The organism is Streptomyces sp. A1136 (assembly GCF_004795055.1).
Classification (GTDB): domain Bacteria; phylum Actinomycetota; class Actinomycetes; order Streptomycetales; family Streptomycetaceae; genus Streptomyces.
Genome location: NZ_SSBJ01000007.1, coordinates 1 through 112,557, shown reverse-complemented (window position 1 = coordinate 112,557; position 112,557 = coordinate 1). Strand labels below are relative to the sequence as shown.

Sequence of the window (112,557 nt, the reverse complement as noted above, 5' to 3'; positions counted from 1 at the left end):
CTCGACGGGCTGGACTTCGCGACGTGGCTGGGCCGCTACGGGCAGTCCCCGCGCGCCATCGAGGCGCTCTGGGACCTGGTCGGCATCGCCACCCTCAACGCCACCGCCGACCAGTCCTCCCTGGGCCTGGCCGCCATGGTCTTCAAGACCGGCCTGCTCTCCGAGAACGGCGCCGCCGACATCGGCTGGGCCAAGGTCCCGCTCGGCGACCTCCACGACACGCTCGCCCGCAAGGAACTCGACGCCGCCGGCGTGCGCACCGAACTGCGCGCCCGCGTCACCGCCGTCACCCGGGCCGAGGACGGGAACTGGCGCGTGGACACCGAGACCGGAACCCACGCCGCCGCCACGCTTGTCCTCGCCGTCCCGCAGCGCGAGGCGCACGGACTGCTCCCGCCCGGGGCACTGGCCGACCCCGACAAGCTCCTCGACATCGGCACCGCCCCCATCCTCAACGTCCACGTCGTCTACGACCGCAAGGTGCTGAGGCGCCCCTTCTTCGCCGCGCTCGGCTCCCCGGTGCAGTGGGTCTTCGACCGCACCGACGCCTCCGGACTCACCGACGGCGGCCAGTACCTGGCCCTGTCCCAGTCCGTCGCCCAGGACGACATCGACGAACCCGTCTCCGTGCTGCGGACCAAGTACCTGCCAGAACTGGAACGGCTGCTGCCCGCCGCGCGCGGGGCGAAGGTGAGGGACTTCTTCGTCACGCGCGAACGCACCGCCACCTTCGCCCCCACCCCCGGTGTCGGCCGGCTCCGCCCCGGATTCCGGACCGACACGCCGGGGCTGTTTCTCGCCGGTGCGTGGACCGCCACCGGTTGGCCCGCGACCATGGAGAGCGCCGTCCGCAGCGGACTGGGCGCGGCGCACGCCGCACTCACCGCGCTCGGCCGCCACCGCGAACACCCCCTGCAAGAGGCGGCATGACCACCACCAGCACCAGCGGTACACCCGCAGCACGCACAGCAGCACGTACAGGAACCAGAGGAGAGCCAGTGAACCCGGGGAATCCGGCTGTCGAGAACACCGGCGGCAGTGTGGGCACGGCCGGTGGAGAGGCAGCGGACACGCTCGACCTCCTGGAACGCGGCCGCACGCTGTCCACCCCCGTGCTCCGCGCCGCCGTGGACCGGCTCGCGCCGCCCATGGACACCGTCGCCGCCTACCACTTCGGCTGGATCGACGCGCAGGGCAACCCCGCGGACGGCGACCAGGGCAAGGCCGTGCGCCCCGCCCTCGCGCTGCTCTCCGCCGAGGCCGCCGGCGTCGCCGCCGAGGTCGGCATCCCCGGCGCCGTCGCCGTCGAACTCGTCCACAACTTCTCCCTGCTGCACGACGACCTGATGGACGGCGACGAGCAGCGCCGTCACCGCGACACGGTGTGGAAGGTGCACGGCCCGGCGCAGGCCATCCTCGTCGGCGACGCGCTCTTCGCCCTCGCCAACGAGGTCCTGCTGGAGCTGGGCACCGTCGAGGCGGGCCGCGCGGCACGCCGGCTGACCACCGCCAGCCGCAAGCTCATCGACGGCCAGGCGCAGGACATCTCCTACGAGCACCGTGAGCGCGTCAGCGTCGAGGAGTGCCTGGAGATGGAGGGCAACAAGACCGGCGCCCTGCTCGCCTGCGCGGTCTCCATCGGCGCCGTGCTCGGCGGCGCGGACGACCGTACCGCCGACAAGCTGGAGGAGTACGGCTACCACCTCGGCCTCGCCTTCCAGGCCGTCGACGACCTGCTCGGCATCTGGGGCGACCCCGAGGCCACCGGCAAGCAGACCTGGAGCGACCTGCGCCAGCGCAAGAAGTCCCTGCCGGTCGTCGCCGCCCTCGCGGCGGGCGGACCCGCCTGCGAGGAACTGGCCCGGCTGTTGGCCGCCGACGCCAAGAGCAACGACTTCGAGAACTTCTCGGAAGAGGAGTTCGCCGCTCGCGCCGCCCTCATCGAGGAGGCGGGCGGACGTCAGTGGACCGCCGACGAGGCCCGCCGCCAGCACGCCGTGGCGATCCGCGCCCTCGACGACGTCGACATGCCGCAGCGGGTGCGCGACCAGCTCGTCGCCCTCGCCGACTTCGTCGTCGTGCGCAAGAGGTGATTATCGCCCGGGCGCGGATATGAATCATGAGTCGCCGGCCGGCGCCGCCCACCTGTTCGGCACTGCCTAGGCGTGCACCGGCCGACGGCAGACCCCAGCACAGCAGAGACCACTGCACGAAGGGGAAGCCATGACAGCGACGACCGACGGTGGCGGGGCCCCGGGCGCGGGGCCCGCGCGCGAGCCGGCCGCCACACCGGGCGCCGTGCCCGGGGTCCGGGACGCCACCGAGCGTGCCACCCGCCACCTGCTCGACCGGCAGGACCCGGCCGGCTGGTGGAAGGGCGACCTGGAGACCAACGTCACCATGGACGCCGAGGACCTCCTGCTGCGGCAGTTCCTCGGCATCCGGGACGAGGCCACCACCCGGGCCGCCGCCCGGTTCATCCGGGGCGAGCAACGCGAGGACGGCACCTGGGCCACCTTCCACGGCGGACCGCCCGAACTGTCCGCCACCGTCGAGGCGTACGTGGCGCTGCGGCTCGCCGGGGACCCGCCCGACGCCCCCCACATGGCGCGCGCCTCGGCATGGGTCCGGGCCCACGGGGGAATCGCCGCCGCCCGGGTCTTCACCCGGATCTGGCTGGCCCTGTTCGGCTGGTGGAAGTGGGACCGGCTGCCCGAACTCCCTCCCGAACTGGTCTTCCTGCCACCGTGGGTGCCCCTGAACATCTACGACTTCGGCTGCTGGGCCCGCCAGACCATCGTCCCGCTCACCGTCGTCTCCGCCCTGCGCCCGGTCCGTCCGGCGCCGTTCGCGCTGGACGAGCTGCACGCCGACGCGCGAAACCCCGACCCGGTGAAACCGGCGGCGCCGTTACTCAGTTGGGACGGCGCCTTCCAGCGCATGGACAGGGCCCTGCACGTCTACCGGCGCTTCGCCCCGCGCCGGCTGCGCGGGGCCGCCATGAACACCGCCGCCCGCTGGATCATCGAACGCCAGGAGAACGACGGATGTTGGGGCGGCATCCAGCCGCCCGCCGTCTACTCCGTCATCGCCCTGCACCTGCTCGGCTACGACCTCGGACACCCGGTGATGCGGGCCGGCCTGGAATCACTCGACCGCTTCGCCGTCTGGCGCGAGGACGGCTCCCGCATGATCGAGGCCTGCCAGTCGCCGGTCTGGGACACCTGCCTGGCCGCCATCGCCCTCGCCGACGCGGGCGTCCCGGCCGATCACCCGGCCCTGCTCAAGGCCGCCGACTGGATGTTGGGGGAGGAGATCACGCGCAGCGGCGACTGGGCCGTACGAAGGCCCGGACTCGCCCCGGGGGGCTGGGCGTTCGAGTTCCACAACGACACCTACCCCGACATCGACGACACCGCGGAGGTGGTCCTGGCCCTGCGCCGGATCGCCCACCCCGAACCGGCCAAGGTCGAGGCGGCCATCGCCCGCGGGGTCGCCTGGAACCTCGGCATGCAGTCGAAGAACGGCGCCTGGGGCGCCTTCGACGCCGACAACACCAGCCCCTTCCCCAACCGGCTGCCCTTCTGCGACTTCGGCGAGGTCATCGACCCGCCCTCCGCCGACGTCACCGCCCACGTCGTCGAGATGCTGGCCGTCGAGGGCAAGGCGGGCGACCCCCGTACAAGGCGCGGCATCGACTGGCTGCTCGCCGAACAGGAGCCCGGCGGAGCCTGGTTCGGCCGCTGGGGCACCAACTACGTCTACGGCACGGGCTCGGTGGTCCCGGCCCTCACCGCGGCGGGCCTGTCCACCGACCACCCCGCGATCCGGCGGGCCGTGGCCTGGCTGGAGTCCGTACAGAACGAGGACGGGGGATGGGGGGAGGACCAGCGGTCCTACAAGGACCCCGACTGGGCCGGGAAAGGCGCCTCCACCGCCTCCCAGACCGCGTGGGCCCTCATGGCCCTGCTGTCGGCCGGCGAACGCGAGGGCAAGGCCGTGGAACGGGGCGTCGCCCACCTCGTACGCACCCAGCGCGAGGACGGCTCCTGGGACGAGCCGTACTTCACCGGAACCGGCTTCCCCTGGGACTTCTCCATCAACTACCACCTGTACCGGCAGGTGTTCCCGTTGACTGCCCTGGGCCGCTACCTGTACGGGGAACCCTTCGGCCCCGACGGTCGGTACACGGCGAGGCCCGCGGGCGAGGCCACGGCGAGGCCCGCGGGCCAGACCACGTCCGAGCCCGCACCCGCGACCGCGGCGGGTCCGGTGCCCCGGCCCATGGCGGACCCGGTGCGCGAGGCGACGGCGATCCTGGCCGAGGAGGCCTGATGGGCGACCGGGCCGACCCCTCCTCCGTGCCGCTGCTGGTCGCCTGCGCCCTGCGCATCGAACGGCTGGCCCTGCGCAGCGGCGGCGACCGCGGTTCGCCGCGCGAGTACACCGTCCTGCGCACCGGCATGGGCCCGCGCGCCGCCGAGCGGGCCGTCATCCGGGCCCTCGCCCCGCCCGGCATGAGCGGGGCCGCCGTCCTCGCCACCGGCTTCTGCGCCGGCCTCGCCCCCGGTATGAACCCGGGCGACCTGGTCGTCGCCGAGGAGGCCCGGGACCCCCGCGGCACCGTCGCCTGCGACGGCGCCCCCCTGCTCGCCGAGGCACTGGCCCGGGCGGTCCCCGGCCGGACCGTGCACACCGGCGCACTGACCGGATCGGACCACGTCGTACGGGGCCAGGAGCGCGCCCATCTGCGCGCCACCGGCGCTATCGCCGTCGACATGGAATCCGCGGCCACCCTGTGGACCGCCACCCGGGGCGCGAGCCGTCCGGTTGCGGCCGTCCGGGTGATCGTGGACGCTCCGGAGCATGAGCTCGTCCGAATCGGCACGGTTCGCGGAGGAATATCGGCCTTCCGCGTATTGCGTGCCTTATTGCCCGCGTTTTACGACTGGCACCGTTCTTTGCTGCTCCCCAGGAGGTGAGCCAGATGGCCATGCCGTTGCGACAGTCCATCAGGGTCGGGACGTATCTTCTCGAACAGAAGCTGCGCAAGCGTGAGAAGTTCCCGCTGATCGTCGAGCTGGAGCCGCTCTACGCCTGCAATCTGGCCTGCGAGGGCTGCGGCAAGATCCAGCACCCGGCGGGGGTGCTCAAGCAGCGGATGCCGGTCGCCCAGGCCGTCGGCGCCGTGCTGGAATCCGGGGCGCCCATGGTGTCCATCGCCGGTGGCGAGCCCCTGATGCACCCCCAGATCCACGAGATCGTGCGTCAGTTGGTCGCCCGCAGGAAGTACGTCTTCCTCTGCACCAACGCGGTGCTGCTCCGCAAGAAGCTGGAGAAGTTCACCCCCTCCCCGTACTTCGCCTTCGCGGTGCACATCGACGGGCTGCGCGAGCGGCACGACGAGTCCGTGGCCAAGGAAGGCGTCTTCGACGAGGCGGTGGCCGCCATCAAGGAGGCCAAGAGGCGCGGCTTCCGGGTCACGACGAACTCCACCTTCTTCAACACCGACACCCCGCAGACGATCATCGAGGTGCTGAACTACCTCAACGACGACCTCAAGGTCGACGAAATGATGATCTCGCCCGCCTACGCCTACGAAAAGGCCCCCGACCAGGAACACTTCCTGGGCGTCGAGCAGACCAGGGAACTCTTCAAGAAGGCATTCGCCGGCGGCAACCGGCGGCGCTGGCGGCTCAACCACTCCCCGCTCTTCCTGGACTTCCTGGAAGGCAAGGCCGATTTCCCCTGCACCGCCTGGGCCATTCCGAATTACTCCCTCTTCGGCTGGCAGCGCCCCTGCTACCTGATGAGCGACGGATACGTCCCCACGTACCGGGAACTGGTCGACGACACCGACTGGAGCAAGTACGGGCGTGGAAAGGACCCGCGCTGCGCGAACTGCATGGCGCACTGCGGGTACGAGCCGACCGCCGTCCTCGCCACGATGGGCTCCCTCAAGGAGTCCCTGCGCGCGGCCAGGGAGACGATCGGCGGCAATCGCGGCACGTCGGCATGACGCCCGCGACGGGAGGGGGCAAGGGCTTCGACCTCGGGGCCCTGCTGGCCGAACGCGGCGCCGAGCGGTACGAACTGCACGCCCGGCACCTCAACCACCAGCTGCCCCGGATGCTGCACACCATCGGTTTCGACAAGGTCTACGAGCGGGCGGAAGGCGCCCACTTCTGGGACGCCGAGGGCAACGACTACCTCGACATGCTCGCCGGCTTCGGCGTGATGGGCCTCGGCCGGCACCACCCGGTCGTCCGCCGGGCCCTGCACGACGTACTGGACGCCCAGCTCGCCGACCTGACCCGCTTCGACTGCCAGCCGCTGCCCGGGTTGCTGGCCGAGAAGCTGCTCTCCCACAGCCCCCACCTCGACCGGGTCTTCTTCGGCAACAGCGGCACGGAAGCGGTGGAGACGGCACTCAAGTTCGCCCGGTACGCCACCGGACGTCCCCGCGTCCTCTACTGCGACCACGCCTTCCACGGCCTGACCGCCGGCTCCCTGTCGGTCAACGGCGAGGGCGGCTTCCGCGACGGCTTCGCGCCGTTGCTGCCCGACACCGCGATCGCCCTCGGCGACCTGACCGCGCTGGAGCGGGAGCTGGCAAAGGGCGACGTGGCGGCCTTCGTGGTGGAGCCCATCCAGGGCAAGGGCGTCCTCGCGCCGCCGCCCGGCTTCCTGCTCGCGGCGCAGGACCTGCTGCGCCGCCACAAGGCGCTGCTGATCGCCGACGAGGTGCAGACCGGCCTCGGACGTACCGGTGATTTCTACGCGTACCAGAACGAACCGGGGTTGGAACCCGACCTGGTGTGCGTGGCCAAGGCGCTGTCCGGCGGGTACGTACCGGTCGGGGCGACCCTCGGCAAGGACTGGATCTTCAAGAAGGTCTATTCCTCCATGGACCGGGTGTTGGTGCACTCCGCGAGCTTCGGCTCCAACGCGCAGGCGATGGCGGCCGGGCTGGCGGTGCTCACCGTCATGGAGGACGAGGGCATCGTGGCCCGCGCCCGGGTGACGGGCGACCTGCTGCGCGGGCGGCTCGCGGCCCTGGTGGACGAGTACGAGCTGCTGCACGAGGTGCGCGGCCGCGGGCTGATGATCGGCATCGAGTTCGGCCGGCCGTCCTCCCTGGGGCTGCGCAGCCGTTGGACGATGCTCCAGGCGGCCCGCAAGGGGCTCTTCGCGCAAATGGTCGTGGTGCCGCTGTTGCAGAAGCACCGGATCCTCACGCAGGTCTCCGGAGACCACCTGGAGGTCATCAAGCTGATCCCGCCGCTGATCATCGACGAGGGGGACGTGGACCGGTTCGTCGGCGCCTTCCGCGAGGTCATGGACGAGGCACACGGCGGGGGCGCCTTGATGTGGGACTTCGGCAGGACGCTGGTGAAGCAGGCCGTCGGCAACCGCTGACGGCCCGCCCCGGGGGCGTCGCCCGGCCCCGTCGTCGTGTCGTTCAGTCGAGCAGTCGGTCCCTGAGCCGGCCGAGGGTCGCGGGCGTGAGCCCGAGCCCCTCGGCCAGGTAGGGCTCGACGCCGCCCCATGTGCCGTCGATCGTCTCGAAGGCCGTGGAGAGGAACTCGGCGCGGGCGTCGAAGAGCGGCGCCAGCAGCTCCGTCACCTCGGGGGAGCGGGCGCCCGGGGATGCGTCGCGGCGCAGCAACCGGTAGCGGTTGTGCGGCGCGTTCGATTCCAGGTAGTCCGCCTCGATCGCCTCGCGCTCGACCCCCAGGGCGAGCAGCGTGACGGCGATCGACAGTCCCGCCCTGTCCTTGCCGGCCGCGCAGTGCATCAGGGCCGGGACGCTGTCCTGGGCGAGCGCGTGCACGACCCGGCTGTGTTCGGCCGTCCGGTCCGTGATGATCGCCCGGTAGGAGTTCCGCATGCGGGCGGCGGCCCTTCCCTCGCCGAGGAGGCCCCGGAGCTGCCCCAGGTCGCCGTCGCGGACCATCGTCCAGAACTCCCGGCCGTCCGCCGGGTCCGTCAGCGGAATGTTCACGTTGCGGACGCCGGGCAGTTCGACGTCCGGCCCTTCCAGCGCGTGGTCGGCCCCGTTGCGGAAGTCGAAAACGGTGTGGAGGCCGAGCGAGGTGAGGAATTCCACGTCGGTTTCGGTGGCATGTGCCAGATGTCCGCTTCGGTAGAGAACTCCCGATCTGACCCTTCGTCCGTCGGTGGTGGGCAGTCCGCCGACATCGCGGAAATTGCGCACTCCGGACAGTTCGGGCTCCGTGGGCGGGTTGACGGCAATCTGCTGGGTCATGGGCCAAGTCCTCCGTATCGTCGTGGGCCTCGCGGACGGGGCGGCGGGCACCGACCGCCGGGTCGCGTCGCGCTGTCCGAATTGAGCCGGTTGGAAATAACTTGCCATATACGGGGGCGAGATCACGCCGGACCCCGTGAGCCAGATCATACGGTGACCGAGCGTGCCTGATCGCGAAACCCGAATTCCCTTGTCGCGAGGGTGGTTGGGGGGACGGAATGGACGGAGGGTGACCGGAATTCTGTGGCCCATTCAAATCTGCTATTGCGTCAGGGAATTCATGGCTTGTTGTGCACGGCCCCGCTGGATTACCTTCGCGATCGATCCGGGTGGACCGCCGAATCCTGCCGCCGCCCGGGAACCGCACCCGACTATTCACGCGCGCGGCAGGAGCGGGGGAACCAGGTAAGCCGCTGTTCCGGAGCTTCCCGCCGGAACGGCTCGGGGTGAAGTCGTGCGTCGCTGGCGCGTACGGCCGGACATCTCCAGTCCGAACCCGACAGCTCACCTCGCAGGCGACGGAGAGGAATTCGTCATGCCCGCTCACGGCAAGCACCGCCGCCCGAAGTCCCGTGCCATGTCCCGCGGACTGGCCGCCGCCGGTACCGGCGGCGCGGCCCTGGCCCTGCCGCTGATGGGCGCCGCCGGCGCCCACGCCGCCCCGGCCGCCGGCCAGCCGGTCCGGTCCGCGCAGCTCCCCGCGTCCCAGCCGGCCGCGATCGCCGCGGCCCCGGCCGCGGCCCCGGGCGTCTACACCGTCGTCCCCGGCGACTACCTGTCGAAGATCGCCGCCGACCGCCACCTGTCCGGCGGCTGGGAGCGGCTGTACGCCGACAACCGCGAGGCCGTCGGTGCGGACCCCTCCCTCATCCACCCGGGCCTCAAGCTGACCCTCGGCGACCACGACGGGCACCGGGACGGCGCCCCCGCGAAGACGGCCCCGCGCGGCACCGGCTCGGCTTCGGCTCCGACCTCCTCCCACCGCTCCTCCGCCAAGGCTGAGGCGCCCTCCGAGTCCGGCTCCGGCAGCGGTTCCGCCGACACCCCGGCGGCCGCCCCGTCCGCGCAGGGCTCCGGCTCCGCCACCGGTGCCGTCACGGCGTCCGGTTTCGTCGCCCCGGTCGACGGCGGGACCTCCACCCCCTACAAGCTCGCGGGCAGCATGTGGTCCTCCGGTTACCACACGGGCGTGGACTTCATCGCGAGCACCGGCACCACCGTCAAGGCGGTCGGCGCCGGCACCGTGGTCACCGCCGGCTGGGGCGGGGCGTACGGCAACGAGGTCGTGATCCGGCACGCCGACGGCAAGTACTCCCAGTACGGCCACCTCTCGCAGTTGTCCGTCTCGGTCGGCCAGAGCGTCACCGCCGGCCAGCGCATCGGGCTCTCCGGCGCCACCGGCAACGTGACCGGTCCGCACCTCCACTTCGAGATCCGCACCGGTCCCTCGTACGGTTCGGACATCGACCCGCTGGCCTACCTGCGCTCCAAGGGCGTCAACGTCTGACGTCACCGCGGCGTGGGCGTGCGCACCCGTGAGGCCGGGACCCCGAGGGGTTCCGGCCTCACGCGTTTCTTATTCCTCATGTGCATCGTGGCGTAGATCACGGTCCGTCAAACCCCGCTTACGTTGGCGTAGGTCGCCCGCGGGGGTGAAGTATGTGGTGCTGTGGCAGCGACGAAGACGACACTCAAGACCATCGGCTCGTACGCGGCGATCGGGGACAGCTTCACCGAGGGCGTAGGGGACCCGGGACCCGGGGATTCGTATCTCGGCTGGGCGGACCGGTTGGCCGTACTCCTGGCCGATCAGCGGGAAGAACACGATTTCCGGTACGCGAACCTGGCCGTTCGGGGGAAGGTCCTCGACCAGATCGTGGCCGAGCAGGTCCCGAGGGCCAAGGCCCTGGCACCCGACCTGGTCACCTTCTGCGCGGGGGGCAACGACATCATCCGTCCGGGAACCGACCCGGACGACGTGGCGGAACGTTTCGAGGCGGCCGTCGCCGACCTCGCGGGTTCCGTCGGCCAGGTCATGATCACGACCGGGTTCGACACCCGGGGCGTGCCGGTCCTCAAGCACCTGAGGGGCAAGGTGGCGACGTACAGCGCACACGTGCGCGCCATCGCCGACCGGTACGACTGCCCGGTGCTCGACCTCTGGTCCCTCAAGTCCGTCCAGGACAGGCGGGCGTGGGACACCGACCGGCTGCACCTCTCGCCCGAGGGACACACCCGGGTCGCGCTGCGGGCCGCCCAGGTGCTCGGCCTGGACGTACCCGCCGACCCCGACCAGCCGTGGCCGCCGGAGCGGCCGCGCGGCTCGGTGGACGTCACCCGGGACAACGTCCAGTGGGCGCGCGAACACCTGGTGCCCTGGATCGGGCGGCGGCTGCGCGGCGAGTCCTCCGGGGACCACGTCGAGGCGAAGCGGCCGGACCTGCTGCCGCTGTAGGGAGCGGGCGACGGGGGGCGCGGCGGGGCGAAGGGGACCGGGCGGCGCGACACGCCGGGGGCCGCAAGCGGAATCCTCGGGGGCCGGTGTGCGTTGGGATGGTCGTAGACACGTACGACCGTCCTGCCCCCATCCTCACAGGAGGCGCCTTGTCCGGCTCCCGTCCCCTGCGTCCCCGGCTGCGCGCCCTGCGGCCCGAAGCCTTCGGCGCGGACCCGTCCGGCGCGCGGCTGGAGCGCATCCTGCGCTCGCCCAACTTCGCCGACGGGGTCTTCCAGAACCCGGTGGGGGCCCGGACCAGGCCTTCCGGCTCCATGGCCGAGTTCGCCAAGATCTACTTCCACAAGGAGCAGCGCCTGCGGCGCAGCCCCGGCGCGCCGATCCCCGTGTACCCGACGACCTTGGCCGAGCTGGCCAAGCCGCCGGCGAGCGGGTTGCGGCTGACCTGGATGGGGCATTCCAGCGTCCTCGCCGAGATCGACGGCCGCCGGGTGCTGTTCGACCCGGTGTGGGGGGAGCGGTGCTCCCCCTTCCCCTTCGCCGGACCGAAGCGACTGCACCCGGTGCCGGTACCGCTGGCCTCGCTGGGCGAGGTCGACGTCGTGGTGATCTCGCACGACCACTACGACCACCTCGACCTGCCGACCATCAAGGCGCTGGCCGGCACGGACACGGTCTTCGCCGTGCCGCTCGGCGTCGGCGCGCACCTGGAGCGCTGGGGAGTCCCGGCGGACCGGCTGCGCGAGCTCGATTGGAACGAGAGCACCAAGGTCGCCGGGCTGTCCCTCACCGCCACGCCCGCGCGGCACTTCTGCGGGCGGGGCCTGCGCAACCAGCAGTTCACCCTGTGGGCGTCCTGGGTGGTCGCGGGCGACGCGCACCGGATCTACCACAGCGGCGACACGGGCTACTTCCCGGGCTTCGAGGAGATCGGCGCCGAGCACGGCCCGTTCGACGCCACGATGATCCAGATCGGGGCGTACTCCGAGTACTGGCCCGACATCCACATGACCCCGCAGGAGGGCATGCGCGCCCACCTCGACCTCCAGGGCGGAACACCGAGCGGCACCATGCTGCCGATCCACTGGGGCACCTTCAACCTGGCCCCGCACCCGTGGGACGAGCCCGGCGAGGGCACCTTCGCGGCGGCCCAGACGGCCGGTGCGGCGATCGCCCTGCCGGTACCCGGCCAGCCCTTCGAGCCGGGCGCCGCGGACGCGCCGGCCGAGCCGTGGTGGCGTCCCTTCGTCGCGAACGGCTCGCCCGTACCGGCCGGACACCCGCGGCCGGTGGCGGCCGAGCGGGCGCCGGTGGTCACCCGGGAGGAACCGGAGGCCGTGGGCTCGTAGCGGCGCGGCGCGGGGCGGGGCGGCGGATTCGGGCTGTCGTACGAGCGCTCCTTCCCAGGCGGTAAGCACCCCGGTGAACTTGCCCAACTCGCCGTCCCGGGCGGGAGCGTGCGGTCTAGCGTGGGTATCCGGTGATCAACACCGGGCCCCGGCGACCCCGGGGGCCCGTGCCCCACGTACCGAGGACCCCGATGTCCGGATACCGCGCCGCCCGCCACGCTCCGTCGAGACACGCCGTGACCGGTCCCGGTCGGCAGTTACGCCCCCAACTGGTCCGGGCCGCCGTCCTGCCCACGCTCGCCGCCGGGCTCAGCGGCGCGGCCGCCGTGATCTTCACGTTGCAGCTCGGCGGCGGCGCGGGCGCCCGGGACCCCCGGCTCTGGCCCGTCCTCACCGGCTGCGGACTGCTCGTGGTCGGCGCGCTCGCCGCCGCCCTGCTCGGGGGACGGCGCGCCGCCATGGCGGTGCGCGAACGCTGCGAGTCCCTGCGCCGCTCCAGCCTGCGCGGCCGTCAAGAACTGCGGGCGGCCCTCGACCGGCTGGAGCGGGGCGAGATCCCGCCCGGCCCGGTCCGAAGCGGTCCGGGCGGGCCGCCGCCGGGCGCGGACCCCGCGCGGCTGGACGAGTTCTGGCTGCTCGGGCAGGAACTGCGCGGTGCGCGCGAACAGGCGTACGGGACCCTGGTCCGGCTGGCCGGGCAGGTCGTCCCGTCCGACAGCGACCGCAAGGTCGAGGTCTTCGTCAACCTCGCGCGTCGGCTCCAATCCCTCGTGCACCGCGAGATCTCGTTGCTGGACGACCTGGAGGACACGGTCGAGGACCCCGACCTGCTCAAAGAGCTCTTCCACGTCGACCACCTCGCCACCCGCATCCGGCGCCACGCCGAGAACCTCGCCGTGCTCGGGGGCGCCGCCTCCCGGCGGCAGTGGACCCGGCCCATCGACCTGAGCGAGGTGCTGCGCTCCTCCGTCGCGGAGGTCGAGCAGTACACGCGCGTCAAGGTGGTCCCCCCGGCGGGCGGCACCGTCCGTGGGCACGCCGTCGCCGACGTCGTCCACCTGCTGGCCGAACTCATCGAGAACGCCACCGTCTTCTCCGCCCCCGACACCGACGTGGTGGTGCGCGCGGAACGCGTCACCGCCGGGATCGCGGTCGAGGTGGAGGACCGGGGGCTGGGCATGCCGGCCGAGGAGCAGCACCGCATGAACGCCCTGCTGGGCGATCCGGAGCGGATCGACGTACGTCACCTGCTGGCGGACGGCCGGATCGGCCTCTTCGTGGTGTCGGCGCTGGCGCGCAGGCACGGGGTGGCCGTCGAGCTCAAGTCCAACATCTACGGCGGTGTGCTCGCGGTGCTCGTCCTGCCGCAGGAACTGCTGGGCGAGCAGGCGCCGAACCCCGCCGACGCCCACGGGGGCGCGCGGGCCACCTCGTGGGGGACGGCGGCGGGGGCGTGGACGCCCCCGCTGGAACCGGTACGGACGACCGCTCCCGCGCCGCGTCCGCCCGAGCCGGTGGACCCGGGGCCGACGGTGCCGGCGTGGGCCGAGCCGGTCCCCGGGGCGCCGCGTACGGAACCGCTCCCGGTGCCGGAGCGGGAGGCGGTGCCGGTTCCGTACGCCGTCCCGGAACCCGGCCCCGGCTTCGCCGACGCCGCCGATGTCCACACCGGCCCGGTCCCGGTCGCCTTCACCGTGCCCGCCGCGCGGAGGGACCCGGACCGGGACGCCGACCGGCCGGTGTTGCCCCGGCGACGCGCCCAAGAGCACGTCGTACCCGAACTGCGTGAGGCCCCGGCCCCGCGCCGCACCCCGGAAGCCGAGCCCCCGGTACACGATCCGGACCTGATGGCGTCCTTCCAACGCGGCTTCGAGCGCGCCGAGTCGGAGCCCCGGCCGTGACGGCGCCCGGCGCCGGGACCCGCGTCCCCTGCCTTCCCCATCCCCCTCCCCACCCCCCACCCCGGCAAGGAGCACACCCCCATGAGCGGCGAAGTGGCGACCAGGACGAGCCGACTCTCCGATCTCGACTGGCTGCTGAGCGGTCTTGTCCAACGGGTGCCGTACACGCGCAGCGCGGTGCTGCTCACGGCGGACGGGCTCGTCGGCTGTGCGCACGGCCTGGACGCCGACAGCGCCGACCACATGGCGGCGCTGGCCTCGGGGCTGTACTCGCTGGGCCGCAGCGCCGGTTCCCGGTTCGCGGAGGGCGCCGAGGTCCGGCAGGTGGTGGTGGAACTCGACACGGCGCTGGTCTTCGTATCGGCGGCCGGGGCCGGCACCTGCCTGGCGGTACTCGCGGACCGGGACGCCGACGCGGGTGTGCTGGGCTACGAGATGGCGATGCTGGTGAAGAGCGTACGTCCCTACCTGGCGGCCGCACCTCGGCGGACCGTCGCCGACACGGAGCGATGAGGGCCGCGGCACGGGGGGCGTACGGAGCCGGCACGGGGTGGGACACGGCCCCCTGGCTCGACGATACGGCGGGCCGCGTCATGCGGCCGTACACGGCGAGCGGCGGCCGGACCCGGCCCGCCGTCGCCCTCGACCTGCTCTCGCTGGTAACCGCGACCGGCGTACGCCCGCGTGCGCCGCTGGGCGCCGAACACGCCCTCGCGCTGCGCTTGTGCGCCGGCGCGTCGGCGGTGACGGTCGCCGAGGTGGCCGGGCAGTTGGGGCTCCCGGCCGGGGTGGTGAAGGTGCTGCTGTCCGATCTGGTGGAGCACGGGGCCGTCGAGGCGCGGGGGCCCCGCTTCCCGGGCGGTGACACCTTCGCCGCCGACGACATCGACCTGCTGCGGGCGGTGCTCGATGGCCTACGCCGAAGGCTGTGACGACCGGGGCCTGCCCGCGACCTTGAAGATCCTGGTCGCGGGCGGGTTCGGGGCGGGCAAGACGACTTTCGTGGGCGCGGTGAGCGAGATCGAACCGCTGTGCACCGAGGCGCCGCTGAGCGACCTCGGCGAGGGGGCCGATCCGCTGGAAGACCCGCTGGAAGGGGTGGAGGCGAAGACGACGACCACGGTCGCCCTGGACTTCGGCCGGATCACCCTCGACCGGGGCCACGTCCTGTACCTCTTCGGCACGCCCGGACAGCAGCGCTTCTGGTTCCTCTGGGAGGAGCTGTGCGCGGGCGCGCTCGGAGCGGTGGTCCTGGCCGACACGCGCCGCCTCGCGGACTGTTTCCCGGCCGTGGACTTCTTCGAACGGCGCGGGATCGCCTTCGTCGTCGCCGTCAACGAGTTCGACGGCTGCCACCGGTACACGCCCGGCGAGGTCCGGGAGGCGGTGGGGCTCGGACCCGAGGTACCCGTCGTGCGGTGTGACGCGCGGCTTGCCGGGTCCGGCACGGGGGCACTGGCCGCCCTCGTCCACCACCTGCTGTCCGATGCCGGGTCCGCGCGAGCGGCGGACGCGGCCACTTAGGAGGATCGGGGGAACCGTCATGACCTACTACGAATCGACCGGCCACCTGCTGCTCACCCCGGTGGACCGGGAAGCGCCCGCCCGAGCGGTCCGGCTGCGCGAGCTGGGGCTGGGGGAGCGGCCCGACGCGGAACTGGACGCCTTCGCGCGGCGGATCACCGAGACCCTGGACGCGCCGTACGCGGGGGTCAACTTCGTCGCCGAGGAACGGCAGTTCTTCGCGGGCCTCCACCACCGCCCCGACGCCCCGCCGAGCGGTTACCCGGCCCGCGTACTGACCCGCGACCTCGGATACTGCCCTCATGTGGTCGTCCGGCGCCGGGCGTTGGTGCTGGAGGACGTACGGGACTTCGCGCGCTTCGCGGGCAACGCCGTCGTGGACGGCAGCGGGGTGCGCTCGTACGCGGGGGCGCCGTTCACGGACCGGCGGGGTGTCGTCCTCGGGACGGTGTGCGCTGTGGACGTGGTGCCGAGGCGCTGGGGGACGGAGGGGCTGGGGACGGTGAAGGCCCTCGCGGCGGAACTGGGGGAACTCCTGCGGGGCCGCGAGGACGCGGGTCGTTGAGCCGGAGCCTCAGACGCCCGGCCGCAGGAACGCGGAGATCCGCTCCCTGAGCGAACGGGGGTCGAGGCCGTGGGCGGCGATGTGCTCCGCGATGGTTCCGTAGCGCCGCAGTTCGGCGCGGCCGACGCCCAGGCCCAGCACCCGGTGCGGGAGGTCGCCGAGGGCGTCGTTAGCGGCGGCGGTGGAGGTACCGGCGAGGTACGGCTCGACCAGCACCACGTCGGCCGTCGCGCGTCGACCGACGGCGGCGCGCAGGGCCGCGTCGTCGAAGGGCCGCACGGTCGTCGCGTACAGCACGGTCACGTCCATGCCCTTGGTCGCGGCGAGGACGTTGTCCAGCAGGGGGCCGACCGCCAGCACCACGCCGGAGCGCCCTTCCCGCACGGTGTGCAGGCCCGGCCCGGTGGAGGGGCGCGGCTCGGCGTTGGTCTGCGCGCTGAGGCGGACGTACACCTTGTCGTCCCCGGCGGCGTACGCGTCGCGCAGCAGCGCCTGCGCCTCGTCGGGGTGGCCGGGCACGTGCACGGTCCACCCGTCGAGGGTGTCGAGGAGGGCCACGTCGCCGGGCGCCATGTGGGTGAAACCGCCGGCAGGCCAGTCGTAGCTCGCGCTCGCGCTGACGAGGACGCCGCCCGTACCCTGGTGCCCGAAGTCCAACTTGACCTGCTCGAACGGCCGCTCCACCAGAAAACTGGCGAAGGTGTGCATGACCGGTCGCAGTCCGGTCAGGGCGAGTCCGCCCCCCACCCCGAGGAGCAGCTGCTCCCGGATTCCCACGTTGATCACCCGATCGGGGTGGCGCCGCTGGGCGGGCCGGAACCCGTCCATGGTGATCTCCGCGAGCACGAGTGCCAACCGGGGGTCCTCGTCGAGCATCTCCGACGTGACGGTGATGAACCGCTCCCGCATGGTGTCCATGTCTCCCCTGCCCCTTGCTGTGTGTGGTCTCAGAACTTCTTCTCGACGCGGGCGACGACCGCGTGCGGCCTGCCGGGGTGCGGCGCCGTGAAGGCGGCGTGCAGGGCGGCGTGGTCCCGCCCGTCGACGGTGGTCGCGGACCAGCCGGCGGCCTCGAAGCGGGAGGCGATCCCGCCGGGCCAACCGTGCGTCGCCGAGTCGTTGTCGATCACGACGGTGTGCAGCCGCTCCAGGCCGGCGGAGCCCGCGTAGGCGAGTGCCTCGTGGTTGCTGCCCTCGTCGAGCTCCGCGTCCCCGATCAGCACCCACACGGCCGGCTCGTCCAGCCCTTGGGCGCGCAGACCCAGCGCGGTCCCGACGGCCAACGGCAGACCGTGCCCCAGGGAGCCGCTGCCGATCTCGACCCCGGGGATCAAGGTGCGGTCGGGGTGGTGGCCGAGCGGGGAGTCGAAGCCGCCGAACCCGCCGAGCCATTCGACGGGGAAGAACCCCTTGGCCGCGAGGACGGCGTAGTACGCCATGGGGCCGTGCCCCTTGGACAGGAGGAACCGGTCGCGCCCCACGTCATCGGCGGTTTCGGGGGCCACCCGCAGCACCCGGTCGTACAGCACCCACAGCACGTCGAGCGTGGAGGTGGCGGCGGGCCCGTGCTTCTCGGCCCCTGTCATGAGCGCGATAAGACGTTCCAGGTCCTGGTGGCGGAACTCCGCGTCCGCGGTTGTCTGTGTCATGCACCTACCGTGCGACCTCAAGCCCGCTTGAGGTCAAGCGCCGCCGCCTCGATCCGTCAGACCGCGTGGCCCCGCGGAATGTGCGCGCGACCACCCCGGTAAGTGCGGTATTGTTTCCCTGCCAGTTCAGCCAGGGGAAATCCCCAGGTCAGCAGGCATCGGGACGTGGCGCAGCTTGGTAGCGCACTTGACTGGGGGTCAAGGGGTCGCAGGTTCAAATCCTGTCGTCCCGACTGTGCTTTACGCACGTCGGAGGCCGTTCTCTCAACCATGAGAGGGCGGCCTTTCTGTCTGTCCCGGCCCGGAGGTGCGGGCGACCACCGCGCTTGTCCTGTGTCCGCCCGGCCTGAGTCCGGGGCGCCCGGTCCCGCGTACGGCCGGGGCGCCGGCGCCCCGGTCTTCGCCGCCCGGCGTTTCACGGTCCGGGAGTGGCGGTCGTCGTGTCGTCGGTCAGGCGGGCCCGCCAGTCGCCGACGTAGTCGTCGGGTACGGACGCCAGGCGGGCGATCTCCCCATCGCCACGCCCGTCGGACCAGGCCAGGATCCGTGTCACGGTGCGGTTCCGTGCGGCGCGGAAGTCCTTGAGCGTGTTTTCGAGGCGTTCGACTTCCTCGGCTTCACGGACGAGCTGCCGGTCGACGGCGGAGCGTTCCTCGGCGCGCAACCGACGCAAGTAGGCGTCCAGGCCCGTCAGTACCAGACCCTCCTCGTGCGCGGCGTTCTGGAATCCTTCGGCCAAGGCCGCCAGTACGCAGTCCGGAACATCGGCGAGAGTGGCTCCCAGGGGCTTGGCCGCCTCCCAGGTGCCCCTGCCCGCCTCCGTCGTCTCCAGCCAGGCGCGGGCGTCCGTCGGAGTGCGGTCGCCGCACGCGTGCGCGCGGTAGGCGTACAGGGCGGCACGGTGGCCGTAGAAGGTGAAACCGTCCTCGATCCGCCGATCGGCGGCGCGGCACACCCGTCCCGGTACCCCGCCGTAGCCGCTGTCGGGACGGTAGTCGGCGTAGGCGTCGAGTTCCGCGTCCGTGGCCAGGCCCCAGGAGGGGTCGCACAGGTCGGGGTTCACGGCGAGGAACGCGCCGACCTCAACGCGCCACTCGGGGGCCGGTGTCGTGCGGGGCCCGGGCCGGAGGAACTCGCCGGAGGAATCCAAGGCGTGGGTCGCGGCGTGCTCGATGTCGTCCCAGGCGGTGGCCGCCTCGGCGGACCACTCCAGTTCGCCCGCCGGCCCGATGCGGTGGACCGAGTCCACCAGCCGCTGCACGGCGGGCAGTACGCACAGCGCGAGGGCGTGCAGCTCCTCGGCGGTGAAGAAACGCCAGGAGCAGCCGCGCCGTTCGTCGTGGGTCAGGTGGCCGAGCAGCTGCACCATGACGCCGGGGGCCGGGATGGCCCCGTCGCCGAGCGCCCTGCGCGGTGGGCCGGGGAGCCGGCTTCCGAGGTCTTCGGGCGCGGCACGCCAGTCCGTGTCGCCGAACCAGACGGCGCCGCCGCGCGCGTCCACCGCCAGCCACTGGTGGTAGCCCGCTCCCGGGCCGTACCGCCGCTCCGGCTGTTCGGCGTGCTCGTCGTGCCATACGTACTCGGCCGGAGGCGGGTCCAGCTCAACGGCCATGAAGCCGTCCTCGGGGCGGTAGCCGGTGAGGACGTGGGCCGATATCGGCGCGCTGTCGGCTGCGGTCATGAGGGGTTTCCTCTCGGTGGAACGTCAACCGCCGTCAAACGTAGTGCGCCCGCCACCCAATAGTTTAACTTTCAGCCATCGCGTCCGATAGTCGGACGCGCCGAGAACGCGGGCGTCGCGGCGCGGTCTACGCGCGTGCGGCCGACGCCAGGTTGGCCGTTTCACATCCCCTCCACGGCTCGTCCACCTCCGGCTGTGTCCCCGCCGCCGGGGGGCGATCCGGTGCCGCGGCGCGACAGGGTCGGTTGGGGCGTGGCGGCCGCGCGCAGGCCTGTGCCCACGAAGCCGAGCGCCCTGTCGAAGTCGCCGCCGGGCGCCGAGCCGCTCCGGCCGGCCGTCCCGGTGCGCACGGCGTCGAGTTCCGCCCCGGGCATCGGCCCGGCTCCGGTGGGCGAAAGACGCGCACGGTGCGAAGCCCGCCGGTCCGGACTTTCCCGACCCGGGTGTCTTGACACCCTCCGGTATTGGCATGAGGATCACGGAATGAACCTGTCAGACAGCCAGACAGGTGGCCCGCTTCCGCGGCGCGTCAGCGCCATGGAAGCGGTCTTCAGCCACCTGCGCAGCGCCATCGAGCGCGGCGAGTACGCCGTGGGCGACAAGCTTCCGTCCGAAGCGGAGCTGTGCCGGACCCTGGAGGTCAGCCGGCCCGTGTTGCGGGAGGCGCTCAGGGCCCTTCAGGCGATGGGCCTGACCGTCTCCAAGAGCGGCAAGGGCACGTTCGTCACGGCGAACACGGTAGAGGACCCCACCTTCGGCGACTACGCGGCCAGCGACCTGCTGGAGGTGCGCCGGCACGTCGAGATCCCGGTCGCCGGGTACGCCGCGCTGCGCCGGACTCCGGAGGACCTGGACCACCTGGGCCATCTGCTCGACCGGATGGAGCGGGAGACCGACACCACCGCCTGGGTGGCGATGGACACCGTCTTCCACCTGGCGGTGGCCGAGGCTTCCGGCAACCCGGTCTTCCGCCGGGTCATCGAAGAGATCCGTGACGCACTGGCGCGTCAGTCGACCTTCCTCAACGAACTGGGCGGCCGGCGCGAGCAGTCCAACTGCGAGCACCGGGCGATCCTGGAGGCGCTGGTCGACGGTTGCGAGCACGACGCGGTGGAGGCCATGTCCCACCACCTCCTGCGGGTCGAGACGACCCTCACCGACATCGTGCGCCCCCAGCGCACGGCCACCTCCACGGAAGGCAGATCCGAGGCGTGAGCGAGCAGTTCCTCAAAGACGAGAAGCGCCCCACGACCCGTCACGTCGACGCCGGTGACACCGGCTACAGCAAGTCCTTGAAACCCCGGCACGTCAACATGATCGCCATCGGAGGCGCGATCGGCACCGGGCTCTTCCTCGGCGCGGGCGGACGTCTCGCCGACGCCGGGCCGTCACTGTTCGTCGCCTACGCCGTCTGCGGGATCTTCGCCTTCCTCGTGGTGCGCGCGCTCGGGGAACTCGTCCTGTACCGGCCGTCCTCCGGCGCCTTCGTGTCGTACGCCCGGGAGTTCCTCGGGGAGAAGGGCGCGTACACCGCGGGCTGGATGTACTTCCTCAACTGGGCCACCACCGGCATCGCCGACATCACCGCCGTCGCCACGTACACCCATTACTGGCACCTGTTCTCCGATGTCCCGCAGTGGGTGATCGCCCTCATAGCCCTGGCCGTGGTGCTCACGGTGAACCTCATCTCGGTGCGGATCTTCGGCGAACTGGAGTTCTGGTTCGCCATCATCAAGGTAGGCGCCCTGGTGGCCTTCATGGGGATCGCGATCTTCCTCCTGGTCAGCCGGCACCCGGTCGACGGCGCCGTACCCGGTCCGTCCCTGATCACCGACCACGGCGGGGTCTTCCCCAACGGCCTGTTGCCCATGCTGCTGATCGTCCAGGGAGTCGTCTTCGCCTACGCCTCCGTCGAGTTGGTCGGCGTCACGGCCGGTGAGACCGAGAACCCCGAGGAGATCATGCCGAAGGCGATCAACTCGATCATGTGGCGCGTGGGCCTCTTCTACGTCGGCTCGGTCGTCCTGCTGTCGATGCTGATGCCGTGGAACAGCTACAGCGCCGGTCAGAGCCCGTTCGTGACGGTGCTCTCCCACATCGGCGTCCCGGCTGCCGGTGACGTGATGAACCTGGTCGTCCTCACCGCGGCCATGTCCTCGCTCAATTCCGGCCTCTACTCCACCGGCCGCATCCTGCGCTCGATGGCCGTCAACGGATCGGCCCCGCGGTTCACCGCCCGACTGAGCCGTACCCAGGTACCGTACGGCGGCATCCTCCTCACCAGCGGCATGTGCGTCCTCGGCGTCGGGCTCAACTTCGTGGTCCCGGCGGACGCGTTCGAGATCGTGCTCAACCTCGCGGCGATCGGCATCCTGGCCACCTGGGGCATGATCATGGTCTGCCACCTCCTCTTCTGGCGGAAGACCCGGGCCGGCGAACTGACCCGCCCCGCCTACCGGCTGCCCGGCTCTCCCTGGACCGAACTCGTGACGCTGGCCTTCCTCGCCTCCGTCCTCGTCCTCATGTACGCCGACGGAGGGGCCGCGCGCACCACCGTGCTGTGCGTGCCGCTGATCGCCGCGGCGCTGGTCGCGGGCTGGTACCTGGTCCGCGGGCGCGTGGCGCGCGCCGCCGCCGAGAGCGAGGGCTGAGCCCGGACACCGACCCGGCCCGGTCACGCCCGGGCCGGGAGCGTCCTCGGCGAGGCACCCGCCCGCCACCGCGGTCAGCGGCAAACCCACCACCGAACGAGGCAGTATGCGCAGCAGTCTCCTCGCGGACGCGCCCGCGATCCGCGAGCCCCGGCACGCACCGGTCGCCCATGTCACCCGGGGCGGCCTGATCGAGGGAATCCACTACGGCTCCGTCGTCGTCCTCGACGGCGACGGCGGCGTCCGGTCGGGCATCGGCGACATCGAGGTCGCCTGTTACCCGCGCTCAGCCCTCAAGCCCCTCCAGGCCGTCGCCATGGTGCGGGCCGGTCTGCCGCTCGACGGCGCGCTGCTCTCCCTCGCGATGGGCAGTCACTCCGGCGAGGAGCACCACCTCGCCGGCACCCGGACGATCCTCGAAACGGCCGGCGTCACCGAGGACGACCTGCGCAACGTCCCCGACCTGCCGTACGCCCCGGCGGTCCGGGACACGTGGGTGCGCGAGGGCCGCCGGCCCTCCCGGCTCGCCCAGAACTGCTCCGGCAAGCACGCCGCGATGCTGTACCTGTGCAAGCTCGCGGGCTGGCCCCTGAGCACCTACCTCGACCCCGCCCACCCGCTCCAGAGGGCGATCGCGGAAGTCGTCGAGGAGCTCACCGGCCAGCACATCGCGAACGTCACCGTCGACGGCTGCGGAGCCCCGCTGTTCGCGGTCTCCTTGCACGGCTTGGCCCGCGCCGCCGCCCGCATCGCCGGGGCGGCGCCGGGCACCGCCGAGCGCCGCGTGGCGGACGCGCTGCGCGGCCACCCGGAGATGGCCTCCGGCACCGGACGGGACGCGGCCGAGCTGATGCGCGCCGTGCCCGGGCTGCTGGTCAAGGACGGCTTCGAGGGCGTCCAGGTGGCCGCACTGCCCGACCGCCGGGCCGTCGCCGTGAAGATCGCCGACGGAGCGGACCGGGCGCGCGTCCCCGTGGCGGCCGCCGCCCTGGCCCGGGCGGGAGTCGACCCGCGGCTGCTCGCCGGGTTCGCGGGCGAGCCGATCACCGGCGGCGGCCGGCCGGTCGGCAGCATCCGGCCGGTGGCGGCACCGAACCCGACCGCGTCCGCCCCCGCCTGACCGGACCCGCCCCACCACCCCGACCCCACCGACCTCAGGAAGAGGACCCGCACACCCATGACCGCCGCCACCCGCAGCGAACACGACCTGCTCGGAGACCGAGAGGTCCCCGCCGACGCCTACTGGGGCGTCCACACCCTGCGCGCCACGGAGAACTTCCCCATCACGGGCACGCCCATCTCCGCCTACCCGCACCTCATCGACGCCCTCGCCGCCGTCAAGGAGGCCGCCGCCCTCGCCAACGAGGACCTCGGCCTGCTGGAGCCCGCGAAGGCCGGCGCGATCGTCACCGCCTGCCGGGAGATCCGCGGCGGCAAGCTGCACGACCAGTTCGTCGTCGACGTCATCCAGGGCGGCGCCGGCACCTCGACCAACATGAACGCCAACGAGGTCGTCGCCAACCGGGCGCTGGAGCTGCTGGGCCACGCCAAGGGCGAGTACCGGCACCTGCACCCCAACGAGGACGTCAACCTCGGGCAGTCCACCAACGACGTCTACCCGACCGCGGTCCGGATCGCGACCGTCTCCGCCGTGCACGGCCTGCTCGACGCCATGGCCGTCCTCCAGGAGGCCTTCGCCCGCAAGGCCGTCGAATTCCACGACGTCCTGAAGATGGGCCGCACCCAACTGCAGGACGCCGTGCCGATGACGCTCGGGCAGGAGTTCTCCGCCTTCGCCGTCATGCTCGACGAGGACCGCAGCCGGCTCGCGGAGGCGGTCGAACTGATCCACGAGATCAACCTCGGCGCGACCGCGATCGGCACCGGCCTCAACGCCCCGGCCGGATACGCCGAATCGGCCCGCCACCACCTCGCCGCCATCACCGGGCTGCCGCTGGTCACCGCGGCCAACCTGGTCGAGGCCACGCAGGACTGCGGCGCGTTCGTCCAGATGTCCGGCGTGCTCAAGCGCATCGCCGTCAAGCTGTCCAAGACCTGCAACGACCTGCGCCTGCTGTCCTCCGGACCGCGCGCGGGCCTCGGGGAGATCAACCTGCCGCCGGTACAGGCGGGTTCGAGCATCATGCCCGGCAAGGTCAACCCGGTGATCCCCGAGGTCGTCAACCAGGTCGCCTTCGAGGTGATCGGCAACGACGTCACCATCACCATGGCCGCCGAGGCGGGGCAGCTTCAGCTCAACGCCTTCGAGCCGGTCATCCTGCACTCGCTGTCGGAGTCCGTCACCCACCTGCGCGCGGCCTGTCTCACCCTCGCGGAGCGCTGCGTGGGCGGCATCACCGCCAACACCGAGATGCTGCGCGCGACCGTCGAGAACTCCATCGGCCTGGTGACCGCCCTGAACCCGCACATCGGGTACACGTCCGCCACCGACATCGCCAAGGAGGCACTCGCCAGCGGCCGGGGCGTGGCCGAACTCGTCCTGGAGAGGGGTCTGCTCCCGGCCGAGAAACTCGCCGCCCTCCTGCGCCCCGAGGTGATCGCGGGAACCGGCGCGGCCGGGGCCTGACGACGGGACGGCCGGGGCCGGACGTCCGCGGGCGCCGGGCCCGCGCCGGCCCGGCGCCCCGACGGAAGGGATCAGCGTCCCCCGACCCTCGACCGGACCGTGCGCCTGGCGTCGTCGGCGTCGTCCGCGAGCAGGGCCAGCTCGGCGAGCTCGCGGCACTCGTGGAGGGTGTGGGTGGCCAGGGCTGCCCGCACCTCGGGGAGTGAGGCGGGTGCGGTGGACAGGCTGGTGACCCCGAGACCGACCAGCACCAGGGCGAGCGCCGGGTCGGCGGCGGCCTCCCCGCAGACGCCGATCGGACGCCCGTGGCCGACCGCCGACCCGGCCGCGGCGGCGACCAGCGCGAGCAGGGCGGGCTGCCACGGGTCGAGCAGGTCGGCGAGGGAGCCGAGGGTCTGGTCGGCCGCGAAGGTGTACTGGGCCAGGTCGTTGGTGCCGATACTGAAGAAGTCGCAGACCTCGGCCAGCCGGTCGGTCCGCAGGGCGGCGGCCGGGACCTCGATCATCGCCCCGGCCAGCGGCAGGCCGTGCGCACGGACCCGGGCGGCGAACTCGGCGGCCTCACGCGGGACCGACACCATCGGAGCCATCACCCACACCTGCGCGGTGCCGTCCGCGGCGGCCTCGGCGATGGCGGCGAGCTGGGTCTCCAGGAGCCGCGGGTCCCGGGCGGCCGTTCGCAGGCCGCGGACGCCCAGAGCCGGATTCTCCTCGTCGGCGCGGGTGGCGAAGGGCAGCGGCTTGTCCGCGCCCGCGTCCAGTGTGCGGACGACCACCCGGCGGCCGGCGAAGGCCGAGAAGACCCGTCGGTAGGCGGTGGCCTGTTCGGCCAGGCTCGGGGCCTCGGTGCGGTCCAGGAAGAGGAACTCGGTGCGGAACAGGCCCACGCCCTCGGCGTCGGCGGCGGCCGCCCCGGCCAGCTCGTGCGGCGCACCGAGGTTGACCAGCAGCGAGACCGGGTGCCCGTCGGCGGTCCGGCCCGGTCCCCGGAACCCGGCCGCCAGTTCGCGTCGACGGCGCTCGCGCTCGGCGGCCCGTTCGACCGCCTCCGGACTCGGGTCGGGCTCGATCACGCCGTCGGCGCCGTGCACCAGGACCCATCGGCCGTCCTCCAGCTCCGCGGCGGCGGTGCAGCCCACGACGGCGGGCAGACCGAGCGCCTTGGCGAGGATGGCGGTGTGACTGGTGGGCCCGCCGCGGACGGTGACGAGGGCCAGCACCCGCTCGGGGTCGAGCAGCGCCGTGTCGGCGGGCGCCAGGTCGTCGGCGACCAGGACGTACGGGTGCCCGGGGTCGGGCGGGCCCGGTACGGGCAGGCCGAGCAGGCGGGCCAACACGCGGTCGCGCAGATCGTCGAGGTCGGCGGCGCGTTCCGCGAAGTAGCCGCCCGCGGAGACCAGCGCGGCGCGGAAGCCGTCGAAGGCGGCGGCGAGCGCGTGCGCGCCGTCGGTGCCCTGTTCGGCGAGTGCGGCGGCCCGGTCGGCGAGGACCGGGTCGGCGGCCATCATGGCCTGGGCCTCAAGCACCTCGGAGCCGGGGCCGCTCGCACGGGCGGCGCGCTCGTGCAGGTCGGTGACGACCGCCCCGAGGGCCGCCCGGACCGCCGCGGCCTCGGCCGCCGGTTCGGTGACGGGCCTCGGGGCGGGAAGCGCGGGTGCGGGTGCCATCCGGGCGACGGGGCCGGCGGCACTGCCGGTGCCGACGCCGATCCCGCGTATGGGATCACTCATGCCGCTGCGTCGAGGTCGGAGGCGAGCAGCGCGGCGAGCGCCTTCAGCGAGTCCTCGGCCCCGTCGCCGGAGGCGGTGAGCTCCAGGGTCTCGCCGCGGCCTGCGGCCAGGGCGAGGACGGACAGCAGGCTGCGGGCGTCGACCGGGGCTTGGCCCGGGCGGCCGACGGTGACCTTGGCCGGCTGCCGGGCGGCGGCGCGGACGAACAGGGATGCCGGGCGGGCGTGCAGGCCGCTCTCGGAGCCGACGGTGACCTGGATCGAGTGCATGGGAATTCCTCGGGGAGACGATCGTCGACCCGGGTGGGAACCGGGTCGGCGGGAGAGTCGGACACGGCGGCCGCGCGGAGGGTGTGGCGCGGACCGCCGTGGTTCGTGCCCGGCCTTCGCGTACGGGGGCAGTGACGGGGGACCGGGCAGTCCGTGGTTTCACGCCCGTAGGCGTGTTGTTTCGATTGGTTTTACGCCCAGTCTCGGCGGGATGTCAACACATTCGGGCATCGCCGTCGGTGCGGAAGCCGGATGAGGCTTTCCCTTGCTTTTTCGGCCGGGGCGCGTATGGTCGGGCTGCATCAGACGTAAACAGACATGAACGGACCCAATCCCACATGTACGCTCCCGAGCGGCAGCAACAGATCCTCCGCCTCGCCCAGGAGCGGGGCAGGGTGGACGTGCCGGCACTGGCCGAGGACTTCGGCGTCACCCAGGAGACCATCCGGCGTGACCTGAGCGCCCTCGACCGGGCCGGCCTGCTGCACCGGGTGCACGGCGGCGCACTACCCGTCGGCGCACTGCACCTGGAGCCGGGCCTGGCCGAACGGGACTCCACCGCCGCTGCCGAGAAGGAGCGCATCGCCAAGGCGGCCCTGGCCCTGCTCCCGAGCGAGGGCAGCGTGATCCTGGACGCGGGGACGACCGTCTCGCGGCTGGCCGGACTGCTGCCCGCCGACTGCGCCCTCACGGTCGTCACCAACGCCCTCCCCGTCGCGGCCCGGCTCGCCGATCACCCAGGGCTCTCCCTCCACCTGATCGGAGGGCGGTTGCGTCACCGCACCCACGCCGCCGTCGAGGCCTGGGCGCTGCGCGACCTGGCCGACATCCACGCGGACGTCGCGGTGGTCGCCACCAACGGCTTCTCCCCGGAAGGCGGTCTGTCGACGCCGGACCTCGCCGAGGCGGCCGTCAAACGGGCCATGCTCAACGGTGCCCGACGGGTGGTCCTGGTGGCCGACTCCGCCAAGTTCGGCGTCCGCCATTTCGCCCGGTTCGGTTCTCTGGACCAGGTCGACGTCCTGGTCACGGACACCGGGCTGACCGACGAGCAGGCCGCCGAGGTCGAGAACCACGGACCGGAAGTCATCCGCGCATGATCGTCACCATCACCCCGAACCCCAGCCTCGACCGTACCTACGAGCTGGGAACGCTCGCTCCGGGCCAGGTGAACCGGGCCGCGCACGACCGGCTCGACCCGGGCGGCAAGGGCGTCAACGTCGCCCGTGCGCTCACGGCCGCCGGGCACCGCACCCGTGCAGTCCTGCCCCTGGGCGGATTCTCCGGGCAGTTGCTCTCCGATCTGTTGCGCCGCCAGGACATCGAGGTCGCGGCGGTCACGATCACCGGCGACACCCGGATCAACGTCTCGATCGCCGAGGACCGCGGCAGGCTCACGAAGATCAACGCGGTGGGCCCCGAGCTCAGCGCCGCCGAATCGGCCGCGTTGCTGGCGCTCGTCCGCGACGACTGCACGGGCGAGGACGTGGACTGGCTGGCCTGCTGCGGCAGCCTGCCGCGCGGACTGGGGCCCGAGTGGTACGCCGAGGTGGTCGCGCAGGTGCACTCGGGTGGCGCCAGGATCGCCCTGGACACCTCCGGGCCCGCGCTGCTGGCCGCGCTCTCGGCCCGCCCCGACGTGGTCAAGCCCAACCGGGAGGAACTCGCCGAGGCCGTGGGCCGCCCGCTCGTCACCGTCGGTGACGCCGTGGACGCCGCCGGGGAACTGCGCAAGCGCGGCGCCCAGCAGGTCCTGACCAGTCTCGGCGCGGACGGGATGTTGCTGATCGCCGAGGAGGGCAGCTGGTTCGGCAGCGCTCCGGTCGCCACCGTCCGCAGCGACGTGGGAGCGGGCGACGCCTCACTCGCGGGCTTCCTCGGAGCCGGTGGTACCGGCCCCGAGGCACTCGCGGCGGCCCTGGCGCACGGCGCCGCCGCCGTACAACTGCCGGGGAGCGTCATGCCGACCCCGGCCGACCTGGACCCGACCGCAGTGGCCGTGACGGCGGACATCCCGCTCGCACGACCGCTTCACGGTTGAGAACACCCTCCTGACAGGACGGACGCCGACGGACGAGCGTCGAGCGCGGGTACCGGAACGGCCGCGGATCACAGCAGGCCGAGCGGACACCGCCCAGGCGAACGTCCGGCGTCCGCGCCGGAGGCGACCACGCCCGACCGTGTGGGACGGAAGGGCGGCCATTTCCCGGGGGCAAGGGAACACCGTCAGCCACCAGTTGAAGGATTGACACGATGAGTGACACCAGCGGACTGATCACACCCGCACTCGTTGACCTCCACCTCGCCCCCGAGGACAAGAGCGAAGCTCTGCGCGCACTCGCCCAACGGCTGGTCGCCGAGGGGCGGGTCACCGACCTCGACGGCTTCCTCGCCGATGTCGCCGCCCGCGAGGCCCAGGCCCCGACCGGGATGGGTGACGGAATCGGCATCCCCCACTGCAGGTCACCCCACGTCACGCGGCCGAGCCTGGCCTTCGGCCGCAGCGCCCGAGGGGTCGACTTCGACGCCCCGGACGGACGGCCCGCCGACCTGATCTTCATGATCGCGGCACCGGCCGGTGCCGACGACACCCATCTGCGGATCCTCGCCGCGCTCGCCCGCCGGCTGATGGACCCCGCTTTCACCGGCGCCCTGCGCGAGGCCGAGAGCCCGGGCGCGGTCGCGGCCCTGGTCAACGCCGAGGACGCGCCGGCCGCCGCTGCCGAGACGACCGCCGGCGACGGTGGGCTGCGGCTGGTCGCGGTGACCTCCTGCCCGACCGGCATCGCCCACACCTACATGGCCGCCAAGGCCCTGGAACTGGCCGCCGCCCGGGCGGGTGCGCGGATTCAGGTCGAGACCCAGGGCTCGGCCGGGACGACGCCGCTGCCCCCCGAGGTGATCGCGGCCGCCGATGCCGTGATCTTCGCCCATGACGTCGAGGTCCGGGACCGCGCCCGATTCGCCGGCAAGCCGACCGTGGACGTGGGCGTCAAGGCCGCCGTCAACCGCGCCGACGACCTGATAGCCCAGGCCGCCGGGCTGGTCACCGGGGCCGGTGGCGGCGCGGCCGTTCCCGGCCCGGTGGCCGCGCCGAGCGCACCGGCGGGGGAGCACTGGGCCCAGCGGCTGCGCGTGTACCTGATGACGGGCGTCAGCTACATGATCCCGTTCGTCGCCGCCGGCGGTCTGCTGATCGCTCTCGCCTTCGCGATCGGCGGTTACCGGATAGCCTCCGCCCCGTCCGTACCGGGTCACTTCGAGTGGACCTCCTCGCACAGTTGGGCGGCGGTGCTGTTCCAGACCGGCAAGGCGGCCTTCGGCTTCCTGGTCCCGATCCTCTCCGGCTACATCGCCTGGGCGATCGCGGACCGGGCGGCACTGGCCGCCGGCATCGCCGGCGGTGCCGTCTCGGTGGCGGTGGGCGCGGGTTTCCTCGGCGGCATTGCCTCGGGCCTGATCGCGGGCTTCCTGGTGCTGTGGATGATCCGCTGGAACGTGCCGCGGGCGATCAAGGGCATCATGCCGGTGGTGGTGATCCCGCTGCTGTCGGTGGCGGTGGTCGGCTTCCTGATGTTCGTGGTCGTCGGCTCACCGATCGCCTCGGCGATGCACGGCCTGACCGACTGGCTGAACGGCCTCTCCGGCTCCCACGCGATCCTGCTCGGCGCGGTGCTCGGCGCGATGATGGCCTTCGACATGGGCGGCCCGCTCAACAAGGTCGCCTACACCTTCGCCGCCGGTGCGCTCACCGCCGCCGGTACCGCCCCGGACGCGGGCAGTCTCAAGGTGATGGCCGCCGTGATGGCCGCCGGTATGACCCCGCCACTGGGCATGGCCTTGGCGACCGCCGTCCGGCGTGGGCTGTTCACCCCCGAGGAGCGGGAGAACGGCAAGGCCGCCTGGGTGCTCGGCGCGTCGTTCATCACCGAGGGCGCGATCCCGTTCGCGGCGGCCGACCCGCTGCGGGTCATCCCGGCGGCCATCGCCGGCAGCATGACCGCCGGCGGCCTGGTGATGGCCGTCGGCTCCACCCTGCGTGCCCCGCACGGCGGAATCTGGGTACTCCCGCTGATCGGCAGCCCGTTCCTCTACCTGATCGCCATCGCGGCGGGCACGGTGGTCACCACGGCGGTGGTGGTCGTACTGAAGGAAATTCGGAAGCCCGCCACCGAGGCGGCCCCGGACTCCCTCGTCGCCGACGGGAAGCCGGCCACCCTTTGAGTCGATTCCCGTAGGGGCCGAGTTCGCCGTGCCCGAGCCCGCCGCCCGGAGGCGGGCGCGGGTGCGGGTCCGCGGGGCCCGCGCCCGGGAAAACGCTTGGACTGCTCGGGTGTGCTTGCAGGACACTGCGAATCCTCGCCGGTCCTACGACGCGGGGTTGACATGGCATCGCTCGAATTACGCGAAGGTTCGCCGGGCACGGACACGGACACGCACACGAGAACGGGCGCGACGCTTCTCGCCCTCCGGTACTACGGACGGGAGTTGGGCCGCCTCAAATGGCTGACCCTGCCCGCGATGTTGCTGCCCGCCATGGGCAACATCGGCATCAACTACATCGCGCCGCTGGTCGTCGCGAAGCTCATCGCCCACATCGCGGGGGGCGGCGGCGCCGGCATCGGCCCGATGCTGCCCTACGTCCTGTGGTTCGGCGGGACCCTGCTGCTCGCCGAGGCGCTGTGGCGCGTGGGACTGCACTGCCTGAACCGCCTTGACGCCCGAGGCATCGAGAGCCTCTACGTGATCGGCATGGACGAGCTCTTCGCCAAGGACGCCGCGTTCTTCCACGACAACTTCGCGGGCTCGCTGACCAAGCGGGTCCTGAGCTTCGCCTCCCGCTTCGAGGAGTTCGTCGACACGCTGACCTTCTCCGTCATGGGCAGCTTCGTGCCGCTGGCGTTCGGATCGGTGGTGCTGTGGCACTACGAACCGCTGCTCGTCGTGGTCCTGCTGTCGATGATCGCGTTGACGGCGCTCTGCGTGGCGCCGCTGATCCGTCGGCGCCAAGGGCTGGTCGGCAAGCGTGAGGAGGCGATCGCCCGGGTCTCGGGCCACGTCGCGGACAGCCTGATGAACATCGACACGATCCGGGCCTTCGGAGCCGAGGAGCGCGAGGCCGCCGAGCACCGGTCGCGGGTCGCCGAGTCGCGGCGGCTCACGCTGCGCTCCTGGGACTACGGCAACCTGCGCATCGACACGCTGGTCGCGCCGATGTCGGTGGTGACCAACGCGCTCGGGCTGCTCCTCGCCGTCACTCTCGCCGGCTCCGGCCACGGCGTGGAGGCCGTCGTCGTCGCCTTCACCTACTACTCCAACGCGACCCGGATCATGTTCGAGTTCAACCAGATCTACCGCCGCCTGGAAAGCTCGATGACCGAGGCCGCCCAGTTCACCGAACTGCTGCTGGAGCGGCCGACGGTGCTCGACCCGCCGTCCCCCGAGCCGCTGCGGTCCGCGACCGCCGCCGACGTGCGCTTCGAGCAGGTGACCTTCGCCCACGCGGGTGCCAAGCCGCTCTTCGAACGCCTCGACCTGAGCGTGCCCAGCGGGACCAAGATCGGCCTCGTGGGCCGCTCCGGCGGGGGCAAGACCACGCTCACCCGGCTGCTGCTGCGCATGACGGACATCGACTCGGGCCGCATCATGATCGGCGGGCAGGACATCAGCAGGCTGCGCCAGGCCGACCTGCGCAGCCTGATCGCCTACGTGCCGCAGGACCCGGCGATGTTCCACCGCACACTGCGGGACAACATCGCGTTCGCCCGGCCGGCCGCCACCGACGCCGAGATCCGGCGTGCGGCGGAGGCCGCGCACGTCACGGAGTTCGCCGACGGGCTGCCGGAGGGGTTCGACACCATGGTGGGCGAGCGGGGCGTCAAGCTGTCCGGCGGGCAGCGCCAGCGGGTCGCCCTGGCCCGGGCGATCCTTCGCGACGCGCCGATCCTGCTCCTCGACGAGGCGACCAGCGCCCTGGACTCCGAGAGCGAGATCCTCGTCCAGGACGCGCTGTGGCGGCTCATGGAGGGGCGGACGGCGCTCGTGGTGGCGCACCGTCTGAGCACGGTCGCCACGATGGACCGCCTCGTCGTCCTCGACCGCGGCCGGATCATCGAACAGGGCACGCACGAGCAACTGCGCGCCTCGGGCGGTGCCTACGCGAAGCTGTGGCAGCACCAGTCGGGCGGCTTCCTGGAGGACCCGGTCTGAGGCCCGGGGCCCCGGCTCCGGCTCCCGGGCGACCGGGAGCGCCGTCAGGCCCCGGTCAGGGCCTTGAGCGCCGTGTTGAGTTCCAGGACGTTGACGCGGGGTTCGCCCCTGAAGCCGAGGGTGCGGCCCCGGGTGTGGTCGGCGACGAGGCGTTCCACCCGTCGCACGTCGAGCCCGTTGCGCTCGGCGACGCGGTGGACCTGGAGTTCGGCGTAGGCGGGCGAGATGTCCGGGTCGAGGCCGGAGCCGGAGGAGGTGACGGCGTCCGCCGGCACGTCCCGCGGTTCCACTTTGTGGTCGGTCGTGGGGTTGGCAGATCGCCGAGGACCCCGAAGCGGGTCTCCTCGCACATGTCGGTGCTCAGAACCTCTCCGGGTACACGAGGGCGAGGACGAGGTAACCGAGCAGGGAGACGGCCACCACGAGGCCGACGACGTTCTCGACGGTCACAGCTTGGTCACCCCCCGGGCGACGAGGGCCACCAGCGCGAACACCGCGACCGCGGCGAGGACGAAGGCCACATCGGCCATCGAGAACTCCTGGGGGAAGAGGGGGGAAAGGATCCGGCCTTGTCGGCCTGGGACGAGCCAACCTCGTCCCGGTGTCCGGATCGCACGTCCTTGACGCCCTCCTGACGGGTGCGGGGGCGGCCTTGACGGCCTTCATACGCGCCGCTCCCGCTGCGGCGGTCACCCTCGCATTCGAAGGCGGCGGAAGGTCAGGCGTTAAGAATATGTCAGGATCGGACCCCGGTCGGGCAGGAATGTTCAGGTTGCGTACGCTGACTCAGCCGTCGAGGTGATGGCCGATTTCATGCGTACGACAGGAGCACCACGATGGCCACCCCTGCCCGCACGCCACGCCTGCGCGCGTGGCTGCTGGAAGGCTTGACCGACCGCCCCAAACAGCAGGTCCACGCCGAGCACGAGGGCCGCCCCTGGTGGCGCGTCATGTGTCTCACCGGTCTCGACTACTTCTCCACCCTCGGCTACCAGCCCGGCATCGCGGCCCTCGCCGCCGGCCTGTTGTCGCCGGTCGCGACCATCGTGCTCGTCCTGCTCACCCTCTTCGGCGCGCTGCCCGTCTACCGGCGGGTGGCCGAGGAGAGCCCGCACGGCGAAGGCTCCATCGCGATGCTGGAACGGCTGCTCTCCTTCTGGAAGGGCAAGCTCTTCGTCCTGACCCTGCTCGGCTTCGCGGCGACGGACTTCCTGATCACCATCACCCTCTCCGCCGCGGACGCCACCGCGCACATGGTGGAGAACCCGCACCTGACCGCGACGCTCCACGGCCACGAGGTGGTCATCACGCTGCTGCTGGTCGCCCTGCTCGGGGCGGTGTTCCTCAAGGGGTTCAGCGAGGCCATCGGCGTGGCCGTCGTCCTGGTCGGCACCTACCTCGCCCTGAACGTCGTCGTCATGGCCGTCGGCCTGTGGGAGGTGGTCTCCCGGCCGCACGTCGTCGTCGACTGGTCGCACGCCCTGACCGCCGAACACGGCAACCCGTTCATGATGATCGCCATCGCGCTCGTCGTCTTCCCCAAGCTCGCGCTCGGCATGTCGGGATTCGAGACCGGCGTCGCCGTCATGCCGCACGTACGGGGCGACGGGGACGACACGGCCGACAAGCCCGCCGGACGCGTCCGCGGCACGAAGAAGCTCCTGACCACCGCGGCCGTGATCATGAGCGTCTTCCTCATCATCAGCAGCTTCATCACCACCCTGCTCATCCCCGCCGAAGCGTTCAAGCCCGGGGGCGAGGCCAACGGCCGGGCCCTGGCGTACCTCGCCCACGAGCACCTCGGCTCCGCCTTCGGCACGGTCTACGACGTCTCGACCATCTGCATCCTGTGGTTCGCCGGCGCCTCGGCGATGGCCGGACTGCTCAACCTGATGCCCCGCTACCTGCCCCGCTACGGCATGGCCCCGCAGTGGGCGCGGGCGCTGCGCCCGATGGTGATCGTGTTCACCCTCGTCGCGTTCCTCGTCACCTGGCTCTTCGACGCCGACGTGGACGCGCAGGGCGGCGCCTACGCCACCGGCGTCCTCGTCCTGATCACCTCCGCCGCCGTCGCGGTGACCATCGCCGCCCGCAAGGCCGGACAACGCGGCTGGACCATAGGCTTCGGCCTCATCTCCTCGGTCCTCCTCTACACGACCGCCGTCAACGTCTTCGAACGCCCCGACGGCGTGAAGATCGGCGCCTGCTTCATCGCCGGCATCATGGCGCTCTCCCTGCTGTCCCGACTCGCCCGCGTCTTCGAGCTCCGGGTCACGCACGTGGAACTCGACGCCCTGGCGCAGCGGTTCGTCCGCGACGCCGCCGACCGCACGATCCGCTTCGTCGCCAACGAGCCCGGCAGCCGCGACGAGGCGGAGTACCGGGACAAGGTCCGGCAGATCAACGAGGACAACGACATCCCGACCGGTGACGACGTCGTCTTCGTCGAAGTCACCGTCCTGGACGCGTCCGAGTTCGAGTCGGGGCTGCGCGTGCGCGGCGAGGTGCTGCACGGTCGCTACCGGGTCCTGACCCTGGAGAGCGCCAGCATCCCCAACGCCTTGGCCGCGCTGCTCATGCACGTACGCGACGAGACCGGGCAGCGCCCGCACATCTACTTCGAGTGGACGGAGGGCAACCCGATGGCCAACTTCCTGCGGTTCTTCCTCTTCGGCCAGGGGGAGGTCGCCCCGGTCACGCGCGAGGTCATCCGCGAGGCCGAACCCGACCGGCAGCGCCGCCCCCACGTCCACGCCGGCTGAGCACCACCCGGCGCCCCGCGCACCGAGGGGCGGTTCAGGTTGCCACGGAACGCCGCGCCCCGCATCCGCAGGCGGCTCCGGCGGGGGACGCGACCGCCTCGACCTGCGGGACGCGGGGCGCGGCGCCATCATGAGGGAGATCCCACCCCAGCTTCGTCAGGAGCCTGTTGTGTTCGAACGCCAGCCCCGCAACGACCGCATCGAACTTCCCGTCGCCGCCGCGGCCGACGCCCTCCGAAGCGCGGTCGGCAGGGCCGGGGAGACCCGGCGGCGCTACCACGCCGCCGGGGACTACTGGTTCAACGAGGAAGGCGCCGACGGCCGTCACGAGGGCCACGGCCACAGCCGCCCCGGCCCGGGCCACTGAACCGAGGCCGCCCGCGGAACGAGCCGTCCTCCGCGGCGCAAGGCGGCGGGCACGGCGTGGGGCAGGGCCCGGGAGGCGAGGCCGATGGCGGCACCCGCCGCGACATCGCTGGGGTAGTGGGCACCGCTGTGGACCCGCTCGACGGCGAGGGCGGCGGCCGCCCCGGCGCACAGCGCACCGGCCGCCGGCCACTTCTCGGTCACGGCCGCGGTGAAGGCGACCGCGGCGGCGGTGTGTCCCGACGGGAAGGACGAGGAGTCGGGCCGCTCCCGCACCTCGTCCGCGCGGAACCATTCCGCCGGCGGCCTCTCCCTGGCCACGAGCTGTTTGACGACGGCGTTGGACAACACCTCGGCCACCGCCATTCCCGTCAGGCCCGCCACCGCGGCCGCGCGTCCGCGCCGACCGCCCGTGACGGCCAGCAGCAGGGCGACGCCCCACCACAGTTTGGTGCGCCGGGCCGCGCCCTCGACCGTGGACAGGGTGCGCCGGGCCCAGAGCGCGTCCCAGCCGGCCACGCGCCGGGTGAGACGCCGCTCCGCGGCCTGTAGCCTCGGCAGGGCGCTCGTCACGCGGTCACGGACTCTCGGTGCCGCCGGGCCGGGTGGCCGCCTCGTCGGCGGGGGTGCGGGGTACCGCCCCCTGCGGGTCGGCCGTCCGGGGCGAGGCCTGTCGGAGGCGGTCGATGAGCCGGGAGGCCTCCGCTTTGGTGAGCGTCCCGGGGACGTCCTCCCCGGCCTCCCGGGCAAGGGTGTGCAGATAGCTCAGCTGGGGACCGGTGGCCGGCTCGTCGCCGGTGACCCACTCGTCGACGTCCTTGTCCGGCTGCTGTTCGTTCGGGTTCAGGTCGGTCATAACGTCCGACTACCCCGCTCGTCGGCCATGCCATCTCCGACGTCGGGGAAATCTCGCGCGCCGCATCAGGGGGTGGGCGGTCGGACCGGGTCGGGTGGGTCTACGGGTGGTAGGTGACCTTCGCGACGCGGTCCCGCCGGGGGCGGACCGCGGGGCGGGGGCTCATCGCGAAGTGGGCGTCCAGGCCGGTCAGGCGCAGCAGCCGGATCACCCGGGGCGCCGGCTCCGCGAGGACGAGCCGGTCCTGGCCGAGGCTCAGACGGGCCCGCAGCAGGATGTTGACCAGGGCCGCGCCGGCGAAGCTCACATCCCTCAGGTTCACCAGGACGGGCAGGGGTTGGCGGGGGGAAGCCGCTGCTTCCAAGGTGCGTCGCAGGGGGTCGACCGTGTCGAGGTCGACCTCTCCGCTGACCGTGATGACCCACGCGTTCTCGGTCCGGACAGTCGTGACGCTCAACAGGTCGTTGTTCAGGTGGTGGATACGAGTCGTCGGCACAGATGGCCTCTCATGGGCTTACGGCGAGGCCGACCGGACGGTCGTCTCCCGCTTCGGGTCCTGCGGCGTCGCCACCTCTTGGGCGATCGGTGCGCAGTCCGGCCTGGATGCACGACCAGGATCTCCACGCTAGCGATATAGTTTCCACATGGCAACAATTGCAGGTGGGGGCGGGCGTACCGGGGGCCCCGGTTCCGGGGCCGGGACGCGGCGGGGACCGGCTCAGGCGATGTCCGGCAGCCCGGCGGGGGAGCCGGGATCGTGGCGGGGCACCCCCATGCGGGCGCCGGCGGCGTCCTCGAAGGCGGCGAGCCCCAGGGCGAGGGCGGCCAGCTGCGCCGGGGGCATGGAGGCCAGTACGTCGGTCACCTCGCGCCGGCGAAAGGCGCGGATCTGATCGAGGGTGTCCTGTCCCGCCCGGGTGAGGTGCAGTTCGATCTCGCGCGCACTGTGGGCGCTCGCGGTCCGGCGGAGCAGCCCGACGGCTTCGAGTCGATCGCACAGGCGGCTCACCGCCGACGGACGGGAGCCCAACGCCTCGCTCAGCGCCCGGAGATTGGTGCCCTGGTTCGCTTCGATGACGAAGAGCGCGCGCAGCTGGGACGGGGGGACCGAGCCGATCGACACCGCTTCCTGCCCGCGGGCCCACAGCACGTCGAGCAATTGCGAGACCGTGCTCAGGGCATGGGCTGCCGCCAAGTGGTCGGGGTGGTGGCCGGACGCGGGCATTGGCCTACTGTGTCATCCCGCACCCTGCCCCAGCCATCCCGGCAGCTCCCGGCCGTCGCCCCGGCCGCCGGCGAGGCTGCCCCCGGCCCCGCTCGCCCGCTCCATCCGCACCGACCGCCGACCCCCGTGACCCGCCACCGTGACCTTCGAACCCTGTCACCCTCGACCACCGTGACCCCCCAGAGAGCCTGACCCGACGATGACGAACTTCCTGGCTGTCGAGCGCGCCCTGCGCGCCGCCGCTCCGCACGCGCTGGTCGAGGCGGCCCGTTCCGCCCTCGCGACCCACTACGGGGCGTATGCCGTGGAACTGCTGATGGCCGACTACAGCCTCGCCACCCTGCACCCCGTCACCGCCGTACCCCGTTCGGCCGCCGCGCTGTCCGTCCACGGCACCGTCGCGGGCCGGGCCTTCGGAAGTCAGGCCCCCTGCCAGGAGGACACCGGCCCGGGCATGATCGCCCTGCACCTGCCGGTGACCGTCCGAGGGGACCGGCTCGGCATCCTCTCGGTGTCGCTGCCCGGCGAACTGTGCACCCCCGAGTCCCGCGGCGATCTCGCCGAGATCGCCGGCCTGCTCGGGCACGAGGTCCTCGTCGCCGAGCGGGACACGGACATCTACCTCCAGGCGCGCCGCGTCAGCCGGCTCACCCTGGCCGCGGAGATGCAGTGGCAACTGCTGCCGGCCCGCGCCTGCGCGCGGGCCGAGTACTCCATCGGCGCCCAGTTGGAGCCCGCCTACGCCATCCACGGGGACAACTTCGACTGGGCCAGTACGGCCGAGAACCTCACCCTCACCATCACCAACGGCATGGGCGAAGGCATCCAGGCGGCCCTGCTGACCAACCTCGCGGTCAACGCCCTGCGCAACGCCCGGCGCGCCGGCATCGGCATCGCGGACCAGGCCGCCCTGGCCGACCTGGCCCTGTACTCCGCCCACCGGGGCGAATCGTACGTCTCCACCCTCCTGCTCTCCTTCGAGCTGGCCACGGGCCGGGTGCAGGTCGTCGACGCCGGCTCACCGCAGCTGTGGCGCCAGCGGGACAAGGCCGTGGAGCGCGTCCCCTTCGAGGCCCAGTTCCCCCTCGGCATGTTCGACCAGTCGGAGTACGCGCTCCAGGAGTTCCGCGTCCTGCCGGGCGACCGGCTGGTCTTCGTCAGCGACGGGGTCTACGCCGCCTCCTCGCCCGGGGGCGAGGCGTACGAGGAGCAGGCGCTGGCACGGGCGATCGCCTCCGCCGCCCTTCTTCCCGCCACGGAGGTCCCGACCGCCGTCCTGCGGGCACTGCGGGACTACCGCGACGCCGACGCGGACGACGACGCGCTGGTGGTCTGCCTCGACTGGCACGGCCGCGGCGCTCTGTCCGCGGCCTGAGCGGAGGCGACGGCACGGGGACCGCGTCGATGGAAGACGTAAGAGCAGGCATGGACGGATTCGCCCCGGGCAGGCCCGTGGCGGAGGTGGATGACCATGGTGCCGCTGCTTCTCGTTCTTCTGCTCGTGCTGATCCTCTTGGGCGCCGGCTTCGCCATCAAGATCCTCTGGTGGATCGCGCTGGCGGTCCTGGTGATCTGGCTGATCGGCTTCGTGGCCAGGCCGCGTGGTGGTGGCGGCGGCCGCTGATACCACTGGTAGCCCGTATCCCCTACCCCGTCCCGCAGGCCAGGGGCCCGGCCGGTGGGGGGCGGGCCCCTTTCCGTGAGGCCCTTTCCCGAGGCCTTTCCGCCAGGCCCTTTCCGTCGGGCCGGGTTTCCGTCGGGCCGGGCCGCCGCGGACCTACCACTCCGGGTGGACCTCGTAACTGTCGTACCGCACGCCGCCCGCGCTGACCCAGGGCCGCAGGCGGCCCGGTCCGCTGTCGGTGTGCGAGTAGGAGACGGGTTCCCCCGTGTCGTCCGTGACGATCACGGCCCCGGCCCGTTGGGCGCTGCGCAGGGCGTGCGTCCAGTGCCGCCCGCGCCTGCCCGTGCGGTAGTCGGGAACCTTGCAGTCGGCCATCACCGATCACGCACCACTCCGCCGTCGTCTGCGACTGGACGGTTGTGGTACCCGTTTCCAAGCGCGTTCCACCCTGAGTCGGTTATGTCTTTTTTATGCCGTTTTGGGGTTCGGCGCGGCCGGGCGGGTACGCGCGGGTGGAGGACGGATTGATTGGCTTCGATCGACGAGGAGAAAAGCCTTGACTGACATCCAGGACTCAGGCCGCCGTCCGGCCGGTACGCCGGCGGCGGCAGCGCGAACGGCCCAGGACACACTGGGCGAGAGCGCCGCGAAGGTCGGCGACAAGGCGACCGACGTGGCCCGGACCGCCAAGGAGCAGGCGGGGCAGGTCGTCGACGAGGCCACGAGCCAGGCCAAGGACCTCATCGGCGAATTCAAGGGCCAGCTCCAGGACCAGGCGGGGACCCAGACGCGCCGCCTCGCCGGGAACGTGCGCCGGCTCTCCGACGAACTGAGGGAGATGAGCGAGAACAGCGGGTCCGGTTCCACGGCGGCCGGACTGGTCGGCCGCGTGGCGCAAAGCGGCCACCGGGTCGCCGACCGCATGGAGGAACGTGGCCCGGAGGGCCTGGTGGGCGACCTCCAGGACTTCGCCCGGCGCCGCCCCGGCGTGTTCCTCGCGGGCGCCGCACTGGCGGGCTTCGCCGCCGCGCGCGTGGTCCACGGGCTGGGCGCGGCGTCGTCCTCCGGGACCGGGCCGCGCGCCGTCCCGGCGGCGGGGAGCGACGGGTCCGCCGCCCCCGCGCCCGCGACGCCCGCCGTCGCGCCCACCGCGGACGGCAACGGCGCGCCGCCCGGCACCGGCCGAGGGGCCTACGGCGATCCCCTCGACACCTACGGACAGTCGCAGCCACCACATGTGACGCCGGCGCCGCAGGGCGCTCCGGCCCCGCCGATGTATCCGCCCGGCTCCCCCTCGGGAACCGGCGGCCCCCACCCGACGGAAGGCGGCTGACCGTGGCCATCTCCGCACACGAACGGCCGCCGGCGCCGTCGACGCCACCGCGGTGGGCCTCCGACGACCGGCGGTGGACCGAGTCGCAGACCGAACCGTCGATCGGAAACCTGATCTCCGAGATCGGCGCGGACCTGTCACACCTGGTCCGTGACGAGATCGAGTTGGCGAAGGCCGAGATCAAGCAGGAGTCGACGAAGGCGGGCAAAGCGGTGGGGATGCTGGGAGGCGCGGGCTACGCCGGTCACCTGGCCCTGTTGCTGGGCAGCCTGACCATCGTCTTCGCCCTGGCCCATGTCATGGACATCGCGTGGGCGGCTTTGATCGTCACAGCCGTGTGGGCGGTGGCCGGCGCGATCCTCTACGTCAACGGACGCAAACAACTGCGGACCGTAAACCTCAAGCCCGAGCAGACCGTGGAAGCGGTGAAGGAGGACGTCCGATGGGCACGACACCCGATCAGTTGAGAACCGATGTGGAGTACAGGCGTGCCCACTTGGCGCGCAACGTCGACCTCCTCGCCGACAAGGTGACGCCGCGCCGCGTGGCGCAGCGTCGGGTCGGTTCCGTGCGACGGGGCCTGGGCGGGGTGAAGGAGCGCGTAATGGGCACGGCGCACGAGACCGCACAAGGCATCACCGACAGCACCGGTCAAGCGGTGGAGAACATCGCGGACACCGCCAGGGAGGCGGTGGGCGGCGTGAGCGAGACCCTCCAACAGGCGCCCGCACAGGCGCGGAGGCAGACGCAGGGCAGCCCCCTGGCCGCCGGCCTCATCGCCTTCGGAGCCGGTCTGCTCGCCGGAGGCCTGTTGCCGAGCACCGAGGCGGAGGAGCGGGCGGGACGCCACCTGAGGGAGCACGGACAAGACTTGCTGGAGCCCGTGAAGCAGACGGCTCTGGGGGCGGTCCAGGAGGTGGGGGACGAACTGCGCGAACCCGCCGGCGAGGCGGTCGAGTCCGTCAAGTCCGCCGCGCAGGACGCCGTGTCGACCACCCGGGACCAGGCCAAGGACGCGGGCCAGGAGACGGCCGGGGAACTGCGCCGGGCCGGCCGGGAAACGGCGGAGCAGGCCAAGGCCGCCGCGACCGGCGCAGACACCACCGACGCGCCCGGTTCCACGAGCCGGGAGAGCGCCGAGGACGGTCCGGGCTACATGACCTGACGCGCCGCGTACGTCCGCGTCCCCCGGCCGAAGCGGCCGGGGGACGCGGACGTACGCGGCCCGCCCCGAAGGGACGGGCCCGTGGGCTGCCCGGGTCAGACGATCCGCCAGCGGGCCATGGCCCAGGAGAACGCCCCGAACAACATCAGCCCTATGGCCACCGCCACCAGCAGCCACGGCCCGGCGGGCGTCTGCGTCAACGTGCGCAACGTGTCGTCCATGCCCTTGGCCTGCGCGGGGTCGTAGCGCACCGCCGCGTGCACCGCGAAGGCCCCCGCCGCGGCGAAGACCGTACCGCGCGCCACACCGCCCGCCACGCCGAGGAGCTCGACGGCGCGACGCCACTGGGGGGAGAGACGGCTCAGGTTCATGTGCTTGCGGAACTTGCGCCGCACCGCCCGCACGGCGGTGACGACCCCGCCCACGACAAGGGCCGCGCCGACCGCGCCGACCAGCCATTGGCCGCCGGGCCACCCGAGGACCTTCGCCGTCACGTCACGCGACTGCTCGTCGCTGGACCGGGTGCCGCCCGAGCCGGCCGCGAAGGAAAGGACCGAATACGCGGCGGCGGCGTAGAACACCGCCCGCGCCGCCGAGGCCAGTCGCTTCGTGGCGGCGTCGCCCTTGGGGCCGGCGGCGCCCAACGCGACCTCGGACAACCGCCAGAGCATCATGCAGACCAGCCCGATGCCGACGGCCCAGACCAGGAAGGGGCCCAACGGCTTCCCGGCCAGTTCCTGCAACGCGCCCTGCCGGTCGGCTTCCCGGCCGCCGCCGGTACCCAGACCGACCCGTACGGCCAAAAGCCCGGTCAGTGCGTAGAGCACGCCCCGGGCCACCAGCCCGCTGCGCGCCGTGACCTCGCGGGCGGCGCCGCCGCTGGAGACGGCGCGCACCCCTTCGTCCGCCACCGTGGCGCTCACCGGACCGGACCTCGCGGCGCGAGGCGCCGGACGTTCCCCTCTGCGTGCCACATCCCTCAACCTTCCCCGTACGGTCGGTTTGCGTTTTCGGACAGCGGAAGCCGCCGTACCGGCCCGTCGGGGCCTCGGCCGGGCCGTTCGGCGCTGCGGGGAGGCAGCCGTCGGTGCCCGGTGTGCCGGGAGGGGCGGGTACGGCAGCGGGTCGTGCCGGTTGTGTGTCGTGTCGATTCGGTTGTCCGCACGCGGCACCCGGGGGGAGGGGGTGCCGCGTGCGGACGCCGATCCCGGTGGCCTGCCACACCGCTCGAAGCGCCAGCCCACCGACATCAAGCCGTATGGCCCCGATCGGGGGACGCAAACGCGGCTTCGCCGCTTTCTTTTCCCCATGTGATCGGACCCTCCGATCAGCGGCCCGTCGGCTGCTTCAAGGCCGCGCGGCCGGGCAGACGTCAGCAACGATCTTGCGGAACGACAGGGGGGCGATGCGCCGATGACCACTCCGACCCGGCCCATACCCGCGACCGTGCGCACGGCGGGGCGCGGCTCCCGATTCAGCCTGCGCTCGACCGCCCTGTGGTTCGCCGTCGTGGCGCTGCTCGTGTGCGGCGCCGGCTTCGCCGTACGGGTCCTGGCGGCAGCCGCCGCAGCGCATCCCCTCTTGGCCGTCCTCACCACGGCCGGCTGCGTCGCGGTCGGGTGGAGCTCCGTCCGCGCGGGACGGCGGGTGCGGCTGCGGCGGGCGGCACGCCGTGCGGCGCGGGCGCTGGACCACGCAGCGGCGGAACTGATGGAGCCGGCGCCCGTACCCGTGCCGGTCGCACCCGAGCCGTACCCGTCGGCCGAGGAACGGGCGGATTACGCCGCGGTACCGGACCCGGCGGACTACGACGCGCTCGACGGCGACGCGTTCGAGGGGGCCGTCGCCGAGCTGTGCGAACGGGACGGCTGCCTCGACGTACGCGTCGTAGGGGGCGCGGGGGACCTGGGCGCCGACATCGTCGCCATCGCCCCCGACGGGCGGCGCGTCGTCATCCAGTGCAAGCGCTACTGCGCCACCAACAAGGTCGGCTCCCAGGACATGCAGCGCTTCGGCGGCACCTGCTTCGTCGTCCACGAGGCCGAGGTGGCCGCCGTGGTCACCACCAGCGACTTCACCGCCCCGGCCGTCGAGTACGCGGAGCAGTGCGGCATCCTCTGCTTCGACCGGCAAGCCCTCCACGCCTGGTCCACGGCCACCGGCCCCGCCCCCTGGGCCTGCGTACCCGCGCCCCAACCTCGGGTGGCGGGTTCGTAGCGGGTCCGGTCGGAGCCGACCCGCGGGGGCAGCGGTACGCGGCGCTCCAGCCGGGCCCCCGGACCGGCCGGCGGAGGGGACCGTGCGGCCGCCCGGGAGCGGGGCGGCCGCACGGGGAGGCGGTCAGAGGCGGGCGAGGATCGCGTTCAGCTTCTCGACCTCCGCCGACTGGTTCTTGACCACGTCGTCGGCCAGCTTCCTCGCGTCCGCGTTCACGCCGTCGCGCTGTTCGGCGCGGGCCATCTCGATCGCCCCGTTGTGGTGCGCGACCATCAGGCGGGCGAACTTCTTGTCGAAGTCCGTGCCCCGGGCGGCGTCGAGGTCCTTCATCTCCCGGTCGGACATCATCCCGGTCGCGCCCGAGCCGTCGTGCGCACCGGAGCCGTGGTCCATGCCGGGCATGGCGGTGTCGGATTCCGGCTTGCCCCAGGCCGCGAGCCAGGACCGCATGGTCCGGATCTCGGGGTCCTGCGCGGTGCGGACCGCTGCCGCGAGCGTCTTGATCTCGGTGTCCCGGGCCCGCCCGTCGGCGAGCGCGGACATCTCCACGGCCTGCCGGTGGTGGGGGATCATCCGCTGCGCGAACGTGACGTCGGCGGAGCCGAACGCCGCCCGGGAAGCGGTGGGGGCGCCGTGCTCCATGCCGCCCGTCGTGCCGCCCCCGCCCCCGCAGGCGGCGAGGAGCAGCCCGGCGGCGGTCGCGGTGGCGGCGAGGGAGATACGGCGTCCGAGGGTGGTGTCGGGCATGGTGAAACCTCGCTGTGTCTGATCTGCGTGAGGGTGGACGAACGGGGTCCCGCGGGCAGGATGGACCGGCCCGCGGCGGCGTTCGGCCTATATGCGCAGGATCGACAGGAGCGCGAGATCGGATATCAGTGGTGGGGGGCGCGGGGCCGGCGCGGTCACCGCGCCCGAACGCGGGCGCGCGGGCCCGCGAACGGCGCGGCCCAGGGCGGCGCGCAGCAGTACGAGGAGGATCGCGGCGCCCAACACGGCCACGCAGAGGGAGGCCATGTCCATGCGCATGCCGGGGTCGTGCGGCGCGGCTCGGGGACCGTCGGCCGGCGCGGCGACCGCCATCGCGGTCGCCGCGTGCGCGGTGCGCTGGTCGGCCCGGTGCGCGGACGGTTGCGCGGAGGGATGGGCGGTCGGGCTGTCGGGGTGCCCGACCGAGTGCATCACGAGGACACCCAGCGCGAGCATGATGATCAGGAGCAGATGCCCCCAGGCACCCACCGCCCGTCCACCCTGCCTCGCGCTCACTCCGGCGACCTCCCGGAGGCCGACGATACCGCCCCCGCCCCGGGCAGGGGTTCAGGGCCTCGGGGTGGGGGCGCGGTGGTGTCACGCCATCCAGAAGAAGACCGCCGTCATGCGCTTCTCCTCCAGGGTGGTGCCGCTGTAACCCGTGGCCGTGTGGATGAGGTTGGCGGAGTAGAGCAACAGGCGGTTGGCCTTGTGGGGGACGCGCACGTCCTCGACGAAGGAGTCGGGGGAGACGAAACGGGTTCCCAGGGCGTCGACGAGGTTGTTGTGCGGGGCCGCCACCTGGTTGCCGCCGAGACTGCCGCCCGCGAGCCGCTGGCGGTAGAAACTCGTGCCGCAGTCCTTGGGGACCAGGGGATTGAGGTAGAGCACGGCCGCGTAGCGGCACAGGGTGCGGGAGTCCGTGTGGGGGCGCGGTTCGCACTCGCCCGCGCCGACGACCTGGACGCAGTTGTGGTTGAAGGTGCCGCCCCCGGCGGGTGCTTCGGCCCAGATCTTCGGGGCACCGGTCGCCTTGCGCACCAGGCGCTCGACATGGGCGAGTTCGGCCGGCTCCAGCGCGGGCATCGTGCGCAGCCCCGGCCAGCTCTCCGGCTTGTGCGGGTAGCCCTCCGTCCAGTCGTCCCTGGCCAGGCAGCGCTGCCGGACGGCCTCCGGGTCCGGCAGCACGTCGTCGAGTATCCAGTAGTCGCGGCCTCGGGTCGGCTTGCGGTAGGGGAGTACGGGCAGGGGTGGGGGTCTCAGAGACATGGAGGGGAACGTAGTTGCCGGGCCCGGTGCGCTCACCTGGGAAGGGGTCAACCTTGGGTCAAGGGTTCCTCATGCGGAGTTCCCCGCGCCGGGGCTCCTCGGGACCGGGCTCCCCGCAGGGGCGGCCGGCGTGCAGTTCCAGGGGCCCGGTGCCCTGGGCCAGGGCGGTCAGGCAGGCCTCGATCTGTCGGCGCAGCAGGGGCTTGACGAGGCCGCGCAACTCGCCCCGGTCCGCCGTGCGCCAGCCCAGCAGCTCGCCTCGCGGCAGGCGGATGTCCGCGAGTTCGGCGGGGTCGAGCACGCCGCCGTCGTAGAGGAAGCGGATACGGGCCGGACGTCCCCGCTTGTGGGCCCAGTTGATCGCGAGCAGACGTCCGGGAGCGCGGTCCAGGCCGGTCTCCTCGCGCACCTCGCGCGCGGCGGCGGTCCGCGGGGTCTCTCCGAGGTCGCTCTCCACGCCGCCGCCCGGCAGGATCCAGCGGCCCGGCTTGCCGTAGGCGGGGCGCACCAGCAGGACGCGACCGGCGGGGTCGGTGAACACCACGCTCGCGGCGGTGACGGCCTTGGGGCGCGACGCGCGGTGTGCGGCGGCGTCGAAGGCGCCCGCGTGCTCCAGTTCGGCCCGGCGGGCGGGGTCGAGCCCGGCGGGCGAGCCCGGTTGGGGGCTGCCGTCCGCCAAGTGCGCGAAGGAACCGGCGTGCAGGGCGGCCAGGGCGGCGCGCAGTCGCCGGGAGGCATGGGCGGGGAGCAGTTCGTGGGCCTGCTCGGGCGTCAGCCAGTGCGCCCCGGTGATCCCCGCGCCCCCGTGGGCGATCGAGGCGGCCCGCGCGCCGGCGAGCGGGCCCACGAGGTGGACGTGCGTGACGAGGGACCGCCCGAGCGCGCCGGGCCGGTGGGAGTCGACGGCGAGGAGCCGACCGACCGTGGCCTCCAGGCCCAGCTCGTCGCGCAGCCACCGGCCCAGGGCCGCTTCGGGCGTCTCGGTGTCCGTCACCGCGGCGTCCGGCAGCTCGAAGGCGTCCCCCCGGGCGGTGGCCAGTACGAGGACCCGCCCGTGGGGGTCGAGGACGATCCCGGTGGCGGTCAGGAGCGGGGCGCGCCGGGCGGCGTGGTCGGCGCCCGCCCCACCGGCGCTCGGGCGGGGCGGCGGAGGGCGGTCCGGTGGAGGGCGGTCCGTTGAGGGGCGGTCCGGCACTCGGGCTCCTGGTGAAGGGGGAGGGTGGGGACGGGAAACCATTGTGGCCGCCCGGCGATGGGGAGCGGTCAGGCGCGGGCCAGCAGCATGCCGCCCATCGTCACCATCGTGGCCGCGACGAGCCCGTCCAGGACCCGCCATGCCGCCGGCCGGCCCAGCACGCCGCTCAGCAGCCGGGCGCCGTAGCCCAGGGTGGTGAACCAGGTCAGGCTCGCCACCCCGGCGCCGACGCCGAAGGCCCACCGCAGATCGCCCCGATCGGCGGCCAGGGAACCCAACAACAGGACGGTGTCCAGGTAGACGTGCGGGTTGAGCCAGGTCATCGCCAGGCAGGTCAGCACGGCCCGGCGGGCGGAGCCGACGGCGGCGCCGTCCGTGCCGAGCGCCGCGCCCGGAACGGGCCGCAGGACGCGTCGGGCGGCGAGCACCCCGTAGCAGACCAGGAAGAGGCCCCCGGCCAGACCGACGACCGTGAGCGCGGCCGGCCAGGCGGTGACGAAGGCGCCGACGCCCGCCACCCCCAGGACGATGAGGACCAGATCGGACACGGCGCAGATGGCCACGACCGGGAGCACGGCGTGCCGACGCGCGCCTTGGCGCAGGACGAAGGCGTTCTGCGCGCCGATGGCGACGATGAGGGAGAGGCCGGTGCCGAAGCCCGCGAGGGCCGCTGTGGTGGTGCCGTGTGTCATGCGTCCGACCGTAGACGGCGGAACTTGCGCAGTACAGCTAAAGATTTTTACGTAGCATTAGCTCTTGTGATGGACGAGCTTCCTCTGGACCAGGTACGGACGCTCCTCGCGGTGGTCGACGAGGGCACCTTCGACGCGGCCGCCGCCGCCCTGCACGTGACGCCCTCCGCCGTCAGCCAGCGGGTCAAGGCGCTGGAGCAGCGCACCGGGCGGGTCCTGCTGATACGGACCAAGCCGGTGCGGGCCACCGAGTCCGGGCAGGTGGTGGTGCGCTTCGCGCGGCAGTTGGCCCGTCTGGAGCGCGACGCCCGGGCCGAGCTGGGCATGGGCTCGGCCGACGGGCGGGGGCCGGTGCGGCTGCCGATAGCGGTCAACGCGGACTCGCTCGCCACCTGGTTCCTGCCGGCGCTGACCCGGGTGCCGCAGGACCCGCCGGTCGGCTTCGAGCTGCACCGCGAGGACGAGGCGCACACGACGGCCCTGCTGCGGGAGGGGCAGGTGATGGCCGCCGTGACCTCCTCGCCCGACCCCGTGACGGGCTGCACGGTCCGGCCGCTGGGTCTCGCGCGCTACCTGCCGGTGGCGAGTCCCGGCTTCGTGGCCCGGTACCTGTCCGGACCCGGCAGCCTCGCCGATCGGCTCCGGCAGGCGCCGACGATCGTGTTCGACCGCCGGGACGAGCTGCAGGACAGGTTCGTGCGGTCGCTCGCCGGCCCGGGCGCGCAGGACGCCGCGGCCGCTTCCCCCCGGCACCTCGTGCCGACCTCGGAGGGTTTCCGCGACGCGGTGGCGGCGGGACTCGGCTGGGGGATGGTGCCGCAACCGCAGGCCGAGCCGTTGCTGCGGGCCGGGGAGCTGACCCTGTTGACCCCCGCGCGGCCGATGGACGTCCCGCTGTACTGGCAGCAGTGGAAGCTGGACTCGCCCGCGCTGGCGGCCGTCGCGACGGTGATCGCCCGGGCGGCGGCGGAGGCGCTCCTGCCCGCCGACCCGACGCTTTAGGGTGGGCGCCATGGACTCCTACACCATCGGCCAGGCGGCCCGGCTGCTCGGCGTGAGCGTCGACACGGCACGCCGCTGGGCCGACGCCGAACGGTTCCCGACCCGGCGCGACGGTCTCCGGCGGATGGTCGACGGCCCCGATCTGGCGGCCTTCTGCGTAGAGCTGGCGCGGGAGGGGGCGGACGGCGACGAGACCCCGTACACCTCGGCGCGCAACGCCTTCCCGGGGATCGTCACCGCCGTGAAGCTCGGCATCGTCGACGCGCAGGTGGAGATCCAGGCGGGGCCGCACCGCGTGGTCTCCCTGCTGACGAGGGAAGCGGTGGAGGAACTCGGCCTGGAGGTCGGGGCGCGGGCCGTCGCCCGCGTCAAGTCGACCAGCGTATTCATCGACCGCGGCTGACGGGCCCGTCCCGGGCCCGCCGAGTGCCCCGCCCCGCCCCGTGCCGGGGGCCGGGATGGTGCTTCGGGGGGACGCGCCGAGAGGGCGTCCGGCGGCGGTGGCAGACTGGCCGCTGATCCGCCGAAGGGAAGTACCCCGTTGTCCATGTTCAGCAGCCTGCGCCGGGCCGTGCGCATCGGCTACCGCCGGGCCGTCGACCTCAGCCACCCGGCCCGCTCTCCCCTCGGCAGCGCGGTCGTGAACTGCGTGGTCTACCGCGACGGCGTCCGTCAGGACGGCTGCGCCGACGCCGAGGAGGCGCTGCGCCGGGTCCGCAAGGCGGGCGACGGTTTCGTCTGGATCGGCCTGCACGAGCCGTCCCAGGAGGAACTCGCCGGCCTGGCCGCGCTGTTCGGGCTGCACCCGCTCGCGGTCGAGGACGCCGTGAACGCGCACCAGCGGCCCAAGGTGGAACGGTACGACGAAACCCTCTTCGCCGTCTTCAAGACGGTCCGCTACGTCGAGCACGAGGAGCTGACGGCGACCAGCGAGGTCGTCGAGACCGGCGAGCTGATGGCCTTCACCGGCGCGGACTTCGTCATCACCATCCGGCACGGAGGCCAGGGCACCCTCGGCCCCGTCCGCGAGGCTCTGGAAGCCGCACCGGACCAACTCGCCAAGGGGCCGGCCGCCGTCCTGCACGCCGTGGCCGACCACGTCGTCGACGACTACGTGGCCGTCACGGACGCCGTGCAGAGCGACATGGACGCCGTGGAGACGGCCGTGTTCAGCGAGAACGGCGCGAGCGGGGACGCGGGCCGGATCTACCAGCTCAAGCGCGAACTGCTGGAACTGCGCAGGGCGGTGGCGCCGTTGGCCCGGCCGCTGCAACTGCTGGCCACGCAGCCGATACCGGTGATCCCGCCCGAGATCCGCGCCTACTTCCGCGACGTGGCCGACCACCTCGCCCGCGCCACCGAGCAGATCAACTCCTACGACTCCCTCCTCGACTCGATCCTCCAGGCGCACCTGGCGCAGGTGACCGTCGCCCAGAACGAGGACATGCGCAAGATCACCGCCTGGGCGGCGATCGTCGCGTTCCCGACCATGGTCTGCGGGGTGTACGGCATGAACTTCGACCACATGCCGGAACTGCACTGGAGGTTCGGCTACGAGATCGTCCTCGCCGTCATGGCGCTCGCCTGCTACGCGATCCACCGCGGCTTCCGGCGCAACGGCTGGCTCTGAGGCCGCGGCGGCCCACGCCCGCGGCGCGCGCTCCGGCGGCCGGCCCCGGGCGGGGGGCCGTTCCCAGGCCGGGCCGGCCGCCGGCCCCCGACCGGTCAGCGGGCGCGGGCGGCGGCCAGGCTCATCAGCATCAGCGGCTGCGACGTCGGCCGGGCCGAGCCGCCCGCCGGTTCCAGGGTCACCCCGACCGCGGTGGCGCGGCCGACCGGGCCGCTCATCAGGGTGCCGCCGTCGCCCTGGACGAGGCCGGCCGGGCGCATTCCCCCGGCGTCCGCGAACCACAGCTGGTACGTCTTGCCCGCCGGGGCGGCCGGCAGCCCGGAACCCAGGAACGCCGCCCGGTCCCGGGCGGCGCTGACCACCACCGTCGCCCTCGCACCCGACGCCGATCGGCCGGTGACCGTACGGGCGTCGGGGGCCGCGATCACATCGGTCAGGTCCCGCAGGTCGTGCACCGCGCGGGCGGACTCCCGGGCCTGCTCGCGCTGCCACAGCGCGGCGCCGCCCAGTGCCGACCCCCCGGCCAGGCAGGCCGCCAGCGCCAGCGGCAGCGCCCGCCTGCGCAAGGCCACGATCCCCCGTCGGAGCGGGGGCCGTTGCCGCGTCGAGTCGATACGGGCCAGCACTTCGGCCCGCATCGCGGCGGGTGGGGCCAGGGCGACCGCCGAACCCAGCCGGGCCGCCGTGGCGGCGAACTCCCGTACCTCCTGCGCGCAGGACGGGCAACGGGTCAGGTGGTGCGCGAACGCCTCCCGTTCCCCGGGGTCCAGCGCGTCCAGGGCGTAGGCGCCGGACAGCGCGTGCAACCGGTCGGTGTCCATGCTCATGCGGTGACCCCCATGCAGTCGCGCAGCCGGATCAGTCCGTCGCGCAGCCGTGTCTTGATCGTGGGGAGCGGGGTGCTCAGGGTCTCGGCGACCTCGCGGTAGGTGAGCCCGCCGTAGTACGCGAGATGGACGGCCTGCCGTTGGAGTTCGGTGAGCCCGCGCACGCAGCGGCGTACCTGCTCGCTCTCCAGCCGGATCTCCACCCGCTCGCTGACCTCGTCGTATGCGCGCGTGTGTTCCCGTGCCGCGTTGTCCTGCTCCCGGGCCGTCGCGGCCTGGGCCGAGCGGACCCGGTCCACCGCCCGGCGGTGGGCGATGGTCATCACCCAGGTCATGACACTGCCCTTGTCGGGACGGTAGCGCGGAGCCTGCCGCCAGACCTCGATGAGCACCTCCTGGGTGACCTCCTCCGATTGGGCGCGGTCGCGCAGGACCCGGACGACGATCCCGTGCACGGGGCCGGCGATCACCCCGTACAGCTCTGCGAAGGCGTCCTGGTCGCCCCGGGCGATCAGCTGCATCAGGGCGGGGAGGTCCGGCCCGGAGCGTTCCGGGGGCATGCCGACGGTCACCGGTCGCTGTCGCACGCGGACCTCCTCTGGAGGGTGGTGCGGACGTTTCGCGTACGGGTCATGGCGGGTCGTCCTCCGGAGTGGGCGCGGTGGGCGCGGTGATCGGGCCTACCCAGGCTTTCGGAGCGGAGGGCCCCCGCGGATTGGATTGCTCCGGAAATGACAACGGGGTTCTCGCCCGCCCCGTTATCTGGTAGGAAAGTTTCCTAACGGAATCGGAAGCCCAACCCCCGTATGGAGGCCTTGTGTTCGCCCCCCACCACAAGAACAGGACCCTCGCCCTCGGCGCGCTCCTGGGCGCGGCGCTGCTCGCCGTCCCCGTCGCCGCGCACGCGACCGGCGCCGCCCCCGCCGCGGCCCTCCCCGCGTCCGCCGCTCCCGCGGCGGCCGTCAAGGCGACCGGACTCGACGACCCGGCGAAGAAGGACATCGCCATGCAGATCGTCTCCAGCGCCGAGAACTCCTCGCTCGACTGGAAGGCGCAGTACAAGTACATCGAGGACATAGACGACGGCCGCGGCTACACGGCCGGGATCATCGGCTTCTGCTCGGGCACCGGCGACATGCTCGACCTCGTCGAGTACTACACGCAGGTCAAGCCCGGCAACGTGCTCGCCAAGTACCTCCCGGCCCTGCGCAAGGTGGACGGCACCGACTCGCACAAGGGCCTGGACCCGAACTTCACCAAGGACTGGGCGAAGGCCGCCCAGGACCCGGAGTTCAAGAAGGCCCAGGACCACGAGCGGGACCGGGTGTACTTCGACCCCGCCGTCAAGCAGGGCAAGTCCGACGGGGTCGGCACGCTCGGCCAGTTCATCTACTACGACGCCATCGTCATGCACGGCGACGGCGGCGATCCCACCAGCTTCCGCAACATCCGCAAGCGTGCCCTGGGCAAGGCCAAGCCGCCGGCGCAGGGCGGCAACGAGACCACCTGGCTGAACGCCTTCCTCGACGCCCGCGTCTGGGCGATGAAGCAGGAGGAGGCGCACAGCGACACCAGCCGGGTGGACACCGCCCAGCGGGTCTTCCTGAAGAAGGGCAACCTGGGCCTGGCCACACCGCTCGACTGGAAGGTCTACGGGGACTCCTTCCACATCGGCTGAGCCACCCGCGGCGGCCCGGACCGGAGCCCCTTCCCGGCCCGGGCCGCCCACCCCGCCACCACCGCCGCGGCAGCCAGCCCGTACGCCACCTGTACCGTCGCACCGCCCAGCGCGGGCGCGCAGACGTACGCCGCTGCTCCCGCGACCGCCACCCCCAGCCACTCCGCGCGGCCGTCCAGCGCCACCAGGGCGACGAGCAGCAGCGCGTACCAGGAGTACCCCGGCGTCATCAGCAGGAAAGCGGTACCGGTCACCGTCAGCGCGCCGCTCCACGGCCGCAGCGGATCACCGCGCCACCAGACGTACGCCACCACCGCCGCCATCCCGAGCGCCACGGCCGGCACCGCCCACGACGCCGGGAGCACCAACCGCAGCAGCGCGTACCGGCCGCCCGCGCCCGGGTCCCGGTACCCCTCCTCCTGCGCGTACCCGCCGAGGTACCCGAAGACCGACGAGCGGGACACGAGGACGTACGGCAGGTACGCCAGCACCACCACCGCGGCCGTCGGCAGCAGCAGGGCCGCCGCGTCGCGCCACCGCCGTACGCCCGCCAGCGCTCCCGGCAGCAGGACGGCCGGCAGCAGCTTCGCGGCGACCGCCAGCCCGAACAGCGCCCCGCCCGCGACCCGGTGGCGCGCCACCACCCCCAACGCGGCCACCGACAGCAGCACCGCCAGACCGTCCACGTGCGCGTTGTTCACCGCTTCCACCGCGACCGCCGGGCACCACGACCAGTACGCGACCGTACGGGGATCGGCGCCCGCGCGCCGCCGGACCAGCAGCAGGGCCCCCGTGACGGCGAGCGCCGTCAGCGCGCCACCGACCTGGAGCGCCTTGTGGCGCACCCCGGCCGGTGACAGGACGTGCACGAGCGCGAAGTACCCCTCCGCCACGGGCGGGTAGATCGTGTGCACGGTCGGCCGGTTGATGCGGGTGCACACCCCCGGCTCCACCGCGACCCGGCCCGGCCCGGCGCAGGCGGACCCGCCGCGCGGGAACAGCCAGTCGTCGCGCAGCCCGCGCAGCGCCGGGTCCGCCGGGGCGTGGTCGTACGGCGAGATCCCCGCGGCCTGCACCCGGCCGTCCCAGGCATACCGGAAGGAATCGGTGCTGGTCAGCGGTGGCCCGGCGAGCCCCGCCAGCGCCACGGCCAGGGCGCCCGCCGACACCAACGGGGCCACCAGCCGCCGCGGCACCCCCCGCAACGACCACACGGCAGCGCCGAACAGGGCCCAGGCGGCGGCGTACCACCAGGTGAGGGTCGCCGGGTCGGTGACGTAGCCCTCGTCGCGGACGGCCGGCACGACGACGGCCGTCAGGGCGGCGAGCAGCAGGACGGTGACGGCGGTCCGGGTGCGGGGGAGGCGGCGGGGCTCGTTCATCGGGCCAGCCTCCCAGCGGTCACCCCCGCCAGGCGCGTGACCTGGCCCGACGTCCGCGTTTCGTAAGATGTCGAACCGCCCGCGCGGCGCCCGACGGCGGTGTGATGGGACCATGACTCCCCAAGCCCCTCGCGGCCGGCGGCGGTTCCCGCTCCCTTCCGTGCGACCGCCCCGGCTCGCCGGCCGACCGTCCTCCCCCCGGGTCCGGCCGCCCTCCTTCTCCGGGCGGCTGCACGACGCCCGCACGGCCACCGCCGTGGGGCGGTGGCTCGGCGCGGCCTTCGCCGTCTGTTTCGTCACCGGCCTGATCAGCCACTACCTCCAGCACCCGCCGCCGTGGGCGGCGGACGCCCTGCCCGCCCGACCGGTCTGGGGATACCGGCTCACCCAGGGCCTGCACATCGGGACCGGTCTCGCGGCGATCGTGCTGCTCCTGGTCAAGTTGTGGACGGTCTACCCGAGGCTGTTCGCCTGGCCGCCCGTGCGCGGGGTGCGGCACGCGCTGGAACGGCTGTCGGTCGCCCTGCTGGTGGCATCCGCCGTCCTGGAGGTGTTCACCGGACTGCTCAACATCGTCGAGTGGTACCCGTGGCCCTTCGGCTTCATCCAGACCCACTTCGCGCTGGCCTGGGTCGCCATCGGATCGATCCTGCTCCATCTCGCCGTCAAGGCCCCCGAGATCAGGGCCCATTGGGGACGCCGCTCCGCCGGGACGCTCGAACTCCCGGCGGCGGACGGCCCGGACCGGCGCGCGCTGCTCCTCGGCACGGGCGCCGCCATCGGAGTGATCACCCTCACCACCGTCGGACAGGCCTTCACCCCGCTCAAGCGGCTGGACCTGCTCGCGCCCCGCCATCCCGACCTCGGACCGATGGGACTTCCGGTCAACCGGACGGCCGCGGCCGCGGGGATCACCGCCGAGGCGCTGGACGACTGGCGGCTGGAGGTGATCGGGCCGACCCCGTACCGGCTGACGCTCGATCAACTCCGCCGGCTGCCGCAGACGTCCGTACGGCTGCCCATCGCCTGCGTGGAGGGATGGAGCGTGCAGGCACGCTGGCGCGGGGTGCGGATCGGCGACCTGCTCGCGCGGGCGGGGGCGCCACGAGGGGCCGGACTGCGCGTCACCTCGCTGGAGGCCGCCGGCGCCTACCGGGTGATGGAGATGGGCCGCGACTACGCCGAGGACCCGCTGACGCTGCTCGCCCTGGAACTCGGTGGTGAGGTGCTGTCCGCGGACCACGGCTATCCGGCGCGGATCATCGCCCCCAACCGGCCGGGCGTGCTCCAGACCAAGTGGGTCACCCGGCTGGAGGTGCTGTGAAGACCTACCGGTACACCCTCGGCGCCCTCGGGCTGCTGCTGATCGCCGTCGGGGCGCGGCTGGTGGCCGTGCTGCCCGACCCCCTCGACGTACTCGTCTGGCTCGGCGGCGCGCTCGTCCTGCACGACGGGGTCATCGCCCCGCTGGTGCTGGGCGTCGGCCTGCTGGTCGCGGCGCTGCCCGCGCGGGGGCTGTCGCGCGGGGCGCTGCTCACCGGCGGCGCGGTGCTGCTGGTCGCCCTGCCGCTGCTGGTGCGCCCCGGGAGCCCGCCCAACCCGTCGGCGCTGCCGCTCCCTTACGGGCGGAACCTGCTGTTGGTCCTGGGGGCAGTGGCCGTGGCCGCCGGGCTCCTCGCGGTGGTCTCGGCGGTGCGCACCCGCGCCCGTCGCCGACGGGAGGCGTGACATGGCCCGGGCGTACGTACGTATGCTCGGGGCCATGGTGGTACTGGAGCGGCTGAGGACGGACCACGCGGAGGCCCTGTTCGCCTTCGAGCGGGCCAACAGGGCCTACTTCGCGCGCACCGTGCCGGACCGGGGCGACGCGTACTTCGTGGGTTTCGCCGACCGCCACCGCGCCCTGCTCGCCGAACAGGAGGCGGGAGTCTGCCACTTCCACCTCGTGTTCGACACCGAGGGGGAGTTGGTCGGACGGATCAACCTCGTGGACGTCCTGGACGGGAGCGCCGAACTCGGCTACCGGATCGGCGAGGGAGCGGCCGGTCGCGGCCTGGCGACGGCGGCGGTCGGCGAGATCCGCAGACTGGCCGCCGGCCCGTACGGGCTCCGCGAACTCACCGCGCTCGTCACCCTCGACAACCCGGCCTCCAGGACCGTGCTCACCCGCAACGGCTTCACCGCCACCGGCGACACCCGCGTCGACGGCCGCCCGGCCATCCGCTACGCCCACCGGCTGCCGCGGCCGTCGCCGGGCACCGAAACGGCCTGACCGGGCCTCGGAGCGAGCGGGTCAGAGGCGGGCCGGCCGGCGCGGCGGCGGGTACGTGTCAGTTCCACGAAGGCCCGGCCCCGGACCGACCAACGGTGCGAGAGCGCCCACCCCGACGCCGACGCGTGCGCGGCCAGCGCCGCCGTGCCGACGCGGGCCCACGGGAACGGGGTGCCGAGGCCGCCCCGCCCGTCCGCGACGCGCACCTCGCAGCGCTCGTCTACCTCCACCTCGGCGCACTCGACGACCAGCGTGCCGGACCCGGCCAGTACCTCGGCCATCCGCCGCAGCAGCGCCGCCGGGTCGCCGCCGATCCCGATGTTCCCGTCGATCAGCAGCGCCGTGTCCCAACGCCCTTCGCCAGGCAGCGCGTCGAAGACCGACCGGTGCAGGGCCGTACCGCCCGAGCGGGCCGTGAGGGCCACCGCCTCCGGGCTGACGTCGATCCCCAGCGACCGGTGGCCCCGGGCGGCCAGCGCCGAGACCAGCCGGCCCGGACCGCAGCCGATGTCCAACACCGCGCCCCGGCAGCGGTCCAGCACCGTCCAGTCCGCCTCGTCGGGCTCCTCGCACCAGCGCTCCACGTCCAGTGGCAACAGCCAGCCGTCACCGCGCCGCAGGAACAGCGGGCCCCGGCCGCTGCGCAGCGCGACGGTGTACGGGTCCGCCGACCAGGCCGCGACCGCCCCCGGCGCGCTCATCGGCGGGCCGCCGGGGTCAGCCCCGCCAGCCGGGCCGCGAAGGCACCCGCCGGGGCGTGCGCCGCCACCAGCCGGGCGTCCTCGGCGGTGTCCACGTCCCGCAGCACCGGCAGCCGCCCGATCCGCAGCCCCGCCGCGCGCAGCCGCCCGTACTGGACGGCGCCCGTCTCGGACACGGACATCGGCACGCCCAGCAAGAGCGCGGGGTCCGGCGCCGCCAGGCCGAGCGCCCAGAAGCCCCCGTCCACCGCCGGCCCGAACCACGCGTCGCGCTGCGACCAGTCGACCTCCAGCAGCTCCGGCGTGACCTGGGGGGTGTCCATGCCGATCAGCAGCGCCGGCCCGGCGCACCCCGCGAAGGCGGCCGCGAGCCGCTCGTCGAGGCGTCCGGCCACCTGTGGCACCACCTCGAACCCGGGCGGCAGCCACGGACCGGGCCGCCCCTCCAGGACGAGCACCCGCCGCGCGGCGGGGGTACGGGCCACCGCGTCGAGGGTGTCCGCCAACGCGGCCTCCGCCAAGCCGGCCGCCTCGGCTGGGGTGAACGGCGGCGTCAGGCGGGTCTTGACCCGCCCCGGCAGCGGCTCCTTCGCGATCACCATCAACGTACTCACCGCGCACCCCCGGCCACGGCACGGCCGGCGGCCGGCTCCGCCAGCACCCGGCTCATGTCCCGCACGGCGTGCCAGGTGCCCCGCCAGGTGCCGGTCACCTTCGACTTCCCGGACCGGGGCAGGTACGGCACGTCCACCTCCCGGACCCGCCAGCCGGCGTCCGCCGCCCGCACCACCATCTCCAGCGGGTACCCGGAGCGCCGGTCGGCCAGGTCCAACCCCAGCAGGCCGGTCCGCCGCGCGGCCCGCATCGGACCCAGGTCGCGCAGCTCCAGCCCGGTCCGGCGGCGCAGCATCCGGGCCAGCGCCAGGTTCCCCACCCGGGCGTGCGCGGGCCAGGCGCCCCGCCCCTGCGGACGGCGCCGGCCCAGCACCAGGTCGGCCTCGCCGCCGGCCACCGCGGCCACGAACCCGGAGAGCAGCCGCGGGTCCAGGGAGGCGTCGCAGTCGCAGAAGCAGACGATGTCCGCCTCGGAGGCGAGCAGCCCGGCATGGCAGGCGGCGCCGAACCCGCGCCGCTCCTCGCGCAGCACGGTGGCGCCGAGCGCCCGGGCGATCCCGGCGGAGCCGTCGGTGGAGCCGTTGTCCACGACCAGGGCCCGCCAGCCGGCGGGGATGCGGTCCAGGACCCAGGGCAGGGCCTCGGCCTCGTTCAGACAGGGGAGTACGACGTCTACGGTCGCGGTCATGGTCACGGGTTCACCGTAGGAAGGGGGAGGCCCCGATGGGGTCCGGGACTCCTTACGAAACGCGGACATCACCCTTCCCGGACAGGCGTGCGCTCCCGCGCGCGGGCGTCGGATGGGAGGCTGGGCGGCATGAGCATGGAAACGCCCCCCGCCCGGATCCTCGTCGTGGACGACGACCCGACCGTCTCCGAGGTCGTCGCCCAATACCTGCGGCGCGCCGGGTTCACGGTCGAGGAGGCCGGTGACGGACCGACCGCCCTGGACCGGGCCGGGCGGGCACGCCCCGATCTGGTGGTCCTGGATCTGATGCTGCCGGGGCTGGACGGCCTGGAGGTGTGCCGCAGGCTGCGCGAGACCGGCCCCGTACCGGTGATCATGCTGACCGCCCGGGGTGACGAGGACGACCGGATCGCGGGCCTGGAGGTGGGCGCGGACGACTACGTCACCAAGCCGTTCAGCCCGCGCGAGCTGGTGCTGCGCGTGACGTCCGTCCTGCGGCGCAGCCGGGACGCCCGACCCGTCGACGCGCTGCGCGTCCTCGCGGGCGCCGGGCTGGCGCTCGACCCCGCCACACACCGCGCCACCAAGGACGGGCGGGAACTGACCTTGACCCTGCGGGAGTTCGACCTGCTCGCACACTTCCTGCGGCACCCCGGGCAGGCCCACGGCCGGGAGGAGTTGATGCGCGAGGTGTGGGGCTGGGACTTCGGGGACCTGTCGACGGTGACCGTGCACGTACGAAGGCTGCGCGCGAAGGTCGAGACGGACCCGGGGCGGCCCCGACTGATCCAGACGGTGTGGGGGGTCGGCTACCGCTTCGACCCCACCGGCGCGGAGGACGCGCGGGCCGGATCGGAGGACGGGCGGACCGGTGTCGAGGACGCGCTGACCGCCGGAGCGGGGGACACGGCATGACCGACATCCTGCTCATCGCGCTGTTCGCCCTCGGCGGGGCGGCTTGCGCCGGGGTACTCGGGGCGGGCGTCCTGCGGCTGGTACGGCACCGCTCGGTGGCCGTCTCGCTCACGGTCGTCGCCGCCGTCACGGTCACCGCGATGCTGGCCGGCACCCTGGCCGTCGCCCAGGCCATGTTCCTGTCGCCGCACGACCTCGGCGTGGTGACCCTGGTCGCGGCGATGGCGGCGGTGGTGTCCCTGGCCACCGCGCTCCTGCTGGGGCGGTGGGTGGTCGCACGCAGCAGGGAACTCTTCCTCGCGGCCCGCGACTTCGGCGACGGAGGCAGCTTCGCCGCCCCGCCCGGGCAGACCACCGCCGAACTGGACGCGCTCTCCCGGGAGCTGGCGGCGACCAGCGCGAAGCTGGCCGCCTCCCGGGAGCGGGAGCGCGCGCTGGAGGCCTCGCGGCGGGAGCTGGTCGCCTGGATCTCCCACGACCTGCGGACCCCGCTGGCGGGGCTGCGGGCGATGTCGGAGGCGCTGGAGGACGGCATGGCCGCCGACCCCGCCCGCTACCACCGGCAGATCCGAACCGAGGTGGAGCGGCTGAACTCGATGGTCGGCGACCTGTTCGAGCTGTCCCGTATCCACGCGGGCGCGCTCAGCCTGACCCCTAGCCGGATGTCCGTGTACGACCTGGTCGGGGACGCGTTGTCGGGGGTGGACCCGTTGGCGCGCGAGCACGGGGTGCGACTGGTGGGGGAGACCGTCGAGCGGGTGCCGGTGGAGGTGGACGGCAAGGAGATGACCCGGGTCCTGGCGAACCTGCTGATCAACGCGATCCGGCACACCCCCGCGGACGGGACCGTCGCCATCGCCGCCGAGCGGCAGGCCGGGGCGGTCGTCCTGTCCGTCACGGACGGCTGCGGCGGCATCGCGTCCGAGGACCTGCCCCGCGTCTTCGACACCGGCTGGCGCGGCACGACCGCCCGTACGCCCCCGGCCGGGGCGGGCCTGGGCCTGGCCATCGTCCGCGGCATCGTCGAGGCCCACTCCGGCCACGCCAGCGTCCACAACGTCCCCGGCGGCTGCCGCTTCGTGGTGACCCTGCCGCTCACGGTCTGACGCCCCCGGCCCCCGCCCCCGCGCAGCCGGCCCCCGGCGCCCCACCCCGGCGGCCGGTCACCCCTGGTCACCCCTGGCCCCCCGGGTCCCGCCGGGGGCCGCCCGAGCACCTCCGGCACGCGGGCGGCCCCAGGCGGCACGGTCAGGGCTCAGACCGTCGCGCGTTGGGGGGCGTGGGCGAACTCCTTCATGCCCTGTTCGAAGGAGACCTCCGGGCGCCAGCCCAGGTCCGTGCGCAGACGGCGGGAGTCGGCGGTGATGTGCCGGACGTCGCCGAGGCGGAACTCGCCCGTCACGACCGGCTCCGGGCCGCCGTGCGCGGACGCCAGGGCCGAGGCCATCTCCCCGACCGTGTGCGGCTCGCCGCTGCCCGTGTTGTACGCGGTACAGGCGCCCGGCGGCAGGGTGTCGGGGGAGCCGAGCGCCTCCAGGGCCACCACGTTGGCCGCCGCGACGTCCCGGACGTGGACGAAGTCCCGCCGCTGGCCCCCGTCCTCGAAGACCCGGGGCGCATCGCCCGCGGCCAGCGCCGACCGGAAGAAGGACGCCACCCCCGCGTACGGGGTGTCGCGGGGCATCCCGGGCCCGTACACGTTGTGGTAGCGCAGCGACACCGCTCGGCCGTCCACGCACCGCGCCCACGCCGCGGCCAGGTGCTCCTGGGCCAGCTTCGTGGTCGCGTACACATTGCGCGGGTCGGCCGGCGCGTCCTCGTCCACCAGGCCCGGGGCGAGTTCCGCGTCGCAGGAGGGGCAGCGGGGCTCGAAGAGGCCCTCGGTCAGGTCCGCTGCCCGGCGCGGACCGGGCCGCACCACCCCGTGGCGGGGGCACTCGTAGCGACCCTCCCCGTAGACCACCATCGAGCCCGCGATGACGAGTCCGCGGACCCCGGTCTCGGCCATCGCCGCGAGCAGGACGGCCGTACCGAGGTCATTGGCGCCGACGTAGGCCGGCGCGTCGGCGAAGTCCTTCCCGAGCCCGACCATGGCGGCCTGGTGACAGACCGCGTCCACCCCGCGCAGCGCCGCCCGCACGGCGTCGGCATCGCGGACGTCCGCCCGGACGAAATCGGGTCCCGGCGGCTGGTGGGGGACGGGGTGGACGGCCGGCAGCAGGGCGTCGAGGACCACGGGCCGGTGCCCGCGCCCGCGCAGGGCCGTGACGATGTGCGAGCCGATGAACCCGGCTCCTCCGGTGACGAGTACGCGCATGCACCGGACGCTACGGAGTCCACCGCCCCGCCGGCGGCTCCCGCGCGGCGCCGTAAGGGTTCCGTCAGATCCCCCGCCGCCCTGCGGCACACCGGTGCCACGGCGACGGAGGTGTCAACTCCCCTTCACCACAAGGAATTCGGCCCATCTTCGCCACCGCGGATCGGCTTGAGGGCGCTGTAAGAAGGGCATAAGTCCGGCCTGGGGTCGCTCCTGCGGGAGGAGTGGCCGAATCCGCTCCCTGGGGGGACCCGTGCACTACTACACGGACATACTCAAGCGCTACGCGGACTTCGACGGCCGGGCCCGCCGGCAGGAGTACTGGATGTTCGTCCTGTGGAACATCCCGATCGTCGCCGTGCTCATGGTCATCGACTTCGCGCTCGACAGCTACCCGGTCATCACCTGGATCTACACCCTCGCCGTCCTGCTGCCCAGCCTGGGCGTCTCCGTACGCCGACTGCACGACATCGGCAAGTCCGGCTGGTGGTACCTGATCAGCCTGATCCCGTTCATCGGCGGTATCTGGATGCTCATCCTCATGGCCACCGAGGGGCAACGGGGCGCGAACGAGTACGGGCCCGACCCCAAGCACGTCGTCGCCGCCTGACCGGGGCACCCACCACCGCACCACACCGCTCGCTCCGGGCGCCGCCTCCGGCTGGAAACAGTCGTGGGCGGCGCTTTCGCGTGCCGGGTGACATGTCTCTCGTGACCTCGCGGCCGGGGGGCTGTCCGGACCGGCCCGATCACGAGATATCTTGATGTCGAGCAATGTTGCAGACGAGAGACGCAGACTGTGGAGCGGAGCATCCGGTGACTGACTCGACCATCATCTACACGCACACTGACGAGGCCCCGGCCCTCGCGACGTATTCGTTCCTGCCTGTGGTCCAGGCGTACGCGTCGACGGCCGGTGTGAATGTCGAGACCCGTGACATCTCCCTGGCCGGTCGGATCATCGCCGGCTTCCCCGAGTACCTCCAAGAGGACCAGCGCGTCGCCGACGCCCTCGCCGAGCTCGGCGAGCTGGCGAAGACGCCGGAAGCCAACATCATCAAGCTGCCCAACATCTCGGCCTCGATCCCGCAGCTCAAGGCCGCGGTCGCCGAGCTCCAGGGCCAGGGCTACGCGCTCCCGGACTACCCGGACGACCCGAAGACCGACGAGGAGCGCGAGATCCGCGCCCGTTACGACAAGGTCAAGGGCAGCGCCGTCAACCCGGTCCTGCGCGAGGGCAACTCCGACCGCCGCGCCCCCGCCTCGGTCAAGAACTACGCCAAGACCCACCCGCACCGCATGGGCGCCTGGAGCCCCGAGTCCAAGACGAACGTCGCCACCATGGGCGAGAACGACTTCCGCTCCACCGAGAAGTCCGCCGTCATGGCCGAGGCCGGCACGCTCCGTATCGAGCACGTCTCCGCCGACGGCACGACCACCGTGCTCCGCGAGTCCGTACCGGTCCTCGCCGGTGAGGTCGTCGACGCGTCCGTGATGCACGTCGACGCGCTGCGCACCTTCCTCAACGACCAGATCGAGCGGGCCAAGGCCGAGGGCGTCCTGTTCTCCGTCCACCTCAAGGCCACCATGATGAAGGTCTCCGACCCGATCATCTTCGGCCACGTGGTCCGTGCCTTCTTCCCGAAGACCTTCGCCCGCTACGGCGACGCCCTCGCCGCCGCGGGCCTGTCCCCGAACGACGGCCTCGGCGGGATCCTCAAGGGCCTCGACGGCATCGCGGACCTCGGCGACGAGATCAAGGCCTCCTTCGAGGCCGAGCTGGCCCACGGCCCGGCCCTCGCCATGGTCGACTCGGACAAGGGCATCACCAACCTGCACGTCCCGTCCGACGTCATCGTCGACGCCTCCATGCCGGCCATGATCCGCACGTCCGGTCACATGTGGGGCCCGGACGGCCAGGAGGCCGACACCCTCGCCGTCCTCCCGGACAGCAGCTACGCCGGTGTCTACCAGGCCGTCATCGACGACTGCCGCGCCCACGGCGCCTTCGACCCCGCCACCATGGGCTCGGTGCCCAACGTCGGCCTCATGGCGCAGAAGGCCGAGGAGTACGGCAGCCACGACAAGACCTTCGAGATCGCCGCCGCGGGCACCGTCCGCGTCGTCGACGCCGAGGGCAACGTGGTCCTGGAGCAGGAGGTCGCCGCCGGCGACGTCTTCCGCGCCTGCCAGACCAAGGACGCGCCGATCCGGGACTGGGTCAAGCTCGCCGTCACCCGCGCCCGCGCCACCGGCGTGCCGGCCGTCTTCTGGCTGGACGAGGGCCGCGCGCACGACGCGCAGCTGATCGCCAAGGTCAAGACGTACCTCGCCGACCACGACACCGACGGCCTCACCATCAAGATCCTCTCCCCGGTCGAGGCCACCGCCTACTCCCTGGACCGCATCCGCCGTGGCGAGGACACCATCTCGGTGACCGGCAACGTGCTGCGCGACTACCTGACCGACCTCTTCCCGATCCTGGAGCTGGGCACCAGCGCCAAGATGCTGTCGGTGGTCCCGCTGATGAACGGCGGCGGCCTCTTCGAGACCGGCGCCGGCGGCTCCGCCCCCAAGCACGTGCAGCAGCTCGTCAAGGAGAACTACCTGCGCTGGGACTCGCTGGGCGAGTTCCTCGCGCTGGCCGTCTCCTTCGAGCACCTCGCGACCACCACCGGCAACGCCCGCGCCCAGGTGCTGGCCTCCACCCTGGACCGCGCGACCGGCACCTTCCTGGACGAGGACAAGTCGCCGAGCCGCAAGCTGGGCGGCATCGACAACCGCGGCAGCCACTTCTACCTCGCCCTCTACTGGGCGCAGGAGCTGTCGCGCCAGATCGACGACCCGAAGCTGGCGGCCGCCTTCGAGCCGCTCGCCAAGACGCTGGCCGAGCAGGAGCAGACCATCGTCGGCGAGCTCGTCGCGGTGCAGGGCAACCCGGTCGACATCGGCGGCTACTACCAGCCCGACCCGGCCAAGTGCGCCGCGGTGATGCGTCCGTCCGACTCCTTCAACAAGGCGCTCGCGACGCTGGGCTGAGCCCCGACACGTGCGACGCGTTCCGCCCCGGCCGGCCTCGTGCCGGCCGGGGCGGACCCGTACGCGGACCCGTACGCGGACCCGTACGCGGACCCGTACGCGGACCCGTACGCGGGACCGGGACGGTCGGGGGAGCCCCGGCGACCCCGCGTCGAGGAGCGGCCGCCCCGGCGGCCCCGCGTACGGCGTAGGCGTGCTGGTCCCGCTGACGTACGCGCACGGCCCGGCGTCCCGCGAACGGTTGTCCGGCCGCCCGGAATCGGCTCTACTGCTGTGCAGCCCCGGGCCCGGGGCATATTCCGGGAGGGGCGGCGGATGAGGGCGAACCGACGGGCGCAGCGGGCGGCACGGCCCTCCTCGCACCGGCGTCGCACCCGATTCCGGGGGCGCAGACCGATCCTGGTGCTGTTGATCTCCGCCTTCCTGCTCGTCGGCGTCTGCGCCGCGACGGGTATCGCCTGGGACCCCTTCACCGCAGAGGCCCGGCAGGAGCGCTCGGCGCCCGCCCCCGCCGGCCCCCCGCCCGCGGGCCCCACCGCCACCCCCGCCCCGAGCCGTTCCGCCGGCCCCGAGGCGACGGACGAGGCGGTACCCCGCGAAGAGGCCGACCAAGGCGCGCAGCGCCCGACCGGAGCGCTGCCCTTCGACCTGCCCGCGCCGGCCGTGCTGCGCTCGGGGAGCGCCGGCAGGAAGCTGGTCTTCGCGCACTACTTCACCCCGTACCCGCTCTCCCTGGACAACGCGAGCGCCGACGTCGACTACTACACCCGCAACTACCTCGACCCGGCGGGCGAGAACGGCAAGCACCAGCGGTACGGCGGCCTGCTGCGCGACCGCCCGTTACCGGTGACGCCGGGGTCCGGCGACTGGGAGTCGGCCAACCTGCGGCAGGAGGTCCGCACCGCGCGCGACGCCGGCATCGACGGGTTCACCCTCGACCTGCTCTCGCTGTCCGGGAGCAACTGGGACCGGGCCCGACTGCTGATGTCCGCGGCCCATGCCGTCGACCCCGCCTTCAAGGTCATGCTGATGCCCGACATGACCGCCCTGACGTCCGAGGACCCGGCGGTGCTCGCCGACGCCCTCGCCGCTCTCGGCGCCTACCCCGCCGCCCACCGGCTGGCCGACGGGAGGCTCGTGGTATCGCCCTTCAAGGCGGAGGCGAGATCAGCCGACTGGTGGTCCCGGGTCTTGGAGTCCCTGAAGACCCGGCACGGCATCCGAGCGGCCCTCGTCCCGCTCTTCCTCGACTTCGACGCGAACCACGCCGCGTTCGCCCCGATCAGCTACGGCTTCTCCGAGTGGGGCACCCGCAGCTACGTCGGCCAGGAGGGCGCCACCGCCGACGTGCGGCGGGCCCACGCCGCGGGCAAGGTGTGGATGCAGCCCGTATCGGTCCAGGACAGCCGCCCCAACCAGGGCGTCTACGACGAGGCCGGCAACACCGCCACCCTCCGCTCGACGTGGGCGCACGCCATCGACGACGGCGCCGACTGGGTACAGCTCACCACCTGGAACGACTACTCGGAGGGCACCCAGTTCGCGCCCTCCCTGCACAACGGGTACACCTACCTGGACCTGAGCTCCTACTACCTGACCCGGTTCAAGACGGGCAGCTCGCCCCCGATCGTGCGGGACACGCTCTACCTCACGGCCCGTACCCAGTTCACGGCCGCCGGCCCGACCGGCGGGCAGTCGCTGCTGATGTCGCCGCGCAAGGGCAGCGCCGCCCCGCGCGACACGGTGGAGGTGCTCAGCTTCCTCACGGAGCCCGCCACCGTCCGCACGACCGTAGGCTCCGTCCAGGACGCGCACGAGGCACCCGCGGGCCTGCACTGCGCGCTGCTCCCCCTGCGACCGGGCACGCTGTCGGCCCGGGTGCTCCGCGACGGCCGGGCCGGGGCGGAGGTGGCTCTTCCCTACCGGGTGGGCCGCTCGGCGCGGGTGCAGGACCTCCAGTACTACGGCGCGACCAGCGGACGGAAGTAGCCGCCGGCCGGGGCCCGGCCACCCTGGCGCAATTGGCCCTACCGGACGTGCGGTCGGCCCCGCATGCTCCGTCAGGACCGTCCCACCGCCCCCCGGAGGAGCATCGTGACCGAGTCGACCAGCGAGCCGAAGAGCGCGCCCGCCACCCTGCCGAACAGCCCCCCGCCGTTCCCGGGCGGGCAACAGCTCTTCCGCCTCGACCCGGGGATCGCGCACCTCAACCACGGCTCGTTCGGCGCCGTCCCGATCCCCGTGCAGGAGGTGCAGGCGGCGCTGTCGGCGGAACTGCACGCCGACCCGGACACCTTCTTCGTCGACGTGGCCGACCGGATCGCCGCCGCCCGCGGCAGGGTCGCCGCGCACCTGGGGGCCGACCCCGACTCGATCGCCTTCATCTCCAACGCCACCGAGGGCGCCAACCTGGCCCTGAACGCCGTCGAACTCGCCGACGGCGACGAGATCCTGGTGACCGATCACGGCTACGGCACGGTCAGCGCGGCCGCCGCCCGCCGGGCCCCCGTCACCACCGTCCGCCTGGACCCGGACCTCCCGGACGAGGACGCCGTACGGGAAGCCGTGCTGGCCGCTCTGACGCCCCGTACCAAGGTGGCGCTGCTCGACCAGATCAGCTCGCCCACCGCGCGCCTCATCGCCGGCCCGGCGCTCCTCGCCGACCTCGCCGCCCGGGGCGTCACCACCGTCGTCGACGGCGCCCACTCGCCCGGAATGCTCGCCGACCCCCTCGCGGGCGGCGCCGACTTCTGGTTCGGGAACCTGCACAAGTGGGGGTACGCCCCCTCCGGCAGCGCCCTCCTCGCCGTCGCCCCCCACCACCGCGCCCGGGTCAAGGCGCTGGTGCCGTCCTGGGAGGACGCGCAGGGCTTCCCCCGCTCCGTCGAGAACCGGGCCACCGTCGACTACACCGGCCGGCTCTCGGCCCCCGAGGGACTGGACCTCCTCGACCGGCTCGACGCGGCCAAGGTCCGGGCCCACAACAGCGCCCTAGCCGCGTACGGCGCGCAACTGCTCGCCGAACTCCCCTGGCTCACCCCGCTCCCCTTCACCCCGGGACTCGCCATGCGGTCCCTGCGGCTGCCGCCCGGCACCGCCGAGACCCCGGACGACGCCCGCGAACTGCGCGAGCGGATCGCCCGGGAGCTGCGGATCAGGGTGCTGATCTGGCCCTGGCCGGGCGGCGGCGGCATCCGTGTCTGCGGGCAGGTCTACAACCGCCCCGAGGAGTACGAACGCCTCGCCGCCGGGCTCCCCGCCTACCTGCCGCGGTAGCGGCTCAGCCGCGCCGGAGCAGGTAGGTGTCCATGATCCAGCCCTTGCGCGCACGGGCCTCGGTCCGCAGTTCCTCGATCCGGCCCGCGACCTCCGCCAGTTTCCCCGAGACCAGGATCTCGTCCGGAGTGCCGACGTAGGCGCCCCAGTAGATGAAGAGGTCCTGGTCGAGGTGGGCGGTGAAGGCGTGCCGCGCGTCCAGCATCACCACCACGTCGTCCACGTCCTGCGGCCAGCCCTCGGCCAGCCGGCGGCCGGTGGTGATCTGGACCGGCCGCCCGACCCGGTTCAGGTTGGTGCGGTGGCGGGCCAGCAGCGCGGAGATGCTGCTGATCCCCGGTACCACCTCGTGCTCGAAGGCGACCCGCCCCCGCTCCAGCACCTCGTCCAGGATCGCGAGGGTGGAGTCGTACAGCGAGGGGTCGCCCCAGACCAGGAACGCGCCCGTCTCGCCGTCCGCGAGGTCCTCGGCGATGAACCGCTCGAAGATCTCGGCCCGCGCGCTGCGCCAGCCGTCCACCGTGGGGGTGTAGTCGGCCGGGGTCCGGTCGCGGTCCGGGTCGCGGCCCTCCACCAACCGGTGGCCGGGGCGGGCGTGCGCGTCGAGCATCGCCCGCCGCAGCCCGGTGAGGTCCGCCTTCTCCTCACCCTTCTCCAGGATGAGGAATGCGTCCGTGGCGCCGATCGCCTTGACCGCCTGGAGGGTCAGGTGGTCCGGGTCGCCCGCGCCTATGCCGATCACTGAGAACTTCTTCACCCGGCTATTCTGCCCGTCATGCGTGCCGCCCTGTTCGTCACCTGCGTCAACGACGCCCTGTACCCGCGCACCGGCGTCGCCGTGGTACGCCTGTTGGAGCGGCTCGGCGTGGAGGTGGACTTCCCGGCGGCGCAGGGCTGCTGCGGCCAACCGCAGTACAACACCGGCTACCGGTACGAGAGCGAACCGCTGCTGCGCCGCACCGCCGAGGCCTTCTCCGGGTACCCGTACGTGGTCGCCCCCTCCGGCTCCTGTGTCGCCATGATCCGCGAGCACTACCCCCGCATCGGCGCCAAGGCCGCGGCCGAAGGACGCGGCACCGAGCTCGCGGACCTCGCGGCCGACCTCGTGCCCCGCGTCCACGAGCTGACCGAGTTCCTCGTCGACGTGCTCGGGGTGACGGACGTCGGCGCCTGTTTCCCCCACACCGTCACCTACCACCCCTCCTGCCACGGCGCGCGGACCCTCGGGCTCGGAGATCGCCCGCGGCGGCTCCTGGCCGCCGTCGAGGGACTCGAACTGGTCGAGCTGCCCGGCGCCGAGGAGTGTTGCGGATTCGGCGGTACCTTCGCGGTCAAGAACCCCGACGTCTCCGCCGCGATGGGCGCCGACAAGGTCCGCGCCGCCCGGGACACCGGCGCCGAGGTGCTCTGCGGCGCCGACAACTCCTGCCTCGCCCACCTCGACGGGACGATCCGCCGCGCCGGCGCCTCCTTGAGGACCCTGCACCTCGCCGAGATCCTGGCCTCGACCAAGGCACCGGCGTCACGGGAGGCGACCCCGCGATGACGGCCACCCACCTCGGCATGCCCGCCTTCCCGCCGGCCGCACGGCAGGCCGTACGGGACGAGGTGCTGCGCGCCAACCTGCGCCGCGCCACCCACACCATCCGCGACAAACGGGCCCGTGCGGTCGCAGAACTGGAGGACTGGGACCGGCTGCGCGCGGCCGGCAAGGCCGTCAAGGACCACACCCTGCGCCGGCTCGACCACTACCTGCTGCGCCTGGAGGCGGCGGTGACCGCCGCCGGCGGCACCGTCCACTGGGCGGCGGACGCGGCCGAGGCGAACCGGATCGTGACCGCGCTGGTCCTGGCCACCGGCGAGCGGGAAGTCGTCAAGGTCAAGTCGATGGCCACCCAGGAGATCGGCCTCAACGAGGCACTGGAGGCGGCCGGGATCGCCGCGTACGAGACCGACCTGGCCGAACTCATCGTCCAACTGGGCCACGACCGGCCCTCGCACATCCTCGTCCCGGCCATCCACCGCAACCGGGCCGAGATCCGCGATGTCTTCCTGGCCGAGATGGGCCGTTGGGGACGGCCGGCCCCCGACGGGCTGGGCGACGACCCGCGCGAGCTGGCCGAAGCGGCGCGCCTGCACCTGCGCGAGAAGTTCCTGCGCGCCAAGGTCGCCGTCTCGGGCGCCAATTTCATGGTCGCCGAGACCGGCACGATGGTCGTGTTCGAGTCCGAGGGCAACGGCAGGATGTGCCTGACCCTGCCCGAGACCCTGATCTCCGTCGTGGGCATCGAGAAGGTGGTGCCGACCTTCCGCGACCTGGAGATCTTCCTCCAGACGCTGCCGCGCTCCTCCACCGCCGAGCGGATGAACCCCTACACCACGATGTGGACCGGGCTGGGTCCGTCGAAAGGGGCCGACGACGACGGTCCCGCCGCCTTCCACCTCGTCCTCCTCGACAACGGCCGCACCGACACCCTCGCCGACGAGATCGGCCGCCAGGCGCTGCGCTGCATCCGCTGCTCGGCCTGCCTGAACGTCTGCCCCGTCTACGAACGCGCCGGCGGTCACGCCTACGGCTCCGTCTACCCCGGCCCGATCGGCGCGATCCTGAGCCCCCAACTGCGGGGCACCGGCAGCGAGATCGACGCCTCGCTGCCCTACGCCTCCACCCTGTGCGGCGCCTGCTACGAGGTCTGCCCCGTCGCCATCGACATCCCCGAGGTCCTCCTCCACCTGCGCGAACGCGTGGTACAGGGCGGCCCGGTGACCCGTGAGGGCATCCGCGTACGCATCCGTCCCGCGCGCGGCCACACCGCCGAACGGGCCGCGATGCGCGCCGCCCGGCTGCTGCTGGAACGCCCCCGCGCGCTGCGCGCGGGGGAGCGGCTGCTGTCGCGGGCCCGGCGGCTGCGACCGCGCCGGCTGCCCGGACCGGGCCGCGCCTGGACCGACAGCCGCGAGCTGCCCCTGCCCCCGGAGGAACCCTTCCGCGACTGGTGGGCGCGCGAGCGGGGAGGACGGGCGTGAGCGGCAGGGACCGAGTGCTGGGCCGGATCCGGCGTGCGCTGGGGGAGCCGGGTCCCGAGATCGAGATCCCCCGCGACTACCTCCGCGTCCACGGAGTCCGCACGCCCGCGCAATCCGCGGACCTGCTCGCCGCCCACCTCGCCGAGTACCGCGCGAAGGTCCATCGCACCGACGAGGACGGCCTCGCGCCGCTCCTGGCCGCGCTGCTGGCCGCGCGGGGCGCGCGGACCGTGCTCGTACCGCCCGGCCTGCCCCCGTCCTGGCTCGGCGCGGCGGAAGCGACCCGGGTCCCGGACTCGGTCGAGTCCACCCCGTACGCACTCGACGCCGTGGACAGCGTGGTCACGGGCTGCGCCCTGGCCGTCGCCGAGACCGGCACGATCGTCCTGGACGGCGGCCCCGACCAAGGCCGCCGCCGCATCACCCTGGTCCCGGACCACCACATCTGCGTGGTCCGCGTGCCCGGACAGGTGGTGGAGTCCGTCCCGCAGGCCCTCGAACGCCTCGACCCGACCCGGCCGCTGACCTGGATCTCCGGGCCCTCCGCCACCAGCGACATCGAACTCGACCGGGTGGAGGGCGTCCACGGCCCCCGTACCCTGGAGGTGGTCCTGCTCGACGCACCCGCACAATGAGGGCATGTCCGCACACATCGCCCTCACCGCCCTCGTGGTCCACGACTACGACGACGCCATCGACTTCTACACCCGCGCCCTCGGCTTCACCCTCGACGAGGACACCGCCCGGCCCGACGGCTCGCGGTGGGTCGTGGTCCGGCCGCCCGGCGCCACCGAGTCCGCGCTGCTGCTGGCCCGCGCCAAGGACGACGCCCAGCGCGCCCGGGTCGGCGACCAGACCGGTGGCCGGGTCGGCTTCTTCCTCTACACCGACGACTTCGCGGGCGACCACGCCCGGATGACCGCCGAGGGCGTCCGCTTCCTGGAAGAGCCGCGCCACGAGACCTACGGCAGCGTCGCCGTCTTCGAGGACCTCTACGGGAACCGCTGGGACCTACTCCAGCCCGCGTCCGCCACCGCATAGCGAGGGCGCCTCGCGGGCGGCGTCCACCACGGCCCCGCCCTCCACCCGGTCGGCCAGCTCCCGGGCCCAGCGGACCAGCCCGGGGACGTCGATCCCGGCCGCGTCGATCCCGTAGGGCGATGCCTCCGGCGAGGCCAGGGCCTGCGCTCCGCGCCGCAGCAGCCGCGCCCCGCCCACCGCGTTCCCCCGGGCGGCGTGCGTCAGCCCCACCGCCAGCTGCGCGAGCCCACGCCACAGCGGGGCCTGCGCCGCCGGCCCGGACTTCCAGGCGTCCTCGAACACCTCGTGCGCGTGGAAGGGCATCCCGCCGTCCAGCAGCCGCTGCGCCTGCGCCACCGTCTCGGCCGGCGTCCGCACCACCCCCTCGGGCTGCCGCTCGACCCCGGGCGCCCCGTACGGCAACGGCCGCCCCAGCCCGTCCCGCGGCCGCGCGCTGCGTGCCCGTCCCTCGTCGTCGCGATCCCGTTCCCTCATCCGCCCATGGTGCCGCTCGCGGATCACCCGTGCACGTACACCCCCCGGCGTGCGGTAATGTTCTGCATGTGCCCGCCGCGAGGGGGAAAGCCCTGGTGGGAGGCACAGTGCCCAGGCACAACGGGACGTGGCGCAGCTTGGTAGCGCACTTGACTGGGGGTCAAGGGGTCGCAGGTTCAAATCCTGTCGTCCCGACTCGTGAGAGTCGCAGATCAGGGGCCGTTTCAGAGCGATCTGAAACGGCCCCTGGCCGTTTTGGGGCGCCGGGCGCCGGGCGCCGGGCGCCGGGCGCGGCGGGTCGGGTCGGGTGCGACCGCCTCCGACACGGCGGGGGGCCCGCGACAGGAGGGGGACCGGCGCGTAGGGTCCGGTGATCAGGGCCGGCCCGCGGGTGCGAGGGGGTCGAGACGCCGGGTCGGCTCGTGCGGACGCCGACCGGAGCCGCGTGCGTATCCCGGCGGGAACCGGGCAGGCGCATCCACAGCAGGACGGAAGGTGGTGCCGATGGTGCCGGGAGCGGGCAATGCGCGGTTCACGGTCGATGTGCGGGCCGTGGACGGAACCGTCGTCCTCGCCGTCGCCGGGGAGCTGGATCACGACACGGCCCAGCCCCTGCGGGACGCCTTGGATGCGGCGGTCACCCCGGGTGGCCGGTTGTTGGTCGACGTGTCCGGACTGGGTTTTTGCGACTCCACCGGACTCAACGTGCTCCTGCACAGCAGGATCGCGGTCCAAGAGGTCGGCGGCACGTTGGCGCTGGCCGGTCTGAGCGGACCGGTCGCGCGCATGTTCCGCATCACCGGGGCGGACGGGGTGTTCCCGGTGTACGCGGACGTGGCGGAGGCGCTGGAGCGCCAGCCCCGCTAGCCGCTGCGCCGGGCGGCGCGTCGTCGGCGCGTGGAGGGTCCGTAGGGTCGAGGCGAGCACGAGGAGACGAGTCATGCAGCGAGGGTCCCCGGGCCGGGTGCGGCTGCTGCTGCTGGAGGGCGCGGCCGACCCGGTGACCCGCAGCCGTGACTTCGCCCGCCGTGCCCTCGCCTCCTGGAAGTGGCTTCCCGAGACCGCCGAGGACGTCCTGCTCCTGGTCTCGGAGGTCGTGTCCAACGCCTGTCTGCACGGCGGAGGGCCCGGGACGCTGCTCCTGCACTGGACGCCGGAGCGGCTGCGGATCGAGGTCACGGACGGCAACCCCGCGCCGCCGGTGCGCGCCCGGGCCCCCGAACCGGGACGGCCCGGCGGGCACGGGCTGCTCATAGTGGACCGGCTGGCCCGCAGTTGGGGCTCACTCCCCGGCAACGGCGGGAAGTGCGTCTGGCTTGAGGTCAGCCCCGGGTGACGGTCCCGTCGTCCACGGCCTTCACCGCCCTGATGACCTCGTCCGTCGTGCTCACCTTGCCGATGCGCGGGAAGATCTTGTCGAAGCTGTGCGCGTGGGAGTCTGCGTCCATGTCGGTGGTGGCGTCCTCGGCGAAGACCAGCTCGTAGCTGTGCTCCCAGGCCGTGCGCGCGGTGGACTCGACGCCGATGCTCGTCGAGATGCCGCCCAGGACGATCCGGCGGACGCCGCGGCGGCGCAGCTGGAGGTCGAGCTCCGTGCCGGTGAAGGCGCCCCAGTGCCGTTTGGTGACGACCACGTCCGCGAGGGCCGCCAGCCGGTCGGGGAGCTCGGAGAACGCGGCGGGGGGAGCGGAGGCGGGGCCCGGCCGGTCGACATTGGCGGTGGGCAGGTCGCCGCCGTCGGGGGACCAGGCGACCTTGACCAGCACGACCGGCAGCCGGTGGGCCCGGAAGGCCTCGGCGAGGGCGATGCCGTTCTCCAGGACGCGCGCGGAGGGTGTGGCGGTGGGGAGGGCGAGGATGCCCTGTTGGAGGTCGATGAGGACCAGCGCGGTGCCGCTGTCCAGGGTGAGCGCGGGCGCGGGGGCGGTCATGGGAGCTCCTCGGATCGGTGGGCGTTCAGTTCTCGGCCAGGCGCCGCAGCAGCGGAACGGCCTCGGCCAGCAGCCGCTGTTCCGCCGGGCCGAGCCGTTCGGTGATCAGTTCGGCGATCCGCCCGTGCCCCTCCTCGCGCCGCCGGCGGACAAGGGCCCGGCCCTCGTCCGTGAGCGCGATCAGCTGCTGCCGACCATCGGTGGGGTGGGGGCTGCGGGCGACATGCCCCTCTGCCTGGAGGGAGTTGACGGTGGCGATGACGGACTGCGGTCGGATCTGCTCGGCCCGCGCCAGCTCGGACGCGGTGGACGGCCCGAGCCGTTCCAGCCGCTTGAGCACGGACATCTGCGACAGGCTGACCCCGTCTCCGGCCGCGGCGCGCAACCGCCGCACCAGCATGCCGAGGGCCAGCTGCAGCTCCTCGGCGGTGTCGCGGGCCCGGGGACCCCCGGCATGTGGCTCGGTCATGCACCCCACGGTAGTGATCTACAGGTAAACTTGCAAGGTTGCCTTGTTTGTTCTGCCGCCCCGGCCGGCTGAATCCGGCACGCTCCATACTGGCCGGTGTGAAGATCGACGACGCCACAGACGACACGGCCCTGTTCACCATCGAGGGCCACACCGGGGTGATCACCCTCAACCGCCCCCGGGCCCTCAACGCCCTCACCCACCCCATGGTGCTGCGGATCGCCGGGGCACTGGCGGCCTGGGAGCGGGAGCCCGCCGTCACCCAGGTCCTCCTGCGCGGCGCGGGCGAGCGCGGACTGTGCGCCGGCGGTGACATCCGCGCCATCCACGACGACGCGAAGACCGGCGGCAGCGCGTCGATCGGCTTCTGGCGGGACGAATACCGCCTCAACGCGCGGATCGCCGCGTATCCGAAGCCCTACGTCGCCCTGATGGACGGCATCGTGATGGGCGGCGGCGTCGGCCTCTCGGCCCACGGAGCGGTCCGTGTCGTCACCGAACGCTCCCGCGTCGCCATGCCGGAGACCGGCATCGGCTTCGTGCCCGACGTCGGCGGTACGCACCTGCTCGCGCGGGCCCCCGGCCGGTTGGGCACGCACCTCGCCCTCACCGGCGCGGCCGTGGGCGCCGCCGACGCGCTGTTGTGCGGACTCGCCGACCACTTCGTCCCCGCCGACCTGCTGCCCGAGCTGACAGCCGACCTCGCGGGCGCGCCCGCCGCGCGGGTACTGCCCCGGTACGCCGGGCACACGCCCCCGCCCGGCGAACTCGCCGCCCACCGCGCGTGGATCGACCACTGCTACGCCGCCGAGACGGTGGAGGAGATCGTGGAGCGGCTGCTGGCGGTGGGCGAACCGGCGGCCAAGGAGAGCGCCGAGACGATCCTGGCCAAGTCCCCGACCTCCCTCAAGGTCACCCTGGAGGCGGTTCGCCGCGCACGCGAACTGGGCACGCTGGAGCTGGTGTTGGAGCAGGAGTTCCGCGTCTCCTCGCACATGCTGCGCGCGCCGGACCTGGTCGAGGGCATCCGGGCCCAGGTCGTCGACAAGGACCGTACGCCGCGTTGGCGGCCGGCGACCCTCGGCGAGGTGGACCGGGCGGAGGTGACCCGCCACTTCGACGCGCCGGCCGAGGGGCAGGAGCCGATCTTCCCCACCGCGGGCCCCCGGGCTTGAACAACCCGCCCCCGTGCCCGCACTGTTGACCGGATCACACCTTTCTCGGTCAGGAGAGCCGGCTTGTCAGCCCAGAACGCGCGCGTCACCGCGCAGGCGCACGTCATAGACCCCGCGGGCGGCTGCCCGCACGCCCTCAACGCCCGGCTCCGGGCCCACGGCCCCGTCGCCGACGTGGTACTGCCCGGCGGGGTGCCCGGGGCCGTCGTCCTGGGACACGACGCCCTGAGGGAGTTCCTCGGCCACCCCGACGTCGCGAAGGACGCCCGGCACTTCCCGGCCCTGCGGGACGGCACGATCCCCCCGGACTGGCCCCTGCGCGTCTTCGCCGACGCCCAGGGCATGCACACCGCCGACGGCGACGACCACCGCCGGCTGCGTTCCCTCGTCGGCAACGCGTTCACCGCCCGGCAGGTGGAGCGGCTGCGGCCGCGCGTGGAGGCGCTGACCGAGGAACTCCTGGACGACCTCGGACGGGCGGCGGCCGCCTCCCCCGACGGAGTCGCCGACCTGCGCACGCACGTCGCCCTTCCGCTGCCCATGGGGGTCATCTGCGAGCTGCTCGGCGTGGACCCCGAGCACCGCGACCGGCTGCACAGGCTCACCAACACCGTGATCATCTCGACGAACACCACACCCGCCGAGGTGACGGCCGCCGTCCGGGAACTCGTGGAGCTGATCGCCGGCATCGCAGCCGCCCGCCGGGCCGACCCCGGCGAGGACCTCACCAGCGCGCTGATCGCCGCCCGCGACGACGACGGCGACCGGCTCGGCGAAGCCGAACTCATCGGCACCATGCGCCTGATGCTGGTCGCCGGCCACGAGACCACCCTCAACCTGATCAGCAACGCCGTGCGTGCCCTGTGCAGGCACCGCGACCAGCTCGACCTGGTCCTGGCGGGCGAGGCGAGCTGGTCGGACGTCGTGGACGAGACGCTGCGCTGGGACGGCCCGGTCAGCTGGTTCCCGTTCCGCTACCCCACCCGCGACGTGACCGTCGGTGGGACGGTGATCCCGCAGGGCACCCCCGTCCTCGCGGGCTACACGGCCGCGGGCCGGGACGAGGCCTTCCACGGGGCGGACGCCGACCGCTTCGACCTCACCCGCCCCACCGCCGGACGCCATCTCTCCTTCGGGCACGGCGCGCACTACTGCGTCGGGGCGCCGCTCGCCCGCCTGGAGGCCACCATCGCCCTCGAACGCCTCTTCACCCGCTTCCCCGACCTCGACCTCGCCGTCGCGGAGCCGAGCCTCCCGCGCCAACGGAGCTTCATCGGCAACAGCGTGGACGCGCTTCCCGTGCGGCCCGGCCGGGCGCGCTGAAGGGTGTTGCAGAAGGCTCGGTTCCTGTCGGTCGGACGCCGGGCGCCGGGTCAGCGCGCCGGGGCGGAGGGGGCCGGGACCTCGGAGCTCAACCAGCCCAGCGCGTCGGGATACATCCCGATCCACGTCTGGAAGTTGTGGCCGCCGGCGGGGCGCACCAGCGTCTTGACCCGGACGCCGGTCCCCGCCGCGGCCTTGGCGAAGGAATCGAGTTGCCCCGGCGGGCTGTCCTTGTCCTGCGCGGACGTGGCGAGGAACAGCGCGGCGCCCGTCTTCCTCGCGTGCGTGACCAGCCACATCGGGCTGTTGCGCTCCCTCAGGCCCCGGTCGGTCAGCACCCCCGCGTCCCCGGTCAGCGCGTCCGGGTCCAGCGCCGCCCCGGCGCCGAACACCTTCGGGTACTGGAGCGGCAGCTTCGCCGCGCAGTAAGCCCCCGTCGAAATGCCCATCAGCGCCCACCCCTTGGGCTGGGGCAGGGTACGGAAGTGGCGCGCGACGAGCGCCGGCACATCGTCCGCCAGCCAGGTGGCCACCCGGCGCCCCGGCACATCGCTGCAGTCGGTGTTCACCCCGCCCGGATTGATCTCCGGGATCACCAGGATGAAGGGGTGCGCCGCACCCAACCGGACCAGGTCCTCCAGCGCCCCCGGCATGTCGCCCAGCTCCGTCCAGGACCTGGGCGAGCCCGGATACCCGTGCAGCAGCGTCAGCACCGGGAAGCGGGTCTTCGCCGCGCCTGGGGCGCTGTACTCCGGGGGAGTCCAGACGATCACCTGGCCGGCCAGCTTGGAGCGGGTGCCCCGGAAGTAGGTGCTGCGGGTGCCGTCCTCGCCCGGCGTGAAGGTCGCCCGCCCCGCCGGGGGGCCCGTCATCGTGGAGCCGTTGCCGCTCGGGGTCCCCAGCAGGTCGTCCCAGGAGGCGTAGAGCCCGAAGCTCCCGTTGATCCACGTCGCCACCACGCAGATGGCGGTCAACTGGCAGAGCCCGATCATCAGCACCCGCGCGGTCCAGCGCAGCCAGCCGGGCCCGGGGAGGCGGTTCCAGAGCAGCAGCGTCGCGAGCATGGCGAGCGCGGTGACCACGACCAAGGTCACCAGGAACGACGTGCCGGTCAGCTCCACGGCCTCAATGTACGGCGCGCCCCGCCCGTGTCGGCGGCGGACCGCCCCGTGTCGCCCGCCCGCACCCGCACCGTCACCGCGTGCCATCCCGTGGCCCCGTCCGGGACCGTCGCCCTGCGCTTGCCGGTCTGTACGGCGCCCGTCCGGTCGGTGGCCCGGACCTCCAGGGTGTGGCGTCCGGGCGTGGCCTCCCACGGCCACAGCCACTGGCGCCAGGTGTCGTCGCCGTCCGAGTCCGCCAGCCGGGCCTCCTGCCACGGGCCGCCGTCGACCCGTACCTCGACCCGGGAGACGCCCCGGTGCAACGCCCACGCCACACCCGCCACCACGACCCGGCCCGCCGCCGGTTCCGCGAGCGGACGAGGAGTGTCGATACGCGACTGCGTCTTGACGGGCGCCTGCTGCGCCCAGGACCGCCGCACCCAGTACGCGTCGTACGCGGCGAAGGTGGTCAGCCGCAGCTCGCTCAGCCACTTGCAGGCCGATACGTACCCGTACAGGCCCGGCACCACCATCCGCACCGGGAAGCCGTGCGCGAAGGGCAGCGGCTCGCCGTTCATCCCCACCGCCAGCAGCGCCTCCCGGCCGTCCATCACGGCTTCGATCGGGGTGCCGATCGTCATCCCGTCCACCGAGCGCGCCACCAACTGGTCGGCCCGGCCGCCGCGCGACGGCGGTCGCACCCCCGCCTCCCGCAGCAGGTCGGCCAGTCGGACGCCGAGCCAGCGGGCGTTGCCCGCGTACGGACCGCCCACCTCGTTCGACACGCAGGTGAGGGTGATGTCGTGCTCGACGAGGGGACGCGCGAGCAGCGCGCGCAGGTCGAGGGTCAGCGGCTTCGTGACCCCGTCCCCGTGGACGCGCAACCGCCAGTCGGCCGCGTCCACGCGCGGCACGACCAAGGCGGTGTCCACCCGGTAGAAGTCGCGGGCGGGGGTGAGGAAGGGCGACACCCCGCGCGCCCGCACCTGCGCCCCGGCCGGTACCGGCGGGGCCGGTACCGCCGGCGGCGGCACGACCAGGTCCGCCCGGGAGGTCGTCGCGCCCGCCGACCCGTACGCTCCCAGGCGCCGTCCCGCGTACCAGGCGCCCGCCGAGACGGCCGTGGTGGCCAGCACCAGCCGACCGAATCCGCGCCGGTCCAGCGAACCGGCCCCACCGGTCCCACTCGCCCCACCGTCCCCAGTTCCCCCAGTGCCCGCCGGGCGCCTTCGCGTCGCAGCCCTGACCGCGAAGTGCAGCACCCAGGCCGCCACGAGCCCGCCCAGCAGCGAGGGCAGCGCGTCCTTCCAGGTCGCCCCGGGGCGACCGAGGGCGGCCACGGCGCCGACGAGGCCGAAGCAGGCGGCGACCGCGATCCCCGCGCGCGGCCGGCGTACGGCCAGTACCCCGGCCGCCACCGCGACCAGGCCCAGGACCACGACGATGCCGAGGGTCAGGACGGGCTTGTCCGCGGTGCCCAGGCTCCGCACCGCCCACTCCTTGACGACCGGCGGCGTACGGTCCACCACCGCGCCGCCGACGGCGGTCACCGGGGACGCCTCGGGCCGTACGACCGCGGCCGCCAGTCGCGCCGCCGCCAGCCCGGCGAAGGCGGCGAGCAGGCCGCACACCGCGCCCGCCGCGCGCCGGGCCCCCCGACCCCCGGATGTGCTGTGTACACCACTCATCGGGTCACCGTCCGCCCGGGCTCGCGCCGTCCCCCTTCCGACTGTACGAGCCCCAAGGCGCGGGAGTACCGCAGCGCGGGCGTTCGGGGGCACGTGCGTCGCGGGCCGGGGCGCGCCTCGGGACGGGCCGGGCCGGCGGGGTGCCGGCGGCCCGCTCAGGCCCGTGGCCGGCCGGCCCGCTCGGCGGCCCGCCGCGCCATGGTCTCCAGGCAGTTCTCGGAGCCGGCGGCGGTGGGGCGCGTGGCCGGCGCGGCCCGCTTGCGCAGCTCCACCACCCCGTCGGTGATCACGTCGCGCGGATCGGAGCGCCGGGGCGCCTCCCGCGCCGGGTCACCGGTCCGGCCCAACTCGTCGACGGCGGGGTCGGCGGCGCCGGCCGCGAGCAGCGCCAGCAGCTCCAGCGCCGCGGAGGGCCGCTCCCGTTCGGTCTCGGACATGCCCCATGCACTCCTGACGGCGTAGGAAGGGGCGGCCGCCGGGAGTACTCCGACGGCCGCCCCGGTCGGGTCCGGGTCAGTGAACCGACGACGCGGACCCGAGGTCGCCGCGCTGAGCGACCTCTCCCTCGCACGAGTGCCGAATTTCCCACGGGAGGGTGACGCTCACCCTCCGCCCCGACGGTCACCGCCCGAAGCGGTGCGGCTCACGTGCCGGCCTTCGGCAGGGCCGCCGCCACCGCGGCGGCCAGCGCGTGCGGATCACCGCTCGGGCTCGACGGGTGACGGGTGGTGCGCCGGGCCCACGCCTCCTCGAAGGCGTGCCAGTCGATCCCCTTCGGGGCGGCGCGCCTGACGAGCGCCTCCTCCAGCGAGGCGAAGTACCGGTCCCAGCGGGCGGCGTACAACTCCGAGACCAGACCGCTCCATTCACGGTTCGCGTAGTCGTGCAGGAAGCCCCCCTCACTGGTGCCGCGCCGCCCCCAGACGCTCAGGATCGAGCGGGCGTCGTACTCGTACCGGTCCTGCTCGGCCCGGTCCGCGCCGTGCGAGCGGGCGGCCGCCAGCCAACGGCCCAGCAGGAAGGCGGGGTCGGAGCCGGTCACGGCGTCCAGCTTCCGCTCCTCGTCGCGCCATTGGGCGGTCAGCCGCCGCAGCCGCGTCAGGTCCTTGGCCTCGTAGGCCTCCCGGATCCTCGGCAGCAGCACCCGCGAGTGGTTGGCCAGGGCCTGGCGGGCGGTGTCCACCAAGTCGAAGCGGTAGGCGCTGGAGGACCTGAGCGCCGGGGGCACCGCCAGCAGGTGGTCCAGCGCTCGGCGGACCGAATCGGACTGGTACCGCATTGACTTGGGGCTCCAGTGCGCGGCGCCCGTCGCGGTCAGACTCGGCCGGGCGGTGAAGAGGCTGTCCTGCGACTCCGACCACAACCCCGACGAGGTGCTGTACGGACCCTTGCGCAACTCCTCCCACGCCGCCGCGGCCCGGGCGTCCGGACGGCCGTAGCGGCGGGCCGCGAAGTCGGCGAACCACCGGCGCTGGTCGACCGGTCCCGGCTCCCATGCCAGGTCGGTGAAGAGGTCGAAGGCGGCCGGGTTCGTGCCGGTGGCCTCCGGCAGGTACGCGATGCCCCGGAGCGCGCTGTCCGGCTTGTCGCGCCAGGTCCCGAACCGGTCGATCCACACCGAGGTGTTCGCGCCGATCGTGGTGTGGCCGCCGAAGTTGTAGATCGTGCCCATCGCGTACGGGGCGCCGCCCCAACGGGCCTCGCGATCCAGGTGGTTGTAACGGTCGGACAGGCCGTCCAGGATCAGCAGCTTCGAGGTGTCCACCCCGGCCAGGAGTTCCTTCGTCGGGTCGTCCTGCCAGCCGAGCACCGCCCACAGGGCGCCCGGGTGGGCCGCCCACAGAGCCCGCTGGATGGCCCCCGCCGCGGCCCGGACGTCGACCGTGCCCGTCTTGCCGCCCTCGTGCAGGGGGCTCATCCGGTACATGGCGCTGTCGCCGAACACCTCCCGCTGCTCGCCGTAGTACGCGGCCGCCAGTTCCGCGAACACGGGGGAGGACGGGTCGAGCCAGTCCGGCCGGTCGAAGCCGGCCCAGTCGCCCTGCGGCACGGTGGACGCGCCTTGGTGGCGTGCGGCGAAGCCCGGCGGGACGGTGCCGAAGAAGCCGGGCAGGACCGGTGTCATGCCGAGGCCGCGCAACTGGTCCGCGATCCGGGCGCCGACATCGGCGCGCTCGCGCATCAGTCGCTCCGTGACCGGGCCGCCGAAGCCGCTGAGGTTCTGCAGCAGCCACCAGCTCTGGTGGCCGGGTGCCGGGATCCACTTCCGCAGTTCCTCGGCGGAGTAGCCGAACCGCTGGAGCGCCCGGTAGTACGGGTACTCCGCGCCGGTCTGCACGAACACCTCGTTGATGCCGTGCAGCGCGAGCAGGTCGATCTGCCGCCGGTGTTCCTCGAAGGTGCGGTAGGGGCCCGAGTACCCGTCGTCGGTGTCGTTGAGCGCGTACCGGTGGGGGACCCGCGCGGTGCGGGTGACGGGGGTGGGCACCCCCGGCAGGGTCGCGGGGAGCATGCCGATGCTGTCGCCGGGCCAGCCGATGTCGGCGCCGGCGACGTGTTGCAGGTACCAGCCGACGCCGGTGAGCAGGGTCGCCCCCGTGGAACCGCGTACGGTGATCGCGCCCGAGGTGCCGGAGACGGCGAAGGTGTCGTCCCCGGCGGAGGTGTCGGGCACCAGCGTGAACTGGCCGGCGTGGCGCGGCAGCAGTCGCAGCAGGGCGTCCCGCGCCGGACCGGTGTCGAAGGTCCGCGGCCGGGTCGCGGGGCGCGGCTGCTCCCGTACGCCGGCCGGTGCGCCGCCGGGTGCATCGGCCCGTGCGGGCGGGGCCGCGGCGGGGGAGGCCGCGGCCGGGACCGCCGCCCCGGGGGCGGTACCGGCGAGGATCAGGGTCAGCAGCGCGGTGGGAAGCGTCGCGAGCGCGACGGTACGGCGCCTGCGGGGGCGCGAAACGCGTGGCATCGGGTGTGCGTCGTCCTCTGTGTCTGGGCCTGTGGCGGTCGGGAAGTCCGGAGGGGGGCGCCGTCAGACCGGCAGGGCCCAGGTCTGGTCGACCCGGTGGTCACCGCACGCCGCGAGGCGCAGTCGCTCCGCGGGCGCGTCGGGTGCGGCCGTCGCGGCGGGTGCGGTCAGGCACAGCCCGCTCACGGTTTCCGTCAGGGTGCCGCTTCGGTCGTGCCGCCAGCTCTGTCCCGGCCGGCCGGGCGCGCACCGGGCCAGTTCCACCAGGCCGGAGTCGCCCGCTGACAGGCAGGCGTCGGCCAGTTTCAGCGTCGCCCCCCGCCCCAGGCTCCACCGCTGGTCGGGGGCGCCGGTACAGGCGGCCATCACGACCGCGCCGGCTCCCGTGGTGTTGGCCCCGTCGGCGCACCTGGCGCCCACACCGGCGATCTGCCCGGTCGGGACCGCGCCCGCGCACCCCTGCGGGGTGAGCCGCCAGACGCCGGTGTCGTGCGCTTCCACCCTGCCCGTCAACGCCGCCCCGATCCGGCCGCGTCGGCCGTTCCACAGGTTCTTGACGTCGGCGGTGCACCCGGGCAGGCCGACCTCGGCGAGCGGTACGTGGATGTCGCGGGCGGCGCCCGAACGGTTGAGGACGGCCACGGCGCGGTCGCCGTTCGCCAGCGGCCGCACGAGGATGTCGAAGGTGGGGTTGGAGGAGACGACGGCGCCCTGACGCCCCATCGGATCCTGGTCGAGCGCGATCAGATCGGTGTTGCCGAGGGCGGCGAGCCCGCCCGGGGTCAGTTCGGAGACCTGTGAGGAGAGGATGAACGGGGCCGCCATCATGGCCCACAGACCGACCTGGCTGCGGCTCTCCGCCGCGCTCAGCCCGGGCGCGCCCGCGATGAGGAAGTCCGGGTCGTTCCAGTTGCCGGGGCCCGCGTACCGGCCGAGCCAACGGTTGTAGCCGTAGTTGCCGAGTACGGCGCTCCAGCGGGAGGCGTTCGGCGCCTTCGGGTCGTAGACCTTGATGTCCTTGCCCTCGCGCCACAGTTGGCCGGTCTCCCCGACCCAGTGGAGCACCCTGTGCCAGTCGGACCCGCCCCATTCGCCCTGCTGGAAGTAGGCGGGCGCGGACGCGGACAGCACCATGTCGCGTCCGCTGTCGCGCAGCGCCCGGGCGACGGCGTGGTAGGCGTCCCGGTAGGCCTGTTCCCTCGTGGCGCCGGGGGGCACGTACAGGTTGCAGCCGTCCATCTTGACGTAGTCCACGTTCCAGGACGCGAACAGTCGGGCGTCGCGGGCGTAGTGGTCCCCGCCGCCGCCCGCGGGGGCGCCGCTGCCGGGGTAGCGCTCGCAGGTGAGGGAACCGGCGTCCTGGTAGATGCCGAACTTCAGCCCCTTCGCGTGGAGGTGGTCCCCCAGCCACGCCATGCCGTGCGGGAACTTCCGTGTGTCGGTGACCAGATCGCCCCTGGCGTCGCGGGACTTGGTCATCCAGCAGTCGTCGACGGTCACCGTGTCGTAGCCCTTGGCGGCGAGTCCGGTGGACACGAGCGCGTCGGCGTTCGCGACCACCTTGGCCTCGTCGATGTCGCACATGTAGTGCGCCCAGTTGTTCCAGCCCATCGGCGGGGTCAGCGCGAGCGGGGTGTCGGAGGTGGCGGTGGGCTCGCCCGCCGCCGGCGCGGCGCCGAGGACGAGCGCCAGCAGGGCGGCCGCTGTCAGGCAGGGGAGCGACGCACGAGGGCGAGGCGGCACGGGATCTCCTTGAGTGGGGGAGGTACCGACGGGCTGTCGAGCGCTCAGTGCAGCGGTGCCACTACCCGCTGTCAACGGCCTTCGCGGCTTTCGTCCCCATGACCAGCAATTTGGGCGCAGTGGCGTCACACGATCGAGGTGGACCGAGCAGGGCCGCGCGGTACGCGCCGATCCCTCCCGCGCCGTCCGGTCCCGTGTGTGCACACATGTGATACGGCGTCTGTTACATCGTCTGTTACGGTGTATCCATGCCGCGTAGATCAGCAGCCCTCGACCGCGCCACTCCCGGGGCGATCGCCGAAGCCGCCCTCGCCATCCTGGACGAGGAAGGTCCCGGCGCCCTGAGCTTCCGCGCCCTCGCCGATCGGCTCGACGTCTCCCACGCGACCGTCCAGCGGCGCTGCGTCGACCTCGCGGGCCTGCTCGACCTCTGTACCGAGCACTTGGCCGCGCGGCTGCCCGAGATCCCCGCCACGGCCGACTGGGCCGAGGCCACCGAACTGCGCTTCCGCGCCCTCTACCGGCTGCTCGTCGCCCACCCCGGACTGCTGGTGCTGCGCGGAGGTCGCCCCTGGCTCGGCCGCGAACTGCTGGCCCGGCTCGTCGAACCGGCCCTCGCCGACAGCGTCGCCGCCGGCATGAGCGCCGCCGAGGCGATGACCGCGTACCGCAGGATGTACCTGCTCACCCTCGGCAGTGCCGCCTTCGTCGACCATCGTGACCCGGCGGGGGCCACCGCGCGGTCCCGGGCCGCGCTGGCCGCCCTGGACCCGTCCGAATTCCCGGTGCTGTCCGCGGGCATCGCCGCCGTGCTGCCCGCCCTGACCGACCACGAGGTCTACTACGGCGCCCTGCGCCAACTCATCGAGGCGGCCCGCCCCACCGCCGCCTGAACCCCACCGCCGCCTCCCGAAGGGCCGACGTCCATGGAACAGCAGCTCGACTACGCCGCCGTACGCGCCGCCGCCGACCGGATAGCCGGGGTGACGCGGCCCGCCGCAGTGGTGCCCGCCGAAGACGGGGTCTGGTACGCGCTGGAACACCTCCAGCACACCGGCTCCTTCAAGGCCCGCGGCGCCCACAACTTCCTCGCCGCCCATCACGCCGCCGGCGCGCTCCCGTCCGCCGGTGTCACCATCGCCTCCGGCGGCAACGCGGGTCTGGCCTGCGCCTGGGCGGCGCGTGCCCATTCCGTGCCCGCCACCGTGTTCCTGCCCGGCAACGCGCCCCGGGTGAAGGTGGAACGACTGCGCGGCTACGGGGCCGCCGTGCACCTCGTCGGCGACCGGTACGCCGAAGCCCTGGCCGCCTGTCGGGAGTTCGCGGCCGACAGCGGGGCCCTGGGCAGCCACGCCTACGACCATCCGTTGATCGCGGCGGGTGCGGGGACGCTGCTCGACGAGATCCGACTCGCCCTGCCCGGCCTGGACACGGTCGTCCTGGCGGTCGGCGGCGGCGGCCTGTTCGCCGGCGTCGCCACCGCCGCGCGCGAGCACGGCGTCCGCGTGGTCGCCGCCGAACCGGAAGGCTGCCGGGCGCTCAACGCGGCCTTGGAGTCGGGTCGGCCGGTCGACGTGCCGGTGGACTCGGTGGCCGCCGACTCGCTCGGGGCGACGAGGGTTTCCGCCGACGCGCTGGCCGCGGCCCTGCACGAGGGCGTCGACTCGGTGCTCGTACCGGACTCGGAGATCACCGACGCCCGCCGCGCGCTCTGGGAGGACCGCCGGATCGTGGTCGAGCCCGGTGCCGCCACGGCCCTGGCGGCACTGCGCCGGGTTCCGCGAGCGCCGGGCGCTCGGGTCGCCGTCATCCTCTGTGGAGCGAACACGGACCCGGCGGACCTTTCGCCGGCCCTCGGGTAAAGCGCATTAGCGCGGGACGGGGACCGTGGCGGGAAAACAACGACAAAGAGCCAACCCCGCGCGAAAGGGCCCTGCCCGATGGAATGGGCACGGGGGCGGATGATTTCCGGTCGGAGCGCATGACGCCAGGTGGTCGCGGTGTTGACGAACAGGCGCCGGTCTGCCTGGAGTCCACCACCTCGCCGGGGTACCCGCAGCGGCTCGGCCAGGGGGGTCGGCGGCCACGTTGACGGGTTCGGGAATTCGGGTGAGCGTGGTGCCCGCCCTCCGGCAGCGATGCCGGAATATCCCCTGGAGGCCCCGACGATGCCCCGTTCCCCCATGGCCCGCACGGTCCTCACCACCCTCGCGGCGGCCACCTTCCTGTCGAGTGCCGCGTGCGGGGTCGGCGGACCGGGAGAAGCGAAGGAGGCGGCGAGGACCGGAAAAGCGGCGGGCGGGATCACTTTCCGCACCCTTCAGCTGAAACCGGTGTTCACGGCATACGTCCAATCGGTCATCGACGCCTTCCGGCGGCAATACCCGGACGTGAGAGTGAAATGGGAGGACGTGCCCGGCGAGGGATACAACGAAAAGCTCGTCGCCGACGCCCAGGCCGGGGTCCTCCCCGATGTCGTCAACCTCTCCACCGACTCCTTCCAACTCCTCGGCGACCGGGGCATGCTCGCCGATGTCACCCGGCTCGACCCGCGGGTGGCCGGGGAGTACGTCCCGGGGGCCTGGGAGCAGTTCAAACTGCCCGGCAAGGGCGACAGCGTCTTCGCCTACCCCTGGTACGTGACCCCGGAGATCCTCACCTACAACGCGGACCTCTTCCGCGAGGCCGGACTGGACCCCGACACACCGCCGGTCGGTGTGGAGCAGTTCTTCGACTATGCCGAGCAGATCGCGGCCAGGTCCGGCGGCCGGTACTCCGCCTTCATGGCGGACCCCAAGGGACGGCTGCCGGGGGACTGGCAGAAGATGGGCGTCCCCATCCTGAACGGCGCGAAGGACGGCTTCGTGTTCGACACCCCCAAGGCCGTCGAGTGGGTCGAGCGGATGAAGTCCCTCTACGCCAAGGGGGCCATGCCCAAGGAGTCCCTCCTCAAGGCCGACGACATCAACCAGCTCTACGGCGCGGGGAAACTCGTCTTCGGCCCCGGCTCACCGGGCTTCGTCAAGGACGTCAAGCAGAACGCCCCCCAGGTCTACGCCGCCACCCGCGTCGCGGGCGCCGTCACCGGGCGGATCGGCCACATCGGCGTCTACGCACAGTCACTCGGCATCCGCAAGGACACGCGACACCCGGACGCGGCGGCGGAATTCGCCAAGTGGGTCACCAACGGACCCAACCAGGTGGCGTTCTCGAAGAAGGCCACCATCTACCCCTCCAACGCCGTGGGCCTGAAGGATCCGTACTTCTCCGACCGGGGTGACGGCAAGGACGCGGAGACGCTGGCCCGGGCCGTGGGGGCCGAGGAGTTGAAGACCGCGGCGCTCGACGCCAACACCCCCGTCCAGTGGACCAACCAGGTCGGTGACGCGGTCGTCCGCGAGGTGCAGAAAGCCATCAAGGGCGAGCAGGACGCCGGGACGGCGGTGAGGAAGGCGCAGGAGGAGGCGAACAGGCTGCTCGTCGACGCGGCGAGGAAATGAGGATCACCGGCCCGGCCGGTCCCGGCGGGGTCGGCCGCCCGGCCGCGCCGTCGGCCGCCCGCCCGGCCGCGCCGGGCAAGGCCGCGACACCGGGCGCACCGGAACGTCGGCGGTCGCCGTGGGCCCCGTACCTCTTCCTCGCCCCCGGGCTGGCGCTGGTGCTCCTGTTCAGCGTCTGGCCGTTCCTGAACACCGTGATCCTCTCCTTCACCGACGCGCGGATCCTGCGCGGTGGCCGCTTCACCGGCCTCGCCAACTACCGTCGCGCCCTGACCGACCCCGACTTCTGGCTCGCGACCGGCAACAGCGTCCTGTACCTGCTGGTCGTCGTGCCCTGCCTGGTCCTGCTCCCGCTGGCCCTCGCCGTACTCGTGCGCACCCGAGTCCCCGGCATCGGCTTCTTCCGGTCGGCCTTCTACACCCCGGTGATCGCCTCCGCCGTGGTCGTCGGCCTGATGTGGCAGTGGGTGCTGCGCAGCGACGGCCTGCTCAACACCGTCCTGCGAGGGCTCCGCGTCGTCTCCGAGCCGGTGCCCTTCCTCACGGACAGCACCCTGCTGCTGTTCTCCGCGATGATCGTGACCGTATGGAAGGGTCTCGGCTACTACATGGTGTTCTACCTCGCGGCCCTCGGAAACGTCTCCGTCTCCCTCTACGAGGCGGCCGCCCTCGACGGCGCGGGCGCCGTCCGACGCTTCTTCAGCGTCACCGTCCCCCAGGTGAAACCGATGATGCTCCTCGTGGGCACCCTCTCGGCGATCTCCGCGCTGCGCGTGTTCACCGAGATCTACATCCTGGGCGGCGAGAGCGGCGGCCCGGGCGGGGGAGCCCGTACCCTGCCCTTCCTGATCCGGCAGGTCGGCCTCGGCTTCGCCGGCGAGACCGGCTACGCCTCCGCCGTCTCCCTCCTGCTGTTCCTCCTGACGCTGGTGTTCAGCCTGCTGGGCCGCCGCCTCTCGAAGGGGGACGAGGGGTGAGCACGCGGGTCGCCGCCGGGCGCGGCGGGAGCCGGCGCAGGGGGCGCCGCCGCCTGGCCGGTCCGATCGGCCGGTACGCCACCTTGACGCTGATGCTGGTGGTCATGCTCGGGCCGATCGTCTGGCAGTTCCTGACCTCGCTGCGCGGCCGTACGGAGAACGTGTACGACGGCGTCCTGCCGACCCGGCCCACATTCGACAACTACGTCCGGCTCGCCCAGTCGTTCCCGATCCTGCACTACACCGGCAATACGCTGGTGGTGGCGGCCCTCGCCGTCACCTCGAACGCGGTCTTCGCCTCGATGGGCGGCTACGCGCTCTCCCGCGCCGGCTGGAAGGGCCGCGGAGGCGTCTTCACCGTTTTGGTGGCGACCCTGATGTTCCCCTTCGAGTCCGTCATGATCTCGATGTTCCTCACCGTGCGTGGCATGGGGCTGGTCGACACGCTCATCGGGGTGTGGCTGCCGGGCGCCGTCTCCGTCCTCAACATCATGGTCATGCGGGCGGCGTTCCTCGCCGTCCCCCCGGAGATCGAGGAGGCCGCACTGCTCGACGGCGCGGGCGAGTGGACCCGCTTCACGCGGGTGTTCCTGCCGTCCGCCAAGGGCGCCCTGACCGTCGTCTGCATCACCAGTTTCATGGGCGCCTGGGACGACTTCCTGTGGCCCCTGTTGGTCCTCACCGACAGCGATCACTACACCCTGCAACTCGGCCTGAAGACCTTGTCCGGCGCCAACACCGTCAACGACCAGCGGATCATCGCCGCCGGTGCGATGGCCGCGTTGATCCCGATGATGCTCCTCTTCCTCGCCCTCCAGCGTTTCTTCTTCAAGGGCGTGGGCGAGGGAGCCGTCAAGCTCTGAGTCCCGCCCCGCCACCCGCCCTTCCCCTTCTGGAGCAGCCGTCATGCACGACGACCGCAGCGTTGCCGAACACCGCCTCCGCCGGGTCCTCAAGGAGCGCCTCACTCCCGCCGTCCACTCCTGTCCCGTGCCGCTGACCGTCGAGCGCTGGGACGTACCGGGCGAGCCCGTGCCCGTGGGGGAGGGGCTGCGAGCGCCCTACGTGCCCTGCGCGGTCGCGGACCCGTGGGGCCCGGCCTGGGGCACCACCTGGTTCAAGGTCACGGGCACCGTACCGGCGGACTGGGCGGGCCGCACCGTCGAAGCCGTCCTCGACCTCGGCTTCGACCGGATGATGCCCGGCTTCCAGTGCGAGGGCCTGGTCCACGACGCGGGAGGCGCCGAGATCAAGGCGCTCAACCCCTACAACGACTGGGTGCGCGTCGCCGACCGTGCCGAGGGCGGCGAGCGGATCGAGTGGTACGTCGAAGCCGCCGCCAACCCCGTCCTCGTCGAGCACCGGCCCACCTACGAGGGGGACGTGCGGACCAGCGCGGACCGGCCCCTCTACCGGCTCGCCCGGATGGAACTGGCCGTCTTCGAGAGCGAGGTGTGGGAACTCGTACAGGACCTCGACGTCCTGCACGCCCTCATGACGCAGCTCGACGAGGCCGACGCCCGGCGGTACGCGATCCTGCGCGCCGTCGACGCCTCGCTGGACGCCCTGGACCTCGACGACGTGCCGGGCACGGCGGCCGCCGCCCGGGCCCGACTGGCAGGGGTGCTCGCGACCCCGGCCAACGCCTCCGCGCACCGGATCAGCGCGGTCGGGCACGCGCACATCGACTCCGCGTGGCTGTGGCCGCTGCGCGAGACGGTCCGCAAGGTGGCGCGGACGACGTCGAACATGGTCAACCTGATGGACGAGCACCCCGAGTTCGTGTTCGCCATGTCGCAGGCCCAGCAGCTCGACTGGATCAAGACCCACCGGCCCGAACTCTTCGAACGGATCAAGAAGAAGATCGCGGACGGGCAGTTCGTCCCGGTCGGGGGCATGTGGGTGGAGTCGGACACCAACATGGTGGGCGGCGAGGCGATGGTCCGCCAGTTCCTCCACGGCAAGAAGTTCTTCCTGGAGGAGTTCGGGATCGAGACCCGCAACGTCTGGCTGCCCGATTCCTTCGGCTACACCGCCGCCCTGCCGCAGATCGTCAAACTCACCGGCTCCACCTGGTTCCTGACCCAGAAGATCTCCTGGTCCCAGGTCAACGCCTTCCCCCACCACACCTTCTGGTGGGAGGGCATCGACGGTACTCGCGTATTCACGCACTTCCCGCCCGTCGACACCTACAACAGTGACCTCGGGGGAGCGCAACTCGCCCACGCGGCCCGCAACTACCGCGAGAAGGGACGCGGTTCGCGTTCGTTGGTGCCGTTCGGCTGGGGCGACGGCGGTGGCGGCCCGACCCGCGAGCACCTGGCGAGGGCGCGGCGACTGCGCGACCTGGAGGGCTCGCCGCGCGTGGAGATCGAGCGACCCGACGCGTTCTTCGAGAAGGCCCACGCGCAGTATCCCGACGCGCCCGTCTGGGCCGGAGAGCTGTACCTGGAGCTGCACCGGGGCACCTACACCTCGCAGGCTAAGACCAAGCGGGGCAACCGTCGATCCGAATCACTGCTGCGCGAGGCGGAGTTGTGGGCGACGACCGCCGCGGTGCGGGTCGCGGGGTACGCGTACCCGTACGAGGACCTGGAACGGATCTGGAAGACCGTCCTGCTCCACCAGTTCCACGACATCCTGCCCGGCTCCTCCATCGCCTGGGTGCACCGCGAGGCGCGCGAGACGTACCGCCGGGTGCGGGAGGAACTGAGCGGGATCACCCGGGACGCGCAGCTCGCGCTGGCGGGGGAGGGGACGCGGGAGCTGGTGTTCAACTGCGCCCCGCACGCCCGGCGCGGGGTCCCGGCCGGCGGGGCGGGGGTGCCGGAACCGGCCGCCGGGCCGGTCACCGTCGGGGAGCGGCCCGGCGGCGGATACGTCCTGGCCAACGGGCGGCTGCGGGTGGAGGTCGACGGACGCGGGCTGATCGTGTCGGCGTACGACCTGGAGGCCGGGCGGGAGGCCGTCGCGCCGGGCGCCGCCGCGAACCTGCTCCAGATCCACCCCGACTTCCCGAACATGTGGGACGCCTGGGACCTCGACGCCTCCTACCGCCACCGGGTCACCGACCTGGTGGGACTGGACGCGCTGGACGTCACGGAGGCGGGGCCGGAGACGGTGACGGTGCGGGTCGTCCGCTCCTTCGGCTCCTCCCGGGTGGCGCAATCGCTCACGCTGCGGGCGGACGCCAAGACGGTGGACATCCGCACCGAGGTGGACTGGTACGAGACGGAGAAGATCCTCAAGGCGGCCTTCCCGCTGGATGTGAAGGCCGAACGCTCCGCCGCCGAGATCCAGTTCGGCCACGTGTACCGGCCCACCCACACCAACACCTCCTGGGAGGCGGCCAAGTTCGAGATCTGCGCGCACCGGTGGCTGCACGTCGAGGAGCCCGGCTGGGGCGCCGCCGTCCTCAACGACTCCACGTACGGCCACGACGTGACCCGGGACGTGCGCCCCGACGGCGGGCAGACCACCACCATCCGGCTCTCCCTCCTGCGCGCCCCGCGCTACCCCGACCCGGAGACCGACCAGGGCGCCCACACCCTGTCCTTCTCGCTCGCACCCGGCGCGACGATCGCCGACGCCGTCCGCGAGGGGCACGCGCTGAACCTGCCGGAGCGGGTGGTGCCCGGTGCCGGTCCGGTGGCGCCGCTGGTGACGGTGGACGGCGACGCGGTGGTGGTGGAGGCGGTCAAGCCGGCCGAGGACCGAAGCGGAGACGTCATCGTCCGGGTGTACGAGTCCCTGGGAGGCCGGGCCGCGGCCACCCTTACGGCGGACTTCGCGCCGACGGCCGCCACCGAGTGCGACCTGCTGGAGCGGCCCCTCGCGCCCACCGCCGTCGGCGCCCTCACGCCCGACGGTGTCCTCGCCCTGTCCCTGCGCCCCTTCCAGATCGTCACGGCCCGCCTCCACCGGGCCTGACCCGTCCCCGGTCGCCGGCCGGCCGCGGGTGCCCGTACGACCGCGGCCGGACGGGCACCCCTCCCACGCGTGAACTGCGCCACAGGTCCCGTCGGCCGGGGGCGCCGGGCCCGGCAATACCGGGGTGCGGCGCCCCTTACCGGTTATGCACCTAGTTGCAAAACGTTGCCCCCCTCGCTAGAACAGGTGCATCACCCCCGCGCGAGGAGGCACACCCCCATGAGTTCGCAGACCCCGCAGAGCTCCCAGAGCCGGTACCCGCACCTGCTGCGCCCCCTGGACCTCGGATTCACCACCCTGCCGAACCGCGTGATCATGGGATCGATGCACACCGGCCTCGAAGAGCACGAAGGCGGCTTCGAGCGCCTCGCCGCCTTCTACGCCGAGCGTGCGCGCGGCGGCGCCGGCCTCATCGTCACCGGAGGCATCGCCCCCAACGACGCCGGCCGCCCCTTCGAGGGCGGGTCCCGCCTCACCACCGAGGACGAGGCCGCCGAGCACCGGGTGATCACCGAGGCGGTGCACGCCGAGGGCGGCAAGATCGCGATGCAGATCCTCCACTTCGGCCGCTACGCCTACCACAAGGACCTGGTCGCACCCTCCGCCCTCCAGGCCCCCATCAGCCCGTTCGTTCCGAACGAGCTCACCGACATCGAGGTCGAGCGCACCGTGGAGGACTTCGTCCGCGCCGCGCGCCTGGCCAAGCTGGCCGGCTACGACGGCGTCGAGATCATGGGCTCCGAGGGCTACCTGATCAACGAGTTCATCGCCGCGGCCACCAACCGGCGCACCGACCGCTGGGGCGGCGCGTACGAGAACCGCGTCCGCTTCCCCCTGGAGATCGTGCGGCGCACCCGGGAGGCCGTGGGCGAGGAGTTCATCATCGTCTACCGCCTCTCGATGCTCGACCTGATCCCCGGTGGCTCCACCCTGGAAGAGGTCGTCCGCCTCGCCAAGGAGGTCGAGGCGGCCGGCGCCACCATCATCAACACCGGCATCGGCTGGCACGAGGCCCGTATCCCCACCATCGCCACCTCCGTCCCGCGCGGCGCCTACACCTGGGTCACCAAGCGGCTGATGGGCGCGGTGTCCGTCCCCCTCGTCACCAGCAACCGCATCAACACCCCGGAGATCGCCGAGGAACTGCTGGCCGACGGGCGCGCCGACCTCGTGTCGCTGGCCCGCCCCTTCCTCGCGGACGCCGACTTCGTCAACAAGGCGCGCGCCGGCGCCTCCGAAACCATCAACACCTGCATCGGCTGCAACCAGGCGTGCCTCGACCACACCTTCAGCGGCAAGATCACCAGTTGCCTGGTCAACCCGCGCGCCTGCCACGAGACCGAACTGGTCCTCTCCCCGACGAAGCTGAAGAAGCGGGTCGCCGTCGTCGGGGCCGGCCCGGCCGGTCTGGCCTGCGCCGTCTCCGCCGCCGAGCGCGGTCACGCCGTCACCCTCTTCGAGGCCTCCGGACACATCGGCGGCCAGCTCGACATCGCCCGCCGCATCCCCGGCAAGGAGGAGTTCGCGGAGACCATCCGCTACTACGGCAACCGGCTCACCGCCCACGGCATCGACCTGCGACTGAACACCCGCGCCGACGTGGAGACGCTCCGGGGCTACGACGAGGTCGTCGTCGCCACCGGCGTCACCCCCCGCACCCCCGACATCGAGGGCGTCGACCACCCCGACGTGGTGACCTACCTCGACGTCCTGCGCGACGGCGCCCCGGTGGGCGAGCGCGTCGCCGTCGTCGGAGCCGGCGGCATCGGCTTCGACGTCGCAGAGTTCCTCACCGACAGCGGCGAGGGCGCCTCCCAGGACCCGGCCGTCTACTTCCGCCACTGGGGCGTCGACACGGCGTACACCGGCCAGGGCGGCCTCGTCGCCCCCGAGCGGCCCGCGCCGCCGCGCCGGGTCCACCTGCTCCAGCGCAAGACCACCAAGGTCGGCGCGGGCCTGGGCACCACCACCGGCTGGATCCACCGCGCCGAGCTCAAGCACCGCGGCGTCGTCTCGGTGGCCGGGGCGACCTACGACCGGATCGACGACGAGGGCCTGCACATCACCGTCGACGGCGAGCAGCGCCTGGTCCCCGCCGACACCGTCGTGCTCTGCACCGGTCAGGAGCCGCGCCGTGACCTGTACGAGGAGCTGCGCGCCGCGGGCGTCGACGCCCACCTGATCGGCGGCGCCGACGCGGCAGCCGAACTGGACGCCAAGCGGGCCATCCGCCAGGGCACGGAACTCGCCGCGAGCCTGTGAACCGGTAGCGTCCGTTCCAACCTTCGGACGGCGCAATGGTGTTGTGGCGGCCCCCGGCGGGCCGCCACAATCCCCTGATGACCCTCACACCGGCAGACGCCGACCGGATCCTCGCCGACAACTTCGCCCCCTGGGTGCTCGCCCTCGGCCTCACCGTCCGGGAGACCGGCGAGCGGCACGCCGTGCTGTGGCTGCCGTGGTCCGAGGAACTGGCCCGGGACGGCGGCGGGCTCTCGGGCCAGGCGCTGATGGCCGCCGCCGACACCGCGACGGTGATCGCCGTGTCCGCCGCCCGCGGCGGCTACGGCCCGATGACCACCGTCCAGCAGTCCACCAGCTTCCAGCGCCCGGTCCTGGGCGCCGACGTGGCGGTCGCCGCCCGGGTGACCAAGCTCGGCAAGCGGATGGCCTTCGCCGACATCACCATGACCCCCGAGGGCTCGACGGAACCCGCCGCGACGGCCTCCACCGTCTACGCCCTGCTCGGGTGAGTTCCCTTTCCCGCGACCGCGACTTCAACGTCTTCTGGCTCGGGCAGGCGCTGTCCGTCCTCGGCGGGTCCGTCTCCGCCGTCGCACTGCCGCTGATGGTCTTCGCGGCCACGGGTTCGGTCTTCCGGATGGGCCTGGTCACGGTGGTGTCGGCGGCCACCGCGGTGGTGACCGGGATCTTCGCCGGTTACGTGGTCGACCGGGTGGACCGCCGTCGGCTGATGATCGTCTGCGATCTGGCGAGGGCCCTGCTGCTCGGGGCGGTGCCCTTCCTCTGGTCGGCCTGTCCCCGCCTCTGGCTGCTGTACCTGCTGACCGCGCCGGTCGGCGCGCTGAAGAGCTTCTTCGACGTGGCCTACGTGACGGCGGTGCCCCACCTCGCGCCGCCCGAGGACCTCACCCGCGCCAACGGGCGGCTGATGAGCACCTTCGCCCTGGGCACCCTGCTCGGACCGGGGATCGCCGGGGCGGTCGCGGCCGGCGTGGGGCCCGCCTGGGCGCTGGGGCTGGACGGCGTCACGTTCCTGATCTCCTCCGTCAGCCTGGTGTTCGTCCGTTTCGGTCCGGGCCACGACGAGGGGCGGGAGCGGCCGGCCGGCCCGGCGCCGGGCGCGGTCGGGGTGCTGCGCGAGATGTTCGTGGTCGGGTTCCGGTTCCTGTGGACGCACCCGTTGCTGCGCCCGCTGACCGTCCTGCTCACCCTGCTGACCTTCGTCACCGTCGGCGCGACGGACCTGCTGATCTTCCGGGTCGAGCGCGACCTGCACCAGGGCTCGACCACCCTGGGCTACGTGATGGCGACGAGCGCGCTGGGCACGCTCGTCGGCGCGTTCACCGCCGGACGGCTGCGCCGCGACCTGGGGTTCGGCGTCTGCTGGCTGGGCTCGATCGTCGCCATCGCGGTGTCGTTCGCCGGGATCGGGGTGAGCCGCAGCGTGCCGGTCGTCGCGGCCCTCGCCGCCCTGTTCATGTTCGGACTGACCCTGGGCGGGGTCTGTTCCATGACCCTCCGCCAGGAGGTGACCCCCCAGCCGATGTTGGGCCGGGTCACCGCCGCCTTCTGGACGGTGCACAACGCCTCGGGCCCGGTGGGCGCGGGCGTGCTGACCGCGCTGGCCGACCGGCACGGGGTCCCCGCCGTCAGCCTGGCCGGCGGGGCGTTCTGCCTGCTGATCTTCGGCGCGGGACTGTTCACCCCGCTGCGTGCGAGCGGCCCCCGCGCCGGGACGGCGCCCCCGGTGGCGCCGCTCAGCCGGCTGCGGCGGCCACTGCGGGGCCCACGCCGGTGAGGCGCTCCGCCACGGCCCAGAGCCGGGCGTTGGCGGCGGGGTCCAGGGCGCGCCGGGTGATGCGGGACTCGCCCGCCGGCCCGACCAGGCCGAACAGCCCCCTCGGCCCGTAGTAGGCGCCGGCGGTGGCGTCCGGGCTGGTGGCGGCGTAGAGCAGCGGTTCCGTGCCGGGGCCGACCTCCTGCTTCGGGAGGAAGTCCACGGCGCTGACGAGGCCGTGCAACCGCGAGGGCCTGCCCCGGCCCAGGCTCGCGCTGGCGGTCTGGAGGTTCGTCTTCGTGTAGCCGGGGTGGGCGGCGGTGCTGCGCAGCGGCCAGTTCTGCTCGGCGGCGAGGACCGCCAGGTGGCGGGCCATCATCAGGTCGGCCAGCTTGGACTGGGCGTAGGCGAGCATCGGGACGTAGCGCCGTCGCTCCCACTGGAGGTCGGTCGGGTCGATCCTGCCGAAGTCGGCGGTGGCGCTGCTCATCGTCGTGACGCGCGGGGCGGGCGCCGCGAGCAGTGCGGGCAGCAGCCGGACCGTGAGCGCCAGCGGGCCGAGGAAGTTGGTGCCGAACTGGAGCTCGAAGCCGTCGGCGGTGGTCATCCGGGTCGGCGGGGCCATCAGGCCGGCGTTGTTGACCAGCAGGTCGAGCGGGACGCCGTCGGCGAGGAACGCGTCGGCGAAGGCGGCGACCGACGCGAGGTCGGCCAGGTCGATCCGGCGCACCTCCACCCGGGCGTGCGGATGCCGGGCCAGGATCTCCTCGCGGGCCCGCTCGCCCTTGGCGGGGGTCCGCACCGCGAGCACGACGCGGGCGCCGGCCTCGGCGAGCCGGCGCGCGGCCTCCTTGCCCGTTCCGCTGTTGGAGCCGGTGACGACGGCGAGCTTTCCGGACTGGTCGGGAACGGCGTACATGGCGTACTCCTCGGGAGGCGCGATAACAGACCGTCGGTCTGATGCTTCTCCCGAAGTTAGCAGACCGCTGGTCTGATAACAACAGACCGCAGGTCTGTACGCTGGACGCGTGACTCTGCCCACGAAGTTCCAGCGCGCCCGCAGCGAGGAACAGCGCGCCGCCCGCCGCCGGGCGATCCTCGACACGGCGGCCGCCATGCTCACCGAGATGCCGGTCGCCCAGGTGACGTTGAACGAACTCGCGCGCAGGGTCTGCCTCGCCAAGTCGAACGTGCTGCGCTACTTCGAGTCCCGTGAGGCCGTCCTGCTGGAACTCCTGGCCGCCGCCTCCCGCGAGCTCGTGGACCACCTCGACGGCGCGCTCGCCCGGGCGGTGGAGGGCGCCGGCGCGGCCGAGCGGGCCGACCGGGTCGCCGACTGCCTCGCACAGGCCCTCGCCGTCCGCCCGGTGCTGTGCGATCTGATCAGCGCCCAGGCCGCCGTGCTGGAACACAACGTCTCGCCGCAGGTCGCCGTGGCCTACAAGCGGGCCGCCCTGGAGAGTGCGACGACCCTCGCCGGGCAGATCGCCTCCCACCTGCCGGAGCTGGGGGAGGAGGACGCCTTCCGGTTCGTCGTGTCCGCGACGATGGTCATCGGCGCCGTGTGGGCCAACGCCCAACCCTCCGCCGCCCTGCGCGCGGCCTACGAGGCCGACCCGTCGCTGGCCGCGCTGTGCGTCGACTTCGCCCCCACGCTGCGCGAGACGCTGGAGGTGCTGCTCTCGGGGCTGCTGGCGCGCGCGCGGACCTCCCGACCGGCCTGAGGCGTCCCCGTACACACACGAAGGCCCCCGCGCCGTCGGAGGCGTCGGGGGCCTATCGCGTGCGGAGGGGACGGAGGGTCAGAACAGGAACGGCGACGGCAGGGACGGGCCCGGCGAGGCGGCGCGCCGTTCGGCCGAGCCCGGGACGCCACGGCAGGTCACGTCCCGCGCGGGCAGCCGGCCCGTGGTGAGGTACGCGCCGACCGGCGCGGTGACGCACGAGGTGGGGTCGATCAGGTACACGCCGTGACCCTCGCCGCCCTGCGCCAGCACCATCCGCGACCCGGTCAACGCGCGGTGCAGGCCCTGGCCGCTGACCAGGGGTGTCTGCGAGTCCGACTCGTTCTGCACGGTCAGGACCGGGGCCCCGGTCCTCATCGGCGTGGCGGCCTCGATCGGCCTGGACCAGAAGGCGCAGGGCTTGATCCCGGACGTGAAGTCCCCGTACAGCGGGTACCGCGCCTTGTCCCGGACCGTCTCCCGCTCGTACTGCTCGGGATAGCGCGGCCACTCCGTGTCGCCGCACACCACGGCCAGCATCGCGGCCGTGCCGTTGTCCGAGGCCGGCCCCGAAGGCGGAACCAGCAGCTTCCGCTGCGCCGGGGACAGCGCCGCCGGCTTGCCGTCGGCCGCGTCCTTGAGCGCCCTGACGGCGGGGGCCGCCTGGGCGGGGTAGAAGAAGAGCGCCCGTCGCGCCCGGATGTCGTCACCCGTCCACTTCATGCCGTCGAGGGGGATCGGGTCCTTGTCGGCCCGGGCCACCAGCGCCCAGAACGTGTCCGAGACCGCCTGCGGAGTGTCACCGAGCCCGTACTCGGCCGAACGCTGCGCGGTCCACCGCGTCCAGCGCGCGAAGGCCGGTTCCGCCTCGCTCGCCCACACCTGGAACATGCCGCGCCAGATCCGCTGCGGGTCCACGCCGCTGTCCAGCACGAAGCGGTCCGTGCGGGCCGGGAACATCTGCGTGTACACCGCGCCCAGGTAGGTCCCGTAGGAGTAGCCCAGGTACGAGATCTTCCGCTCGCCCAGTGCCGAACGGATCGCGTCCATGTCCCGTGCGGTGTTGCGCGTGGTGATGAAGGGCAGCACCGACCCCGCCTTCTCGCGGCACTTGTCGGCCACGCTCCGCGCCCAGGCCACGTCGGAGGGGAAGTCCTCCGGCCGGTACGGCCGCAGGATGTTCTCCTCCTCCGGTCGCAGTCCGCAACTGACCGGGCTGCTGGCGCCGACTCCGCGCGGATCGAATCCGATCAGGTCGTACTGTTCGCGGACCTCCTTGGGCATCTGCTCGTTCATCATGAGCGGCAAGTCGAGCCCAGGGCCGCCCGGACCGCCCGGATTCAACAGCATCACGCCGTGCCGCTTCGCCGGGTTCTCGCTCCTCATCCTGGATATGGCGAGGTCGATGGTGCGCCCCGAGGGGCGTCGGTAGTCCAGCGGCACCTTGATGGTCGCGCACTCGTACGAGGCCGGTCGGTCGGGAGCGCACCGGTGCCAAGCGGGTGCGCGCGCCACGAAGTCGGCGACCGGGGCGGCGGAGGCGCCGGGCGCGGTGAGCAGGGGGAGGGCGGTGGCGACCAGGCCCGCTGCGGCGAGCAGCGGCGTGAGGCGTTTCATGCGCACAGTAAGGCCGTTCCTTTCGACGGGGCTGTGGTCCCGTCCACCCTGTGGCACAGGGGCCCGGCGTCGAATCCTCCGGAAGGGCCGGTCACCCTACTCCCCGCGAACGATGGCAAATCCGGACAACTGGCGGACACGCCAATGACATTGGGGTCGCGCGACACAGAGGTCGAACGCGGCACCGTACCAGCCGTTCGAGGAGTTGCCCGGATCTTTGTCCGTTCGTGATGGTCCTTCCGAACGGGCACCCCGACTGGCGCTAGCGTCCCTTGGCACCCAGGGAGCTCGGGTGCACACGGCGTGGCCACCGGACACTCAGGTCATGCCGCCCCTCCCTGCCCACGCAGCAAGGAGGCACTGTGCTGTCATTCCGCCGGTCGAACGTCGCCGCCATGTCGGTCGCCTCGCGACACGTGATGGGGACGCTCATCGTCATCGGCGCCCTCGCGTTCACGCTGGTCGCGCTGTTGATCCCCGTGCAGAAATTCGGCGGCACCACGGCCGCGGCCGCCACCACCCCCTCCGGCGACGACGACGGCGCCGGAACGATGAGCACCGCCTTCGGGCCGCTGACGCCCCAGGACCGGGACTTCGTCCGCAAGGTGCGGCTCGCGGGCCTGTGGGAGCTTCCCGCGGGCCGACAGGCGCAACAACGGGCCACGCGGCCGGCCGTACGCACCGCCGGCCAGCACCTCATCGAAGGCCACACCGAACTCGACCGTCACGTCCGGGCCGTGGGCGCGGCCCTCGGCGTGGAACTGCCCGACCGGCCCAGCGCCCAACAGCAGGGCTGGCTCGACCAGCTGGCCGGCGCCCAGGGCAACGAATACGAGCGACTGTTCGTCCAACTGCTGCGCCGGGCGCACGGCAAGGTGTTCGCCCTCGTCGCGCAAGTCCGCGCGCAGACGCGCAACTCGATGGTGCGGGACCTGGCCACGGACGCCAACTCCACCGTGTTGGACCACATCACGATCCTCGAAGCCAGCGGCCTCGTCGATTTCGACGGCCTGGCGGACGTCTCGCCCGCCCCTTCCACCGTTCCCCGACCGACGAAGTGAAGTGATCGCATGAGCCCAACGGGCCACAAACGCCGACTCAGGCCGTCCCACAAGGCCCTCGCCCTCGTGTCCGCCCTCGTCCTCGGTGCCGGCGGAGTCGTGGTCGTCGAGCAGGCGGCCTCCGCGGGGCAGGACTCCGCGCGCAGCGCGCCGGTGACCGCCACCATCGACTGCCCCGACGTCGGCGACCGGCTCCGCGAGGTGCCGGACCCCGCACGGGCCGAGGTCGACCGCGACCTCGCCCAGTTGGACACCCAGATCGCCGATTCCTACCAGCGCCTCGCCACCGGCCGGGCGCAAGGAAAGACCTTGCTGGGGGAGTTGCAGGGCAAACGGCGGCAGACCATCACCGCCATGGCCGACGCCATCGGGCGGTCAACCACGCGCCCCGCGGGCCTGGAAGGGCTCAGCGGCTGCTCGATGAAGCAGGCCCCGGCCGCCGACGCCGCCGACACCGCCGCCGAGGCGGCCGCTCCGGCCGGCGCGCAGGGGAGCGGCGCGCAAGGCGCCGACGCGCAGGGTCTCGCCCGGAACAAGGGCAGCGGCCCCGCGCGCTCCGACTTCGTCGTCATCGGCACGGTGAAGCCCAACGTCCGCACCCCCGCGCCCCAGGCGAGGGCCTCCAAGGGTTCCTTCTCCGTCCAGTGCGGACGCAACGAGAACCGCCACCTCAACCCGGACAACGTGATCGTCGCCCCGGGCGTGGGCAACGGCGCCCACCACATGCACGACTACGTCGGCAACAAGACGACGGACGCCTTCTCCACCAACAACAGCCTCGCCGCGTCGGGCACCACCTGTGGCAACGGCGACCAGTCCACCTACTACTGGCCGGTGCTGCGCCTGCGCGACGGCCGGGCGGAGCAGGACGCCAAGGCACCGGGCGGCGGCCAGGACGCCAACGTCGGGACCATCCTCAAGCCGAAGCAGGTGACGATCGACTTCAAGGGCAGCGCCACCGGGCCGGTGACCGCGATGCCGCGCTTCATGCGGATCATCACCGGTGACGCGAAGGCCTTCACCAACGGCCCGACCAACGCCAACGCCTCCTGGAGCTGCACCGGCTTCGAGGACCGCCAGTTGAAGGACAAGTACCCGATCTGCCCCAAGGGCAGCGACGTCGTACGGACGTTCACCTTCCAGAGCTGCTGGGACGGGAAGAACGCAGACAGCGCCAACCACCGCACCCACGTGGCCTTCGCCCGTCGCGACGGGTCGTGCCCGGGCGGGTTCAAGGCCATCCCGCAACTCGTGCAGCGGATCACCTACGCGGTCGCGCCCGGTGCGCGGTTCGCCGTGGACAGTTTCCCCGAGCAGCTGCACAAGCCGGTGACCGACCACGGCGACTTCATCAACGTCATGTCCGACGGACTGATGGCCGGCGCCGTGCGCTGCATCAACGGCGGGCGGGCCTGCCGCTGAGACCCTCGGGGCGACGCCCCCCTCCCCCTCCCCGCGTCGCCCCGAGAGCGGTGCCGGTCCGAAGCCGACTTCGGACCGGCACCGCGTCGTGCCGTCGCCCCGCGACGGCCGGCCCCGACGTCATCGAGGAGCGATCGTCATGTCCGGCTCTCACCGCACCACGGCCGGTGCACCACCCGACCACCGGGCCCCGTCCGGCGACCCGGTCCCGCCCGGCGACCGGGAACTCACCAGGCGCCTGCGGCGGTCCTACGCCCGCGGCGTCCTGGACGCCGATGTCTGCGACCTGCTGTACCGGCGCCACCGCGGCGCCCTCCTGGCGTGCGCCCGGGGATGCTGTCGTGCCCCGCAGGACGCCGAGGACCTCGTCTCCGAGGCCTTCGTCCGCACCTTCCAGGCCGTCCGGGCCGGCGGCGGTCCCCGGGACGAGTGGCGCCCGTACCTGCTGGCGGTGGTCCGACACACCGCCATCGAATGGCGGACCGGTGACGGCTTGACCGTCCTGACCCCCGACGTCGAATCCTGGTGCGCGCCCGGACCCTCCGGTGAGGACCCCCAGCAGCGGCTGTTGTCCGACGAGGAGCGCAGGCTCGCCGCCCGCTCCTTCCACGCGCTGCCCGCGCGCTGGAAGGCCGTGCTGTGGCACACGCTCGTCGAGGACGACTGCCGTCACCAGGTGCCGTCGCTGTTCGGGATCACCCCGAGCGCCGTGACCTCGCTGGCCTTCCGGGCCCGCGAAGGACTGCGCGAGGCCTACCTGTACGCCCACCTCGGCCCGGCGGCGACCGGCGACGCGCGCTGCCGGCCGTACGCCCCGATGCTCGGCGCGGCCGTCCGGCGTCGGAGCCTGCCCCGCGCCGGCGGACTGCGTCGCCATCTGGCGGGATGCGGCTCCTGTTCCCGGGCGTACGCGGAACTGCTCGACCTCGACGCGAGCATGGCCGCACACGCGTCGGACCCCGGCCCCTCCCCGCGCTGACGGGGAGCGGCCGGGGTCGCAAGCCGCGGACGGGGGTTACAGGCCGTTGACCCGGGCCATGCGACCGGCGCCCAGCGGCGGCCGGAACTCGGCGGTCACCACGCGCGCCCGACGGCTCACCCGCGAGTGCTGGCGCCGTACCTGCGCCATCAGCCGTCGGGTGCGCAGGGCCATCTCCAGTTCGAAGCGGGTGCGCGGGTCCCGCAGACCCGTTCCGAAGAGCTTCTCCAGTTGCCGCATGCGGTAGCGCACCGTCTGGGGGTGCACGCTCAGCGCCTTGGCCGCCTCCGGCGCGCCGCCGCCCTCCAGCCAGGCGAGCAGGGTCACTTCGAGCCGCTCGCTCTGGCGCGGGGTCAGGTCCGCCAGCGGTCGCAGCCAACGGGCGGCCAGCGCGTGGGCCAAGGGCTCGTCCTGGAGCAGCAGCAGGGTGGAGAGGTGGTCGTCCACGAAGACGGCGCGGACCTCGGCGCCCGGCCGGGCGGGGGTCAGGTTCAACAGGCGCAGCGCCCAGCGCAGCGAGGAGGCGGTGTCGCGCAGTGCGACGGGGTGTCCGACAGCGGCGAAACGCCCGCGCAAGGCGCACTCCAACGGTCCCCGGGCGTCCGGGTCCGGGGCGGGGACCAGCAGGCACGGCTGCCCGCCGACCATTCCGGTGAGCGCGTCGTCCAGTACGCCCGCCAACTGCTGCATCTCGCCGGGCGTTGCCGGCGCCACGGCCCGTACGGTGGCCGGCAGCGGCCATCCGGCCGTCGCGGCCAGTTCCGACAGGGCAATTTCAGACATGGGCATGTCAGCCGTAAGACCGGTGAACAGCTCCCGCCGAGCGCGCTCGGCCGCGGTTCCGTAGGCCTCGGAGCGCGGTGAGGGGATGGCCTTGAGGGGGACCAACCGGCCACTCGTCGAAGGGTCGCGGTCGGGCGCCGAGGTCTCCGGCGGCCGCTCCTCCTCCGGCGGCGGGCAGGGCTCCCGGTACCCGAGAGCGGTGAGCAGCGCCGCCTCCACCCGCTGTCTGACCACCTCTTCGTCGGTGTCCGCGATCAGTTCGCGGAATCCGGGAATGCCCTCCCGGAGCTCCTCCACGATCCCCGCGGCGAGCGCGGGCAGTTCCCTTCGCAGGACCCGGGTCCATTCGCCGCGGGGGCGGGACCAGATGCGGTTCAGCAGTTCGCACATTGTTACCTCGTTCATGCCGGGGTATGGCCTGCCCCGTGGGAGGGTGACAAGCCTGTCGGGGCCGCCTTCCTCCCCGTCGGCGTCGGTGCCGGCAGGGGAGTCGAGCGCCTCGTACTCCCTCCAGGAGCGTGCCATCCACTTGCAGTCCCGCGACCTTGCCTTGATTTTGCCGTCGGGGAGGTGTGGCGGCGGACAAGGTGTGAACCTCGTCGTGACCGCACCACTGGAAGGGAATCTTCCGGGGATGTTCGATGCGATGACTGCGCGGGCGCCAGAAATTATCACGTTTCGATAAATCCCGTGGAGGTGCTGCGTAGCTCCACGATGCTTCTGCACTCCGGCCCCCGCTCCCCGGTCGGTGAGGCGTCATCTCCCGCCCGCCGCGGAGCAGTTCCGACGACTGCCCCGGGCGCCGAGCGCGAGGTGGAGTGCTCGGGCCCGGGCGTATGGGAGAACCCGATGCCCCTGCCCCAACCCCGTACGCCACGCTCTCACCGGGCCCGCCGCACCAGACGCCACGCCGGTACGGCCGCCGCGGCGGCGGGGCGACGTGCCGTGCGCCGACCGCCGCTGCTGTCCGCCGCCGGGGGGCTGCACCCGGGCGCCCTGTCCGCGGCCGCCCTCGCCGGTCTGGTCTCGCTGACCGTCGCGGTCCAGGCGGGCGCCCTCACCCGACTGTGGGACTTCCTGGACTACGGCGCGGGCGTCCTCTCGCTCGTCTCGCTGACCTCCACGGTCCTGTGGGGCCTGGCCGCCACCGACCGCACGCTCCTGGCGTCGGGCCACCGGCTCGTCGCCCAGGGCGTCCACCGCGGACTCGCCGTCGCCGGACTGGCCTTCCTCGCCCTGCACATCTGGATCAAGATCGCGCGGGCACACACGGGCGCCGTGTCCGCCTTCCTGCCGTTCGCGGACCGCGACCGGCCCGTCCTCATAGGCCTGGGCACGCTCGCCGGGTACCTCTTCGTCGCCGTGGCGGTCTCGGGCGCGGCCCGCAGCGCTTTCGCCACCCAAGGCCGCTCACTGTGGTGGCGGGCCCTGCACGTGGGCGCGTACCCGGCGTGGGGCGCGTCACTGGTGCACGGCCTCAAGGCCGGTCGGGCCGCCGCGGGTTGGGTGACCGTGGCGTACGGGCTCTGCCTGGTCGGGGTCGCCGCCGTACTCGTGGTCCGGATGCGCGCGCGGCTGCGGGCGCTCCCGGCCCGCCCGCCCGTCGCGCCGCCGCCACCGCCCCGCGTCCCCGGGCAGGGGCCGCCGCGCACGCCGCTGCCCTTCGTGCGCAAGCCCGCCGAATGGGCGGCGGCTCGGCTGACCGCCCGGCTGGCCCGGCAGGGCCGGCCGGTGGCCGCCGGTGCGACGCGCCCCGACCCGTTCGGCGAGCCGTCGACCACCGCCGGGGCGGGTTCCGGTCCGGTGACGGCGTCCCGGCCGGCCGCGCAGCCGTACCCGGCGCCCTCGTACGCCCCCCAGGCCTACCCCGCGCAGCCGAACCCCGCGCCCGCCTACGACCCCCAGCCGTATCCCCCGACCGTGTTCATACCGAGCAGGCTCGGCGTGGCCGACCGACCCGGTGAACCGCTCGGCGGGGCGCGGGGGCGCCAGTGACCGGCGTGTCCCGCCCCGCCCTCGGGTGCGTGGGCCTGCCCCGACTGCTGGCCGGGCTCGACCTGGCCGCCCGCCTCGACCTCGCCGGGCACCTCGCGGTGCACGGGCCGCTGCCCCGCTACCCGGTCGAGGAACTGGCCAACCTGGCCGAGGCCGTGGACCTCAAGGGGCGGGGCGGGGCGGGCTTCCCCTTCGCCCGCAAACTCCGCGCCGTCATCCGCTCCGCCCGGGGACGCGACGGCCGGACCGCCGTCGTCGTCAACGGCAGTGAGGGCGAACCGAGTTGCCTCAAGGACACCGCCCTGCTGCTGCACGTCCCGCACCTGGTGCTCGACGGCGCGCTCCTGGCCGCCGACGCGCTCGGGGCCGAGGAGGTGGTCATCGGCGTCACCCGGGACGACGTGGAGGGCTCGCTGCGCGCCGCCGTCGCCGAGCGCGACCCGGCGGAGCGTCGGGTCCGCGTGGCCCGGCTCCCCGAACGCTTCGTCACGGGGGAGGGCACCGCCCTGATCAACGGCATCGCGGGCGGACCGGCGCTGCCGTCCGGGCAGAAGGTGCGCACCAGCGACAGGGGCCTGGGCGGCTTGCCGACCCTGCTGTCCAACACCGAGACCTACGCCCAACTCGCCGTGGCCGCACGACTCGGGGCCGCCGAGTATCGGATGGCCGGCCTCGACGACGAGCCGGGCACCGTCATGCTGACCGTCGGGGGAGCCACGGTCGTCGAAGTGCCGACCGGGACGTCCCTGGCGTACGTCCTGGACCTCTGCGGATCGGAACCCGGCCAGGGCGTCCTGGTCGGCGGCTACCACGGTCGCTGGCTGGCCCCGGCCGCCGCCCGCTCCGCCGCCCTCTCCCGCCGCTCGCTCGCCTCGTACGACGCCGTACTCGGGGCGGGCGCCGTGCTGCCGCTGCCCCACGACACCTGCCCCGCCGGGGAGGTCGCCCGCGTCACCCGCTGGATGGCGGACGAGTCCGCCGGACAGTGCGGGCCGTGCGCGCGCGGACTGCCCTCTCTCGCAGACTCGGTCGACGCCCTCGTCGGCGGCGGGGGACGGGCGGCGCTGGAAGCCGTCCAGGCGCGGATGCGGTCGGTGCTCGGCCGCGGGGCGTGCAGCCACCCGGACGGCACCTCGGCCTTCGTGGCCTCCGCGCTGGCCGTGTTCCCCGACGAGTTCCGCGACCACGCGCTCGGCAGCGGCTGTGGGCGGCGCGCCTTGGGCGCCCTGCCCCTGCCGGCCGACGAGAGCCCCGAACGGCTCGTCGTGGACTGGACGTTGTGCAAGGGCCACGGGCTGTGCGTGGACCTGCTGCCCGACATCGTCCGGCTGGACGCCGACGGCTACCCGGCCCAGGGGGTCATGCCGGTCCCCGGGCGACTGCGGCCCAAGGCGCTGCGCGCCGTCCGCCGTTGCCCGGCGCTGGCGCTGCGCATCCAGGAATGAGCGCGCCGCGAAAGCCGTGAACGGTTGCGGCCGGCCCCGGTTCAGCCTTTGGCGCGATCTGACAAATTCCCGTCCATTCGAATTCGGCAGGCTTCCCAAGCCTTATGAATGACCCAGGAAGAGAAAACGCCGAATGGAAACACAGGGAGTGAGCAACCGTGAACAACAAGCGTCGTGGGGCGGCCGCCGCCGGATCGGTGATGGCGGTACTGGTACTGGCGGTCGGATGCGGGAGCGGAGGGTCGAACGCCGGCCGCGCGGGAAATTCCGTACAGCCGGTCGGGGACAGCAAAGCCCTCGGAAACGGATACGACACCGGATACGGCTCCGGAGGCGCCGGAGCGGACCCGGCGGCCGGCGCGGGATACGGCTCCGGGGGCGACGCGGCGGCCGCCACGTCCGCGAGGGCGGGTCAACTCGCCGTCCGGGACGTCGCGAACGTCGGCAGCGTGGTCACCGACAGCGCCGGCCTCACCCTCTACCGGTTCGACAAGGACACCGCCAAGCCCCCCACCTCGAACTGCTCGGGTGACTGCGCCACCGCCTGGCCGCCGGTCCCCGCGGCGGACGTCTCGGCCGCGGCGGGCATCGACGCCGCCCAGCTCGGCGAGGTCACCCGCGCCGACGGCAGCAAGCAGCTCACCCTCGGCGGCTGGCCCGTGTACCGCTACGCCAAGGACACCCAGGCCGGCGAGGCCAAGGGCGAGGGCGTCGGCGGCACCTGGCACGCGCTGGCCGCCGACGGCAAGAAGGCCGTCGACCAGAAGGGCGCCCAAAAACCCGGCACGCCCGCCACCGGCGGCACGGGCGCGGGAACGGGCAGCGGAATGGGCAGCGGAATGGGAAGCGGCATGGGCGACATGAACGCCAAATCCGGTACCGAACTCTCCGTCGCCACCGACGCGAAACTCGGGAAGATCCTCGTGGACGGCCAGGGACGCACCCTGTACCGATTCAACAAGGACAGTGCGTGGCCGATGAAATTCGGTTGCCTCGACGCCTGCCTGGACACCTGGAAGCCCGCCGCCCCGGTGGACAAGACGAAGGTGTCCGGAATCGCGGAAAAGCTCGTCGGCTCGGTGAAGCGACCGGACGGATCGCAGCAATTGACGATCGACTGCTGGCCGGTCTACCTGTTCACCGGCGACACCCAGCCCGGCCAGACCAACGGGCACAACAAGCAGGGACTCTGGTTCGCCGTGGACGACGCCGGCAAGAAGATCCCCGGCGACCGCTAGGTCGTGTCGTCCGAGCGGGTCCGGCCGGCACGCCCCGCCCCACCCCCGCGAGCCCCGCCCCACCCTGCGATCCCGAGCCTGTGAGCCGACCCTGTGAGGGAGACATGCCGCAACCATCCCGTGTCACCGCCCGCCACGTGGCGCCCTGCGTGGCCGTGCTGCTCGCCTCCCTGCTGTGCGGCGGGTGCGCGACCGGGCACGCGAAGGCCCGGCCGGCCGCCGCCACGCGTGCGGCGAGCCACGTCACCGTCCAGGACCTGGCCGGGGCCCTCGGCTGCACCGCCGAGATCACCGTCGACGCCGAGGAACTGAGGGAAGGGGCGTGCGGGGCCGGGGCCACCGGGTACCGGATCGCCACCTTCACCGCCGACGAGGGGCAGCGCGAGTGGCTCAAGGAGTCCCGCGCGTACGGCGGCACCTACCTCGTCGGCGACCGGTGGGTGGTCACCGCCGCCTCCGCCGAAGCCCTGGCGCCGCTACGGGAGCGCCTGGGCGGCACGGTGGAGTCCGGCGACGCCCACGGCCCGGGGCACGGCGACGCGGGGCCCGGCGACGCCTCGCCGATGGACGCCTCGCACGGCGATGCCGGGCACGGCGTCCCCGGGCCCGGGGACGCCTCGCCGATGGACCCCTCGCACGATCCCGGGCACGCCCCGCCCACGGGGCCGTCGTCGCAATCGTCCCCGGGATAGGTCGGCGCCGAGAGGGACACTGGAGGTGAGGCCCCGGCCGTCCGGTCCGCGGGGTACGGGTCGCGCGGTGCGGCCCGGGCGGACCGGCCGCCGGGCCGGCGGGAGAGACCCATGAACGGCTCGGTCCCCGTTGGGCGCGTGGTCGGCGTACCGCTGCGCATGCACTGGAGCGTGCCGCTGCTGGCGGTCTTCCTCGCGTACGGCCTCGGCCGCCGCACCCTCCCCCTCTGGACGCCGGGGCACTCGAACGCCGTGTACACCCTCGCCAGCGCCGTCGGGGCCGTGCTCCTGATGGCCAGCCTGCTGTGCCACGAGGCGGCGCACGCGGCGATGGCCCGGCGCAAGAAGATCTCCGTGCAGGACGTGACGCTGTGGGCCCTGGGCGGGATGACCCGCATGGGTCGCCCCCAGAGCGCGTCGGCGGCCTTCGCGGTCGCCGTCAGCGGTCCGCTCACCAGCCTCGTCATCGGCGGCGCCGCCCTCGGCGCCGGCATCGGCCTGGACCGACTACCGGGGTGGGCCGTGCCCGCCGCGGTCCTCGGCTGGCTCGGCTGGGTGAACCTGGCCCTCGGGGTGTTCAACCTGCTGCCCGCCGCGCCGCTGGACGGCGGTCGGGTGGTCCAGGCCGTGCTGTGGTGGCGTACCGGGGACCGCGAACGCGCCGAGCGGGCCGCGTCCCGCAGCGGCCAGGTGCTGGGCGTCCTGCTCATGGGCGCGGGCTGGGTCTCGCTGCTGCGCGGCTCCTCCGGCGGTCTGTGGCTGGTGTTCACCGGCCTCTTCGTGATGGTCGTGGCCGGCGCGGAACGTCAGCGCGCGGTCATGGGCACGGCGCTGCGCGGCCTCCGGGTCGCCGACGCCATGACCAGCCCGGTCACCACCGGCGCCGACTGGTTGACCGTAGGCCGCTTCATCGACGAGGTGGCCCTCCCGTCCCACCACTCCGCCGTGCCGCTGCTCGACTTCGAGGGCCGTCCCAGCGGCGTCGTCGAACTGCGCGGACTGGCCGCGGTCCAGGGCCCCCTGCGCGACACCACCCAGGTGCGCGAGGTGGCGACCCCGCTGTCGCGGTGCGCGGTCGCCTCGCCCGACGACCTCCTGACCGAGGCCCTCGACCGGCTCGGCATGGCCACCGGGCCCCGCCTCCTCGTGGTGGACGAAGACCGTCTGGTGGGCATCGTCACGGCGAAGGACATCAACCGCCTGATGCGCCGCCACGCGCTGGGCGGCGGGAAGCCGCTCTGAGGCGGTGGACGGCGGGGCGCGGCCCCACTTCACCCGTACGCGCCGTCCCGCCGCCGGGCGTGGTGTCCCTCGGGGCAGTAGACAGGTGGAACGGGTGGCCGGCCCGACCCGGTCGTCCGCGCCCGGCCGAACCAACCACCGTCCGACATGATCCAGGGGATACCGTATGGCCGCTGTCACCGAGCCGATCACGCCCGTTCCCGCGCAGGGGCGATCAGTCGGGAAGGTCGTGGTGTCCTGGTTGTCGACGACGGACCACAAGAAGATCGGGCACCTCTATCTGATCTCCTCGTTCGTCTTCTTCGTGATCGGCGGCGTCCTGGCCCTGTTGTTGCGGGCGGAGTTGGCACGGCCGGGCATGCAGA

The 112,557-nt window shown here is 73.2% G+C and carries 104 protein-coding genes, 2 tRNA genes, 4 pseudogenes and 1 riboswitch (1 of these 111 only partly in view); of the genes and pseudogenes, 72 read left to right on the top strand and 38 right to left on the bottom strand.

Annotated features, from left to right (window positions below; genetic code table 11):
• The 6 genes and pseudogenes from hpnE to E6R62_RS09065 form a co-directional block, all read left to right on the top strand.
• Positions 1-930, top strand: partial view of a hydroxysqualene dehydroxylase HpnE gene (hpnE, locus tag E6R62_RS09090; RefSeq protein ID WP_136212814.1) — the 3' portion only. 444 nt of this gene lie to the left of the window's left edge; 930 of the gene's 1,374 nt are visible here — the last part of the coding sequence; its start codon lies beyond the left edge, outside the window; its stop codon occupies positions 928-930.
• Positions 927-2,093, top strand: a complete 1,167-nt coding sequence (locus E6R62_RS09085) for a polyprenyl synthetase family protein (RefSeq protein WP_240801562.1) — start codon at positions 927-929, stop codon at positions 2,091-2,093. Before hpnE ends, E6R62_RS09085 begins: the two co-directional genes overlap by 4 nt.
• Positions 2,094-2,223: 130 nt before the next feature.
• Positions 2,224-4,170 (top strand): annotated as a pseudogene (shc, locus tag E6R62_RS09080) (squalene--hopene cyclase); the annotation flags it as partial.
• Positions 4,171-4,334: 164 nt separating this feature from the next.
• Positions 4,335-4,982, top strand: coding sequence for a 1-hydroxy-2-methyl-2-butenyl 4-diphosphate reductase (locus tag E6R62_RS09075; RefSeq protein WP_136212812.1), 648 nt, complete (start codon positions 4,335-4,337; stop codon positions 4,980-4,982).
• A 5-nt stretch (positions 4,983-4,987) separates the two neighbouring features.
• Entirely contained in the window at positions 4,988-6,019 is a 1,032-nt protein-coding gene (gene hpnH, locus E6R62_RS09070; RefSeq protein ID WP_136212811.1) for an adenosyl-hopene transferase HpnH, read from the top strand.
• Positions 6,016-7,419 carry an aspartate aminotransferase family protein gene (locus tag E6R62_RS09065; protein WP_136212810.1) on the top strand — a complete coding sequence of 468 codons (1,404 nt, stop codon included), beginning with the start codon at positions 6,016-6,018 and terminating at the stop codon, positions 7,417-7,419. The genes hpnH and E6R62_RS09065 overlap by 4 nt, the downstream gene beginning before the upstream one ends.
• 43 nt (positions 7,420-7,462) lie before the next feature.
• On the opposite strand, the gene E6R62_RS09060 is transcribed toward E6R62_RS09065, so the two are convergent.
• Positions 7,463-8,269 (bottom strand): tyrosine-protein phosphatase, encoded by an 807-nt coding sequence (locus E6R62_RS09060; protein ID WP_136212809.1) that lies wholly within the window; start codon positions 8,267-8,269, stop codon positions 7,463-7,465.
• 358 nt (positions 8,270-8,627) lie between these two features.
• A riboswitch (cyclic di-AMP (ydaO/yuaA leader) is annotated at positions 8,628-8,800 on the top strand.
• Positions 8,801-8,804: 4 nt separating this feature from the next.
• Here E6R62_RS09060 and E6R62_RS09055 point away from each other — a divergent pair.
• From E6R62_RS09055 to E6R62_RS09020, 8 genes are all read left to right on the top strand, one after another.
• Entirely contained in the window at positions 8,805-9,776 is a 972-nt protein-coding gene (locus E6R62_RS09055; RefSeq protein WP_136212808.1) for a M23 family metallopeptidase, read from the top strand.
• A gap of 162 nt (positions 9,777-9,938) precedes the next feature.
• Positions 9,939-10,724, top strand: coding sequence for an SGNH/GDSL hydrolase family protein (locus E6R62_RS09050; protein WP_136212807.1), 786 nt, complete (start codon positions 9,939-9,941; stop codon positions 10,722-10,724).
• A gap of 149 nt (positions 10,725-10,873) precedes the next feature.
• Positions 10,874-12,073 (top strand): MBL fold metallo-hydrolase, encoded by a 1,200-nt coding sequence (locus E6R62_RS09045; RefSeq protein WP_136212806.1) that lies wholly within the window; start codon positions 10,874-10,876, stop codon positions 12,071-12,073.
• Between the two features lie 236 nt (positions 12,074-12,309).
• Entirely contained in the window at positions 12,310-13,974 is a 1,665-nt protein-coding gene (locus E6R62_RS09040; RefSeq protein WP_240801561.1) for a sensor histidine kinase KdpD, read from the top strand.
• Between the two features lie 81 nt (positions 13,975-14,055).
• Positions 14,056-14,487 carry a roadblock/LC7 domain-containing protein gene (locus tag E6R62_RS09035; protein ID WP_136212804.1) on the top strand — a complete coding sequence of 144 codons (432 nt, stop codon included), beginning with the start codon at positions 14,056-14,058 and terminating at the stop codon, positions 14,485-14,487.
• A complete protein-coding gene (locus tag E6R62_RS09030) occupies positions 14,484-14,906 on the top strand; it encodes a DUF742 domain-containing protein (protein WP_136212803.1) in 423 nt (140 codons plus the stop codon). The genes E6R62_RS09035 and E6R62_RS09030 overlap by 4 nt, the downstream gene beginning before the upstream one ends.
• Positions 14,884-15,498, top strand: coding sequence for an ATP/GTP-binding protein (locus tag E6R62_RS09025; RefSeq protein ID WP_136212802.1), 615 nt, complete (start codon positions 14,884-14,886; stop codon positions 15,496-15,498). Before E6R62_RS09030 ends, E6R62_RS09025 begins: the two co-directional genes overlap by 23 nt.
• 19 nt (positions 15,499-15,517) lie before the next feature.
• Positions 15,518-16,063: a GAF domain-containing protein gene (locus E6R62_RS09020; RefSeq protein ID WP_136212801.1), complete on the top strand. Its 546-nt coding sequence runs from the start codon at positions 15,518-15,520 to the stop codon at positions 16,061-16,063.
• 9 nt (positions 16,064-16,072) lie between these two features.
• Here the strand turns inward: E6R62_RS09020 and E6R62_RS09015 are convergent, their stop codons facing one another.
• Positions 16,073-16,981: a transketolase family protein gene (locus E6R62_RS09015; protein WP_136212800.1), complete on the bottom strand. Its 909-nt coding sequence runs from the start codon at positions 16,979-16,981 to the stop codon at positions 16,073-16,075.
• A 29-nt stretch (positions 16,982-17,010) separates the two neighbouring features.
• Positions 17,011-17,712 carry a transketolase gene (locus tag E6R62_RS09010; RefSeq protein ID WP_136212799.1) on the bottom strand — a complete coding sequence of 234 codons (702 nt, stop codon included), beginning with the start codon at positions 17,710-17,712 and terminating at the stop codon, positions 17,011-17,013.
• 159 nt (positions 17,713-17,871) lie between these two features.
• Between E6R62_RS09010 and E6R62_RS09005 the strand changes: the two genes are divergently transcribed.
• Positions 17,872-17,945, top strand: a tRNA-Pro gene (locus E6R62_RS09005).
• Between the two features lie 182 nt (positions 17,946-18,127).
• Here E6R62_RS09005 and E6R62_RS09000 read toward each other — a convergent pair.
• The gene (locus tag E6R62_RS09000) at positions 18,128-19,393 is read right to left on the bottom strand and encodes a hypothetical protein (RefSeq protein ID WP_136212798.1); all 1,266 of its coding nucleotides are present in this window, start codon (positions 19,391-19,393) and stop codon (positions 18,128-18,130) included.
• A gap of 483 nt (positions 19,394-19,876) precedes the next feature.
• On the opposite strand from E6R62_RS09000, the gene E6R62_RS08995 reads away from it, so the two are divergent.
• From E6R62_RS08995 to aspA, 4 genes are all read left to right on the top strand, one after another.
• Positions 19,877-20,608, top strand: a complete 732-nt coding sequence (locus tag E6R62_RS08995) for a FadR/GntR family transcriptional regulator (protein ID WP_136212797.1) — start codon at positions 19,877-19,879, stop codon at positions 20,606-20,608.
• On the top strand, positions 20,605-22,044 hold the full coding sequence (locus tag E6R62_RS08990; RefSeq protein WP_136212796.1) for an amino acid permease: 1,440 nt from the start codon (positions 20,605-20,607) through the stop codon (positions 22,042-22,044). Before E6R62_RS08995 ends, E6R62_RS08990 begins: the two co-directional genes overlap by 4 nt.
• Positions 22,045-22,150: 106 nt before the next feature.
• Positions 22,151-23,164, top strand: a complete 1,014-nt coding sequence (locus E6R62_RS08985; protein WP_136212795.1) for an asparaginase — start codon at positions 22,151-22,153, stop codon at positions 23,162-23,164.
• A gap of 57 nt (positions 23,165-23,221) precedes the next feature.
• Positions 23,222-24,631, top strand: a complete 1,410-nt coding sequence (gene aspA, locus E6R62_RS08980) for an aspartate ammonia-lyase (protein ID WP_136212794.1) — start codon at positions 23,222-23,224, stop codon at positions 24,629-24,631.
• 71 nt (positions 24,632-24,702) lie between these two features.
• Here aspA and ptsP read toward each other — a convergent pair whose 3' ends face one another.
• Entirely contained in the window at positions 24,703-26,361 is a 1,659-nt protein-coding gene (ptsP, locus tag E6R62_RS08975; RefSeq protein ID WP_136212793.1) for a phosphoenolpyruvate--protein phosphotransferase, read from the bottom strand.
• Positions 26,358-26,630 (bottom strand): HPr family phosphocarrier protein, encoded by a 273-nt coding sequence (locus E6R62_RS08970; RefSeq protein ID WP_136212792.1) that lies wholly within the window; start codon positions 26,628-26,630, stop codon positions 26,358-26,360. Before E6R62_RS08970 ends, ptsP begins: the two co-directional genes overlap by 4 nt.
• 338 nt (positions 26,631-26,968) lie before the next feature.
• On the opposite strand from E6R62_RS08970, the gene E6R62_RS08965 reads away from it, so the two are divergent.
• From E6R62_RS08965 to E6R62_RS08950, 4 genes are all read left to right on the top strand, one after another.
• Positions 26,969-27,730 carry a DeoR/GlpR family DNA-binding transcription regulator gene (locus tag E6R62_RS08965; RefSeq protein ID WP_136212791.1) on the top strand — a complete coding sequence of 254 codons (762 nt, stop codon included), beginning with the start codon at positions 26,969-26,971 and terminating at the stop codon, positions 27,728-27,730.
• Positions 27,727-28,671: a 1-phosphofructokinase gene (gene pfkB / locus E6R62_RS08960; RefSeq protein WP_136212790.1), complete on the top strand. Its 945-nt coding sequence runs from the start codon at positions 27,727-27,729 to the stop codon at positions 28,669-28,671. Before E6R62_RS08965 ends, pfkB begins: the two co-directional genes overlap by 4 nt.
• Before the next feature lie 212 nt (positions 28,672-28,883).
• Positions 28,884-30,854 (top strand): fructose-specific PTS transporter subunit EIIC, encoded by a 1,971-nt coding sequence (locus E6R62_RS08955; RefSeq protein WP_136212789.1) that lies wholly within the window; start codon positions 28,884-28,886, stop codon positions 30,852-30,854.
• A gap of 162 nt (positions 30,855-31,016) precedes the next feature.
• On the top strand, positions 31,017-32,840 hold the full coding sequence (locus E6R62_RS08950) for an ABC transporter ATP-binding protein (protein WP_136212788.1): 1,824 nt from the start codon (positions 31,017-31,019) through the stop codon (positions 32,838-32,840).
• 44 nt (positions 32,841-32,884) lie between these two features.
• On the opposite strand, the pseudogene E6R62_RS08945 reads toward E6R62_RS08950, so the two are convergent.
• Both E6R62_RS08945 and kdpF read right to left on the bottom strand, forming a co-directional pair.
• Positions 32,885-33,136: pseudogene (locus tag E6R62_RS08945) on the bottom strand (potassium-transporting ATPase subunit C); the annotation flags it as partial.
• Between the two features lie 64 nt (positions 33,137-33,200).
• The gene (gene kdpF / locus E6R62_RS08940; RefSeq protein ID WP_037860493.1) at positions 33,201-33,290 is read right to left on the bottom strand and encodes a K(+)-transporting ATPase subunit F; all 90 of its coding nucleotides are present in this window, start codon (positions 33,288-33,290) and stop codon (positions 33,201-33,203) included.
• A 386-nt stretch (positions 33,291-33,676) separates the two neighbouring features.
• Between kdpF and E6R62_RS08935 the strand changes: the two genes are divergently transcribed.
• Both E6R62_RS08935 and E6R62_RS08930 read left to right on the top strand, forming a co-directional pair.
• On the top strand, positions 33,677-35,602 hold the full coding sequence (locus E6R62_RS08935; protein ID WP_136212787.1) for an APC family permease: 1,926 nt from the start codon (positions 33,677-33,679) through the stop codon (positions 35,600-35,602).
• Positions 35,603-35,771: 169 nt separating this feature from the next.
• Positions 35,772-35,969 carry a hypothetical protein gene (locus E6R62_RS08930; protein ID WP_136212786.1) on the top strand — a complete coding sequence of 66 codons (198 nt, stop codon included), beginning with the start codon at positions 35,772-35,774 and terminating at the stop codon, positions 35,967-35,969.
• Here the strand turns inward: E6R62_RS08930 and E6R62_RS08925 are convergent.
• The 4 genes from E6R62_RS08925 to E6R62_RS08910 all read right to left on the bottom strand — a co-directional run bounded on the left by E6R62_RS08925 (position 35,927) and on the right by E6R62_RS08910 (position 38,049).
• Entirely contained in the window at positions 35,927-36,541 is a 615-nt protein-coding gene (locus E6R62_RS08925) for a phosphatase PAP2 family protein (protein WP_240801560.1), read from the bottom strand. The genes E6R62_RS08930 and E6R62_RS08925 overlap by 43 nt on opposite strands.
• 4 nt (positions 36,542-36,545) lie before the next feature.
• The gene (locus E6R62_RS08920; RefSeq protein ID WP_136212785.1) at positions 36,546-36,824 is read right to left on the bottom strand and encodes a DUF3072 domain-containing protein; all 279 of its coding nucleotides are present in this window, start codon (positions 36,822-36,824) and stop codon (positions 36,546-36,548) included.
• A 100-nt stretch (positions 36,825-36,924) separates the two neighbouring features.
• On the bottom strand, positions 36,925-37,320 hold the full coding sequence (locus E6R62_RS08915; RefSeq protein WP_136212784.1) for an STAS domain-containing protein: 396 nt from the start codon (positions 37,318-37,320) through the stop codon (positions 36,925-36,927).
• A 222-nt stretch (positions 37,321-37,542) separates the two neighbouring features.
• Positions 37,543-38,049: a MarR family winged helix-turn-helix transcriptional regulator gene (locus E6R62_RS08910; RefSeq protein ID WP_136212783.1), complete on the bottom strand. Its 507-nt coding sequence runs from the start codon at positions 38,047-38,049 to the stop codon at positions 37,543-37,545.
• 199 nt (positions 38,050-38,248) lie between these two features.
• Here E6R62_RS08910 and E6R62_RS08905 point away from each other — a divergent pair, with 199 nt between their 5' ends.
• Together E6R62_RS08905 and E6R62_RS08900 are read left to right on the top strand one after the other, a co-directional pair.
• A complete protein-coding gene (locus E6R62_RS08905) occupies positions 38,249-39,424 on the top strand; it encodes a PP2C family protein-serine/threonine phosphatase (RefSeq protein ID WP_136212782.1) in 1,176 nt (391 codons plus the stop codon).
• 90 nt (positions 39,425-39,514) lie between these two features.
• On the top strand, positions 39,515-39,673 hold the full coding sequence (locus E6R62_RS08900) for a hydrophobic protein (RefSeq protein ID WP_136212781.1): 159 nt from the start codon (positions 39,515-39,517) through the stop codon (positions 39,671-39,673).
• Between the two features lie 153 nt (positions 39,674-39,826).
• Here the strand turns inward: E6R62_RS08900 and E6R62_RS08895 are convergent, their stop codons facing one another.
• Positions 39,827-40,048, bottom strand: a complete 222-nt coding sequence (locus E6R62_RS08895) for a hypothetical protein (RefSeq protein WP_136212780.1) — start codon at positions 40,046-40,048, stop codon at positions 39,827-39,829.
• A 181-nt stretch (positions 40,049-40,229) separates the two neighbouring features.
• Here E6R62_RS08895 and E6R62_RS39450 point away from each other — a divergent pair, with 181 nt between their 5' ends.
• The 3 genes from E6R62_RS39450 to E6R62_RS08880 are packed head-to-tail and all read left to right on the top strand — an operon-like array spanning position 40,230 to position 42,171.
• Entirely contained in the window at positions 40,230-41,006 is a 777-nt protein-coding gene (locus E6R62_RS39450; protein ID WP_168714006.1) for a hypothetical protein, read from the top strand.
• Positions 41,007-41,008: 2 nt separating this feature from the next.
• The gene (locus E6R62_RS08885; protein ID WP_240801559.1) at positions 41,009-41,473 is read left to right on the top strand and encodes a phage holin family protein; all 465 of its coding nucleotides are present in this window, start codon (positions 41,009-41,011) and stop codon (positions 41,471-41,473) included.
• The gene (locus E6R62_RS08880; protein WP_136212778.1) at positions 41,449-42,171 is read left to right on the top strand and encodes a DUF3618 domain-containing protein; all 723 of its coding nucleotides are present in this window, start codon (positions 41,449-41,451) and stop codon (positions 42,169-42,171) included. The genes E6R62_RS08885 and E6R62_RS08880 overlap by 25 nt, the downstream gene beginning before the upstream one ends.
• A 95-nt stretch (positions 42,172-42,266) precedes the next feature.
• Here the strand turns inward: E6R62_RS08880 and E6R62_RS08875 are convergent, their stop codons facing one another.
• Positions 42,267-43,094: a DUF1206 domain-containing protein gene (locus E6R62_RS08875; RefSeq protein WP_240801558.1), complete on the bottom strand. Its 828-nt coding sequence runs from the start codon at positions 43,092-43,094 to the stop codon at positions 42,267-42,269.
• A gap of 490 nt (positions 43,095-43,584) precedes the next feature.
• Between E6R62_RS08875 and E6R62_RS08870 the strand changes: the two genes are divergently transcribed.
• Positions 43,585-44,388: a restriction endonuclease gene (locus E6R62_RS08870; RefSeq protein ID WP_136212776.1), complete on the top strand. Its 804-nt coding sequence runs from the start codon at positions 43,585-43,587 to the stop codon at positions 44,386-44,388.
• A gap of 123 nt (positions 44,389-44,511) precedes the next feature.
• Here the strand turns inward: E6R62_RS08870 and E6R62_RS08865 are convergent, their stop codons facing one another.
• From E6R62_RS08865 to E6R62_RS08845, 5 genes are all read right to left on the bottom strand, one after another.
• Positions 44,512-45,135: a DUF305 domain-containing protein gene (locus tag E6R62_RS08865; RefSeq protein ID WP_136212775.1), complete on the bottom strand. Its 624-nt coding sequence runs from the start codon at positions 45,133-45,135 to the stop codon at positions 44,512-44,514.
• Positions 45,136-45,222: 87 nt separating this feature from the next.
• Positions 45,223-45,651 (bottom strand): DUF6153 family protein, encoded by a 429-nt coding sequence (locus E6R62_RS08860; protein WP_136212774.1) that lies wholly within the window; start codon positions 45,649-45,651, stop codon positions 45,223-45,225.
• 81 nt (positions 45,652-45,732) lie between these two features.
• Complete coding sequence (locus tag E6R62_RS08855; protein ID WP_136212773.1) at positions 45,733-46,404, bottom strand: DUF6445 family protein; 672 nt, start codon at positions 46,402-46,404, stop codon at positions 45,733-45,735.
• 58 nt (positions 46,405-46,462) lie between these two features.
• The gene (locus tag E6R62_RS39445) at positions 46,463-47,599 is read right to left on the bottom strand and encodes an NUDIX hydrolase (protein ID WP_168714005.1); all 1,137 of its coding nucleotides are present in this window, start codon (positions 47,597-47,599) and stop codon (positions 46,463-46,465) included.
• A gap of 68 nt (positions 47,600-47,667) precedes the next feature.
• A complete protein-coding gene (locus tag E6R62_RS08845) occupies positions 47,668-48,291 on the bottom strand; it encodes a LysE/ArgO family amino acid transporter (RefSeq protein WP_136212772.1) in 624 nt (207 codons plus the stop codon).
• Positions 48,292-48,360: 69 nt separating this feature from the next.
• Between E6R62_RS08845 and E6R62_RS08840 the strand changes: the two genes are divergently transcribed.
• The 3 genes from E6R62_RS08840 to E6R62_RS08830 all read left to right on the top strand — a co-directional run bounded on the left by E6R62_RS08840 (position 48,361) and on the right by E6R62_RS08830 (position 50,923).
• Positions 48,361-49,293: a LysR family transcriptional regulator ArgP gene (locus tag E6R62_RS08840; RefSeq protein WP_136212771.1), complete on the top strand. Its 933-nt coding sequence runs from the start codon at positions 48,361-48,363 to the stop codon at positions 49,291-49,293.
• 10 nt (positions 49,294-49,303) lie between these two features.
• Positions 49,304-49,696, top strand: coding sequence for a molybdopterin-binding protein (locus E6R62_RS08835; RefSeq protein WP_136212770.1), 393 nt, complete (start codon positions 49,304-49,306; stop codon positions 49,694-49,696).
• Positions 49,697-49,840: 144 nt separating this feature from the next.
• Positions 49,841-50,923 carry a magnesium and cobalt transport protein CorA gene (locus E6R62_RS08830; protein WP_136212769.1) on the top strand — a complete coding sequence of 361 codons (1,083 nt, stop codon included), beginning with the start codon at positions 49,841-49,843 and terminating at the stop codon, positions 50,921-50,923.
• Positions 50,924-51,018: 95 nt separating this feature from the next.
• On the opposite strand, the pseudogene E6R62_RS08825 reads toward E6R62_RS08830, so the two are convergent.
• Both E6R62_RS08825 and E6R62_RS08820 read right to left on the bottom strand, forming a co-directional pair.
• A pseudogene (locus E6R62_RS08825) lies at positions 51,019-51,744 on the bottom strand (anti-sigma factor); the annotation flags it as partial.
• A 2-nt stretch (positions 51,745-51,746) separates the two neighbouring features.
• Positions 51,747-52,310 (bottom strand): sigma-70 family RNA polymerase sigma factor, encoded by a 564-nt coding sequence (locus E6R62_RS08820; RefSeq protein ID WP_136212946.1) that lies wholly within the window; start codon positions 52,308-52,310, stop codon positions 51,747-51,749.
• A gap of 317 nt (positions 52,311-52,627) precedes the next feature.
• Between E6R62_RS08820 and E6R62_RS08815 the strand changes: the two genes are divergently transcribed.
• On the top strand, positions 52,628-53,428 hold the full coding sequence (locus E6R62_RS08815) for a chitosanase (protein ID WP_240801572.1): 801 nt from the start codon (positions 52,628-52,630) through the stop codon (positions 53,426-53,428).
• Here the strand turns inward: E6R62_RS08815 and E6R62_RS08810 are convergent.
• Complete coding sequence (locus E6R62_RS08810; protein WP_136212768.1) at positions 53,401-54,810, bottom strand: glycosyltransferase family 87 protein; 1,410 nt, start codon at positions 54,808-54,810, stop codon at positions 53,401-53,403. The two genes, E6R62_RS08815 and E6R62_RS08810, sit on opposite strands and share 28 nt — an antisense overlap.
• 160 nt (positions 54,811-54,970) lie before the next feature.
• On the opposite strand from E6R62_RS08810, the gene E6R62_RS08805 reads away from it, so the two are divergent.
• Genes E6R62_RS08805 through E6R62_RS08795 form a run of 3 tightly spaced genes read left to right on the top strand, consistent with a single transcriptional unit; the run spans position 54,971 to position 57,082 of the window.
• Positions 54,971-56,134 (top strand): molybdopterin-dependent oxidoreductase, encoded by a 1,164-nt coding sequence (locus tag E6R62_RS08805; protein WP_240801557.1) that lies wholly within the window; start codon positions 54,971-54,973, stop codon positions 56,132-56,134.
• Positions 56,131-56,538, top strand: a complete 408-nt coding sequence (locus tag E6R62_RS08800; protein ID WP_136212766.1) for a hypothetical protein — start codon at positions 56,131-56,133, stop codon at positions 56,536-56,538. Before E6R62_RS08805 ends, E6R62_RS08800 begins: the two co-directional genes overlap by 4 nt.
• Positions 56,539-56,572: 34 nt before the next feature.
• Complete coding sequence (locus E6R62_RS08795; protein ID WP_136212765.1) at positions 56,573-57,082, top strand: GNAT family N-acetyltransferase; 510 nt, start codon at positions 56,573-56,575, stop codon at positions 57,080-57,082.
• On the opposite strand, the gene E6R62_RS08790 is transcribed toward E6R62_RS08795, so the two are convergent.
• From E6R62_RS08790 to E6R62_RS08780, 3 genes are read right to left on the bottom strand one after another with little or no spacing between them, the layout of a single operon-like run.
• Complete coding sequence (locus E6R62_RS08790; RefSeq protein WP_136212764.1) at positions 57,034-57,783, bottom strand: bifunctional 2-polyprenyl-6-hydroxyphenol methylase/3-demethylubiquinol 3-O-methyltransferase UbiG; 750 nt, start codon at positions 57,781-57,783, stop codon at positions 57,034-57,036. The genes E6R62_RS08795 and E6R62_RS08790 overlap by 49 nt on opposite strands.
• On the bottom strand, positions 57,780-58,397 hold the full coding sequence (locus tag E6R62_RS08785; protein ID WP_206308690.1) for a DUF2064 domain-containing protein: 618 nt from the start codon (positions 58,395-58,397) through the stop codon (positions 57,780-57,782). The genes E6R62_RS08790 and E6R62_RS08785 overlap by 4 nt, the downstream gene beginning before the upstream one ends.
• The gene (locus E6R62_RS08780) at positions 58,394-59,086 is read right to left on the bottom strand and encodes a glycosyltransferase family 2 protein (RefSeq protein WP_136212763.1); all 693 of its coding nucleotides are present in this window, start codon (positions 59,084-59,086) and stop codon (positions 58,394-58,396) included. Before E6R62_RS08780 ends, E6R62_RS08785 begins: the two co-directional genes overlap by 4 nt.
• Positions 59,087-59,215: 129 nt before the next feature.
• Here E6R62_RS08780 and E6R62_RS08775 point away from each other — a divergent pair, with 129 nt between their 5' ends.
• Entirely contained in the window at positions 59,216-60,001 is a 786-nt protein-coding gene (locus E6R62_RS08775; RefSeq protein ID WP_136212762.1) for a response regulator transcription factor, read from the top strand.
• Positions 59,998-61,107 carry a sensor histidine kinase KdpD gene (locus E6R62_RS08770; RefSeq protein WP_136212761.1) on the top strand — a complete coding sequence of 370 codons (1,110 nt, stop codon included), beginning with the start codon at positions 59,998-60,000 and terminating at the stop codon, positions 61,105-61,107. The genes E6R62_RS08775 and E6R62_RS08770 overlap by 4 nt, the downstream gene beginning before the upstream one ends.
• 149 nt (positions 61,108-61,256) lie before the next feature.
• On the opposite strand, the gene E6R62_RS08765 is transcribed toward E6R62_RS08770, so the two are convergent.
• A complete protein-coding gene (locus E6R62_RS08765) occupies positions 61,257-62,318 on the bottom strand; it encodes an NAD(P)-dependent oxidoreductase (RefSeq protein WP_136212760.1) in 1,062 nt (353 codons plus the stop codon).
• 253 nt (positions 62,319-62,571) lie between these two features.
• Here E6R62_RS08765 and E6R62_RS08760 point away from each other — a divergent pair, with 253 nt between their 5' ends.
• The 4 genes from E6R62_RS08760 (at position 62,572) to E6R62_RS08740 (ending at position 68,633) form a co-directional block, all read left to right on the top strand.
• Positions 62,572-62,928, top strand: a complete 357-nt coding sequence (locus tag E6R62_RS08760) for a DUF805 domain-containing protein (protein ID WP_136212759.1) — start codon at positions 62,572-62,574, stop codon at positions 62,926-62,928.
• Positions 62,929-63,134: 206 nt separating this feature from the next.
• Complete coding sequence (locus E6R62_RS08755; RefSeq protein WP_136212758.1) at positions 63,135-65,357, top strand: NADP-dependent isocitrate dehydrogenase; 2,223 nt, start codon at positions 63,135-63,137, stop codon at positions 65,355-65,357.
• A 315-nt stretch (positions 65,358-65,672) separates the two neighbouring features.
• Entirely contained in the window at positions 65,673-67,346 is a 1,674-nt protein-coding gene (locus tag E6R62_RS08745) for a glycoside hydrolase family 71 protein (RefSeq protein WP_136212756.1), read from the top strand.
• Positions 67,347-67,451: 105 nt separating this feature from the next.
• A complete protein-coding gene (locus E6R62_RS08740) occupies positions 67,452-68,633 on the top strand; it encodes an aminotransferase class V-fold PLP-dependent enzyme (protein WP_240801556.1) in 1,182 nt (393 codons plus the stop codon).
• 4 nt (positions 68,634-68,637) lie between these two features.
• Here the strand turns inward: E6R62_RS08740 and cobF are convergent, their stop codons facing one another.
• Positions 68,638-69,390, bottom strand: coding sequence for a precorrin-6A synthase (deacetylating) (gene cobF / locus E6R62_RS08735; protein WP_136212754.1), 753 nt, complete (start codon positions 69,388-69,390; stop codon positions 68,638-68,640).
• Between the two features lie 18 nt (positions 69,391-69,408).
• Between cobF and E6R62_RS08730 the strand changes: the two genes are divergently transcribed.
• The 4 genes from E6R62_RS08730 to E6R62_RS08715 are packed head-to-tail and all read left to right on the top strand — an operon-like array spanning position 69,409 to position 72,701.
• Positions 69,409-70,179: a (Fe-S)-binding protein gene (locus E6R62_RS08730; RefSeq protein ID WP_136212753.1), complete on the top strand. Its 771-nt coding sequence runs from the start codon at positions 69,409-69,411 to the stop codon at positions 70,177-70,179.
• Positions 70,176-71,660 carry a lactate utilization protein B gene (locus E6R62_RS08725; RefSeq protein ID WP_136212752.1) on the top strand — a complete coding sequence of 495 codons (1,485 nt, stop codon included), beginning with the start codon at positions 70,176-70,178 and terminating at the stop codon, positions 71,658-71,660. The genes E6R62_RS08730 and E6R62_RS08725 overlap by 4 nt, the downstream gene beginning before the upstream one ends.
• Entirely contained in the window at positions 71,657-72,295 is a 639-nt protein-coding gene (locus E6R62_RS08720; protein WP_136212751.1) for an LUD domain-containing protein, read from the top strand. Before E6R62_RS08725 ends, E6R62_RS08720 begins: the two co-directional genes overlap by 4 nt.
• A gap of 4 nt (positions 72,296-72,299) precedes the next feature.
• Positions 72,300-72,701 (top strand): VOC family protein, encoded by a 402-nt coding sequence (locus E6R62_RS08715; RefSeq protein WP_136212750.1) that lies wholly within the window; start codon positions 72,300-72,302, stop codon positions 72,699-72,701.
• On the opposite strand, the gene E6R62_RS08710 is transcribed toward E6R62_RS08715, so the two are convergent.
• Entirely contained in the window at positions 72,672-73,175 is a 504-nt protein-coding gene (locus E6R62_RS08710) for a DUF309 domain-containing protein (protein ID WP_136212749.1), read from the bottom strand. The two genes, E6R62_RS08715 and E6R62_RS08710, sit on opposite strands and share 30 nt — an antisense overlap.
• Positions 73,176-73,296: 121 nt before the next feature.
• Between E6R62_RS08710 and E6R62_RS08705 the strand changes: the two genes are divergently transcribed.
• The 3 genes from E6R62_RS08705 (at position 73,297) to E6R62_RS08695 (ending at position 74,511) form a co-directional block, all read left to right on the top strand.
• A tRNA-Pro gene (locus E6R62_RS08705) sits at positions 73,297-73,370 on the top strand.
• A gap of 309 nt (positions 73,371-73,679) precedes the next feature.
• A complete protein-coding gene (locus E6R62_RS08700; RefSeq protein WP_136212748.1) occupies positions 73,680-74,042 on the top strand; it encodes an STAS domain-containing protein in 363 nt (120 codons plus the stop codon).
• 73 nt (positions 74,043-74,115) lie between these two features.
• On the top strand, positions 74,116-74,511 hold the full coding sequence (locus tag E6R62_RS08695; RefSeq protein ID WP_136212747.1) for an ATP-binding protein: 396 nt from the start codon (positions 74,116-74,118) through the stop codon (positions 74,509-74,511).
• Here E6R62_RS08695 and E6R62_RS08690 read toward each other — a convergent pair.
• Together E6R62_RS08690 and E6R62_RS08685 are read right to left on the bottom strand one after the other, a co-directional pair.
• Positions 74,498-75,106 (bottom strand): hydrolase, encoded by a 609-nt coding sequence (locus E6R62_RS08690; protein ID WP_136212746.1) that lies wholly within the window; start codon positions 75,104-75,106, stop codon positions 74,498-74,500. The two genes, E6R62_RS08695 and E6R62_RS08690, sit on opposite strands and share 14 nt — an antisense overlap.
• 25 nt (positions 75,107-75,131) lie before the next feature.
• Positions 75,132-75,575 carry a MarR family winged helix-turn-helix transcriptional regulator gene (locus tag E6R62_RS08685; protein ID WP_136212745.1) on the bottom strand — a complete coding sequence of 148 codons (444 nt, stop codon included), beginning with the start codon at positions 75,573-75,575 and terminating at the stop codon, positions 75,132-75,134.
• Positions 75,576-75,679: 104 nt separating this feature from the next.
• Here E6R62_RS08685 and E6R62_RS08680 point away from each other — a divergent pair, with 104 nt between their 5' ends.
• Positions 75,680-76,750, top strand: coding sequence for an enoyl-CoA hydratase/isomerase family protein (locus E6R62_RS08680; protein WP_136212943.1), 1,071 nt, complete (start codon positions 75,680-75,682; stop codon positions 76,748-76,750).
• A 63-nt stretch (positions 76,751-76,813) separates the two neighbouring features.
• Positions 76,814-78,073: a cytochrome P450 gene (locus E6R62_RS08675; RefSeq protein ID WP_136212744.1), complete on the top strand. Its 1,260-nt coding sequence runs from the start codon at positions 76,814-76,816 to the stop codon at positions 78,071-78,073.
• A gap of 50 nt (positions 78,074-78,123) precedes the next feature.
• Here the strand turns inward: E6R62_RS08675 and E6R62_RS08670 are convergent, their stop codons facing one another.
• The 5 genes from E6R62_RS08670 to E6R62_RS08650 form a co-directional block, all read right to left on the bottom strand.
• Positions 78,124-79,194, bottom strand: coding sequence for an esterase family protein (locus E6R62_RS08670; protein WP_136212743.1), 1,071 nt, complete (start codon positions 79,192-79,194; stop codon positions 78,124-78,126).
• Positions 79,185-80,864: a molybdopterin-dependent oxidoreductase gene (locus tag E6R62_RS08665; protein WP_136212742.1), complete on the bottom strand. Its 1,680-nt coding sequence runs from the start codon at positions 80,862-80,864 to the stop codon at positions 79,185-79,187. Before E6R62_RS08665 ends, E6R62_RS08670 begins: the two co-directional genes overlap by 10 nt.
• A 155-nt stretch (positions 80,865-81,019) precedes the next feature.
• A complete protein-coding gene (locus tag E6R62_RS08660; protein ID WP_136212741.1) occupies positions 81,020-81,301 on the bottom strand; it encodes a hypothetical protein in 282 nt (93 codons plus the stop codon).
• A 206-nt stretch (positions 81,302-81,507) separates the two neighbouring features.
• Positions 81,508-83,823 (bottom strand): alpha-N-acetylglucosaminidase, encoded by a 2,316-nt coding sequence (locus tag E6R62_RS08655; RefSeq protein WP_136212740.1) that lies wholly within the window; start codon positions 83,821-83,823, stop codon positions 81,508-81,510.
• A gap of 63 nt (positions 83,824-83,886) precedes the next feature.
• Positions 83,887-85,566, bottom strand: a complete 1,680-nt coding sequence (locus E6R62_RS08650; protein WP_240801555.1) for an alpha-galactosidase — start codon at positions 85,564-85,566, stop codon at positions 83,887-83,889.
• Between the two features lie 248 nt (positions 85,567-85,814).
• On the opposite strand from E6R62_RS08650, the gene E6R62_RS08645 reads away from it, so the two are divergent.
• The 9 genes from E6R62_RS08645 (at position 85,815) to E6R62_RS08605 (ending at position 98,015) form a co-directional block, all read left to right on the top strand.
• Entirely contained in the window at positions 85,815-86,459 is a 645-nt protein-coding gene (locus E6R62_RS08645; protein WP_136212739.1) for a TetR/AcrR family transcriptional regulator C-terminal domain-containing protein, read from the top strand.
• Positions 86,460-86,492: 33 nt separating this feature from the next.
• A complete protein-coding gene (locus tag E6R62_RS08640) occupies positions 86,493-87,428 on the top strand; it encodes a serine/threonine dehydratase (RefSeq protein ID WP_136212738.1) in 936 nt (311 codons plus the stop codon).
• A gap of 306 nt (positions 87,429-87,734) precedes the next feature.
• The gene (locus E6R62_RS08635; protein WP_240801554.1) at positions 87,735-89,066 is read left to right on the top strand and encodes a sugar ABC transporter substrate-binding protein; all 1,332 of its coding nucleotides are present in this window, start codon (positions 87,735-87,737) and stop codon (positions 89,064-89,066) included.
• The gene (locus E6R62_RS08630; RefSeq protein WP_136212737.1) at positions 89,063-90,043 is read left to right on the top strand and encodes a carbohydrate ABC transporter permease; all 981 of its coding nucleotides are present in this window, start codon (positions 89,063-89,065) and stop codon (positions 90,041-90,043) included. The genes E6R62_RS08635 and E6R62_RS08630 overlap by 4 nt, the downstream gene beginning before the upstream one ends.
• Positions 90,040-90,906 (top strand): carbohydrate ABC transporter permease, encoded by an 867-nt coding sequence (locus E6R62_RS08625; protein WP_240801553.1) that lies wholly within the window; start codon positions 90,040-90,042, stop codon positions 90,904-90,906. Before E6R62_RS08630 ends, E6R62_RS08625 begins: the two co-directional genes overlap by 4 nt.
• Before the next feature lie 43 nt (positions 90,907-90,949).
• Positions 90,950-93,973 (top strand): glycoside hydrolase family 38 C-terminal domain-containing protein, encoded by a 3,024-nt coding sequence (locus tag E6R62_RS08620; protein WP_136212736.1) that lies wholly within the window; start codon positions 90,950-90,952, stop codon positions 93,971-93,973.
• Positions 93,974-94,192: 219 nt separating this feature from the next.
• The gene (locus E6R62_RS08615; protein ID WP_136212735.1) at positions 94,193-96,235 is read left to right on the top strand and encodes an NADPH-dependent 2,4-dienoyl-CoA reductase; all 2,043 of its coding nucleotides are present in this window, start codon (positions 94,193-94,195) and stop codon (positions 96,233-96,235) included.
• A gap of 77 nt (positions 96,236-96,312) precedes the next feature.
• Entirely contained in the window at positions 96,313-96,726 is a 414-nt protein-coding gene (locus E6R62_RS08610; RefSeq protein WP_136212734.1) for a PaaI family thioesterase, read from the top strand.
• The gene (locus E6R62_RS08605; protein ID WP_136212733.1) at positions 96,723-98,015 is read left to right on the top strand and encodes an MFS transporter; all 1,293 of its coding nucleotides are present in this window, start codon (positions 96,723-96,725) and stop codon (positions 98,013-98,015) included. The genes E6R62_RS08610 and E6R62_RS08605 overlap by 4 nt, the downstream gene beginning before the upstream one ends.
• Here E6R62_RS08605 and E6R62_RS08600 read toward each other — a convergent pair.
• A complete protein-coding gene (locus tag E6R62_RS08600; RefSeq protein WP_136212732.1) occupies positions 97,975-98,913 on the bottom strand; it encodes an SDR family oxidoreductase in 939 nt (312 codons plus the stop codon). The two genes, E6R62_RS08605 and E6R62_RS08600, sit on opposite strands and share 41 nt — an antisense overlap.
• 115 nt (positions 98,914-99,028) lie before the next feature.
• On the opposite strand from E6R62_RS08600, the gene E6R62_RS08595 reads away from it, so the two are divergent.
• Positions 99,029-99,718, top strand: a complete 690-nt coding sequence (locus E6R62_RS08595) for a TetR/AcrR family transcriptional regulator (RefSeq protein WP_136212939.1) — start codon at positions 99,029-99,031, stop codon at positions 99,716-99,718.
• Positions 99,719-99,796: 78 nt separating this feature from the next.
• Here the strand turns inward: E6R62_RS08595 and E6R62_RS08590 are convergent, their stop codons facing one another.
• Positions 99,797-101,335 (bottom strand): alpha/beta hydrolase, encoded by a 1,539-nt coding sequence (locus E6R62_RS08590; protein ID WP_136212731.1) that lies wholly within the window; start codon positions 101,333-101,335, stop codon positions 99,797-99,799.
• A 362-nt stretch (positions 101,336-101,697) separates the two neighbouring features.
• Between E6R62_RS08590 and E6R62_RS08585 the strand changes: the two genes are divergently transcribed.
• The 3 genes from E6R62_RS08585 to E6R62_RS08575 all read left to right on the top strand — a co-directional run bounded on the left by E6R62_RS08585 (position 101,698) and on the right by E6R62_RS08575 (position 104,797).
• Positions 101,698-102,396 carry a DUF4142 domain-containing protein gene (locus E6R62_RS08585; protein WP_306432414.1) on the top strand — a complete coding sequence of 233 codons (699 nt, stop codon included), beginning with the start codon at positions 101,698-101,700 and terminating at the stop codon, positions 102,394-102,396.
• A 9-nt stretch (positions 102,397-102,405) separates the two neighbouring features.
• Positions 102,406-103,818, top strand: a complete 1,413-nt coding sequence (locus E6R62_RS08580; protein WP_136212730.1) for a DUF1996 domain-containing protein — start codon at positions 102,406-102,408, stop codon at positions 103,816-103,818.
• A 139-nt stretch (positions 103,819-103,957) separates the two neighbouring features.
• Entirely contained in the window at positions 103,958-104,797 is an 840-nt protein-coding gene (locus tag E6R62_RS08575; RefSeq protein WP_136212729.1) for an RNA polymerase sigma factor, read from the top strand.
• A 36-nt stretch (positions 104,798-104,833) separates the two neighbouring features.
• Here the strand turns inward: E6R62_RS08575 and E6R62_RS08570 are convergent, their stop codons facing one another.
• Positions 104,834-105,985, bottom strand: coding sequence for a CdaR family transcriptional regulator (locus E6R62_RS08570; RefSeq protein WP_306432413.1), 1,152 nt, complete (start codon positions 105,983-105,985; stop codon positions 104,834-104,836).
• A gap of 540 nt (positions 105,986-106,525) precedes the next feature.
• Between E6R62_RS08570 and E6R62_RS40250 the strand changes: the two genes are divergently transcribed.
• The 6 genes and pseudogenes from E6R62_RS40250 to E6R62_RS08540 form a co-directional block, all read left to right on the top strand.
• Positions 106,526-107,575: a hypothetical protein gene (locus E6R62_RS40250; RefSeq protein ID WP_206308689.1), complete on the top strand. Its 1,050-nt coding sequence runs from the start codon at positions 106,526-106,528 to the stop codon at positions 107,573-107,575.
• A 5-nt stretch (positions 107,576-107,580) separates the two neighbouring features.
• A complete protein-coding gene (locus tag E6R62_RS08560; protein WP_306432412.1) occupies positions 107,581-109,020 on the top strand; it encodes an NADH-quinone oxidoreductase subunit NuoF family protein in 1,440 nt (479 codons plus the stop codon).
• A gap of 158 nt (positions 109,021-109,178) precedes the next feature.
• Positions 109,179-110,258 (top strand): SCO0930 family lipoprotein, encoded by a 1,080-nt coding sequence (locus E6R62_RS08555; RefSeq protein WP_240801552.1) that lies wholly within the window; start codon positions 109,179-109,181, stop codon positions 110,256-110,258.
• A 104-nt stretch (positions 110,259-110,362) separates the two neighbouring features.
• Positions 110,363-110,950, top strand: coding sequence for a hypothetical protein (locus tag E6R62_RS08550; RefSeq protein ID WP_136212727.1), 588 nt, complete (start codon positions 110,363-110,365; stop codon positions 110,948-110,950).
• A gap of 111 nt (positions 110,951-111,061) precedes the next feature.
• Positions 111,062-112,192 carry a site-2 protease family protein gene (locus tag E6R62_RS08545; protein ID WP_136212726.1) on the top strand — a complete coding sequence of 377 codons (1,131 nt, stop codon included), beginning with the start codon at positions 111,062-111,064 and terminating at the stop codon, positions 112,190-112,192.
• A 166-nt stretch (positions 112,193-112,358) separates the two neighbouring features.
• Positions 112,359-112,557: pseudogene (locus E6R62_RS08540) on the top strand (cytochrome ubiquinol oxidase subunit I); the annotation flags it as partial.

Excerpts from the sequence above, each read along its gene's own strand:
- E6R62_RS08610 (WP_136212734.1), top strand. The coding sequence starts at position 96,313 with ATGACCCTCACACCGGCAGACGCCGACCGGATCCTCGCCGACAACTTC.
- E6R62_RS09015 (WP_136212800.1), bottom strand. The coding sequence starts at position 16,981 with ATGGACACCATGCGGGAGCGGTTCATCACCGTCACGTCGGAGATGCTC.
- E6R62_RS09060 (WP_136212809.1), bottom strand. The coding sequence starts at position 8,269 with ATGACCCAGCAGATTGCCGTCAACCCGCCCACGGAGCCCGAACTGTCC.
- E6R62_RS09075 (WP_136212812.1), top strand. The coding sequence starts at position 4,335 with ATGGGCGACCGGGCCGACCCCTCCTCCGTGCCGCTGCTGGTCGCCTGC.
- E6R62_RS08775 (WP_136212762.1), top strand. The coding sequence starts at position 59,216 with ATGAGCATGGAAACGCCCCCCGCCCGGATCCTCGTCGTGGACGACGAC.
- E6R62_RS09025 (WP_136212802.1), top strand. The coding sequence starts at position 14,884 with ATGGCCTACGCCGAAGGCTGTGACGACCGGGGCCTGCCCGCGACCTTG.
- E6R62_RS08835 (WP_136212770.1), top strand. The coding sequence starts at position 49,304 with ATGGACTCCTACACCATCGGCCAGGCGGCCCGGCTGCTCGGCGTGAGC.
- E6R62_RS08575 (WP_136212729.1), top strand. The coding sequence starts at position 103,958 with ATGTCCGGCTCTCACCGCACCACGGCCGGTGCACCACCCGACCACCGG.
- E6R62_RS08845 (WP_136212772.1), bottom strand. The coding sequence starts at position 48,291 with ATGACACACGGCACCACCACAGCGGCCCTCGCGGGCTTCGGCACCGGC.
- E6R62_RS08655 (WP_136212740.1), bottom strand. The coding sequence starts at position 83,823 with ATGCCACGCGTTTCGCGCCCCCGCAGGCGCCGTACCGTCGCGCTCGCG.
- E6R62_RS09055 (WP_136212808.1), top strand. The coding sequence starts at position 8,805 with ATGCCCGCTCACGGCAAGCACCGCCGCCCGAAGTCCCGTGCCATGTCC.
- E6R62_RS08690 (WP_136212746.1), bottom strand. The coding sequence starts at position 75,106 with ATGACCGCCCCCGCGCCCGCGCTCACCCTGGACAGCGGCACCGCGCTG.
- E6R62_RS08590 (WP_136212731.1), bottom strand. The coding sequence starts at position 101,335 with ATGAAACGCCTCACGCCGCTGCTCGCCGCAGCGGGCCTGGTCGCCACC.
- E6R62_RS09065 (WP_136212810.1), top strand. The coding sequence starts at position 6,016 with ATGACGCCCGCGACGGGAGGGGGCAAGGGCTTCGACCTCGGGGCCCTG.
- E6R62_RS08770 (WP_136212761.1), top strand. The coding sequence starts at position 59,998 with ATGACCGACATCCTGCTCATCGCGCTGTTCGCCCTCGGCGGGGCGGCT.
- E6R62_RS08995 (WP_136212797.1), top strand. The coding sequence starts at position 19,877 with ATGAACCTGTCAGACAGCCAGACAGGTGGCCCGCTTCCGCGGCGCGTC.
- E6R62_RS08630 (WP_136212737.1), top strand. The coding sequence starts at position 89,063 with ATGAGGATCACCGGCCCGGCCGGTCCCGGCGGGGTCGGCCGCCCGGCC.
- E6R62_RS08920 (WP_136212785.1), bottom strand. The coding sequence starts at position 36,824 with ATGACCGACCTGAACCCGAACGAACAGCAGCCGGACAAGGACGTCGAC.
- E6R62_RS08570 (WP_306432413.1), bottom strand. The coding sequence starts at position 105,985 with ATGAACGAGGTAACAATGTGCGAACTGCTGAACCGCATCTGGTCCCGC.
- E6R62_RS08600 (WP_136212732.1), bottom strand. The coding sequence starts at position 98,913 with ATGTACGCCGTTCCCGACCAGTCCGGAAAGCTCGCCGTCGTCACCGGC.
- pfkB (WP_136212790.1), top strand. The coding sequence starts at position 27,727 with ATGATCGTCACCATCACCCCGAACCCCAGCCTCGACCGTACCTACGAG.
- E6R62_RS09010 (WP_136212799.1), bottom strand. The coding sequence starts at position 17,712 with ATGACACAGACAACCGCGGACGCGGAGTTCCGCCACCAGGACCTGGAA.
- E6R62_RS08580 (WP_136212730.1), top strand. The coding sequence starts at position 102,406 with ATGAGCCCAACGGGCCACAAACGCCGACTCAGGCCGTCCCACAAGGCC.
- E6R62_RS08855 (WP_136212773.1), bottom strand. The coding sequence starts at position 46,404 with ATGTCTCTGAGACCCCCACCCCTGCCCGTACTCCCCTACCGCAAGCCG.
- E6R62_RS08810 (WP_136212768.1), bottom strand. The coding sequence starts at position 54,810 with ATGAACGAGCCCCGCCGCCTCCCCCGCACCCGGACCGCCGTCACCGTC.
- E6R62_RS08790 (WP_136212764.1), bottom strand. The coding sequence starts at position 57,783 with ATGAGCGCGCCGGGGGCGGTCGCGGCCTGGTCGGCGGACCCGTACACC.
- E6R62_RS08820 (WP_136212946.1), bottom strand. The coding sequence starts at position 52,310 with ATGCCCCCGGAACGCTCCGGGCCGGACCTCCCCGCCCTGATGCAGCTG.
- E6R62_RS09030 (WP_136212803.1), top strand. The coding sequence starts at position 14,484 with ATGAGGGCCGCGGCACGGGGGGCGTACGGAGCCGGCACGGGGTGGGAC.
- E6R62_RS08895 (WP_136212780.1), bottom strand. The coding sequence starts at position 40,048 with ATGGCCGACTGCAAGGTTCCCGACTACCGCACGGGCAGGCGCGGGCGG.
- E6R62_RS08635 (WP_240801554.1), top strand. The coding sequence starts at position 87,735 with ATGCCCCGTTCCCCCATGGCCCGCACGGTCCTCACCACCCTCGCGGCG.
- E6R62_RS08795 (WP_136212765.1), top strand. The coding sequence starts at position 56,573 with ATGGTGGTACTGGAGCGGCTGAGGACGGACCACGCGGAGGCCCTGTTC.
- E6R62_RS08725 (WP_136212752.1), top strand. The coding sequence starts at position 70,176 with ATGACGGCCACCCACCTCGGCATGCCCGCCTTCCCGCCGGCCGCACGG.
- E6R62_RS09035 (WP_136212804.1), top strand. The coding sequence starts at position 14,056 with ATGAGCGGCGAAGTGGCGACCAGGACGAGCCGACTCTCCGATCTCGAC.
- E6R62_RS08965 (WP_136212791.1), top strand. The coding sequence starts at position 26,969 with ATGTACGCTCCCGAGCGGCAGCAACAGATCCTCCGCCTCGCCCAGGAG.
- ptsP (WP_136212793.1), bottom strand. The coding sequence starts at position 26,361 with ATGAGTGATCCCATACGCGGGATCGGCGTCGGCACCGGCAGTGCCGCC.
- E6R62_RS08830 (WP_136212769.1), top strand. The coding sequence starts at position 49,841 with ATGTTCAGCAGCCTGCGCCGGGCCGTGCGCATCGGCTACCGCCGGGCC.
- E6R62_RS08710 (WP_136212749.1), bottom strand. The coding sequence starts at position 73,175 with ATGAGGGAACGGGATCGCGACGACGAGGGACGGGCACGCAGCGCGCGG.
- E6R62_RS08865 (WP_136212775.1), bottom strand. The coding sequence starts at position 45,135 with ATGCCCGACACCACCCTCGGACGCCGTATCTCCCTCGCCGCCACCGCG.
- E6R62_RS08970 (WP_136212792.1), bottom strand. The coding sequence starts at position 26,630 with ATGCACTCGATCCAGGTCACCGTCGGCTCCGAGAGCGGCCTGCACGCC.
- aspA (WP_136212794.1), top strand. The coding sequence starts at position 23,222 with ATGACCGCCGCCACCCGCAGCGAACACGACCTGCTCGGAGACCGAGAG.
- E6R62_RS08955 (WP_136212789.1), top strand. The coding sequence starts at position 28,884 with ATGAGTGACACCAGCGGACTGATCACACCCGCACTCGTTGACCTCCAC.
- E6R62_RS08900 (WP_136212781.1), top strand. The coding sequence starts at position 39,515 with ATGACCATGGTGCCGCTGCTTCTCGTTCTTCTGCTCGTGCTGATCCTC.
- E6R62_RS08550 (WP_136212727.1), top strand. The coding sequence starts at position 110,363 with ATGCCGCAACCATCCCGTGTCACCGCCCGCCACGTGGCGCCCTGCGTG.
- E6R62_RS08780 (WP_136212763.1), bottom strand. The coding sequence starts at position 59,086 with ATGACCGCGACCGTAGACGTCGTACTCCCCTGTCTGAACGAGGCCGAG.
- E6R62_RS08660 (WP_136212741.1), bottom strand. The coding sequence starts at position 81,301 with ATGTCCGAGACCGAACGGGAGCGGCCCTCCGCGGCGCTGGAGCTGCTG.
- E6R62_RS08765 (WP_136212760.1), bottom strand. The coding sequence starts at position 62,318 with ATGCGCGTACTCGTCACCGGAGGAGCCGGGTTCATCGGCTCGCACATC.
- E6R62_RS08545 (WP_136212726.1), top strand. The coding sequence starts at position 111,062 with ATGAACGGCTCGGTCCCCGTTGGGCGCGTGGTCGGCGTACCGCTGCGC.
- E6R62_RS08880 (WP_136212778.1), top strand. The coding sequence starts at position 41,449 with ATGGGCACGACACCCGATCAGTTGAGAACCGATGTGGAGTACAGGCGT.
- E6R62_RS08905 (WP_136212782.1), top strand. The coding sequence starts at position 38,249 with ATGACGAACTTCCTGGCTGTCGAGCGCGCCCTGCGCGCCGCCGCTCCG.
- E6R62_RS08665 (WP_136212742.1), bottom strand. The coding sequence starts at position 80,864 with ATGAGTGGTGTACACAGCACATCCGGGGGTCGGGGGGCCCGGCGCGCG.
- E6R62_RS09085 (WP_240801562.1), top strand. The coding sequence starts at position 927 with ATGACCACCACCAGCACCAGCGGTACACCCGCAGCACGCACAGCAGCA.
- E6R62_RS08620 (WP_136212736.1), top strand. The coding sequence starts at position 90,950 with ATGCACGACGACCGCAGCGTTGCCGAACACCGCCTCCGCCGGGTCCTC.
- E6R62_RS08950 (WP_136212788.1), top strand. The coding sequence starts at position 31,017 with ATGGCATCGCTCGAATTACGCGAAGGTTCGCCGGGCACGGACACGGAC.
- E6R62_RS08870 (WP_136212776.1), top strand. The coding sequence starts at position 43,585 with ATGACCACTCCGACCCGGCCCATACCCGCGACCGTGCGCACGGCGGGG.
- E6R62_RS08985 (WP_136212795.1), top strand. The coding sequence starts at position 22,151 with ATGCGCAGCAGTCTCCTCGCGGACGCGCCCGCGATCCGCGAGCCCCGG.
- E6R62_RS08695 (WP_136212747.1), top strand. The coding sequence starts at position 74,116 with ATGCAGCGAGGGTCCCCGGGCCGGGTGCGGCTGCTGCTGCTGGAGGGC.
- hpnH (WP_136212811.1), top strand. The coding sequence starts at position 4,988 with ATGGCCATGCCGTTGCGACAGTCCATCAGGGTCGGGACGTATCTTCTC.
- E6R62_RS08645 (WP_136212739.1), top strand. The coding sequence starts at position 85,815 with ATGCCGCGTAGATCAGCAGCCCTCGACCGCGCCACTCCCGGGGCGATC.
- E6R62_RS08715 (WP_136212750.1), top strand. The coding sequence starts at position 72,300 with ATGTCCGCACACATCGCCCTCACCGCCCTCGTGGTCCACGACTACGAC.
- E6R62_RS08910 (WP_136212783.1), bottom strand. The coding sequence starts at position 38,049 with ATGCCCGCGTCCGGCCACCACCCCGACCACTTGGCGGCAGCCCATGCC.
- E6R62_RS08640 (WP_136212738.1), top strand. The coding sequence starts at position 86,493 with ATGGAACAGCAGCTCGACTACGCCGCCGTACGCGCCGCCGCCGACCGG.
- E6R62_RS08840 (WP_136212771.1), top strand. The coding sequence starts at position 48,361 with ATGGACGAGCTTCCTCTGGACCAGGTACGGACGCTCCTCGCGGTGGTC.
- E6R62_RS08745 (WP_136212756.1), top strand. The coding sequence starts at position 65,673 with ATGAGGGCGAACCGACGGGCGCAGCGGGCGGCACGGCCCTCCTCGCAC.
- E6R62_RS09000 (WP_136212798.1), bottom strand. The coding sequence starts at position 19,393 with ATGACCGCAGCCGACAGCGCGCCGATATCGGCCCACGTCCTCACCGGC.
- E6R62_RS08730 (WP_136212753.1), top strand. The coding sequence starts at position 69,409 with ATGCGTGCCGCCCTGTTCGTCACCTGCGTCAACGACGCCCTGTACCCG.
- E6R62_RS08935 (WP_136212787.1), top strand. The coding sequence starts at position 33,677 with ATGGCCACCCCTGCCCGCACGCCACGCCTGCGCGCGTGGCTGCTGGAA.
- E6R62_RS08615 (WP_136212735.1), top strand. The coding sequence starts at position 94,193 with ATGAGTTCGCAGACCCCGCAGAGCTCCCAGAGCCGGTACCCGCACCTG.
- E6R62_RS08700 (WP_136212748.1), top strand. The coding sequence starts at position 73,680 with ATGGTGCCGGGAGCGGGCAATGCGCGGTTCACGGTCGATGTGCGGGCC.
- E6R62_RS09020 (WP_136212801.1), top strand. The coding sequence starts at position 15,518 with ATGACCTACTACGAATCGACCGGCCACCTGCTGCTCACCCCGGTGGAC.
- E6R62_RS08685 (WP_136212745.1), bottom strand. The coding sequence starts at position 75,575 with ATGACCGAGCCACATGCCGGGGGTCCCCGGGCCCGCGACACCGCCGAG.